Genomic DNA, 115,343 nt, shown 5'->3' with positions numbered 1-115,343 from the left:
CTGTCCGCGCCTCCGCTGCTGGGCGCGCTTCTGATGCTGGCGTCGGGCGCGGCTTGGGGCGTCTACTCGATCCGCGCCAAGGGCGTACGCGATCCGGTGCGCGCCAATGCGGGCAACTTCCTGCGCGCCGCGCTCTGCTGCGTGCCGCTCTATCTGGCCGCGCTGCCGTGGGCCAGCCACGATGCCGAAGGCATGCTGTACGCGGTGCTGTCCGGCGCCATCGCCTCGGCGCTGGGCTATGCCATCTGGTACGTCGCGCTGCGGGGTCTGACGGTGACCACGGCTGGACTGGTGCAACTGAGCGTGCCGGTGATCGCCGCGGCGGGTGGCGTGGTCCTGTTGGGGGAGGCGGTGACGTGGCGGCTGGTGGTGGCGTCGGTGGCGGTGTTGGGTGGGGTGGCGGTGGGGATGGGGTATCGGCGGAGCAATAGGTGACGCGCTGCTGTCGCTGCCTCAAGTGTGTTGTGGTGTCAATGGCTGCACGTTGTTTATCGGAGCAACGATGTCCTCTGACCTCGCTGGCGCGTTCTTCGCCAAACTTATCCCTGCAATCCTTCCTGACCTGGCTCGAATCGCGAAACAGTCGCGGGGCGAAATGACCGTGGACGATCTACAAGGTGAAGCGTGGATTCTTGCAGACAAACTGAGCCGCGACCGCGACCCGCAGCCGGACCTGGCCGACAGAGACTTCCAACAGCAGATCCTTGCTCGGCTGTTCAATCGATTCGTAAGGTACGCGGATAAGCGTCTGCGTTTCGCAGTGAGACTGGATGAACAGAGTGAGGATGATGACGGCGGAACGCACGAAAACTGGTTTGCGGCGACGCTCAGCGCGCCTGAGGCCAACGAGCCGCACCGGATGCTCGAAACATACGAAGAGGAAAGCCAACAAGACAAGACGGTGTTGGGTCGTTTTGCCGAGGCGGTGGCCTATCTCCGCGTCTTTGCCAATATGGCCAACGATCTGACCGCCATTGCAAACCACCTGGCCATTTCGAACGCTACATTGCGCAAGCGGTTGGAGCGCGCCGAGCAAACGATGGAATTTCAGCCTTCACTATTCGACGGCGTTACTCAAATACATGAGGGTTTCCTGCCTCCCGCGTCAAGAAGAAAACCCCGCATAGTTCAAGCCGCCGGGAGCCTTTCCACTTTGGCCAGCCAGTGTCGGCTTTTCCCCCGCGCTTACGTACCGCTTCGAGCAATCTAATTGCTGCAGTATGGGTAGTGCAAGCTGCATCTCAGTGGGCGAGTCTCGTTTTTCTACTGCATCAATCTCGGCAAATCTGCCGCCAGCGCATCGACCGCAAGCCGTACCTTGCGCGGGAGATGCGGCGTGCGCAGCCAGAGTGCGTAGGCGTCGTACAGGAACGTCGGTTCATTTGGCAGCAGCTGAAGCAGTGCTCCGGCGTGAATCCGATCGCGGACAAGCCAATATGGCAGCCACGCGACGCCCATGCCTTCCGTCGCCGCGTCGGCGATCGCATCGAGGTCGTCAAGCATTAGCCGGCCGGTGGGCTGCAATTCCACCGGCCGCCCATCCTCACTAGGGAACAGCCACGGCGCGACGGGTCCGGAGCGGCGATAGACGATCGCATGGTGCTGGCGCAGGTCGTCGATCGATTGCGGTTCGCCATGCCGGCCGAGGTAGGCGGGGGACGCGCAGACGATCATTCGCTGCCTACCCACCCGGCGCGCAATGGTGTCGGCCCGGTCCTGCAGGCTTCCGGTGCGGATCGCGAGGTCGTAGCCGTCTTCGGCCAGATCGATCAGCCGGTCGCCGAACGACAGCTCGAGTTCCAGCGCCGGATATTGCCGCGCAAGGTCCAGCAGGATCGGCATCGCGCAATGCCGGCCGAAATGCACCGGCATCGTGACCCGCAGCTTGCCCCGCGGCTCGGCCAGTTGATCGGCCGCCAGGGCGTCGGCGGCCTCGGCCTCGGCCAGGATCAGGCGGCAGCGTTCGTAATAGGCGCGTCCGAAGTCGGTCAGGCTTTGGCGGCGCGTGGTCCGGTTCAGCAGCCGCGTGCCGAGGCGCTCTTCGAGGAAGCGGACGTGCTTGCCAACCATCGGGCCCGTGATGCCGAGCGCGTCCGCGGCGGCCGCGAACGAGCCCAGGTCGACGGCTTTGACGAACACGGACATGCTGGTCACGCGGTCCATATTGAAAACCAGTAGTTTCTACCGTTGTGCCGGAGCGGCTATTTATCCGGGTTAGGCGCCAAATCATACTGGATTCGTCCTGATCGATTTGGAGTCAAGCCAATCATGCAAACCGCTCGTGTCGTTCGTTTCCACCAATATGGCGGGCCCGAAGTCCTGCGCATCGAATCGGCCGAGGTGCCGGAACCCGCGGCCGGCGAGGTGCGGATCCGCGTCAAGGCGCTCGGATTGAATCGCGCCGAGGCGCTGCTGCGTACCGGGCGCTATATCGAGATGCCGGCCTTGCCGTCGGGGCTGGGCCTCGAGGCGGCGGGCGTGATCGAATCGGTCGGCCCGGACGTGGAAGGCCTTGCGCCCGGCGACGCCGTCAGCATCGTGCCGCCGCGGTCGATGGTGCGCTGGCCCGCGTATGGCGAACTGGTCCGCTTTCCCGCCGAGCTGGTGGTCAAGCATCCGCCTTCGTTGAGCTGGGAAGCCGCCGCCGCGCTATGGATGCCGTATCTGACCGCTTATGGCGCGCTGGTCGATATCGCCGGGCTCGGCAAGGGCGACGTCGTGGCCATCACGGCGGCATCGAGCAGCGTCGGCCTCGCCGCGATCCAGATCGCCAATCGCGTCGGCGCCGTGCCGATCGCCATCACGCGATCGTCGGCGAAGCGGGCCGCCTTGCTCGACGCCGGTGCCCGGCATGTGGTGGCCTCGGACGAGGAAGACCTCGAATCGCGCCTAAAGGAAATCGCGGGAGAGCAGGGCGTACGCGTCGTGCTCGACGCGGTCGGCGGCCCGATCTTCGAGCCGCTGACGGCAGCGATGTCGCGCGGCGGCATGCTGATCGAATACGGCGGCCTCAGCCCGGCGCCGACGCCGTTTCCGCTGTTCACCGTCCTGAGCAAGTCGCTGACGCTGCGGGGGTATCTGGTTCACGAGATCGCTGGCGACCCGATAAGGCTCGCCGCGGCGAAGGCGTTCATCCTGCGCGGGCTGGAGGAGGGCGAACTGCGGCCGGTCATCGCCAGGACGTTCGATTTCGACCAGATCGTCGAGGCACATCGGTATCTGGAATCGAATGAGCAGTTCGGGAAGGTGGTGGTGAGGGTTTGAGCCGGCATCACAGCGCGGGGGCAAGAACACGGTTGTGCTCTGCCTTGACCTCTCTTTTCAGACATCGGAGCTTCGTATCGCAAGCCTTGAGTATTTAGGATCGGATGTGTTGTTCAACGCCTCGAACAGCGTACGCGGTGTAACGTGTGGGGTTACAGTAACGATGATCCGATCCTTTCGACACAAGGGCCTTGAGCGGCTTTTCTGACCGGCAGTCTGGGAGGGGTTCGGGCAAGTCATGCCAAGCGGCTTCGACTGATTCAGGCTCTGCTTGATGAAGCGATGTCTGTCGACGACATGAACGCTCCCGGTTTGCGACTGCATCCGCTCAAGGGCGATATGGTCGGCTCTTGGGCCGTTACGGTCCAGGCAAACTGGCGTGTCGTCTTCCGCTTCGAGGACGGCGATGCGCACGTCGTTGATTACCTCGACTATCACTAAGTGAGAGTTACCATGCGCATGCATAACCCCCCGCATCCTGGCGAGATCCTGCATGAGCTCTGGCTGGAGCCGCTGAAGCTGACCATCACCGAGGCGGCCGCTGCCTTGGACGTATCGCGGAAAACGCTGTCCGAGATCGTCAACGGCCGTGCTTCGATCACGCCAGAAATGGCGGTGCGACTCGAAATGGCCTTCGGCAAGAGCGCGGAATCGTGGTTGGCGCACCAGGCCGCGTATGACCTGTGGCAGGTCGATCAGCGGCGGGATGGACTGCACGTGCGGCGGTTGAAGTCAGCTGCATGACCGCCGCCAACTCGTCAATTTCGTCTGCCCTCTATAATCCGACCTTCGTTAATCCCTACTGAGGTATTCGTCCCATGCGCCATTGATGCCGCCGTCGACTTGACGGCCAGTCTCCACCAGGCCCTGCAGCAGGGGGAGTGCTTGGCATCCCTGGAATTGAAGCATGACGAATCCCTATCTCGCGCTCGAAAGCGTGTCCTACGCCCTGCCGGATGGCAGGACGCTTTTCTCCCGGCTCAGCGAAACCTTCGACCAGCGCCCCACCGGCCTGGTCGGACGCAATGGCGTCGGCAAGACCATCCTGGCGCGCCTGCTTGCCGGACAGCTCGAGCCCGCCAGCGGACGTTGCCTGCGCTCCGGCAGCGTGCATTACCTTGCCCAACAGGTATCCCCGCCAGCCGATGCCACGGTGGCCAGCCTGGCCGGCGTCCAGCACGCGCTGGAGGCGCTGTTGCGCATCGAGGCGGGCAGCAGTGCGCCGGCCGACTTCGACGCCGTTGGCGAGCGTTGGGATATGCGCCAGCGCCTGCGGCATGAACTGGAACGCCATGGCCTGAGCCATCTCGATGCCACCACGCCGGCGAGCAGCCTCAGCGGCGGCGAGGCGATGCGCGTCTCCCTGCTCGGCGCCATGCTGTCGGACGCGGACTTTCTGATCCTGGACGAGCCCAGCAATCATCTGGATCGGCCCAACCGGCAAGCCCTGATCGAACAGTTCCGGCGTTGGCCGCGCGGGCTGTTGATCGTCAGCCATGATCGGCAATTGCTCGAAGCCATGGAGCGGATCGTGGAGCTGTCCTCGCTGGGACTGCGCAGCTACGGCGGCAAGTATTCGTTCTATGCCGAGGCGAAGGCGCAGGAGCGGCTGAACGCCCTGCAGCAGCTGGAGCGAAGCAAGCTGGACCGCCAGCGCGAAGAGCATGCCATGCGCGAGCAGCGCGAGCGGCAGCAGCGAAGGCAGGCACGCGGCGACCGGCGCGGCAAGGAAGCGAACCAGGCAAAGATCCTGCTCGGCCGGCAGAAGGAGCGCAGCGAGAGTTCCGCTGGCAAGTTGCGCCAACAGCAGGCCGCGGCCTTGCAGCAGGTCGCCGAACGCATTCGGGAAGCCGCGCAGGAGGTCGAAAACGAGGCGCCAATCAGCCTGCATTTGCTGCCGGTCATGCAGGCAGCGCAGCGGCGCGTGGCGGAACTCGATGCGGTGGAGCTGCCGTTCGTGTCGGAAGCCGCGCGCCGGATCAGCCTGATCCTGCTGGGGCAGCAGCGCGTGGGGGTGGTGGGCCCGAACGGTCGCGGCAAATCGACCCTGCTCAAGGTGATGGCGGGCCATCTCGCCCCGTTGGCGGGGACCTGCAAGGTCGCTCCGGAAAGCGTCTATCTCGATCAGGGGTTGGCCAACCTGCTTCCCCAGCAGTCGGTGCTGGAGCAACTGATGGCGGTCAATCGCGGCACCAGTGAAGGCGATCTGCGCATGCGGCTGGCGCAACTGGGGCTTGACGCGCAGAAGATCGCCGCGCCGACGGATTCTCTCAGCGGCGGGGAACGGCTGAAGGCGGCGCTGGCCTGCCTGCTCTATGCCGAAGCGCCCCCGCAACTGCTATTGCTTGATGAACCGAGCAATCACCTCGATCTGCCATCGGTTCGGGCGCTGGAGGCCATGTTGCGCAGCTATCGGGGCGCGCTGGTGGTCGTGTCGCATGACGATGCGTTCTTGGACAACCTCGCGCTAACGGACCGGCTGGTGGGAAGGGAGAAGGGCTGGCTGATGGAACCATGGTGATTCCATCGAGGCGCAGCCCTTGAAGACGACTCGGCGTCGAGGTCGGGCGGTCAGACGTTGATCACACGTTTAAACGTTGATCGGTCGGCAAAGGGCCGTGAACGCTAGGTTTCGCGGGGAAATCGCGTCACGGGCTTTGCGGGAATTGCTGGAAGTACCCCCAGTTGTACCCCCAAGGGGGTATCGGGATGATAGATCAGTCTGGATGCAGGTGCCAGCGCTGCGCCTGCCGGATCAAACGGGTATGGCGCAGACCGCATTGTTGGCTGACGCCTGGAACGGTACGCGATGAGATGCAGGGGAACGGGCCGCTGTGGCCCAGACCTTGGAGAACTCTCATGGCAGACCATCACACCCGCCACAACACGCTGGGGCAAGACGCCCTGTTCAGCACGCCGGCCTCGCTCATGCTCGATGCCCGCCTCACGCCGTTGGAGCGCAATGGCTGGCAGGTTCTACGCATGCTGCGCTCTGCAGAAGGCATCAGCCCACTGGCGAATCTGGGGCAGTTGCGCCGCTATCTCACCTCTATCCCGCTGGGGCAGCGGGCCGGGTACGAGACGGCCCGGCGCGTTCTCGTCGTGCTTCGGCTGACGGGTGGATCAGTCTGGTCGGCCAGCAACGCGACCCTCTGACGGGGCATGTGCTCAGCGAGCTGTATCAGGTTCACGAAAGCGCCCTGCACTTCCAGCAGGCCTGCACGCTCGATGCCAGTCTGCCCGCGCTTCTGCAAGCCTCCATCGGCCACGAAAACAACCAGGTGGATCGGGTGGCCGTCCATATTCAGACAACGCTGGCGCAGGCACCTGAAGCCGCTTCCATTGCGGCCCACGATCAGCTCGGCGATGACGATGATTTGCCCCCAACGCCGCCGTCGCAGGCGAGCGAAGCAGTCGACCCACCGCCATTGTCTGGCGATTCCGCTGGCAGCACGCTTGTTCCGCAACAGACCGAACACGCTCGCCACATGACGGCTGAGCAGAGCAGTACGTATAAGACGTATATGTATAAAAAAGAACGTACGTACCGCGCGCGTGAAGAAAACAGCGATCCCTCATCGCGGCCGGTGAGCTTGCCGCCTTGCCTGAGCAATGCCCAGGCAGATCAGCAAAAGGACGTGCAGGCCGCCTTGCGGCGGCTGCCGCCGCAGCATCGCCAGGAAGTACTCGACGAGTTGCAGGCACGCAGCCAGAGCGGCACCGTGCGCAATGTCGTGGCCTACTTCTTCGCCTTGGTGAAGCGCGTTTTTGCGGGCGAGTTCCGTCTGTGGGCAGGACGCAAGGAGGCGTCTGTCGCGAACCGGCCTACAACTCCGCCGCGTACCGAAGCCCGCCCGGAACCGACTGCGCCACCGGCATCGCGTGAAACTGCCCTGGCGCACATCGCCAACATCCGCAAGATGCTGAACGCCTCGACGAACGCTGGGGACATCGCAGCGCAGGCAATGCAGGCCAGGGGATGGCAGCCGCATCTTGCGTAGCAAATGCTGCCGTGAAACGGGTCGTCACTGCACTCCGCAGTGACGACCCGCGCCACACCGCCAACAATGCGGGTAAAAGCCAGTTCCTAATGCGTGCGGGCTACATGATGATGCCGGCACTACACTGACCGGGCAGTCGCCAAGACCGATGGGCTTCGTACATCGGCACCCCCAACAGCGCAGGTTCCGGCAAGCGCTGGCCCGAAAGGGTGGAGCCACCCCAGGTATGCCTAGGCTCCGACCGCATACCGGCCCTACCCACGGGCGGAGCCCTCTTCGTCTGTTTCAACCCATCCCTACCGCGCCGCCTGGCGCGCTGTCCTTTGCGGCAATTGCCTGTGTGCAACGCACAGGGCTCCTGCTGCATTTCTCATCCCACTCGATTCATAGGAGGACTCGTCCACGTTCGCGTCACCTTCGTCTTGCAGTACCTCCGTCCGGGCTTCCAGCAGGGAGCAAGACGGACGCCTCATTCGAGGCTCTGGTGTCTCCTGAACACCATGCCCTTGCCCTCACGGGATCTCGCCTTGGCGAGCTGGCACCAACACTAACCACTGAATTTCAGGACAACGCAGTACGACGCTTTGCTTGGAGGCCGGAAGATGGACGACTTGACCTACGCCCTGCGGCAGCTTTGCCAGCGCAACCGTGACGGCAGCCACACCACGCAGGCTGACCGGATACGTTCGCTGTCGCTGGCGGCGCGGCAACTACGCGAGGCCGGTTTCCGGCAGATGACGGCCTCGTCATTCAAGGGGAAGCACGTTCAGGCCCTGTTAGATCGTTGGCAAGGCGAAGGTTTGTCTTCAGGCACCATCAAGAACCGGCTCTCTCACCTGCGCTGGTGGGCCGAGAAGATCGGCAAGCTGGCATCCTGCCAGCGGACAACACGCAGCTTGGCGTGGCCGAGCGCCGTTATGTGACCAACATCAGCAAGGCCCGCGAGCTGGGAAGGAAACTCGATCAGATCACGGATGCCCATGTGCGCATGAGTCTCCAATTACAAGCCGCCTTTGGCTTGCGCAGGAAGGAGTCGCTGCTGTTTCAGCCGCGCTATGCCGACCGGGGTGATCATCTCGCCCTCAAGGGGTCATGGACGAAAGGCGGGAAGGGAGCGAACCGTGCCGATTACTACGCCTGAGCAGCGCGAGGTGCTCCAAGCCGCACACCGTCTGGCGGGAGCCGGGTCATTGATCCCAGCACACAAAAACTACATTCAGCAACGGCACACCTATGACGGACAGTGCAAGGCAGCAGGGTTGAGCAACATGCATGGGTTGCGACATCAGTATGCGCAGATGATGGGCAGCACCTGCGACAGGCGGGCCGCCACGCCATACCTTCTCAGAGAAACAGCGCGAGATCGACATCTACGCGAGACAAAGTATTAGTCTGGAACTGGGACATGGGCGGCCACAGATTATCGACGTGTATTGCGGAAGATAGGGCGCGGCACTGAATGATGAGTTGAGTACAGCCGGGCGGGATCACCTTCGATGCTGGCGTTGACCACGCCCGCCGACAATAAGCGCTCCACTGATGTCAGGCCGATGTGGCTATAACGCCGGTTTACATATCCAGCGGTCGGGATTTCATACCAATGCGTTTCTTGAACAGGAAACCATCCTCCTCCCTGCTATGCAGCCGCACTCTTACAAAACCCTCGAAGGCCGGGGGCACCTCTGTGGATGTGGTAACCACATACTGGCAGGCTGCACTGGCACGATCCTTGGCAATCTTCAACAACGACCAGAGTAACACTTCACTCATTTCGGCTTCCCGTGGCGAATCATGCAACAAAAACCCAGGATGGCTGCTTTCAGAATGGCTGCTGTCCAGTAGGCAAACTAGGTCTCCGGCGAGCGTTTCCAGAACGCCATAGGTGGTCGAATGCATTGGCCCCATATGAAAAGGCGGCGTTTTGTCACAGTCGAAATTTCCCCAGGCAAATCCAGGAATGCTCCTTGCAATCGAATCTGCCGCGTTTCTCAAAGCTTGCGTGCGTTCGGCATATTGAGATTGCTGATGATGAATGGCCAGAGTGATCTGCCCGATCTCCTTACCCAGTGTCACCTCGTCGTTTTTCAGGGCCGCCAATTCCTGCCAATCAGACGGGTTGGCAATGATGCCTTCATAGTCGTCGTATTCAGCAATCGCCGTCTCCAGATGATTCTTTCTGCCGATAATGATTATTTCCTGACTTTTATTCTCATCCAATGAGCTTGTCAGGGATACGACCCTGGTATCAAAAGGAGACAGTTTCTGTTCTAACTCACCCAGAAATTTTTTCTGTTGCCTCAGTTCTGATTGGTATTCTTCGTTCTTCCTCTGGCGTTCCCTGGCGTCGCGGATAGAACTGAGCTGTACGACATCTATCCGCTCGCGGACATAATCGCAGTCGCGCATCAGCCGGTTGCCTGGCACACAGAGCAGCGGCAGTTTTTCCTGTAGCGCTTCTGGCTCTTTCTTCAGGCGTTCAACTTCCGTGTTGTTGCCGTTGATGGCCGCTTGTAGCTGGGCGATGCGGTTTTGCAGCGCTTTTTGCTGCTGTCTGAGTGGCGCCTGTTGCTCAAGAACGGCCAGTCTCTCCTGTTCCAGATGGTCGCGTTGTTGGCGATTTTTCTGGAGCTCCTCGTCACATTGCTCGATCCGTTGCTGGGCCAGCCCATACAGTGAAGTTTCATCGAACAAGGAAGCCGCGCGAAACGGCGAAGATTCCTCTACACCCAATACCGCTGCCAACTGGTGTTTTACGTGGACCAGCAGGTCCGCTGGCCGGCGCTCCAAACTGGCTATCTTTGTGCGTAATTGGCCGAGACTGGTTTCCTTACTTTTCAACTCGTTATGGAGAGAGGCGTCCTTCAATAGGCCGAGCACAATTTTCACCAGCAGCGCCGGGGATCGTGCGGGTAGGGAGAAGCCGGTGCCCTCGATGCGCCAGTGGTAGTAGCTCTGGTAGCGGCTGCCCTGGTCGCGGGAGCACCAAGCCAGCAGGTGTTGCCATTGGATGACCTGATTCGAGCCGGGCAGATTCCGAACGGGCAGGATATTGGCTAGCTTTTCATCCAGTGCACGGACATAGGCATCGTGCTCGTTGTTGACCTCATTGGTAGCAAGTTGCTGCCAGGTCGCGCCTCTGGCCGCGCGGTACCGCTTCTGGTGTTGCCAGGGTTTCAATACCGTCCAGGCTTCGCCGTCCAAATGCACAAGCGCGGCCACCGCGCCATTCGGCACGGCGTGGCACAGTTCGTCGCGCAATGGGGTTCCTGCCGCCCACTGAGGATCTTCGAGTACGAAGCGCAGCAACTGGCAACAGGCCGTCTTGCCGACGCCGTGGCCGGGGCTGCCTTCCATGGGTTCCGACAGGATCAAGTTTAGGCCGCGTTGCAAGGAGATTTCCCGCAACGGTGTTGCCGATTCCAGCGATTCGAGGAGCCACAGGGTTTCCACCCACACCCTGGGTTGAGTACGTCCGGCTTCTTTGGCTGCTATCGTCACCATGACTTCCACCTTATGCGCGTTTATGCGCTCCCAGGTCCGGGGCGTCGATGTTTGTTTCCCTTTCTACGGCCAGTGCGTCAAGGGTCTGCTGCTGGTAGCTGCTGGCTTGCAGCAGACGGCCTGCCAGCAGCCGGGTACATTCATCGCCAAGGATGTTGCTGAGATCAGCGCCGCTTGGTATTTCCAGTGCTTGGCCGGTAGGGATGGCTAACAGACTTCTAACCCAACTCATGACCAATGGCAGCCGTTCCAGCCGCTCTTGCGTGCGCCATTGTTCTAGTGCCTCGCTGTACTCATTGGCCTCCACTTGTGTCAGCAGGATCATGCGCAAATCCTGCTCGGACAGAGACCCGCTTTGAATCACCTGATCGCAGACCAGACCCGCCAGCCAATCCTCAGCTTCGCAGCAAGGGACGGCATCCAGCAGATAGTGAATGTAGGGTTTTGTCCTACGAGGAACTTCCACCAATCGGGTAGGCATCATATGCTGAGACGACTGTTCCTCGTCCATCACGATATCCATCAGCTTGCCAAAGCTATCCACCACGTCGTATTTGACGTTCTCCGGGGCGTAGCGGAGATTCATCTTGTCAAAAAACTTGCGGGCGCACTTGATCTTGGTTTTTTCGATTTCGCGCAGTTCCATCGTGGACATGGAACCCTTGGTTTCGGCAACGAAGTAGATGTGCTTGACCGTGCCTTCCTTGAAGCTGATCGCCCAGTCCGGGTTGTAGTCACCCACGGGCGTGGGAATCAGGAAGCCGCGCGGCAGCTTGGCATAGACCACCACTTCATTGGCCGTATCCAGTTCTTTCACGAACTCGCGCTCGATGTTCGAGTCGGTCAGCACGTAGTCGTAGATGTGCCGTTGCAGCTTGTTCCCGGCCTTGCTGAAGTCCTGCTTGGTCTGCCCGGCGGTGAAGATGTCCAGATCGAACTTGTCCTCGACCGGGTCGTAGGCTAGATGCTCGATGATGACCGTCGCCTTCTGTTCGTTGATGAGCCGTGTGGCCTCGGCGATGAAGTTCTCTGGGTTCCTCTTGAACTGCGCAAAGACCGCGACGTTGATGCCCTTGAGGATTTCCGCCACCGTCCGGCGGGTCAATTGAGTACCTTCGGCCAGCTTGCCGATCAGGTCGTACTTGACCGCTGAATGGATCGACTGCTTGTTGTATTCGGTCTTTGTTTCGGAAACCTTGAAACCATCGCCACGCTTGAGCGCCTCGCCAGTCACCTGGTCGATCTGTTCGCCGGCCTGGATGGTGTATTGCAGTGGGGTCACGCGCAGGGCCGCGTCCAGCTCCTTGACTGCCTTTTGCACCAGCTCGTCCGAGTCGAAATCGACACTGTAGGCCGCCTTGCGGTTGATGCGGTTCCACAGCGCCTTGAACTCCTGCTTGTCGAAGTTGGCGTTGAGCGGATTCTTTTTCGGGCGGCGGTCGTCGCCGATGTCGGGCAACTGGCTTTCGCTGAAGACGCTATCCACAAGCGCGAACACTTGGTCGCCCAAGGAAGCGAGTTCATCCGGCAGCGCAGCCAGGGTGCCGTCCTTCTTGGCCTGATGATATTTTTCGGTGATGTTGCGCTTCTTGTCGACGTAGCCGTTCTGAATCAGATAGAACTCGATGTCGGTCGCTTGATCTTCTGTGACAGCCGCTGAGCCGGTGGCCGTGGTCACCATCTTGCCAGTAAAGAATGCCTTGTCCGCCACGCGCGGACGTTCCGACAACGACTCGCTGATGTCCTGTTGCAGCGCGGTCACGAAGTCCTTGTAGCTCTCGCTAGCCACTACCGTCAGAACGTTCACGTCGTGAACGGTGGCCGGGTGATCCATCCGGTCACCATTCTGGTTGACCGACAGCCGCAAGCCGCGCCCTACTTCCTGACGGCGGGAGATGGTGTTGTCGCTGTGCTTGAGCGCGCAGATGACGAACACGTTCGGGTTGTCCCAGCCTTCGCGCAACGCCGAGTGCGAGAAGATGAAACGCACCGGCTCAGCGAGCGACAGCAGCCGCTCTTTGTCCTTCAGGATCAGGTCGTAAGCGTCCACGTCATCGGACAACCCCGCGTTCTCGCCGCGCGCGGCAACCGCCGAATCCACCTGCCGCTTGCTCTTCTTGTCGATGGAGAAGTAGCCGCGGTGGGTCTTGTCCGCCGCGATGCCTTTCAGGTACTTGACGTAGGCCGTCTCGTCCAGGTCGAGCATCTCGTTCAGGTACTGCGTGTACTCCTCTTCAAAGATGCGGGCGTATTCGCCTTTTTCGTCCGCCTGCGCGTAGTCGCGGTACTTGGCCACCTCGTCGATGAAGAACAGGGTCAGCACCTTGACGCCCTGTTGGAACAGTGCCTGCTCCTTATCGAAGTGCGCCTTGATGGCCTCACGAATCTGGATGCGGCGCAGCGCCACCTCGGTCACGTCGCCGGTGGCGTCGCCGACCGTCAGCTCCACGCCATTGGTAAAGCTCAGGGTGTCGGTGTTGGCGTTGATGTCCGCCACCACGTAGTCGCGGTATTGATCCAGTCCACCCGACAGCTCGAACAGGTTGTCGCCCTTGCCGAGTTTTCTCACAACGCGCTTGATGCTGCCGCCCGCCAGCTTCTGCTCGAACTCGACGCGCGCCTCGGGCGGCTTCTTGCTCGAAATCTCGATGGATTGCAGGTACAGATAGCCCGCCGTGCCCGCCAGCCCCTTCACCGCGATGCCGCGCACGGCGATCTTCTTCACCAGCTTCTGGTTGTAGGCATCCAGCGCATCCAGCCGGTGAATCTTGTTGTGGGTGGTCTTGTGGGTGGCCGAGTAGCGCAGCACCATCAGTGCCTTGAATGCTTCCAGCGAATCCAGCGTTTTCTTGCCTTCCATCTTCTGCGGCTCATCCAGTATCAGGATCGGACGGTTGGCGCTGATCACGTCGATGGGTCGGCGGGACTGGAAGTCGTCCAGTTCCTCGTAGATGCGGCGGTTGTCTTTGCCGGTGGCATTGAAGGCCTGCACGTTGATCACCATCACGTTGATGCCCGCGTCCGACGAAAAGCTCTCCAGGTGGTGCAGTTGCTTGGAGTTGTAGATGAAGAAGCGCGCCTTCTTGTGGTACGTCTCCAGGAAGTGCTCGGCGGTGATGTCCAGCGACTTGGCCACGCCCTCGCGGATGGCGATGCTGGGCACCACGATGATGAACTTGCTCCAGCCGTACAGCTTGTTCAGCTCGAAGATGGTCTTGATGTAGCAGTAGGTCTTGCCCGTGCCGGTTTCCATCTCGATGTCGAGATTGACCTTGGCCACCTTGGTCTTGACCAGCGCATCCGACAGCGGCAGATTCTGCGCCCGCTGCACGGCGTGGATGTTGTCCAGCAGAGCCAGCTCCGACAGGGTGAGGTCGGCGTTGCGGAAAGCCGCCTCCTGCTCTGCCGCCGCATCCGGCGCGGCCTCCAGCGCCAGCGCGCCCTGTGGGCTGGCCGGCGCCGCCTTGCGGGTACCGGGGTCAAGGCGGTAGCGAATGCCGCCGTGATGCGGCACCTGCCCCTTGAAGCAGTCCACCACCGCCTGCACGGCGGCGGTCTGGTAGGCCTGGGTCTTGAATTTCAGCTTCATGCCTGCGCCTCCCCGGGCGCATCATCCGCATCCCGCAGCTCACTTTCGATGTCCTCGATGCGAGGCAAGTCTGTTTGCAGTTCCTTGGGCAAGGCCTGCACCAGTTGATACTCCGCGACACCGATGGGCTTGTTCATGTCGCGCAAGGCGTACTCGGCCACCACCTTGTCGCGGTTTTTGCACAGCAACAGGCCCAGACTGGGGTTGTCGCTGGGATGCCTGAGCTGGCTGTCCACCGCGCTGAGGTAGAAATTGAGCTTGCCTGCGTATTCGGGTTGGAACTCCCCGGCCTTCAGTTCCACCACCACATAGCAGCGCAACTTCAGGTGATAGAACAACAGGTCGATGTAGAAATCCTTGTCGCCAACTTCCACATGCACCTGCCGTCCGACGAAGGCAAAGCCCGCACCCAGCTCCATCAGGAACTGGGTAACGTGCTTGACCAGCGCATCCTCGATGGCACGTTCCTGCGCCTCCTTGCCCAGACCGAGAAAGTCTAGGCGGTACGGGTCTTTCAGTGACTCCCGGGCCAGATCCGACTGCGGCCGGGGCAGGCGCTGGCTGAAGTTGGTGATGGCCGCGCCTGTACGCTGGCGCAAGCCGGATTCGATCTGCATCACCAGCACGTTGCGCGACCAGCCGTTTTCCAGCGCCTGCGCGGCGTACCATTGCCGCTCCTCGGCGGTCTGAAGCTTGTCCAGCAGGGCCAACTGGTGATACCAGGGCAATTGTGCAAGCGCCGCTTGCACAAATTCGCCATCCGGCCAAGCCTCGGCAAAGGCTCGCATGTACTTGAGGTTGCGCGGGGAAAAGCCCTTCATGTCCGGAAAGGCGTTGCGCAGATCGTGGGCCAGCCTGTCCACCACCTTGCTGCCCCACCCCTGGCTGGCCTGGCGCGCCAGAATGTCCTGACCGATCTGCCAATACAGCAGCACCAGCTCGCGATTGACCGCAAGTGTGGCGCGTTGCTGCGCGGCATGGATTCGCTGTTTGAGCTCAGCCAACCAGTCGGCATAGCCCGTGGGGCTGGCAGTCAATTCTTCTTTGCTCATGTGCACCCCCTCAAATGCTCTTCACTTCGGTGGATGGCGACAAGAGCGTGAAGATCTGCTCCACGTTGATCTTGACGGCGCTGTCCTTGAACCCGGCATCGCGGAACACCACGCGCAGCGGCTTGTGCGTGGCCAGTTCCTTGACGAAGGCTTCATCCACGCCGCCATGCGCGTCGAAGCAGGCGGCCAGCACATTGCCGTCCACGAAGAACACGTCTTTGCCCTGGATAGGCTTCTTCTCGATGGGCAGGGCGAGGTCAACGCCCCAGTCCAGCATCACCTGGAACAGCAGGTCTTCCGCTGTGCGGTCGGGCTTGATGTTGTCCACGAACAGGTCGAGGTTGGCCTTGTCCAGCGCATCGGGGGCGTAATAGACGTCGGCCATATTCGACGTGTCGATCTTGAGGACGCGGAAGCCGATGTCCATACCCTTTGAATCTGCTCCCTGAGCGATCTTCTTTCCAGCCTCCCGCAGACGCTTCTTCGTGATGTCGGCAATCGTGGCATATTCAGTCCGTCCCGTTTCTTCAGGAATTTGAGCTAGGATGAAACGCCGCTTAGACCCGTGTGCCTGATTCACCTTCATGACCGCATGCCCCGTGCTGCCTGAGCCTGCAAAGAAATCAAGAATGATGTCGTCGGGTTTGGTAACCAGCTCAATCAACTCGGTCAGGACATCGGTGTTCTTCGGAAACGGGAACCAGCCTTTCCCGACGAGTTCTTCAACCTCCAGCGTCGCAGAACGTCCGTCCCGGTAGAACACAGAAGAGTACGGCTCGCTGTCGATTTCAAAAAGGTAGCTTTTCCGCGTCGGAATCGTCGTCTCGTCAGGTCCAAAGTGAATGCGTGGGGGAGTCTGGGCAAGCGCCCATTTCGTTTTTTCCTCATCCCACCGCCAACCTGTTGACGGCTTCTTGCACGACTTTCCGGTGACTGGGTGAAGGATGTCGTGGCGTGGCCTGGACTCACGACCGTCATCCGGTCCTGCAAAGTCAGCCGCGAAGTACAGCCCGCGATCATCCGACCAGTTGTAGTGCTTGTGTGCCTTGCGAGGATCGTCGTTCGGAAGCTGCTTGTACCAAGCCTGTATCTCTGCCCGGATGGCCTCGTGGTTGCTCCCAAGCTGGCTTTCAGTTCAGCATATTTTGACAGCACCTGCTCAGCCCCTTCTTTGGGGCGTCGCCAGATTCCACCTGCAAGGACGGACTCCTTATCTCGGACATAGCACAGGATGTATTCGTGGACTTTTGCGATAAGCTTCGAGTCCCCCTTCTTGGAGCGCTGCCAAACAATCTGGCCTATGAAGTTTTCTTCTCCGAAGACTTCATCGCACACCTTGCGAAGATTGTCGGATTCGTTGTCGTCGATTGAAATCAGCATCGCGCCGTCATCGCGCAGCAGGTTGCGCGCGAGCTTCAGTCGCGGATAGATCATGGTCAGCCAATCGGAGTGAAAACGACCGTTCGCTTCGGTGTTGGCAACCAGTCGGCCACCCTCCGAGTCGGCTTGATTGGACTGTTGCAGGTAATCGCCGACATCTGTGCTGAAGTCATCTTTGTAGATGAAATCCTTACCCGTGTTGTACGGCGGGTCGATGTAGATCATCTTCACCTTCCCCAGATACGTCTCCTGCAACAGCTTCAATGCGTCGAGGTTATCTCCCTCGATGAACAGGTTCTTCGTTGTATCGAAGTCCACGCTCTCGCCACGCACCGGCCGCAACGTCTTGGCAATCGGCGCATTGGCCGTCAGCAGCGCCTCGCGCTTGCCCGGCCAGTTGAGGTGATACCGCTCCTGCGGCCCTTCCACCAGCGAAGCAGAAAGCTCCTGCCGCAACTGGTCGAAATCCACCGCCAGCCGCACACTGCCATCCTCGCCCCGCGCCTCGGTCACGCAACTAGGGAACAGATCGCGGATGCGCGCGATGTTGTCTTCGGTCAGGTTGGGCGAGTGCATCTTCAGCTTTTCCATATCAATCTTCTCGTCGCTTGCGAGTTGTTAGGTGTCCGAGCCGTCTTCTGGCTCACCATTCAGGGGGATTTGCTGCCAGTCGGCGGCAATGGCTTGCCAGTCAACGGTTCGCTCAATGGCGTTCCCCTCGGAATCCTTGTCGAGTCCGTCTCCAGACCATACGGCCCAGAAGTCGGGATCATCCGACTTGGGCCGGTGATCCTTGGGCAGGTTGTTCATCTGTACCAAGACCGGGAGTTCCGACGCCCAGCCCAGCAGGATGGCATGGCGCGCGGGCAACGATGGCAGGTCGCGCAGCAGGCCACGCAGGTTGTCCGGAACCAGCTTGTGAACCAGCTCCTGATCGCGGTCGTTACTGATGCGGTGGAGCAAGTAGCTGTTGCACTGAGACAGCACCGTTTGCGACAACTCGCTGGGCCGTTGGGAAGAAAGCACCAGCCCCAAGCCAAACTTGCGACCTTCGCGGGCGATCTTCTCGAAGACCTGGCAGCAAATGGCTGCCGAATTCTGGTTCTCTGCGTCGTCCGGATAACGGCGGATGAAGGTATGGGCTTCCTCCATCACCAACACGGTCGGGAGTGTCTTGCCAGCGTTGAGCTTACGGTAGCGTTGCAAGGCTTCCAGCGTCATTCGAGCAATCACGGCCGTGATGATGTGAACCACTTCGGCCGGTACCAATGAGAGATCAATAACAGTAACGGAGCCGTTCGAGGCTTGGCTGTCGCCGAGATAGCGGGTCAGCCAGTCGTGCAGCTCCATGCCTGCCGTGCCGCCAGCTATCGTCTTCATGCGGCTGTCCGACAAAATCGTCCTGATCCGCATGAGCATCGTCTCGACGTACTCGGAAACCCCCATCAATTCGGCGTTGGCTTCTACGCTGCGGAGCAGTTGGTCGCCAGTGAATGACCGTGGTACGTCTGCATCAATGGGCAGTGCGTCGGTATCACCGCCACCGAAAGCCGAGTGGGTTTCACTCAGTAGATGCAGCAAAGCATCGACTTCCTGCCGGGTAAATACCGGCGGCCAATCCCCTTGATGGGCTCCCAGTAGCTGCGTGAAATGATGGGAAAGCTGGGCGATTGAATCGCTTTCCTGTTGGGTGAAGGATGCACCAGCAACAAGTCCTTCGTTCCAAGCACGAAGGCGGTCTCGAAAGCCTCGTGCCTGACCTGGCCCCTTCCAAGGTCCACCCGCATTGCGCTCGATATGAACAGCACTAACCAGAGTCCGCAAATAGCGGCGCATGTCGCTGCTCGCGGTGGGTGCAGCATCAACTGAGCCATCTCGCACTGATCGCAGTGCCTGAATCAAGGTTGGGCGCTGGGTTCTGGCGCTGGCCTGGGTGAAAGCGCTCCACTCAGCGCTGTTCCAGAACCACAAAGGAACCTGGAGTTGTTTTACGCCTTCAGATGGATTAACGGCAAAGACTCGTGCCTTGCCCATGCCCTTGAACGTGTTCGCATATTCGCCATTGGGGTCGAGCACGATGAAGCGTGCATTCGGGTCAGCGCCATTGCGCGCTTTTCTGGCAGCATCCATCGACCAGCGAACCAATCCGGCAACCGAACACGACTTGCCACTGCCCGTATTGCCAAGCACGGCCAAGTGACGGCCAAAGAGGCGGTCTGGGTCGATTCGGACTTCCGCGTTGGCTGCCAATGGACTCACGCCGATCTTGACGCGGCGGTTCTCTCCTGATTCAACGATGGCGCGAAGTTGAACCTGCGTAGGCAATAACACCGGATCGCCCACCGATGGATAAGCTTGTACGCCGCGCCTGAACTCGTAGCGATCCTTGCCATCGCTTTCGCCCGCGTAGAACAGAAGGCCCAAGGGGTTCAGGCTCATCTTGCGCAGCGGGTAGGGCAGGTCCACCAAGCCGAAGTCCTGCATTCCCTTGCGCTTGGGATACTGCGAACGCTCCACGGTAATCCATTCCACTTGGGCCACCAAGTAGCCTTGGTCGCTTGGCGAAAGCACGTAGCCGTTGATGCGCGGAAACGGGCGAGGCGTGCCCGTGTTCAGAGAGACTCCGTCAGGCGCCTCAATGTCCAGCAGTACCTTGATCTCGTCGGGAGAGACGAAGTCAATCGTACCGATGCGCAAGGAGTCTGCGTGCGCCAATGGAGAGATACTCATACCGGACCACTCCAGTCTTCAGCGTCCTGCCCTTTGGATTTTGGCGCGCTTTGCTTGGTAGCAAATCGCTGCTTGAGCAGCTCGCTCATCCGGAACGTAGTCTTGTCAATGGCAGCCTTGGGCAGGTAGTTCTCCGTAAGTATCGTCAGGTCGGCCAGCGCCGGGCCGATCAACAGGCTGACTTGCGAAGGCCGGCCGATCTGCTCGTAAGTCTGCATGATGCGATCAAGCGGGTCGTCGCGCGAAATTACGACCAAGTGCGTGGATGGGATGGTGAGCATGTCCCGAATTACGCGATTGATGTGCTCATCGCCAAAGCTGTAGCCGTATGTCACGAGCGTGCTGTTGGGTCGGCACACGGCCGCAGCCAGATCCCGGAACAACTCCACATAGGGGTAGTCGGCGGTTTCCCTGTCCTTGGCGGCGTTGGGGTAGATCATCAGCTTGTGAGCTGTTGCGCCGCTCAAGCCAGGAGCCTGTAAATACGGTTCAACGGCATCAGCTCCGAACGGCAGGCCGATGCGCCGGATATCCTTGCCTGTCTGTACCCAATCCACAGAGCCGTGCAGCTTGACGAAGCGAGCCACGCCCTCCAAGTACCGAGGCTCGCCACGAATGCCCGGCGGGTTGTAGTGCATGTCCAGGTCAAGCCGCGAGGAACGGAAGATAGGCATCAAAGTGCCAAGGAAGCGATCCAGTAGATGCAGGCCAGCCAGTTCCGCACCGGCTTCGATCAGCCGGTCGTAGTTGGTGGTGAAGATGCTCAAGCGGTCGCGCGTTCCCGTGCGGCTTGCAAAGCTCATCAGGAAGGTCACCAACGCGGTAAAGGCGCGCTCACGTTGAGTGTCAGGGGCAGTCGCGATCCCGGCTTCACTTTTCAGGATGGATTCGGCGAAAGCCTTCATTCCTTCTTCGAGTTCATCCCGCAAGGTCGTTGCTTTGGAGCTTTGAACGATCTCCAAGCCGCGCAACAGCTCATTTGCTACGCGCAGTTGATCTTCAACATTTCCTTTCTTGCGCCCAGCCTGCTCTGCGGAAGTCTCCGCAGCCGCAGTGATCTTGTCTTGATGGATGGACAGAGGGATTGTCCCCATCCCCGCTGCGCTTGTGCCTGCAGCCAGAAAATGCACCGCATGCGTCAAGCCAGAACCTGCCAGTAGAGAAAGGTGTTCCGACTGAAAAAGCGATGTCAGCCATGGTTCGATGTGTTCCCGAAGCTCCTTCTCTCCGAACGCATCCGAGCCGACCCAGGATGCGTCACTGCCCTCCTGCAGTTTGAACTTCTGATTGTCGTCAGGCCCAAAGCGCAACGGCTTGTGATCGTCTCTAACCTTGACGATGTTGGGGAACTGATCGTTGGAGTGTGTTGGATTGCTTTTCTTCGACATGACATCAAGTTCCTGAACGCTTCAGCGGATCAATGCTTTGTAGTCATTCTTCAACTGCCGCAATTGGGCATTGATCTCCACCTTGCGGTTGAACTGCTTTTCCTTGGCCAGCCGCGCCGAGGTCTTATCCAGCTCGCGCTGCTTGGCCTGCACCTGTTCGATGCGCGCCACCAGCTCAGCCAGTGTTTCCTGTGGCCGGACTGACAGTGGGATCAGGCGGTGCAGCAATTGTTCGTACAAGCCGCTCAGGTGCAACGCTACGGGCATGGCTGTCCGCGGGCTGCCGGCCGGCAGCCAGTCGGTCGCAAAGTAGTCCGATATCACCCACCGGTTCGCATCGGACTCGTTCAGGCGTTTGTAGGCGGCGATAACCTGAGTCCTGTCCTCGAAGGCCAGCTCGAACACGATGGGGAACGGAATGGCCCCGTCAATGCAGCGCAACACGTCACGATGGAGTTCCGGCGTCTTGAGCTGAAGGCTGAATACCTGAATTTCTGGCACGCCGGGCCGCGCAGGCAGGTGAATCGTTTCCGGCGCGAGCTTGAACGCCCAGACGATCTGCTCGACTTGCTTGACGAACAAGTCTTTGACGCGGGTGGTCGCGCCGCTGTGTTCGTAGATCTTGTTCTTGGGCAGCACACGCCCGAAGGCTGCCTGCTTGGGGTAGGCGATCAGCGCACTCATCCAGCCTCCTGAATCACGAGGAAGCTGATGAGTTCGAAGTCGTCCAGGCCCGAGATGGTGTTAGTCAGCGCCGTGGTCTTGCCACCAGTGAACAGGCTGTCGAGATCCTTCTCTTCCTTGACCTCGATCATTGAATGGATGGCCTTGTTCAACAGCTCGGAATATGGCTGCATCTTTCGGCCGTCGGCGGTAGCCTTGTTGAAGCGTTGGCAGACCTCCGCAACCGGTGCCGCTTGCCCCTTGCAGCACGAGCGCACCAGGTCGAGCAGACGCTTGACCTCGGTGTGGTCGTGAACGACTTCGCCCTCGCGGTTGATGTACACGAGGTAGTAAGGATGCAGCCGGTTGTGCTGTGGGAGGTGGGCGGGCGGGTTCACGCCTGCGTTGCGGTTGCGCAGCGTGAAGATGACGCCGGGGGCGAGGCCGAGATCGGGGTTGGCGGGAACAACGGCGTGTAATCCGTTGGGCGATTTGTCCAGGTCGCCGTGGGCCTTCACGTAGTTCAGCAAGTCCATGCGGAAATCGTTGAGGCCAAGATCGGTGATGGAGACACCGGTTTTCAGGTCTTCCAGCTCAATGACTTCTTCTTGCAGGCGGCGCAGTTGTTCCTTGCGGTAGGACACGTCGTTGGCCTGCGCGGAGATGACGTTGTCGTCGCCGGTGGCGGTGACATCCACGATCATCATCCGGTTTTCGACGCGCTCCTTGAGGTTGATGTATTCGTCCAGCGAGATGTCCGGCCAGTAGTTCACCAACTGGATGCTGGTGTTGGGTGAGCCGATGCGATCCACGCGCCCGAAGCGCTGGATGATGCGCACGGGGTTCCAGTGGATGTCGTAGTTGATGAGGTAGTCGCAGTCCTGAAGGTTCTGGCCTTCGGAGATGCAGTCCGTGCCGATGAGCACGTCGATTTCCGCTGGCTCATTCGGCAGAACGACGGCCTTTTCTTTCGAGCGAGGGGAAAACAGCGTCAGCAGTTCCTGGAAGTCGTACGCTTTGGGCAAGGTGGACTTGGGGCGATCGCTGCCTGTCACCTTGCCGGTATGCAGTTGCAGAGCCTGCAATGCGGGAGCCAGATTGGCGTACAGATAGTCGGCGGTATCGGCGAAGGCGGTGAAGATCAGGATCTTCTTATTGCCCGGGTTGATGGGGCTGGTGATCTTGCTCAGCACATGCCCCTTGAGATGCTGGAGCTTGGCATCGTCCTCGGGAGTGATCCTCGCCATTGAGGTCAGCAGCGCTTCGATGTGGGCGAGATCGGCTTTCAGGTCGTGTTCCCACGAGGGCAAGTCCATGTCGGACAGACTGATCTTGAGCTTGCCACCGGTGTCGCTGCCTTGTTCGAGCTCATCGAGCAGGTCGTCTTCTTCGGCATCAAGGTCTTCCAGCACGCCGGTCGTGTCATCAACGCTGGCCGCGCTGCCGGTCTGCTTGAAGGCCGCAATCTGTGCCAACGTGTTCTGGTGGTTGGCTTGCAGGGATTGCAGCGTGAGCCTGAAGGACTGGACGGAGCTTTCCAGCCGCTTGAGCAGGTTGACCGTCATCAAGCGTTGCAGGCCGCTTTCTCGGCCTTCCAAGCTTAGGTTACCCTTCTCGTCACCAGACTGTTCATTGAAACGCTCGATGTATTGCTGGCGTTTACTGGCGAGGATGTATTTGGCCGGTGCGTACACCGCCAGCAGCAGCTTGGTCAGGCGCTCGAAAATCTCGTTGAAACCCATCACGTCATTGCGCGTTGTCAGTGCGCAATGGAACGACAAGGGCTTGCGACGCTCAGGGAAATGGCCAATGTCCTTGGTGTCGTAAAAGGTCTGGATATGCCTGCGCGAGCGCGCGATGGTGACGCTATCCAGCAGCTCGAAGAAGTCGAAGTCCAGCGCATCCAAAATGGCGCGTGGCGTGCGTTGCTCTGGCGGCAGCTTCGACCAGGCATTGAATGCTTTCTGCGCGTTGCGGAAGACTTCTTCCACTGATTTGCTGGTGCGCAGCTTCTTGTTGAGATTTTCCGAGTCCCCTTCGTAGGCGAGCGCGAGCTGATTTCTCAGGTCCGTGAAGCGGTTGTTGACCGGCGTGGCAGAGAGCATCAATACCTTGGTCTTCACGCCTTCGCGGATGACCTTGTTCATCAGCTTCTGGTAGCGGGTTTCCTTGTCCTTGTAGGCGTCGTTGTTGCGGAAATTGTGCGATTCGTCGATGACGACAAGATCGTAGTTGCCCCAGTTGATGCGGTTGAGTGGCGTGCCGAACGATTCGCCGCTGGTACGGCTCAAGTCGGTGTGGGCCAGAACGTCGTAGCCGAAGCGATCCTTGGCGAAAGGATTGGTCTTGAGGTTGCGGTTATAGTTGAGCCAGTTGTCGGCCAGCTTCTTGGGGCACAACACCAGGACGGACTTGTTGCGCAGCTCGTAATACTTGACCACGGCGAGCGCGGTGAAGGTCTTGCCAAGGCCGACGCTGTCGGCAAGGATGCAGCCGCTGTAGGTCTCCAGCTTGTTGATGATGCCGGTGGCAGCGTCCTTCTGGTAGTTGAAGAGCTTGTTCCAGATCAGCGTGTCCTGATAGCCGGTGCGGTCGTTGGGCAGAACGTCTTCGTCGATATCGTCGAGGAACTCGTTGAAGATGTTGTAGAGCACCAGGAAATAGATGCTCTCGGGCGCGTTTTCCTGATAGACCGAGGCGATGTGGTCGCAGATTTGCGCAGTGACGTCTTCCAGCTTTTCCGGATCGTTCCAGATTTGATCGAACAGGCTCAGGTAGGTGGCCGTAAAGCTGGGTTCGTCCATCTTGTTGACCAAGTTGGACACGGCATTGCCCTGTTGGTAGCCCAGATCGACGGCGGTAAATCCGTGTAGCGGCGTGTAGGCCGTGTCGGCGCTGCCCGACTGCACGCAGGCGAACTGCTGCATGGGAGCTTTGCTGCGATTGCTTCTGAATTTGGCCTTGCGTCGTAGCCAGTCGGCGCATTCCCGGGCAACCGCCCTCTGGGTGAGTTGGTTGCGAAGCTGAATTTCAAACTCGCTGCCGTAGAGGCTGCGCTCCCGCTCCAGCTTGGGGATGTGGAACTCGCGTCGCTCCTTGCGGATTTTGTCTGTGACTTCGTCGGCCACAAAGGTGGGAGAGGTGAAGATGAAGTCCAGTTCATCGATCTTTTCCAGTTCAGACTTCAAGGCCTCGTAGGCATACATTGAAAAGCACGAGGCCGCGATCTTCAGCCGCGCCCCTGGCCGAATGGCTTGCTTGAGGTCATCTCCCAGCAAGCGGCTGATGTTGTCGATCAGTTCCATCGTGCTCCCCTTACACCCGCTTGGCCCATTTCGCACCTCGCCCCTTGCCAGTCGATTCGATCAGCCCCTCTGATTTCATCGCCCGCAACACCAGCCGCACCATGTCACGGCTCACGCCCGGGCAAGCTTCCTCGATCTCCGAAATCGGGAACGGCAGGGTGCGTCCCAACACTTCCGCTCGCACCCGATCGCCCTTACTGCCACGCCCATGTTCGATGGTGCCGACGCGTTCCTCGAACTCACGATAGGCCCGCAGCAACGCCCCCCAGAAGTAGTCGAGCCAGGGTTTGACGTCGTGCTGCCCCTGGTGCCAGCCTTGCGAGCTGGCTTCCAGCGTCTCGTAGTAGCCTTCCTTGGTGTCCTCGAAGATGCGCTCCAGGCTGATGTAGCGGCCCACGGCATAGCCGAAGTGGTAGAGCAGCAGCAAGGTCAGCAGGCGGGACATGCGGCCATTGCCATCGGGGCAAGGGTGGATGCACAAGAAGTCGAGCATCGCCAGCGGCACCAGCACCAGCGGATCGGCTAGGTGCTGATCCAGTGCGGTGGCGTAGCGCCCTGTCAGATCAGCCATCGCCATCGGCGTGAGATGCGCAGCCACCGGCTGGAAGCGGAGACGCGAAGTGCCATCCGGGTGACGCTCGATGATGTCGTTGTTAGTAGCCTTCCAGCGCCCGCCCGCCTGCGGCATATAGCGGTACAGCAGGGTGTGGAGTTGCAGCACTACGCCCTCGCTGAAGGGCATGTGCGCGGCAGACTCGTGGATCAGCGCCAGGGCATCACGGTAGCCGGCGATCTCCTGTTCGGAACGGCTCTTTGGCGTTGCGTTGCGGATGACCAGAGACTTCAGCCGCGAGGGTGCGACGACAACGCCTTCTAGGCGGTTGGATGACTCGGTGGATTCGACTACCGCGATCTGGCGTAGCCCTTTGAGGGCTTCGGGCGACTGCGCGGCGTAGAGTTGCTGCTTGCCCTGGTACTCGCCCAGTGTGCGCAACGTGGCGGCCTGGGTGCCATCGAAGCGAAGCGCGGCGAGGTACTCGGGTGTGAGCGAGTGCATGGAAATGTAAGCCCAGGCTGTCTAAATGGGGTAATCATAGCCTTCAAATGGGGTAGTGTCTCTAAAAATGCCCCATTATCGGTGTTTGACTACCCCATTTCCAGCGCCCAGCCTTGGGCAAAGGCAAATGGCAAGGGAACGGCCCTCAAGGGACAACGGCCCCATCCAGAAAAGGAAAAAGGCCACCCTGTCCATTCGTTCTGCAACACCCAGCCATCTATTCCCTATGCCGTGCCGCTGCCTTCCGCCGCACTCAGATAGTCCGCCCAGTCCTGCAACAGCGTCCTTCTCTGATCCAGCAGCAGCGCCTTGTTGTACGTCGCCCGCACCTTGTTGCTTTCCACGTGGGCAAGCTGCCGCTCAATCGCATCAGGCCGGTATCCGTTCTCATTGGCCCAGGTTGAAAAGGTCGTCCGCCAGCAATGCGGCGTCGTACCCCGGCCCAGGTTCATGTCGCGCATCGCGTAGGTGAGCCGATTGGGCGTAGTGAAGCCCTTTCCGCTTCGATGCGGGAACAGATAGCGTCCACCACCCGTGATGCACTGCAAATCCTTCAGCACGGCAATGGCCTGCGCCGACAACGGACTGACATGGTCACGCCGCGTTTTCATCTTCGCCGCAGGTCGACGCCACAGTGCATCCTCAAAGTCGAACTCATCCCACTCGGCATCCGCCGCTTCCCCTGGACGGCAGGCGGTCAGCGCGATCAGCCGCAGGCACAGCGAGGTTTCCGGATAGCCCCGGTAGCCGTGCAACTCCTGATAGAACTTCTGAATCTGCTCTCGCGTCATCGCCGCCTTGCTCTCGCTGAACGGCACGCGTAGCAGCCCGCGCAGGCTGGGAATTGGATTTGCCTCGACCGGTCCCCGCACCACCGCAAACTCAAAGATCGCCGAAAGGTCACCTTTGACGTGAATGGCCGCCCACGCACCATGTGCCTTGCATTCCTCCAGTAGCGGGCGGATCTGCTTCACGCCAATGTCGCTCATAGGCATTCCATCGAACTTGGGCGACAGGTACTTCCTGATACGGGATTCTTTCGTGTGGTAGGAACTGAGCGCAAAGACAGGCTTGATCTCGGCCAGGTACGCCTGCGCCACCTTGGCGAACGAGCTTTCCTTTGCGCGCTTGCGTTCCTCCAGCGCCTCCAGGTTGCGCTCTTTGACCTGCCGTCGCTCATGGGCAGGATGGATACTTGCTTGACCAAGGCACGCGCTTTCTCGCGGGTCGCGCGCGCCTCAGCAAGGCTTACTTGAGGAAAGCCGCCAATGGCAAAGAGGTTTTCCTTGCCTTGCAGGCGGTACTTCCACCGCCAGAGTTTGCCGCCGGTGGGCTTGACCAGCAGGAACAAGCCGCCGCCGTCTGAAAGTTTCCAATCTCGATCAGTCGGTTTGGCTGACCTGACCTTGGCGTCAGTGAGTAGATTCTCGGGCATCGTTGGACTCCACTGCGGGGAAAAGTACCCCCACGGTTGAACACGAGTACCCCCAACGCTACCCCCGAATTTTTTAGACCTCGATGAACAATAGGAACGCTCAGGGGACCGTATTGTTTACGCAACCCATTGATTTCAAATGGGCCAACCTGTCCACCAAGCGCTACTGAGCGCCACCGAGATCCAGTAAAAATCGTCAGACGTTGAACAAAAAGTTCATCACATCCCCATCCTTCACCACATACTCTTTCCCCTCCGCCCGCATCTTGCCGGCTTCCTTGGCACCCTGTTCGCCCTTGAAGGCGATGAAGTCCTCGAAAGCGATGGTCTGCGCGCGGATGAAGCCGCGTTCGAAGTCGGTGTGGATCACGCCGGCCGCCTTGGGGGCGGTGTCGCCGACGTGGATGGTCCAGGCGCGCACTTCCTTGACGCCCGCGGTGAAGTAGGTCTGCAGCCCAAGCAGGCTGAAGCCGGCGCGGATCACGCGGTCCAGGCCCGGCTCTTCCATGCCGAGGTCGGCCAGGAACACGGCCTTGTCCTCGTCCTCGAGGTCGGCGATCTCGGCCTCGATCGCGGCGCAGACGGCGACGACCGGCGACCTGGTGGTCTCGGCGTACTTGCGCACGGCGTCCAGGTGCGGATTGTTCTCGAAGCCGTCCTCGCGCACGTTGGCGACATACATGGTCGGCTTGGCGGTGATCAGGCAGAACGGGCGCAGCGCGTCCCATTCCTCGGGCGCCAGGTCCAGCGTGCGCACGGCCTTGGCCTGGTCGAGCACGGTCTGGGCCTTCTCCAGCACGGCGACCAGGCGCTGCGCTTCCTTGTCGCCGGCGCGGGCCGGCTTGACGTAGCGGGCCAGCGCCTTGTCGACGGTGGCCAGGTCGGCCAGCGCCAGTTCGGTATTGATGACCTCGATGTCCGACAGCGGATCGACCTTGCCGGCCACGTGGATCACGTTGGGATCCTCGAAGCAGCGCACCACGTGCGTGATGGCGTCGGTCTCGCGGATATTGGCCAGGAACTGGTTGCCCAGGCCTTCGCCCTTGGAAGCACCGGCCACCAGGCCGGCGATGTCGACGAACTCGACCGTCGCCGGGACGACGCGCTCGGGTTTGACGATCTCGGCGAGGGCCTTAAGCCTCGGATCCGGCACTTCAACGACGCCGACATTGGGCTCGATGGTGCAGAACGGATAGTTTTCGGCGGCGATGCCGGCCTTGGTCAGGGCGTTGAACAGCGTGGACTTGCCGACGTTGGGCAGGCCGACGATGCCGCATTTGAGGCTCATGGTGTTCCGGGCGGTAAGCGATGGCAAAGCCGGTATTCTAGCGGATGGCCGTCCGGACGCCCGCCCGTCCGAGCCGCCCATGCCAGGGGGCTTGTCCGCCCGTCCGAGCCGCCCATGCCAGGGGGCTTGCCCGCCCGTCCGAACCGCCCGTGCCAGGGGGCTTGCCCGACCGTCCGAGCCCTCCATGCCAGGAGGCTTGCTCGCCCGTCCGAGCCGCCCGTACCAAGGGGCTCGCCCGTCCGCCGGGTGAGCACCGGGTGACCCCTCAAAGCCGCTGGCTATAATCGCCCCATGACCAGAGCCAGCGCGTCCACGCGGACCTCGTTTTCCCATTTCCAGATTGCCGTGGTTGGCGGCGGCATCGTCGGCAAGACTTGCGCGTTGCTGCTGGCGCAGCAGGGCATGCAGGTGGCGCTGATCGCGCCGCGGCCCGGAAACGGCTCGACCCCGGCGCCGGCGCCGCTGGGCGAGGGCGAGTGGGACAGCCGCGTCTACGCGTTCTCGGCCAGCTCGCAGGCGCTGCTGAGCCGGCTGCGGATCTGGGAGGCGCTGGACCCGGCGCGGATGCAGCCGGTGCGCGACATGCGCGTGTTTGGCGACGACACCGCCGCGCGCGACGATGCCGGGCTGACCGGCGATCTGCATTTCTCGGCCTACGCGGCCGCGGTGCCGGAGCTGGCCTGGATCATCGAATCGAGCCATGTCGAGCGCGTGCTCGACACCGCGCTGCGCTTCCAGCATCAGGTCCATTGGTACCAGCAGGCCGCCACCGGCTTCGAGCGCGACGAGCTGGGCGTCACGCTGACGCTGGCCGACGGCGCGCGGGTACGTACCAATTGCGTCGTGGGCGCCGACGGCGCGCGCTCCTGGGTGCGGACCCAGTGCCATATCGGCGTCAGTACGCGGCGCTACCGGCAGTCGGGCGTGGTCGCCAATTTCGCCTGCGAGCTGCCGCATCACGCGACCGCGTGGCAGTGGTTCCTCGGCGCGCCGCCCAAGCTGCTGGCCGACGAGGAGTCGTGCAACTGCGAAATCCTGGCGATGCTGCCGCTGCCGGGCAATTACCTTTCGATGGTGTGGTCGGCCGACGAGGCCCATGCGCGCGAATTGACGGCGCTGGCGCCGGAGCAACTGGCACAGGCGGCGATGGACGCGGCCAGCGGTGCGGTCGGCCGCCAGTTCGGCGCGCTGCGTTGCGTGACGCCCGCGCAGGCCTTCCCGCTGGTGCTGCAGCATGCCGACTGCGTGGTGCAGCCGCATGTGGTGCTGGTCGGCGACGCGGCCCACGTGGTGCATCCGCTGGCCGGGCAGGGCATGAACCTCGGTTTGCGCGATGTCGCGGAACTTGGCCGCGTGATGGCCGCCAAAGAGTCGTTCCGCGACGAAGGCGACCTGCGCCTGCTGCGCCGCTACGAGCGCGCGCGCGCCACCGACCTGCTGTCGCTGACGGCCGCCACCGATGGCCTGCATCGGCTGTTCTCGCTGCAGGGCGGGGTGGCGCGGATGGTCCGCAATACCGGCATGCGTGCCGTGGGCGCGCAGGCGCTGCTGAAGCGGTTCCTGATCGGACGGGCGCTGGGCTGAGCGCCGGCGCCTTGAACCGGCCGCCTCCGCGTAACCCACGCATCCGACCGATCCCACTGATCCGACACTGATCCCGCTGATCCGAAACAAGCCGCGGCCAAGCCGTCAGCTCCACCCACATCCGAGCCAACCAGAACCCGGAGTCAACATGTCGTATTCCCTCGGGCGCTCCGCCCGCCCGAACCCGCTGCGTTCCATCACGCGGTCCAACGTGCTGACCCAGCGCGCCGCGCGCGCGATGGCCGTGCTGACGCTCGCCGTGGCCACTGCCGCCTTCGCGCATCCGGCGCTGGCGGCGGCCGATCCGACCGCGGAGCGCATCAAGACCAATGTGCAGAAGATGCTGGGCGGCCGCGCCGAGATCAAGAGCGTCGAGAAGACGCCGATCGCCGGACTCTACGAAGTCAATATCGGCGGCCAGCTGGTCTACGCCGATGCCAGCGGCCGCTACATCCTCAATGGCGAGCTGCTCGACACGCGCAGCGGCACCAACCTGACCGAGCAGCGCCTGGCCGAGATCAATCGCATCAAGTGGTCCGACCTGCCGCTGTCGCGCGCGATCAAATGGAGCAAGGGCGACGGCAGCCGCCAGGTCGCGGTGTTCTCCGATCCGAACTGCGGATACTGCAAGCAGATCGAGCAGACCTTCCAGCAGATGGACAACATCACGGTCTACACCTTCCTCTATCCGGTGCTGTCGCCGGATTCGACCGCCAAGGCCAAACAGGTCTGGTGCGCGGCCGATCGCACCAAGGCGTGGCGCGACTGGATGCTGTCGAAGGTCGCGCCGAGCGGCGCCGGCAATTGCAAGACGCCGCTGGAAGAGAACCTGGCCCTGGGCCACAGCCTCAATGTCACCGGCACGCCCGCAGTGTTCTTCACCGACGGCACCCGCATTCCAGGCGCGGCCGACGTCGCCACGCTGGAGCGCAAGCTGTCGAGCCTGAAGAAGTAAGAAACCCCGGAGGTCCGGCGCGGCGGGCCGGCATGGACGGCACGGCGTTCCGGCCCGCACGGTCGCATTGCGGATCGCAAAACGGATCGCAGACCGGATCGCAGACCGGATTGCAGAACGCACAACGGATCGCACAACGGATCGCATCCACAGGAGACACCACCATGACCTTCCGCGCCCTGCTGCTGACCCAGACCGACGGCGACAAGCCGTCGACCCGCGCCGAGATCTCGACGCTGCAGGATGACCAGCTGCCTGCCGACGGCGACGTGCTGGTCGAGATCGACTATTCGACGATCAACTTCAAGGACGGCCTGGCGATCACGGGCCGCAGCCCGGTCGTGCGCAAATGGCCGATGGTGGCCGGCATCGACGGTGCCGGCACCGTGCTGGAGTCGTCGAATCCGCGCTGGCAAGCGGGCGACAAGGTGGTGCTGAACGGCTACGGCGTCGGCGAGACGCACTGGGGCTGCCTGGCGCAGCGTGCGCGCCTGAAGGGCGATTGGCTGGTGCGCCTGCCCGAGTCGCTGACGACGCGGCAGGCGATGGCGATCGGCACCGCGGGCTATACCGCGATGCTGTCGGTGCTGGCGCTGGAAGCGTCCGGCGTGCGGCCCGAGCAGGGCGAGGTGCTGGTGACCGGCGCCTCCGGTGGCGTCGGTACGATCGCGATCGCGCTGCTGGGCAAGCTCGGCTATCGCGTCGTGGCCTCGACCGGCAAGACCGGCGAGGCAGATTTCCTGAAGGCGCTCGGCGCGGCCGACGTCATCGACCGCGCAGAACTGTCGGCGCCGGGCAAGCCGCTGCAGAAGGAGCGTTGGGCCGCGGTGGTCGACGCGGTCGGTTCGCATACGCTGGTCAATGCCATCGCGCAGGTGCGCTACGGCGGCGTGGTGACGGCCTGCGGGCTGGCGCAGGGCATGGACTTCCCGGGCTCGGTGGCGCCGTTCATCCTGCGCGGCGTGACGCTGCACGGCGTCGACAGCGTGATGGCGCCGATGGCGCGGCGCGAGCAGGCGTGGGCGCGGCTGGCTCAGGACCTCGAGCCGGACCGCCTGGCGGCGATCACGCAGGAGATCGGCCTGGCCGAGGCGATCGAGGCGGGCCAGCGCATCATCGCGGGCGGCATGCGCGGGCGGGTGGTGGTGGACGTCAATCGTTGATGGCGGAGGCGGTGCCGCGCGCGGCGGGCGTACGGCGGCGGCACCAACACGGCGCCACCGCGCCACCAACGCGGCACCACCGCGCCACCAACGCGCCACCAACCGCCACCAACGCGCCACCAACCGCCACCAACGCGCCACCAACGCGCCACCAACGCGGCACGGACGCAGGGCCAACGCAGGGCCAACGCAGGGCCAACGCAGGGCCAACTCAGCGCCAACGCAGCGCCAACGCATTAGCGTATCGCTGCGTCAGCGCATCCACGCACCACGGCATCAGTTCATCACCGCATCGGCGCCGCAGCCCCGCAGCCGCGCAGCGCCGGGCCCGCGTGCCCGTGACGCTACAATCGTGGCCATGAAGCCGATCCACTACGCCATTGCCCCGCTTCAGCCCGAAGCGCATCTGTTCGCGGTCACCGTCACGGTGGACGATCCCGATCCCGCCGGCCAACGTTTCTCGCTGCCGGCGTGGATTCCCGGCAGCTACATGATTCGCGAGTTCGCGCGGAACATCGTGCGCATCCGCGCCGATGTCGGTGCCGATGCGGGCGGCGATGCCGGCGATGACGCCAAGCGCCAGCCGGTGGCGCTGACCAAGCTCGACAAGCACACCTGGCAGGCCGAGCCGATCGACCCGGCGCGCGGCCCGCTGACGCTGTCGTACGAGGTCTACGCGTGGGACCTGTCGGTGCGCGCCGCGCATCTGGACCAGACCCACGGCTTCTTCAACGGGACCTCGGTGTTCCTCTGCGTCGAAGGCAAGGCCGACCGCCCCTGTACCGTCGATATCCATCCGCCGCAGGGCGAGGCCTATCGCAACTGGCGCGTCGCCACCGCGCTGCCCGAAGCCCCCGGCCGCGGCGGTGCGAAGCGCTACGGCTTTGGCCGCTACCGCGCCGCGGACTACGACGAGCTGATCGACCATCCGGTCGAGATGGGCGAGTTCACGATGGGCACGTTCAAGGCCTGCGGCGCGCAGCACGACGTCGTGTTCACCGGCCGCGTGCCCCAGCTCGACATCGAGCGCGTCTGCCGCGACCTGAAGCGGATCTGCGAGGCACAGATCCGGCTGTTCGAGCCGCGCAGCGAACGTGCGCCGTTCCTCGACAGCAATCGCCGCTACGTCTTCATGACGATGGTCACCGGCGACGGCTATGGCGGCCTCGAACATCGCGCCAGCACAGCGCTGATGTGCGCGCGCGGCGATCTGCCGGTGCGCGGCAATCCGGAAAGCAGCGAGGGCTATCGCGGCTTCCTCGGCCTGTGCAGCCACGAGTATTTCCATACCTGGAACGTCAAGCGGATCAAGCCGGCGGCCTTCGTGCCGTACCGGCTGCAGGCCGAAACCCATACGCCGCTGCTATGGCTGTTCGAGGGCTTCACCAGCTATTACGACGACCTGATGCTGGTGCGCAGCGGCTGCATCACCGAGCAGCAATACGTCGAGCTGCTGGCCAAGACCTGGAACGGCGTGCTGCGCGGCAGCGGCCGCACCAAGCAGAGCGTGGCCGACAGCTCCTTCGACGCCTGGACCAAGTACTACCGCCAGGACGAGAACGCGCCCAATGCGATCGTCAGCTACTACACCAAGGGCTCGCTGATCGGGCTGGCGCTGGACCTGACCATCCGCAGCCGCACCAACGGACGCCGCTCGCTCGACGACGTGATGCGGATGCTGTGGCGCCGTTATGGACGCGATTTCTATGCGCCCGGCGCGGTGCAGCGCGGCGTCACCGAGGACGAGGTCCATGCGCTGATCGACGAGGTGGCCGGCGTGCGCGTGTCCACGCAGCTGCGGGCCTGGACCGACGGCACCGGCGAGCTGCCGCTGCCCGCGCTGTTCAAGCCGTTCGGCATCCGCGCCGAACCGCGCAAGCCTACGCGCGCCGCGGCGCTGGGAATCAAGACCAGGAGCGAGGACGGCTGGGTGCGCGTGACGCAGGTGCTCGACGGCGGCGCGGCGCAGGCGGCCGGCTGGTCGGCCGGCGATCTGCTGGGCGCGGTCGACGGGCTGCGCGTCACGCCCAACGGCGCGGGGCAGCTGGACAAGCTGCTGGCGCGCTATCGCGCCGGCGACACCGTGCCTTGCCACCTGTTCCGCCGCGACGAGCTGCACGTGCTGCCGGTCACCTTCGCGCCGGAGCCGGCGACGGAATATCGCCTGCAGCTCGAGGAAGGCGACGATCGGCGCCAGCGCGGCCGCCATCCATTGCGCGCGCGCTGGCTGGGCCAGTAAGCTACTGGCCCGGCCTTCCGCCGTAGTTTGTCCGCCGCAGTTCGTCCGCCGTAGCCGCCCGCCGCGCCCGCATGCAATACGCCCACGATCCCCGCACCTTCGTTTTTTCGCACTACGTCTATCGCGGGCTGCGATCGGCGACGGGCGTCATCGGCGCGACGCTGATCGCGCTGCAACTGGCCGACCTGCCGACCGCGATGGTGGTGTCGATGGGCGCGCTGTGTACCAGCCTGATGGACCTGCCCAGCCCGGTGAACCACAAGTTCAACGAGATGCTGGCCAGCGTGCTGCTGTGTACGGCGGTGACGCTGATCGTCGCGCTGGTGACGCCGTTCCCGCGCGTGCTGCCGGTCGTGCTGGTGCTGGTCACCTTCCTGGCCGGCATGATGACGGTCTACGGCAACAAGACCATGCCGTTGCAGTTCTCGACGCTGTTCGTGATGACGCTGACGTTGAGCGAGGACTTCGTCGTGCGGCGGGCGATCGAGCACGCGCTGCTGTTCGGCGCCGGCGCGGCGGCGTACATGGCGTACGCGATGGCGGTCAGCTGGCTGATGGAGCGGCGCACCAAGCAGCAGATCCTGGCCGAGTCGCTGTACGAGCTGGCCGGCTACCTCGAGATCAAGGCCGGCTTCTACGATGCCGGCAACGACTACGACGAGCAGTTCAATGCGCTGGTGCGCCAGCAGATCGTGGTCGCGGAGCGGCAGCAGGCGGCGCGCGACCTGGTGCTGCGCGGCAACCGCACCCCGCACGACGGGCTGCTGGTGCAGGTCCATCTGCGGATGCTGGACCTGTACGAATACATCCTGTCGACCAATACCGACTACCCGCTGCTGCGCCAGACCTTCGCCGGCACGCCGGTGCTGGACGCGCTGCGGCGGCTGATCCGGCTGATGTGCGAGGACGTCGAGGCGATCGCCTACGACGTGACGCGCGGCCGGCCGTCGTATGCCGAGGTCGACTATCGCGAGGCGCTGCGCGCGGTCGCCGACGAGATCGCGATGCTGCGGCACCACCATATCGACCCGGCCGCGATGACGGCGCTGGGCGAGACGCTCGACATGATCAAGGGCGCGATCGCGCTGGTCGAGCAGCTGCACGTGGCCTCGCGCACGCCGGTCGAGCCGCGCCAGGTGCTGCCCGGCCCCGACATGACGCCGTTCCTGACGCGCCAGCGCTACGAATGGCGCGTGCTGCGCGACAACCTGCACTGGCGCGCGCCGGTGTTCCGCTTCGCGCTGCGCGTCACGATGGCGGTCGCCGCTGGCCTGGTGGTCGCAAGCCATCTTCCCTACGCCTCGCACGGCTACTGGATCCTGCTGACCATCATCGTCATCCTGAAGCCGAACTTCAGCATGACCAAGCAGCGCTACAACGACCGCCTGATCGGCACGCTGATCGGCTGCATCATCGCGCTGGCGATCCTGCGCGTGGTGCACGAACCGCTGGTGCTGCTGGCCGTGCTGTTCGTCTCGCTGGTGGCCAGCGCGACCTTCGTCACGATCAAGTACCGCTACACCGCGATCGCGGCCTGCGTGCAGGTGCTGGTGCAGATCAATCTGCTGATGCCGGGCTCGACGGTGGTCGGGGAGCGGCTGGTCGATACCGTGATCGGCGGGGTGATCGCGTCGATCTTCAGCTTCGTGCTGCCGAGCTGGGAATATCGCGCGATTCCGGCGCTGGTCGAGAACGTGCTGAATGCGAACCGGCGCTATATCGCCGCCACGCGCGATCTGCTGCTCGGGCTGACGCGCGACGACTTTGCCTATCGGGTCGAGCGCAAGCAGTTCATGGACAGCCTGTCGGCGCTGATCGGCTCGTTCCAGCGCATGCTGGACGAGCCCAGGAGCCGGCACCGCGCGGTCGACAACCTGAACCGCTTCATCGTGCAGAACTACCTGGTCGCGGCCCATGTCGCCGCGGCGCGCATCCAGGTGCGCCAGCACGCCGACGAACTCGACCTGCCGGCCGCGCGCGCCGCGATCGAGGAAGCGACCGAGGCGGCGAGCCGCAGCCTGCGGCTGGCCAGCGAGCGGTTGCTCGAAGGCGATCGGGGCGAGGGCAGGGGCGCGGGGTTCATCCGCCGGCGGGCGGCGCCGCCCGAGGAGCCGGCCGCGGCCGCTGAGGGCGCAGCTGCGAAGGTCGCGGCGGCGGGCGAGCATGCCGAACCAGCGGCGGCGACAGCGGCGACGGTGGACGCAGGGGCGGCAGCGCACTCGCCTGCAGAGGCGGCGAAGGTAAAGCCAGCGACGGAGGTGACGGAGGCAAGGGAGGCGGCCGCGATGGCCGTAGTAAAGGAAGCGACGGAATCTGCGGAAGCCGCGGTGGCCGCCGAAGCCGCCGTGGCCGCTGATACCCAGGCCGCCGACACCGAGGCGGCCGAGGCTGCCGATGCCGCGCTCGCCGAAGCCACCGAACGCCGTGCCCGGCTGGCGGATTCGGCCGACCGCTGGCATACCGAAACGCTGGTGCAGACCGCCGGCGCGCCGGAACCGGGCGGCACCGCCAGCTCGACCGGCCGCGCCGCCAACGCGGTGCTGGAGCGCCGGCTGCGCGCGCTGCGCGCCGACGCCGCCAAGATCGCGCTGCGTACCGGCGCGATCGGCCGTGCGATCCGCCAGCGCGCCTGAGAGCTCGAGGGCGCAGGACGCAGGACGCAGGGCGCAAGGGCGCAACGGCGCAACGGCCCAAGGGCGCAGGACGCAAGGCGCCGGGGTCCGCGGGCGCAGGCTGAAGACCGCCCGCCTCGCGCGGGGGTGGTCATGCCCGCGTCATCGCACTAGTCTAGGGTTGTACGGATGCACGGGTGTACGGACTCGCAAGGAGGAACGGCGATGGAAACCTGGCACATGGTGGCGCACGGCAAGGTGCAGGGGGTCGGCTATCGCGCGGCCTGCGAGGACCTGGCGATCGAGCTCGGCCTGGGCGGCTGGGTACGCAACCGCAACGACGGCACGGTCGAGGTGATGGCGTACGGGCCGCCGGAGCGGCTGGCGAAGCTGCGCGAATGGATGGAGCAGGGCCCGCCCGCCGCGAAGGTCGAGCGGTTGGAGGTCGAGCCGGGCGAGGGCGAGTTCGAACTGTTCGAGTGGCGCTCCAGCGAGTGACCGGCGCCCGCCAGTGGTCGACACCCGAGAATGACCCGCGCCCGCGAGTGATCGACGCCCGAGAGTGACTGGCACCCGCAAGTGATCGAGGCCCGCGCCTGCGAGCGTCGGATCGGCGGGCGCGCCTAGGACCGACCGATCGCCGCCCGCGCCTGGTGCGCGCTCCAGTCGATCGGCTCGCGCTGGTGCTCCACCAGCCAGTCGTTGGTCAGCCGGAAATGCCCGCAACCGAGGAAGCCGCGATGCGCCGACAGCGGCGACGGGTGCGGCGCCTCCAGGATGCAATGCTCGCCGGCCAGCAGGTCCTTCTTGGCCTGTGCGTGGCTGCCCCACAGCAGAAAGACCAGATGCGGGCGGCTGGCCGCCAGCGCCGCGATCAGGCAGTCGGTGACCGCTTCCCAGCCGCGTTTGGCGTGGCTGGCGGCCCGTCCCTGCTCGACCGTCAGCACGGTGTTCAGCAGCAGCACGCCCTGGCGTGCCCAGCCTTCCAGATTGCCGGAGGCCGTGGGCCGCGCCACCGCCGGATCGCCGTACTCGGCGGCGATCTCCTTGAAGATATTGCGCAGGCTCGGCGGCACCCGCACGCCGTCCGGCACCGAGAAGGCCAGCCCATGCGCCTGCGGCACCTCGACGCCATCGACCACGCCGACGCCGTGATACGGGTCTTGGCCCAGGATCACGACCTTGACCGCCTCGGGCGGCGTCAGGTGCAGCGCGTGGAAGACGTCGCGCGGGAATACCGGCTTGCCGGCGGCGCGCTCGCCGTCGACGAAATCGGCGAGCCGCTGCCATGCGGGCGTGGCCAGGCACGGCGCCAGCAGCGCGCGCCAGGCCGGCGGCAGGGCGTCGGCCTGGGCCGCAAGCGGAGTCCACTGGTGCGGCGGCGCGCCGGCGGCGGCATTGGCCGATGCATCGGCCCGCATATCGGCCCGCGCGTCGGCCTGTGCATCGGCCTGTGCATCGGCCCGTGCAGCGGCTCGCGCATCGGCGCGTGCGTCGGTCCGTGCATCGGCGCGTGCGTCGGTCCATGCATCGGGGCGCGCGTCGACCCCGGCATCGCTCGCCGCGCCGGCAAACAACTCGCCCTGACCGGTTTCGGCAGCGGCGGATCGGCTCGGACGGCGGCCCATCATGCGGCTCCCGCCGGCGAGCCGGCCTGATCCGCCTGACCGGCCTGCCTCGCCAGCGCATAACCGCGCGCGGCCTTGCTGCGGTCCGACGGCGTCAGCGCGGCCACCGCGCCGAGCCGCTCGCCCAGCGCGCGCAGTGTCGCTGCAGCCTGCGACGGGTCGCCCGACAGCCATTCCAGTTCGAGTTCGTGGATGGTCTCGCGCGCCGCTGCCGATGCCGATGCTGATGCCGATGCCGATGCCGATGCCGACGCCGGCGTGGTGCCATCCTGCGCCACCGCGGCGATCTCGCCGGCGTCCAGCGCCGCTTCGATCTCGGCTTCGATCCCGGTTCCGGCTTGCGTTCCGTCGGCGCCCGTCAGCGGACAGCGCAGCCGCCAGGTCCGCCGCACGAAATCGGTGCGGAACACCGGCTGCAAGCGGCCCAGCAACGGCTCGAGCAGCGTGCGGGCCTCGGTCTCCAGCCGCTCTGGCTCCAGCGCCTCGCCGGCGACCTCGGTTTCCCATTCGTTGCGCGTCGCCAGCCCGGCCTCGCTGCGTCCCGCGGTCTTCAGCGTCTGCAGCCAGCGGGTGCCGTCGCGGCGCAGCCGCAGCGCGGCGCGCGCTTGCGCCAGCTCATGGGCCGGCGTGTCGAAATAGACGTTGAGCAGATGCGATTCGCCGACGGCGCGCGCATTGGCGTCGAGCCAGGCGACCAGCGCGGCCGCGGCGGCGGCATCGGGCACCGCCAGTTTCAGTTCGATTTCCTGGGCCATCGGTTCGGTCGGTGCGCCGGGGTCAGCAGAGGCGGGGTTCAGGCGAACAGCCGGGCCAGCTCGGCGCCGGGGTCCTTGGCGCGCATGAACGCTTCGCCAACCAGGAAGGCGTGCACATTGGCCTCGCGCATCCGCGCCACGTCGTCCGGTCCGAGAATGCCGGACTCGGTGACCACCAGCCGGTCCGCCGGCATCGCCGGCAGCAGGTCCAGCGTGTTCTGCAGCGAGACCTCGAAGGTGCGCAGGTTGCGGTTGTTGACGCCGACCAGCGGGGTCTTGAGCCGCAGCGCCGCTTCCAGCTCGGCGCCGTCGTGGACCTCGACCAGCACGTCCATGCCCAGTTCGTGCGCGCAGGCCTCGAGCTCGGCCATCAGGCCGGGATCGAGCGCGGCGACGATCAGCAGGATCGCATCGGCGCCCCAGGTGCGCGCCTGGTAGACCTGGTACAGGTCCACCATGAAGTCCTTGCGCAGCGCCGGCAGCGGACAGGCGCCGCGCGCGCGCCGCAGGTAGTCGGCATGGCCCTGGAAGAAATGCTCGTCGGTCAGCACCGACAGGCAGGCCGCGCCGTGGCCGGCATAGCTCTCGGCGATCGCCTCGGGCACAAAATGCTCGCGCAGCACCCCCTTGGACGGCGACGCCTTCTTGATCTCGGCGATCACGCCGGCGTGGCCGGCCTCGATCTTCGCGCGCAGCGCCGCGCCGAATCCGCGCGGTGCCATGCCCGCCTCGTCGCGCAGGCTTTCCGCTTCGGCGCGCAGGCTCGGCAGGTCGCGGCGCTTGCGCGCGGCGCTGACTTCGTCGGCCTTGACGGCCAGGATCTTCTGCAGGATGTCGGACATGCTTGCTTGCCTCTGATTACTGGAACTGCCGCGTGGCCTGCACGAACTCGTCGAGCTTGGCGCGCGCCGCGCCGCTGGCGATCGCCTCGCGGGCGCGGCCGATGCCGTCCTCGATCGACGAGGCGACATTGGCGGCGTACAGCGCGGTGCCGGCGTTCAGCGACACGATCTCGCGCGGGGTGCCCGGCACGTTGGACAGCGCCTCGAGCAGCATCTCCTTCGATTCGGCCGCGTCGGCCACCTTCAGGCCGCGATTGGAAATCATCGACAGGCCGAAGTCCTCCGGATGGATCTCGTACTCGCGCACCTCGCCGTCCTTGAGCTCGCCCACCAGCGTGGCGGCGCCCAGCGACACTTCGTCCATGCCGTCCTTGCCGTAGACCACCAGCGCATGGCGCGCCCCCAGGCGCTGCATCACGCGCACCTGGATGCCGACCAGGTCCGGGTGGAACACGCCCATCAGGATATTGGGCGCGTCGGCCGGATTGGTCAGCGGGCCGAGGATGTTGAAGATCGTGCGAACGCCCATCTCCTTGCGGATCGGCGCGACGTTCTTCATCGCGGGATGGTGGGTCGGCGCGAACATGAAGCCGATGCCGGTCTGCGCGATGCACTGGCCGACCTGCTCTGGCGTCAGCATGATGTTGACGCCGAGCGCCTCGAGCACGTCGGCGCTGCCGGACTTGGAGCTGACGCCGCGGTTGCCGTGCTTGGCGATGCGCGCGCCGGCCGCGGCGGCGACGAACATCGACGCGGTCGAGATGTTGAAGGTATGCGAGCCGTCGCCGCCGGTGCCGACGATGTCGACGAAATGCTCGCGCTCGGACACGGTGACCTTGTTGGCGAACTCGCGCATCACCTGCGCGGCGGCGGTGATCTCGCCGATGGTCTCCTTCTTGACGCGCAGGCCGGTCAGGATCGCGGCCGCCATCACCGGCGAGATCTGCGCCTGCATGATCTGCCGCATCAGATGCAGCATCTCGTCGTGGAAGATCTCGCGGTGTTCGATGCAGCGCGTCAGCGCTTCCTGGGGCGTGATGGGCATGGCGGTCTCGCAGGCGTGGGGTTCGTTCGATCGGTCGCGTGAAGGCGCGGGAGCAAGGGCGGCAAGGGCAGAGGCAGCAAGGGCAGGCGCGAGCGGGGCATCGAGCCGTTTCATCGCGCCACCTTCAGGAAGTTGTCCAGCAGCGTGTGTCCGTGTTCGGACAGGATCGATTCGGGATGGAACTGCACGCCCTCGATCGCAAACTGCTTGTGCCGCACGCCCATGATCTCGCCGTCGGGCGTCCACGCGGTGACTTCAAGACAGTCGGGCAGCGTCTCGCGCTCGATCGCCAGCGAATGATAGCGCGTCACGTCGAACGCCTTCGGCAGGCCGGCGAACACGCCCTGCTGCGTGGTTTCGATGCGGCTGACCTTGCCGTGCATCACCTGCTTGGCGCGGATCACCTTGCCGCCGAACGCCTCGCCGATCGCCTGATGGCCCAGGCACACGCCGAGGATCGGCAGCTTGCCGGCAAAGTGCTTGAGCACGGCCACCGAGATGCCGGCCTCGGCCGGGCTGCACGGACCGGGCGAGATGCAGATGCGCTCGGGCGCCAGCGCCTCGATTTCCTCGATCGTGATCTCGTCGTTGCGGTGGGTCCGCACGTCGGCGCCGAGCTCGCCGAAGTACTGCACCAGGTTGTAGGTGAACGAGTCGTAGTTGTCGATCATCAGCAGCATGATTCACCCGGCTTGATGTTGGTGGAAACGGAAGGCGCGTACGGCGTGCGTGGACGGACCGCGCATGGACGCATGAATGCACGAAGCGGCAAGCGTCCCCGGCGCAGGCATGCGCGCGGCGGAATTCGAAACGATTGAAGCGGGGGAGGGATTCGACGGCATCGGCAGATCTCCTGGGTATCTAGGAGCCGCCGCACCGGTGAGCTGTCGGACCGCACGTTTGCCAACCGGAACGGCGGCAAGGTGCGAACAAGAACGCAACGACGTGCCGCTTCCTAGTGGAAGCGCCACCAACGGGACGAATGCGACGAAACGGTCGGAGCCCGGAAGGTCATCGTGGTTCTGCGTCAGGCGATTGGGTGATCGGGGATCGGGTGATTCGGGATGCGTGTAGGAGGTTACACGGAAAGCGACGCTCTGTGGGACACCGCGCATCCGGAACGAAGTCGCTACTTTAACTTGCCTCGCATGCCGGTGTCGAGCGCGAGCGCCGCCCGGCGGCGGGCCCGCCCCGCAATCCCCGACCAAGGTAGGGGGCTGCGGCGGCGGAATTTGGCGTGTTTTCCATCGTTCACAATCGATTTTCAGCTTCTTCACTACACTTTGCGAAGTTTTGCGGCTCCGCACCTTGCGCTTCATTTGCGCTTGCGGTTGCACGACGCCATCCCTGCTGCGGATGGCCATCCGGCGCGGTTCTTCGGTGCCCGCCGGATCCCGTAGGTCCTCCCCCGTCGATCTCCGCAGGCGGGACAGACCCGATCGGGTTCCGTGCCCTCGTGCCGCCTCTTCCTAGCCGATAACGGACTCGCGTGCGCGCTTCGATGGCACGCCGCGGGCGCTTGACCATCACAGCGAGACAGGCTGCGGAGTCCCCATGGAGTCATTGATGACGCGTCATTCGCGCTCTCCTGCCCGCGTTCCGGCCGATACCCGCCGTTTGCAGACGTTGCGGCGGCGTACCCCGGTGCAGCTGGCCGTCGGGCTGGCGGCGGCGATGTCCTGCCTGGCGGTGCCGGCGCATGCCGCACCGGCGCAGGCCGACCAGCAATACGATGCCCTGATCCAGCGCGCCCGCGCCGGCGACCACGAGCCGGCCCTGACCGCGCTGCGCGAGCGGCTGGCGCAGGCGCCGACCGATCGCCGCGCCGCCTGGGACCGCATGATCATCGCCGGCTGGGCGGGTCGCCCGGCCGAGGTTCTCGAGACGTACCGCCAGCTGGGCGACGCCGCGCAACTGCCCCCCGAGGCGCTGGCCGCGCTGGCCCGCGCCCATCGCGACGAGCGCCAGTGGGACGCGTCGCTGGCGCGCTACCGGGAAGGCCAGCAGCGCTTCCCGGCGCGCCAGGACTTCGTGCTGGGCGAGATCCTGACGCTGGCCGACAGCGGCCGCACCGCCGACGCCATCTCCGCCGGCCGGGCGCTGGTGCGCCGCCAGCCGTCGAACGCCGATGCGCGCATCGCGCTGGCGTACGCCCATATCCGCGCCCGCGAACCCTACGAGGCGCTGTACGAGGCCGACAAGGCCAATACGCTGGCGCCGCAGCGCAACGACATCGTGCGCGAGTACGTCCGCACGCTGCAGCATGCCGGCCTGCCGGAGGCCGCGCTGCGCATCGCCGGCGAGCGTCCCGGCCTGCTGGACCGGATGGACTGGCTGTCGCTGCAGCTGGACGCGGTCGCCGAGCAGGTGCGTCTTGCCGACAAGCCGACCCGCACCGAGGCCGAGCGCTTCGCCATCGCCGACCGCGCGCTGGCGCGCTATGACGAACTGATGCCGCAACTGCGCGCGCTCGGGCCGCAGGGCGAGAGCGAACTGCGCCGCGCGCGCGTCGACCGGCTGGCCGCGCTGCATGCCCGCGTGCGCATGCGCGAGGTGGTCGACGAATACGAGTCGCTGCGCGCCGAGGGCGTGCAGGTGCCGGCCTACGCGCTGACCGATGTCGCCGCCGCCTATCTGCATCTGCGCCAGCCCGAACAATCCGAGCAGCTGTATCAGCAGGCGCTGAGCGAGGCCTATCCGCCGGAGGGCGACACCGAGGCGCGGCTGGCGGCGCAGACCGGGCTGTACTACTCGCACGCCGAGGCCGAGAAATTCCCGCCGGCCGGCGACGTGGTGCAGCAGGCGAGCGCCGAGCAGCCGCGCTGGCGCTGGGTGCAGGGCCAGCCGGCCGCGCAGCCGAACGACCTGTGGCTGGACGCCGCCCAGGTCCGTGCGCAATCGCGCCGGCAGGCGGACGACACCATCGACGCGCAGCAGCAGCTGGAGGAACTGGTGCAGAAGGCGCCGGCCAACTCGGGCCTGCGCGTCGCGCTGGCCGACGTCTACCGGGCGCGCGCCTGGCCGCGCCGCGCCGAGAGCGAGCTGAAGCTCGCCGAAACGCTGGACCCGCGCAGCGTGCCGCTCGAGGTCCAGCAGGGCCACGCCGCGCTCGATCTGCAGGAGTGGCGCCAGGCGGAGATGCTGCGCAACGACACGCTGGCCCGCTATCCCGAGGACCTGGCCGTCAAGCGCCTCGATCGCGAATGGAACGTGCACAACAAGGCCGAACTGCGCATCGAGGGCTATCGCGGCCTGGCCAATGACAGCGCGGTGGTCGGCAACGGCAACTTCGGCATCGAGGCCGTGCTGTACAGCCCGCCCATCAACTATGACTGGCGCGCCTTCGGCGGTATCGGCTATGCGACCGGACGCTTCGACGAGGGCAACGTCGACTACCGCTGGGCGCGTACCGGCGTGCAGTACCGCGTGCGCGACCTGACCCTCGAGGGCGAGGTTTCCACGCATTCGTATGGCGGCGGTGGCCGTGCCGGCGGCCGGCTGTCGGCGCAGTACGACATCGACGACCGCTGGCAGGTGGGCGCATCGGGCGCGCTGCGCTCGACCGGCACGCCGCTGCGCGCGCTCAAGCAAGGCATCTATGCCGACACGCTGTCGGTGTTCACGCGCTACCGCGCCAGCGAGCGCAGCGAATGGCTGTTCACGGTGGCGCCGTCGCGCTTCAGCGACGGCAACGACCGGCTCGAGGCCGGCGTGACCGGCGTGCAGCGCTTCTACACCGCGCCGCATCTGAAGGCCGATCTGCTGGTGGATCTATGGGCCTCGCGCAATACGCGCGAGGACACGCCGTACTACAACCCGCGCTCGGACCTGACGATGCTGCCGTCGGTGCGGCTGACCCACACGCTGTACCGGCGCTACGAGACCGCCTGGGAGCAGCAGTTCCTGGCCGGCGCGGGCGCCTACGCGCAACGCGGCTTCGGCACCGGCGCCATGATGCTGATCGGCTACGGCCAGCGCTTCCGCACCAACGACGTGTTCGACGTCGGCGCCACGATCACCGGCACCAGCCGCCCCTACGACGGCCGGCGCGAGCGCGAACTGCGCATCGTGTTCGACCTGACCTATCGATTCTGAACGGGATGCATGCCATGGACGCAACCTTGATGCGCCCCTATCGCGCTTTTCTGCTGCTCTTGCTGGCCGTCGCCACCATGCTGCTGGCCGCCTGCGCCAAGGACATTCCGGTGTTCACGCCCCCGGCCGAACGCCCCGTCGCCAACGCCGAGCAGCCCTGGCCGCGCAACCATGTCGCGGTGCTGGCGTACCACGACGTCGAGGACAAGGACGCCGATCAGGCCTACCTGAGCGTGCGCACCGACCATCTGATCGAGCAACTGGCGTGGCTGCGCGAGAACGGCTACCGGCCGGTCACCGTTGACCAGATCCTCGCCGCGCGCAACGGCGGGCCGGCGCTGCCCGACCGCGCCGTGCTGCTGACCTTCGACGACGGCTATCGCAGCTTCTATACGCGCGTGCTGCCGATCCTGAAGGCCTATCGCTGGCCCGCCGTGCTGGCACCGGTCGGCGTGTGGCTCGACACGCCGGACACCGAGCCGGTCGATTTCGGCGGCAAGCCCACCGAGCGCGATCGCATGCTGACCTGGCAGCAGGTGCGCGAAATCGCCGCCTCGGGGCTGGTCGAGATCGGCGCGCACACCGACGCGCATCACTACGGCGTGCTGGCCAACCCGCAAGGGAACACGCAGCCGGTCGCGGCGGTGCGTGCCTTCGACAAGCAGACCGGCAAGTACGAGACCGATGCCGCCTACGAGGCCCGCGTGCGCAACGACGTCAAGCGGATCACCGAGAAGGTTCACCGCATCACCGGCAAGCCGGTGCGCGTCTGGATCTGGCCGTATGGCGCCGAGGGCGGCACGGCGCTGCGCATCATCGGCGAAAACGGCTACCAGATGGCGCTGACGCTGGAGGACGGACTGGCCAGGGTCGATCGCATGATGTCCGGCGCGCGCATGCTGCTGGCCAACGATCCGGGCCTGCGCAGCTTCGCGCAGTCGGTGGTGGACATGGACGAGCAGCAGACCATGCGCGTCGCCCACGTGGACCTGGACTACGTCTACGACGCCGATCCGGCGCAGATGGACCGCAACCTGGACAAGCTGGTGCAGCGCATCTTCGATATGAAGATCGACACGGTGTTCCTGCAGGCCTTCGCCGATCCGGATGCCAGCGGCCTGGTGAAGTCGGTCTACTTTCCCAACCGCGTGCTGCCGGTGCGCGCCGACCTGTTCAACCGCGTGGCCTGGCAGCTGCGCAACCGCGCCGACGTCAAGCTCTATGCGTGGATGCCGGTGCTGAGCCTGGACCTGGACCCGTCGATCGCCCGCGTGACGCGCTGGGATCCAGAGAGCGGCCGCACCGACGTCGACCCGAAGCAGTACCGCCGCCTGTCGCCGTTCGATCCGCTGGCCCGCCAGCGCATCGGCGAGCTGTACGAGGACCTGGCGCGCCATGCGATGTTCGACGGCATCCTGTTCCACGACGACGCGCTGCTGAGCGACTTCGAGGATGCCAGCGCGCCGGCCCTCGCGGCATATCGCAAGGCCGGGCTGCCCGACTCGATCGAGGCCCTGCGCGCGAATCCGGAAACGATGCAGCGCTGGACGCGATTCAAGAGCCGTGCCCTGGTCGACTTCACGCACGAGCTGACCGCCAAGGTGCGCGCCATTCGCGGCCCGGCGATCAAGACCGCGCGCAATATCTTCGCCGCGCCGATCCTGCAGCCGGAGAGCGAGGCCTGGTTCGCGCAGAACCTCGACGACTTCCTCGCCGCCTACGACTGGACCGCGCCGATGGCCATGCCCTACATGGAGCAGGTCCCGGCCGGCAAGGAGAACGCCTGGCTGGACTCGCTGGTCGACACCGTGGCCCGGCGTCCCGGCGCGCTGCGCCGCACGGTGTTCGAGCTGCAGGGCCGCGACTGGCGCAAGGCCGATGCGCCGCCGGTGGACAGCGCCGTGCTGGCGGGCTGGATGCAGCGCCTGCAGCGCCGCGGCGCCCGCAGCTTCGGCTACTACCCGGACGACTTCCATAACAACCAGCCTCGGCTCGACGTGATCCGGCCGGCGCTGTCCAACGCCTGGTATCCCGCGCCATGATCGAACGTCTATTTGCCCTGATCGTCCTGTGCATCGCGCTCGGCCTGCCGATCGGCCTGGCCGTGGTGGCGACCGGCGACCTGCTGCTTGCCTTCGTCTTCTTCTACCCGCTGTTCATGTCGGGGCTGTGGATGGCCGGCGGCGTCTATTACTGGTGGCACTGGGAACGCAAGTGGTCCTGGGATGAGGATCGCCAGCCGCCCAAGGTGGCAGGCGAGCCCTTCATCTCGATCCTGGTGCCGTGCTTCAACGAGGAGAAGAACGGCGAGGAAACGCTGCGCGCCGCGCTGGCGCAGCGCTATCCGAACTTCGAGGTGATCGCCATCAACGACGGCTCGCGCGACGGCACCGGCGCGCTGCTCGACGCGATGGCGGCGAAGCACGAGCGGCTGCGCGTGGTCCACCTGGCCCAGAACCAGGGCAAGGCGATGGCGCTGCGCATGGGCGCGCTGGCCGCGCGCGGCGAGTATCTGGTCTGCATCGACGGCGACGCGGTGCTCGATCCGGATGCCGCCGCCTATCTGGTCGCGCCGATGGTCGACAACCCGCGCGTCGGCGCGGTGACCGGCAACCCGCGCATCCGCACCCGTTCGACGCTGATCGGCCGCATCCAGGTGGGCGAGTTCTCCTCGATCATCGGGCTGATCAAGCGCACCCAGCGCGTCTATGGCCAGGTCTTCACGGTGTCCGGCGTGGTGGCGGCCTTCCGGCGCCGCGCGCTCGATCGCGCCGGCTACTGGAGCCTGGACATGATCACCGAGGACATCGACATCAGCTGGAAGCTGCAGCGCGACCACTGGTCGATCTTCTACGAGCCGCGCGCGCTGTGCTGGATCCTGATGCCGGAGACGCTGCGCGGGCTGTGGAAGCAGCGGCTGCGCTGGGCCCAGGGCGGCGCCGAGGTGTTCCTGAAGAACGTGCGCTCGATCTGGATCTGGCGCCATCGCCGGCTGTGGCCGCTGATGGCCGAGTACTGCCTGTCGGCGGGCTGGGCGTTCATCTTCGCGATGTCGATCATCCTGTGGGCGCTCGGCCATTTCGTCGACCTGCCCGACAACCTGCACATCGAGCGGCTGGTGCCCCCGGGCTTCACCGGCATGGTGCTGGCGGTGGTGTGCGTGCTGCAGTTCGCCATCAGCGTGGCGATCGACCGCCGCTACGAGCCCAAGCTCGGCCGTTCGATGTACTGGACCATCTGGTATCCGCTTGCCTTCTGGATGATCGGCATGCTGACCACGCTGATGGCCTTTCCCAAAGTCATGCTCAAGACCCGGCGCCGTGCCCGTTGGACCAGCCCGGATCGCGGCATCAAGTCGATGAGGTCGTGATGAATCCCGATGACATGATCGTTCGCACCCGGCGCACGCGGCTGGGCTGGCTGATCGATGCGCTGCTGACCGCGCTGGCGTGGATCGGCTTCGGCTACCTGTGCGTGACCGGGCTGCTGGCGGTGCTGCGGCACGCCAATGCCGGACCCGACGTGCCGTTCTGGTCGGCGCTGCTGCCGACCGCCGGCACGCTGTCGATCTACGTGGTGGTGGGACTGTTCAACGGCGTGGTGCTGCTGACCTGGGCGCTGTACAACCAGTACCGCTTCTCCGGGCTCGATCGGCGCAAGCCGATTCCGGCCCTGCGCGACGACGAGCTGGCGCGCAGCTTCAACGTGTCGGGCCAGCAGCTGCGCGCGCTGCAGCGGGCCAAGGTGGCCGTGGTCGACCATGAGGGCGACGGCACCATCGCCGACGTGCATCTGCCGCAGACCTTGGCCCGGGAGCCGGCGGCGGTGAAGTAAGGGCCGTCGTTTCCGCGCTGGCCGGAACCGGATGGCTTCGATGCGGCGGCGACGGGGCCGCTGGCCCTCGCGTTCGCGGGGGCGACGGCTTCTACCTGTCGCTTACGCGAAGTCCGAGTCCAGCCCGTCCTGGACCTGCTCGGCGGCGCGGATCACCGCGCGCGCCTTGGCCTCGGTCTCGCGCCATTCGGCGTCGGGATCGGAGTCCGCCACGATGCCGGCGGCCGCCTGCACATAGAGATTGCCGTCCTTGACGATGCCGGTGCGGATCGCGATCGCCAGGTCCATCTCGCCGCCGAACGACAGATAGCCGACCGCGCCGCCGTAGATGCCGCGCTTGCGCGGTTCCAGCTCGTCGATGATCTCCATCGCCCGCACCTTCGGCGCGCCGCTCAGCGTGCCGGCGGGGAAGGTGGCGCGCAGCACGTCCAGATTGCTGATGCCGTCCTTCAGCGTGCCCTCGACCGAGCTGACGATGTGCTGCACGTGCGAGTATTTCTCGATCACCATCTGGTCGGTGACCTTGACCGAGCCGGTTTCCGCGATGCGGCCGATGTCGTTGCGGGCCAGGTCGATCAGCATCACGTGCTCGGCGATCTCCTTCGGGTCGTTGAGCAGCTCCGTGGCCAGCTGCGCGTCGCGCTCGGGCGTATTGCCGCGCGGCCGCGTGCCGGCCAGCGGGCGGATCGTCACCACGCGGCGCGAGCGCGTCTCGCCCTGTTCGCTGGTGCGGCGCGTTTCCTGACGCACCAGGATCTCCGGCGAGGCGCCGACGATCTGGAAGTCGCCGAAGTTGTAGAAGTACATGTACGGCGACGGGTTCAGCGAACGCAGCGCGCGGTACAGCGACAGCGGCGCGTCGCGATAGGGCTTGGTCAACCGCTGGCCGATCTGCACCTGCATCATGTCGCCGGCGACGATGTATTCCTTGGCCTTGGCCACCGCGGCCAGGTAGTCGGCCTTGTCGAATTCACGGTAGACCTCGGTCTGCACCGACGGGCTGGTGACCGGCACGTCGACCGGCTGGCGCAGCTTCATGCGCAGGTCGCGCAGGCGCTGGCGCGCGCGCGAATAGGCTTCCGGCATGCCGGGGTCGGCGTAGACGATCAGATAGAGCTTGCCCGACAGGTTGTCGATCACGGCCAGCTCCTCGCACAGCAGCAGCTGGATATCGGGCAGGCCCAGGTCGTCCGGCTTCTGCGTGTCGGCCAGCTTCTTCTCGATATAGCGCACCGTGTCGTAGCCGAAGTAGCCCGCCAGGCCGCCGCAGAAGCGCGGCAGGCCCGGGCGCAGCGCGACCTTGAAGCGCCGCTCGAAGGCGGCGATGAAGTCCAGCGGATTGCCCTCGTGGGTCTCGACCACCTTGCCGTCGGTCACCACCTCGGTGCGCTGGCCGTAGGCGCGCAGCAGCGTGCGCGCATGCAGGCCGATGAAGGAATAGCGGCCGAAGCGTTCGCCGCCGACCACCGATTCGAGCAGGAAGGTGTTGACGCCGCGGGTTTGCGACTGCGCCAGCTTCAGGTACAGCGACAGCGGCGTTTCGAGGTCGGCGAAGGCCTCGGCGATCAGCGGAATGCGGTTGTAGCCCTGGTCGGCCAGCGATTTGAATTCGAGTTCGGTCATGACGGTCCTCTGGGACGGCGCACGGGGTGCGGCGACGCGATCCCCGGCGGGCGATTCTGGGAGGGGCAGGATGGCCGAAGCACCGGCCCCGTCGGGCGGCTCGACGGTGGCAGGCGGACGGTCCGATGGGTCGGCCGTTCCGCTGTCGCTCCGTGTCGAGCCAGGGGGCGTAATGCGCGTTCGGGTAACGCTAGCAGGGATTGCCGGGAAGGAAAACCGGGCCGGCAGGGCCGCCGGTCTGATCGAAACGCCTGGCTGATCGAATCGGCCGGGCGCGATCAGCGCCGTCGCGAACGCACTTTACGCCTGTTGGGAGGCGCGCCAGCGACGCCAGGGCCAGGCCTGCCGATCACTGTCAGTAAAGATGCGTTTGCGGTTCAGGAACATGAATTCGTGTTCGGGGGTGTCTGCGCGGGATGCGGAGAGGGCGGTCTCGCGGATTGCCGGGGCCTGTGGCTGGAATCGGAAACTGCCCGGAGACTACCGGTGTGCCGTCAAGACCTCAGCAGCCTTGACAAGCGAGCCGACTATACCATCGGCGTCGACGCCTTGTACAGGGTTGCCATGGTTGTAGCCGTAGGGCACCAGCAGCACGCCGATACCGGCCGCGCGGGCCGCCATCGCGTCGTTTTCGGAGTCGCCGATCGCCACCATCTGCGCCGGTTCGAGGCGGAACGCCTCGCATACCTTCAGCAGCGGCAGCGGGTCGGGCTTGCGGAACGGAAAGGCGTCGCCACCGTAGACCAGCTCGAAATAGGGCGCGAGGCCGGACTTGTCCAGCAGCGGCGCGGTGAAGTCGTGCGGCTTGTTGGTGACGCAGGCCAGCCGCAGGCCGGCGGCCTTCAGCGCGGCCAGCCCCGCCTCGACGCCGGGATAGACCGCCGAGAACTGGCCGTTGATGCGCAGGTATTCGCGGTTGTACAGCGCCAGCGCGTCGGCGAACAGGCCGTTGGCCGCGGCGGGCGGAAGGCGCGTGTCGAGCACGCGCCGGATCAGGTTCTCCGAGCCCTTGCCGACGAAGCTGACGATCTCGGGCAGGGGCAGCGGGGCGATGTCCCCAAGCGCCGGATGCAGATGCGACAGCGCCTGCAGCATTGCGTTGACCGCCGCGTGGAAGTCGCCCGCGGTATCGACCATGGTGCCGTCCAGGTCGACGATGGCCCCGCGGATGCCGCGCCAGTCGGTGCGCTTGAGCGTCGCCCCTTCCATCACTGGCCCGCCTTGGCCAGTTCGGCGCGCAAGGCCGACAGCACGCCGCGATAGCCGCCGTCGGCGTCGGGCTTGCCGAACACCGCCGAGCCGGCGACGAAGGTGTCGGCCCCGGCCGCGGCGATCTGCGCGATGTTCTCGACCTTCACGCCGCCATCGACCTCCAGCAGGATCGCGCGCCCGGTGCGGGCGGCGTAGGCGTCGATGCGCTCGCGCACCGCGCGCAGCTTGTTCAGCGTCTCGGGGATGAAGGCCTGGCCGCCGAAGCCCGGGTTGACCGACATCAGCAGGATCACGTCGAGCCGGTCCATCACGTGGTCAAGATGGTGCAGCGGCGTGGCCGGGTTGAACACCAGGCCGGCCTGGCAGCCGTGGTCGCGGATCAGCGCCAGCGAGCGGTCGACATGATCGCTCGCCTCGGGATGGAAGGTGATGATGTTGGCGCCGGCCTTGGCGAAGTCCGGGATGATGCGGTCGACCGGGCGGACCATCAGGTGCACGTCGATCGGTGCGGTCACGTGCGGGCGGATCGCCTCGCAGACCAGCGGGCCGACCGTCAGGTTCGGCACGTAGTGGTTGTCCATCACGTCGAAGTGGATCCAGTCGGCGCCGGCCTCGGTGACGCGGCGCACTTCCTCGCCCAGGCGGGCGAAGTCGGCGGACAGGATGGACGGGGCGATGCGGTAGGTGGGCGTGCTCATGATGGCGTGGGTGACGGCTTGGTTTGCGGCTCGGGTTGCGGCTCGGGTTGCGGCGACGTGGCGACGTGGGTGGCGACGTGGCAAGGATGCAAGGGCGCGTCCCGCCAGTGCGGCCGGCGCACAAGGGCGCCATTTTACGCCGCCTTTGCAGCGGGCGAGGGCGGCGGGGCGGACGCCGGTCCGGGCCGGCCGCGGCGCCGGGCCGACTTGCCGCACCCCTGCCCTTGCCGCACAATGCCGCTACCCTTGTCCTGCCACAGGCCTTCCCCACAATGAGCGAGTACGCTTTTTCCGTTTCCGTGCGCACGCAGTATCTGCCCGATCAGTCCGACCCGGAACACGGACGCCATGCCTTTGCCTACACCATCACGATCCAGAACACCGGCGAGGTCGCGGCCCAGCTGATCTCGCGGCACTGGCAGATCACCGACAGCGACAACGCCACGCAGGAGGTGGCGGGGCTCGGCGTGGTCGGGCACCAGCCGCTGCTCAAGCCGGGCGAGCATTTCGAGTACACCAGCTGGGCGACGATCTCCGCGCCGGTCGGCTCGATGAAGGGCAAGTATTTCTGCGTGGCCGAGGACGGCCATCGCTTCGAGGTGCCGATTCCCGAGTTCGCGCTGGTGCTGCCGCGCATGCTGCATTGAGGCGCGGCGGGGAACCGGTTCGGGCCGCGGTGGGAATCGCCGCCGGAACCTAGGCGCCCGGCGCGTTGTCCTTGCTGTGCGCCTGCCCCGCGGCGTGGTTTGCCTGGCCCGCCTGCGCGGATTGGCCCGGCGCCGCCGAAGAGGCGCGCGACGGGTGATCGGCCGGGGCGCGGCTGGGGCGCGGATGCTTCTTCGCCGTGCCCATCGTCCAGACGACGATGAAGATCAGCAGGAACAGCGCCACGCCGGCCTCGAGGGCGAACAGCAGCATGGGATGGTCTTGAAAGAATTCACTCATGGATGATTCCCGCGTTCGAGGCAAAGCCGGTCCGGCATGGCGGAATCCGCCCGCGGATTCGCCTGCGGAAATTGCCCGCAGAATTCTGTCCGAACCAGCCCGAGCATTGTATGGCATCGGCCTCCGGCCGGTCCGCGTCCGCGCCGCTGTGCGCCACCAACCTTGCCACTGTCCTTGCCGCCGCGGCCTCGCCGGGCGACAACCACAACGCAAACGATGACTGACCACGACTCCGCTTTCGCCATCCGCCGTCTTCCCCTGTTTTCCACCCGCTCTCCCCGCACTGCCGGCGTCGCCAGCCACCTGCCCGGCGCCCGCGCGCTGTGGGCCATCGTCGGTGCGGCCGCCGTGCTGGCCGGTTGCGTCAGCGGTCCGCCGCCGCGCATCGAAACCGGACAGCCGACGCCCCCGGTGACCGGGGCGGGCGGCAAGGGCCGCCTGCAGCCGGCAAGCTGGAGCGAGATCGGCGGCTGGACGCGCGACGACGTGCGGGCCGCGTGGCCGGCGCTGCAGGCCAGCTGCCAGGCGCTGAAGAAGCGCCCGGAATGGCGCGCCCCCTGCACGGCCGGGCTGATGGTCGATGCCAGCGATCCGCAGGCGCTGCGCGGCTACTTCGAGCAGCATTTCCAGCCGTACCGGGTCATCAACGGCGACGGCACCGACAGTGGACTGGTGACGGGCTACTACGAGCCGATCCTGCATGGGTCGCGCACGCGCCAGGGCGCCTACCAGATCCCGCTGCACCGCAAGCCGCCGCAATGGGGCAACCGGCCGCTGCCGCCGCGCGCGCAGCTGCTGCGCGATCCGGCGCTGCGCGGCAACGAGGTGGTCTGGGTCGACGACGCGGTCGAGGCCGCCTTCCTGCAGATCCAGGGCTCCGGCCGTATTCGCCTGGCCGACGGCACCATGATGCGGGTCGGCTTCGGCGGCACCAATGACCAGCCGTTCCGCTCCTTCGGGAAATGGCTGCTGGACCGGGGCGAGATCACGCCGGCGCAGGCCACCATGCAGGGCATCAAGGCCTGGGCGCGCGCCAATCCGGCGCGGGTCGAGGAGATGCTGAACGTCAATCCGCGCTATGTGTTCTTCCGCGAGCTGCCGCCGAACAACGACGGCCCGATCGGCGCGCTGGGCGTGCCGCTGACGCCGGAGCGCTCGATCGCCGTCGATCCGGCCACCATCCCGCTCGGCGTGCCGGTGTTCCTGTCGACCACGCGGCCGCTGTCGAGCGAGCCGATCGAGCGGCTGGTGTTCGCGCAGGACACCGGCAGCGCGATCAAGGGCGGCGTGCGGGCCGACTTCTTCTGGGGCGCGGGCGATGCCGCGGGCGAGACGGCCGGCCGCATGAAGCAGGCCGGCCGGATGTGGGTGCTGATGCCGCGCAGCTGAGCGGGCGGTATCGGCGGGGCGCAGCGCGGTTCGGCGCGGGTCGGCGGCCGCAGCGCCGATCAGCGTCCGGCAGCGCGCTTCAGCGTTGGTTGGCGCGGATTAGCGCGGTTAGCGCGGATTAGCGCGGATCAGGGACCGCAGCGCCCTTGAGCGTGGGTCAGGGCGCTTCAGCGAGATTCGGCGCGATTCAGCGCGGCCGCTGGTCGACGATCCGCCGCGCCTTGCCGACCGAGCGCTCGACCCCGCCCGATGGCAGGATCTCCAGCGCCACGGTCACGCCGATATAGGCCTTGATCTCGTGCATCAACGTATCGCGCGCCTGACGCACGGTGTCGGGCTCGACGCCATGCGCGCATTCGACGCGCACGGTCAGCGTATCGAGATGGCCTTCCTTGCCGAGCACGCACTGGTAGTGCGGCGCCAGCTCGGCGTGCTTCAGGATCAGTTCCTCGATCTGCGACGGAAACACGTTGACCCCGCGGATGATCATCATGTCGTCGGAGCGGCCGGTGATCTTCTCCATCCGGCGGAACGCGGGCCGCGCGGTACCGGGCAGCAGCCGGGTCAGGTCGCGCGTGCGATAGCGGACGATCGGCAGCGCCTCCTTGCTCAGCGAGGTGAACACCAGCTCGCCGAAGCTGCCGTCGGGCAGTACCTCGCCGGTGTTCGGGTCGATGATCTCGGGATAGAAGTGGTCCTCCCAGATGGTCGGGCCGTCCTTGGTCTCGGCGCACTCGTTGGCCACGCCCGGGCCCATCACCTCGGATAACCCATAGATGTCGACCGCGGAAATGCCCATGCGCCGCTCGATCGCCACGCGCATCTCGGGCGTCCACGGCTCCGCGCCGAAGATGCCGACCTGCAGCGAGCTGGCGGCCGGGTCGAGCCCCTGGCGCTCGAATTCGTCGGCGATCGCCAGCATGTAGCTGGGCGTCACCATGATGATCTCGGGGCGGAAGTCCTGGATCAGCTGCACCTGCCGCTCGGTCTGGCCGCCGCCGAAGGGGATCGCCGTCAGGCCCGCCTTCTCGACGCCGTAGTGCGCGCCCAGGCCGCCGGTGAACAGCCCGTAGCCGTAGCTGATATGGACCTTGTCGCCGCGCCGTGCGCCCGAGGCGCGGATCGAGCGCGCCATCACCGTGGCCCAGGTGTCGATGTCGCGCAGCGTATAGCCCACCACGGTGGGTTTGCCGGTGGTGCCCGAGGAGGCGTGGATGCGCGCGACCTGGTCCTGCGGCACCGCAAACATGCCGAACGGGTAGTTGTCGCGCAGGTCCTGCTTGGTGGTGAACGGAAAGCGCGCCAGGTCGGCCAGCGATTTCAGATCCTCCGGGTGCACCCCCGCCTCGTCGAACTTGCGCCGATAGACCGGCGAATGCTGATACGCATGGTCGAGCGACCACTTCAGGCGCTGCAGCTGCAAGGCCTGCAATTCGTCGCGGCTGGCGGTCTCGATCGGCTCCAGCGGCAGATCGGTCAGGCGCGTGCTCATCGTTCTCTCCTGCTATGGGTGGCGCTTGGGGGTGTGGCTACGGATGTGGCTACTGGTGTGGCCCCGGGTGTTGCCTGGGTTGTTGCCATGGGTATCGCTGCGGGCCGGCTGCAACGGTTGGGCGATGGAAGGTGGGCCGTTGTCAGCCCGCTTCGGGCGGCGGCACGACATGGCCCTTGATCTGCGCCGACTTGCCGCGGAACATCGCCACCACCTCGCCGTCGCGGTTCGTCACGCGGATGTCGTAGATGCCGTGCCGGCCCGACAGGACCTGCTCGCTTGCCTCGGCGGTCAGCACGTCGCCGCCGCGGACCGGCTTCAGGAACTCGATGCTGCAGCCGGCGGCGACCGTGTTGATGTTGTGGCTGTTGCAGGCGAAGGCGAAGCACGAATCGGCCAGCGTGAACATCAGGCCGCCGTGGCAGATGCCGTGGCCGTTCAGGAATTCATTGCGCACCGGCATCGACAACCGGGCATAGCCGGGGGCGATCGCGTCGATGGTGATGCCGAGCCAGCGGCTGCAGCTGTCGGCCTCGTACATGCTGGCCGCGGCCGCTTCGGCCAGCGCTTGCGGATCGGGAGTCAAGCGGATCTCCTGAAGAGAGGAAGGGGGAGGGGCGGCGCCTTACTGCCCGGTGAAACGCGGGGCGCGCTTCTCGAGGAAGGCGTTGACGCCCTCCGCGTAGTCGTGCGATCCGCCGAGCGCGCGCTGCAGGTCGCGCTCCATGTCGAGCTGCGCGTCGAGCGTCTGCGTCGCGCTGGCGTATATCGCGCGCTTGATCGCCGCCAGCGCGCGGGTCGGCTGCGCGGCCAGGTGCGTGGCCAGCGCCAGCGCCTGTTCCATCAGCAGCGGGTCGTCCATCGCTTCCCAGATCAGGCCCCACTTCTCGGCCTCGTCGGCCGACAGCTTGTCGCCGGTCATGGCCAGTCCCAGCGCGCGCGCCATGCCCAGCCGCTTGGGCAGGAACCAGGAGCCGCCCGAATCCGGCACCAGTCCGATCTTGACGAAGGCCTGGATGAAGCTGGCCGAGCGGGCCGCCAGCACGATGTCGCAGGCCAGCGCCAGATTGGCGCCGGCACCCGCGGCCGTACCGTTGACCGCGGCGATGACCGGCAGCGGCATCGACTGCAGCCGGCGCACCAGGGGGTTGAAGGCGCTGTCGATCAGGTCGCCCAGATCGGTCATGCGGCCCGGCGTGAAATCCAGGTCCGCCAGATCCTGTCCGGCGCAGAAGCCGCGCCCGGCTCCGGTCAGCAGCAGGGCGCGCGCGTGGCCCGCTTCCGCATGGTCCAGCGCCTGCACCAGCGCGGCATGCATCTCGCGGGTGAAGCTGTTGAGCTTGTCGGGGCGGTTCAGCGTGACGACGGCGACGTCGCCGTGCCAGGCGAGCAGTACCGGGCCGGCCTCGACGGCGGTGCGGTGCGACGGCGTGGGCGTGGCGTGCATGGGCTTGTCTCCTGCCATGTCCCGGTTGCGGAGGCGCTGCGGCGGCCGCTCCGGAAGGTTGTTCTGGAACGAAGCCGGGTGGCGGCTCCGTCTGGCATTGTAGGGAAGCGCGACGGTCGTTTTAATTAACCGACCAGTCGGTCGGCAAATGTTAGCATTAATCTTTTGTGGTTTGCTATGGCCGGCCGCCGGTTTGCGAGCGTGTCGTGTCCGCGTCGTGCCCGCGTAGTGTCCGCAATAGCCGCGTGGCGGCGAAGCCGGGTATCGTTGCGGGTCGCAGCGATGCTTCCGGGCTCGCGATCAAGGCCCGCATCCAAGGCCCGCATCCCTTTTTTTCATTGGAGACAGAGGAAACCCATGGCGTACGAGAACATCCTGGTGGAAAACCGTGGCCGCGTCGGGCTGGTCACGCTGAATCGTCCAAAAGCGCTGAATGCGCTCAACGACGCGCTGATGGACGAACTGGGCGCCGCGCTGACGGCCTTCGACCAGGACGAGGGCATCGGCTGCATCGTGATCACCGGCAGCGAACGCGCCTTCGCCGCGGGCGCGGACATCGGCATGATGGCGAAGTACAGCTATATGGATGTCTACAAGGGCGAGTACATCACCCGCAACTGGGAGACGATCCGCCGCATCCGCAAGCCGGTGATCGCCGCGGTGGCCGGTTACGCGCTCGGCGGCGGCTGTGAGCTGGCGATGATGTGCGACATCGTGATCGCCGCCGACACCGCCAAGTTTGGCCAGCCCGAGATCAAGCTCGGCACGATGCCCGGCGCCGGCGGCACGCAGCGGCTGCCGCGCGCGGTGTCCAAGGCCAAGGCGATGGATCTGTGCCTGACCGCGCGCATGATGGACGCCACCGAGGCCGAACGCGCCGGCCTGGTGTCCCGCGTGGTGGCGGCCGACAAGCTGATCGACGAGGCGGTCACCGCTGCCGAGACCATTGCCGGCTTCTCGCTGCCGGTCGTGATGATGATCAAGGAGTCGGTCAACGCGGCCTACGAGACCTCACTGAGCGAAGGCGTGCACCTGGAGCGCCGGTTGTTCCACTCGACCTTCGCCACCGAGGATCAGAAGGAGGGCATGGCCGCCTTCGTCGAGAAGCGCGCGCCCAACTTCCAGCACCGCTGAAGCGGCCGCCGCGCCGCCTGGCATAAAAAGATGACAAAGGTATTGCCAGGCGGCGCGCCCTCCCTTAATATTCGCCCCCTCGCAGCCGAACGGCGGCGGGGTTGGCGGGGAAGGCGAAGGTGCTGCGGTGCTGGAGCCGCAGCAAAAAAGTGCTGACAACCTGTTGACGAGAAGCGAAATGTTCTGCATAATCTCGTTTCTCTGCTGCTGACAACGCAGCGACGCGAACGGCAAAGCCGGCGCGTGAGCTCTTTAACAAACGAACAACCGATAAGTGTGGGCGCTCGATAGCGGCAGTCACAGTCGATTCTTCGGGATCGGCGACAGCTCAAAAGTTATCAAGTGCTCGCACAGCAAAACGTGGCTTCATCGGCGTCAAGACGATGGAGCCAGTCAGTTTTCTGAGAGTGAGCGACCGCTCGAAAGAGCGAGATCCTTCGGGATCACAAGGATTTGAACTGAAGAGTTTGATCCTGGCTCAGATTGAACGCTGGCGGCATGCCTTACACATGCAAGTCGAACGGCAGCGCGGGCTTCGGCCTGGCGGCGAGTGGCGAACGGGTGAGTAATACATCGGAACGTGCCCTGTTGTGGGGGATAACTAGTCGAAAGATTAGCTAATACCGCATACGACCTGAGGGTGAAAGCGGGGGACCGTAAGGCCTCGCGCAATAGGAGCGGCCGATGTCTGATTAGCTAGTTGGTGGGGTAAAGGCCTACCAAGGCGACGATCAGTAGCTGGTCTGAGAGGACGATCAGCCACACTGGGACTGAGACACGGCCCAGACTCCTACGGGAGGCAGCAGTGGGGAATTTTGGACAATGGGGGCAACCCTGATCCAGCAATGCCGCGTGTGTGAAGAAGGCCTTCGGGTTGTAAAGCACTTTTGTCCGGAAAGAAATCGCGCTGGCTAATACCTGGCGTGGATGACGGTACCGGAAGAATAAGCACCGGCTAACTACGTGCCAGCAGCCGCGGTAATACGTAGGGTGCGAGCGTTAATCGGAATTACTGGGCGTAAAGCGTGCGCAGGCGGTTTTGTAAGACAGGCGTGAAATCCCCGGGCTCAACCTGGGAATGGCGCTTGTGACTGCAAGGCTAGAGTGCGTCAGAGGGGGGTAGAATTCCACGTGTAGCAGTGAAATGCGTAGAGATGTGGAGGAATACCGATGGCGAAGGCAGCCCCCTGGGACGAGACTGACGCTCATGCACGAAAGCGTGGGGAGCAAACAGGATTAGATACCCTGGTAGTCCACGCCCTAAACGATGTCAACTAGTTGTTGGGGATTCATTTCCTCAGTAACGTAGCTAACGCGTGAAGTTGACCGCCTGGGGAGTACGGTCGCAAGATTAAAACTCAAAGGAATTGACGGGGACCCGCACAAGCGGTGGATGATGTGGATTAATTCGATGCAACGCGAAAAACCTTACCTACCCTTGACATGCCACTAACGAAGCAGAGATGCATCAGGTGCCCGAAAGGGAAAGTGGACACAGGTGCTGCATGGCTGTCGTCAGCTCGTGTCGTGAGATGTTGGGTTAAGTCCCGCAACGAGCGCAACCCTTGTCTCTAGTTGCTACGCAAGGGCACTCTAGAGAGACTGCCGGTGACAAACCGGAGGAAGGTGGGGATGACGTCAAGTCCTCATGGCCCTTATGGGTAGGGCTTCACACGTCATACAATGGTGCGTACAGAGGGTTGCCAACCCGCGAGGGGGAGCTAATCCCAGAAAACGCATCGTAGTCCAGATCGTAGTCTGCAACTCGACTACGTGAAGCTGGAATCGCTAGTAATCGCGGATCAGCATGCCGCGGTGAATACGTTCCCGGGTCTTGTACACACCGCCCGTCACACCATGGGAGTGGGTTTTGCCAGAAGTAGTTAGCCTAACCGCAAGGAGGGCGATTACCACGGCAGGGTTCATGACTGGGGTGAAGTCGTAACAAGGTAGCCGTATCGGAAGGTGCGGCTGGATCACCTCCTTTCCGAGCACGACTTGCTCAAGTCGAGCGTTCACACTTATCGGTTGGTTCGAGTGTTACAGCCAAGGGTCTGTAGCTCAGGTGGTTAGAGCACCGTCTTGATAAGGCGGGGGTCGTAGGTTCAAGTCCTACCAGACCCACCAGTCTTAGATGAGGGGGATTAGCTCAGCTGGGAGAGCACCTGCTTTGCAAGCAGGGGGTCGTCGGTTCGATCCCGTCATCCTCCACCACCCGCCTGACAGCAAGCATTGCTGTTGGTGCGAGCCAGACCTGGCAGTCGTCAAAGGCAAGCGCTTGACTTGAGCGTTTGCCTTTGGCGTTGGCCAAGACGATGTGCGCATGCACGTTGGCTGTTCTTTAACAAAATGGGATGTAGTAAAGGTGTCGCGACGCGTTGATGAGGCGCGTAGACGATCGATTCTGATCGCGCGATACCGGGTTGTGATTGTATCAACCAAAGTATTTAAGTGATCGAAAGATGACTTGGAATACGGCACAAATGCGAGAACTCAACCTGTAGCGTAGGCGTTGTAGACGCACTCGTTATAGGGTCAAGCGAACAAGTGCATGTGGTGGATGCCTTGGCGATCACAGGCGATGAAGGACGCGGTAGCCTGCGAAAAGCTTCGGGGAGCTGGCAAACGAGCTTTGATCCGGAGATGTCCGAATGGGGAAACCCGGCCCGTATGGGTCATCCCACACTGAATCCATAGGTGTGGGAAGCGAACGCGGCGAACTGAAACATCTAAGTAGCTGCAGGAACAGAAATCAACCGAGATTCCCAAAGTAGTGGCGAACGAAATGGGATGAGCCTTGTACTTTTTAGCAGTGTGGTTAGCAAAACGGGATGGAAAGCCCGGCCATAGCAGGTGATAGCCCTGTATGCGAAAACCGCGTTGTGGAACTAGGGGTACGACAAGTAGGGCGGGACACGTGAAATCCTGTCTGAAGATGGGGGGACCATCCTCCAAGGCTAAATACTCGTGATCGACCGATAGTGAACCAGTACCGTGAGGGAAAGGCGAAAAGAACCCCGGGAGGGGAGTGAAATAGATCCTGAAACCGCATGCATACAAACAGTCGGAGCCTGGAAACGGGTGACGGCGTACCTTTTGTATAATGGGTCAGCGACTTACATTCAGTGGCAAGCTTAACCGGTTAGGGAAGGCGTAGCGAAAGCGAGTCCGAATAGGGCGATTGAGTCGCTGGGTGTAGACCCGAAACCAGACGATCTATCCATGGCCAGGTTGAAGGTGCGGTAACACGTACTGGAGGACCGAACCCACTAACGTTGAAAAGTTAGGGGATGAGCTGTGGATAGGGGTGAAAGGCTAAACAAGTCTGGAAATAGCTGGTTCTCTCCGAAAACTATTTAGGTAGTGCCTCGTGTCTCACCTTCGGGGGTAGAGCACTGTCATGGTTGGGGGGTCTATTGCTGATTACCCCGCCATAGCAAACTCCGAATACCGAAGAGTGCAATCACGGGAGACAGACATCGGGTGCTAACGTCCGGTGTCAAGAGGGAAACAACCCAGACCGCCAGCTAAGGTCCCCAAGATTGGCTAAGTGGGAAACGAAGTGGGAAGGCTAAAACAGTCAGGAGGTTGGCTTAGAAGCAGCCACCCTTTAAAGAAAGCGTAATAGCTCACTGATCGAGTCGTCCTGCGCGGAAGATGTAACGGGGCTAAGCCAGTCACCGAAGCTGCGGACGCGCCTTGTGCGCGTGGTAGGAGAGCGTTCCGTAAGCCTGTGAAGGTGTCTTGTAAAGGATGCTGGAGGTATCGGAAGTGCGAATGCTGACATGAGTAGCGATAAAGGGGGTGAAAGGCCCCCTCGCCGTAAGCCCAAGGTTTCCTACGCAACGTTCATCGGCGTAGGGTGAGTCGGCCCCTAAGGCGAGGCAGAGATGCGTAGCTGATGGGAAGCAGGTTAATATTCCTGCACCGTCGTATGATGCGATGGGGGGACGGATCGCGGAAGGTTGTCCGGGTGTTGGAAGTCCCGGTCCCTGCATTGGAGAAGGCGCTTTGGCAAATCCGGGCGCGGAATTCAAGGATGTGGGGCGAGCGGCCTAGTGCTGCGAAGCAATCGGAAGGGGTCCCAAGAAAAGCCTCTAAGCTTCAGTCATACGAGACCGTACCGCAAACCGACACAGGTGGGCGAGATGAGTATTCTAAGGCGCTTGAGAGAACTCGGGAGAAGGAACTCGGCAAATTGGTACCGTAACTTCGGGATAAGGTACGCCCTGGTAGCTTGACTGGCCTGCGCCAGAAGGGTGACGGGGTTGCAATAAAATGGTGGCTGCGACTGTTTAATAAAAACACAGCACTCTGCAAACACGAAAGTGGACGTATAGGGTGTGACGCCTGCCCGGTGCCGGAAGATTAAATGATGGGGTGCAAGCTCTTGATTGAAGTCCCGGTAAACGGCGGCCGTAACTATAACGGTCCTAAGGTAGCGAAATTCCTTGTCGGGTAAGTTCCGACCTGCACGAATGGCGTAACGATGGCCACACTGTCTCCTCCCGAGACTCAGCGAAGTTGAAGTGTTTGTGATGATGCAATCTCCCCGCGGCTAGACGGAAAGACCCATGAACCTTTACTGCAGCTTTGCATTGGACTTTGAACCGATCTGTGTAGGATAGGTGGGAGGCTTTGAAGCGAGGACGCCAGTTCTCGTGGAGCCGTCCTTGAAATACCACCCTGGTTTGTTTGAGGTTCTAACCTAGGCCCGTGAATCCGGGTCGGGGACAGTGCATGGTAGGCAGTTTGACTGGGGCGGTCTCCTCCCAAAGTGTAACGGAGGAGTTCGAAGGTACGCTTGGTACGGTCGGACATCGTACCTAAAGTGCAATGGCAAAAGCGTGCTTAACTGCGAGACCGACAAGTCGAGCAGGTGCGAAAGCAGGACATAGTGATCCGGTGGTTCTGAATGGAAGGGCCATCGCTCAACGGATAAAAGGTACTCTGGGGATAACAGGCTGATACCGCCCAAGAGTTCATATCGACGGCGGTGTTTGGCACCTCGATGTCGGCTCATCTCATCCTGGGGCTGTAGCCGGTCCCAAGGGTATGGCTGTTCGCCATTTAAAGAGGTACGTGAGCTGGGTTTAAAACGTCGTGAGACAGTTTGGTCCCTATCTGCCGTGGGCGTTGGAATCTTGACGGGGGCTGCTCCTAGTACGAGAGGACCGGAGTGGACGTACCGCTGGTGTACCTGTTGTCTCGCCAGAGGCATCGCAGGGTAGCTATGTACGGAAGAGATAACCGCTGAAAGCATCTAAGCGGGAAACTCGCCTGAAGATGAGGATTCCCTGGAGCCTCGAGCTCCTTGAAGGGTCGTTCAAGACCAGGACGTTGATAGGCTGGGTGTGGAAGCGCAGTAATGCGTTAAGCTAACCAGTACTAATTGCCCGTAAGGCTTGATCCTATAACCAGTGCGTTTCAATCCGCTGGTGTTGCCGCATACGTGCCATACAGCACAACCCAATCGCTACATCCCAATACGCCAGATTGGCCCCAAGCCAGTCCGGCAACCCTTTATGCCTGGTGACCATAGCAAGTCGGAACCACCCCTTCCCATCCCGAACAGGACCGTGAAACGACTTCGCGCCGATGATAGTGCGGACTACCCGTGTGAAAGTAGGTCATCGCCAGGCTCTCCATCCCCAAGACACCCCAGATCTCCCAAGGTCTGGGGTGTTTTGCTTTGCGGCGGCGGAAAGCCCCCAAAAATGAAAACGGCACCGGAAACCGCGCCGCGCAGACGGAATACAACAGATCGCCCTCGTGCGTGAAGTCACCGGTTCTCGCTCCGCATCAGCTCTGTTATGGTGTCGCTCGGCGCCGGCGCTTGCCCCACTTGTGAGCATCGCGGTGCCATCGTCACGCAATCAAGCCACGGCCCAACCAGGGGCGGGCAATCGGGAAGTCTGGGGGAAGGTATGGCCGCAAACATGGCCGGATTCATCGGCATGGGCCTGCGCAGGCCCCTGTTTGCAGGCGTTTTCCTGACGGCTGCGGCGACATTGGCCGGATGCGCGACATCTCCATCGTCGTCTCCCGACGCCGAGGGATCCGTGTCGAAGGCCCCCAAGGTGGCCAGGATCTCGCCGATGGATTGCCGCAAGTTCCACCAGCGGCTGGCTGCTTCGACTGCCAAATCGCTGCGGAACGAGACATCGCAGCGCTCCGACTACCTGGCCCAGCTCCAGAAAGTTGGCGACCAAAGCGGACAAGAAGCCGACGAGCCGATGCCGTTGCAGCAACTTCCGCTATTTTCGACATTCGGCCCAGAGCAGGCACTGCCGGCGGGCTGGCACAGCTGGACCGTCAACCGCAGCAAGACCCCCACGCAATACGCACTGACCGAAGTCGACCAGCGCGTCGTGCTGCATGCCCGCGCGGATGGTTCCGCTTCGGGCCTCTATGTTCCTCTGAAGCCGCGGGAGCCAGGCAAGCTGCGCTGGGCCTGGAAGACGCGCGACGTCATCGCCGACGGCGACAACGCCAGCGGACCCCGCGAGGATGCACCGCTACGGGTGTTCGTTGCCTTCGACGGGGACAAGAGCACGCTGTCGCTGAAAGATCATCTGATGGACGAAATGGCGCGGCTGATGACCGGCCGCGAGATGCCCTACGCAACCCTGATGTACATCTGGGGCGCCAAACGTCCGGAAGGGACGGTCATACCGAACCCGCACACCGAGCGGGTCCGCATGATCGTGGTGGATTCAGGCACTCGGCACGCCAGGCAATGGCGTTGCCACGAGCGCGATCTGCGGGCGGACTATCGCGCCGCCTTCGGCAAGGAGCCGGGCCGGCTGCTGGCCGTCGGCATCATGACCGACACCGACAACACCAGGAGCCAGGCGGAAGCCTGGTATGGCGACATCGCGCTGGACTAGCGTGCGCGGGTCCCGCGCGGCGGAGGCCCGCAGCGGCGGGAGCCCTGCAGGGCGAGCGTCCGTGGCGAAATCAGGGGACCACGGGATCGGTCAATGCCAGCGCCGCGAACGACGCCAGCCAGTGCGTCCCGACATAGTCGCCGCTGACCGCCTGCGCCAGCGACGCGTCCAGATGATCGACCCACGCACCCGCCGCCTTCGCCCGCAACGGTTCCGGCAGCGACGGTCCGAGCAGGCGCCAGCACCAGGCGCGCGACAGGTTCAGCCCGTCCAGATGCACCAGCTTCGGATCGGTGCGATCGCCAACCACCACCGGGGTCAGCCACGTCGCCAGGTCGGTCGGTGCAGGTGCAAACATCTCCCACCATTCCGCGAACGCGCAGTCGTCCAGCACGCTGCGCATCAGCACCGCCTCCATCAGGCCGCCTGACAGGAACTCGTCGCCGCCGGGCTCGTAGCGAGCCGGGTAGCGCTGATCGTGGCCAAACCAGCGATGCGCCCGTCGCGCGATCGCGCGGCGCAGCGCCGGATGGTTGTCCGCGCGGGCATAGCCGTCGGCCAGCACCAGCGCGAAGGCGCTGTTGGCATGCGTGCCGGTGCGGATCGGAAAATCGGCAATATCGAGATAGTCGCTCAGCCGTCCGGCGAGATACGTCGCCAGCGGTTCGCAGGCGCGCGCCCAGCGCTGTACCTGTTCGTCGTCGTCCGGAAACTGGCGCAGTTCCGCCTGCAGGCGCAGGATCCAGGCCCAGCCATAGGGACGCTCGAACGTGCCCGAGCCTGGCCGCTGGAAATACGCCAGCTCGGCTTGGACCGCTTCGGGCCGCCACTGGATGTCGAGCGTCGCCCGGATCGCGCCCGCTTCGGGCAGGTCGGGCCGGTGCGCCAGCAGCCGGACCAGCAGCCAGTGCATATGCACGCTCGAGTGCCAGTCGTAGCTGCCGAAATAGACGGGATGCAACGCGCGCGGCTCGGCCAGGTCGCCGGCGCCCATCATCATGTGGTCGATCCGGTAGGGGAAGGGCCGCAGGATGTTCTCGAGCGCGACCTGCGCGAAGGCGCTGGCAGTGGCGATATCCAGCGCCGGCAGCGCCGGCCGGGCCGTGGCGGCCATACCGCCAGCATCCGTCCCGCCCGCGCCGCTCATGCGATCCGCCCCATCCGCCCCATCAGCGCTATCCGAACGATTCACGCCGCTCGAACCATTCACACCATTCACGCCGGCGCCAGCCATTTCTCGACCAGCTTGACGAAGAAGGTCGAGCCCACCGGCAGGATCTCGTCGTTGAAGTCGTAGCTGGGGTTGTGCAGCATGCAGGGCCCGATGCCGTGGCCGGCCTCGCGGTGCCCGCCTTCGCCGTTGCCGATGAACAGATAGCAGCCCGGCCGCTCGAGCAGCATGAAGGAAAAGTCCTCGGCGCCCATGGTCGGTTCGATATTCGGATCGACGTTGTCGACGCCGACCAGCTCGCGCGCGACCTCGACCGCGAAGGCCGCTTCGGCGGCGCTGTTGACGGTCGGCGGATAGTTGCGGTCGAAGCTGAATTCGATGGTGCAGTCGAAGGCCGTGGCGACCGCGCGCGCCACCTCTTCCATGCGGCGTTCGATCAGGTCGAGCACCGGCAGCGTGAAGGTGCGCACGGTGCCGCCGATCCACGCTTCGTTGGGCACGATATTGGTCGCGTCGCCGGCGTGGAACTGCGTGACCGAGATCACCGCCGCATCGATCGGCCGCTTGTTGCGGGTGATGATGCCCTGCAGCGCGCCGACGATCTGCGCCGCGGTGAAGACCGGATCGTTGCCGTTATGCGGCATCGCCGCATGCGCGCCCTTGCCGCGTACGACGATGCGGAACTCGTTGCTCGACGCCATCAGCGGTCCGGGGCAGGTGCCGAACGAACCGGCCGGCATGCCGGGCCAGTTGTGCATGCCGAAGACGGCGTCGCACGGGAAACGCTCGAACAGCCCGTCGCGGATCATCTCGCGCGCGCCGCCGCCGCCTTCCTCGGCCGGCTGGAAGATCAGGTGAACGGTGCCGTCGAAGTTGCGATGCTGTGCCAGGTAACGGGCCGCGCCGAGCAGCATCGCCGTATGGCCGTCGTGGCCGCACGCGTGCATCTTGCCGTCGTGCTGCGAGCGGTGGCCGAAGGTATTGGCCTCCTGCAGCGGCAGCGCGTCCATGTCGGCGCGCAGGCCGATGCTGCGCGTGCTGCTGCCGTTGCGGATCACGCCGACGAGGCCCGTCTTGCCCAGGCCGCGGTGCACCTCGATGCCCCAGTCGGCGAGCGTGCGCGCGACCACGTCGGCAGTGCGCTGCTCCTCGAATCGCAGTTCCGGATGAGCGTGGATGTCGCGGCGGATCGAACGGATCTCGTCTTGCGCCTGGAGGATTTCGGGGATCAGTGTCATGGCCGTGGCAAGAGCGGTAAGCGGTGATAAACCAGAGGGTTGAAAACCAGGGCGGAAAAACCCCGGCTGGCAAAACCGGATTGGGGAAAACAGCAGGGGTGAAATATCCGGATCATACGACGCCGGGCCCGAATGCGCCAAAACCATCACGGCGCGAGGTTTCCCCGATAACCCGCCCAATGGCACCCGACATGCCGCCCAACGCGCCGCCCGGCATACGGCCCCGACATGCGGCCCCAGCATGCCGCCCGACATGCCGCCCAATATACCGTCGAATATGCCGCCGTCATTCGGCGCGGTATCCCCCGGAGGTGGGTTTCCCCGCATTGCAGCCGGTGCTTCTCTACTGGAACAGTTAATGCTTGCCGTACCGCGTCCGCGAGCCGGGCCCCGCTTGTATCACGACGCCTGCACCAATTTGCGGCGTCGCAGCTTGCGACGGTCACAGGCCGCTCGTTATAGTTGCCCCCACTTTTCGGGAGAATCGCTCGATGCCGCTTCGCCACCACCAGAAGGCATTTGCAACCGCCCTGCTCGCCGCAGCCATCAGCTTCGGCGCCGGCGGTCAGGCACTGGCAGCCGATTTCAAGCTGGCCATGAGCTCGCCGCCGACCTCGATGGACCCGCACTTCTACAACCTGTTCTCGAACATCAACGTGTCGGAGCATATCTTCGACAGCCTGATCAAGATGGACGCGGACAGCCGCATCATTCCGGGCCTGGCCGAGTCGTGGAAGCTGGTCAACGAGACCACGTGGGAGTTCAAGATCCGCAAGGGAGTCAAGTTCCATGACGGCTCGCCGCTGACCGCCGAGGACATCCTGTGGTCGCTGGACCGGCCGGCGACAATCCAGAACAGCCCCGGCAAGTTCGACGTCTACACCAAGGCCATCGTCGCCAAGAAGATCGTCGATCCGAACACGATCCAGCTGATCACCGCGCAGCCCTATCCGCTGGTGCTGAACGATCTGACTTCGATCTTCATCGTGCAGAAGAAGGCCACGCAGGGCCTGAACTCCGACGATTTCGCCCAGGGCAAGGGCATGGTCGGCACCGGTCCGTTCAAGTTCGTCAGCTACGCGCGCGACGACCGGGTCGAACTGACGCGCAACCCCGACTACTGGGGGCCGAAGCCCGCCTGGGACAAGGTGACGCTGCGCTTCATCCCGAACCCCGCCACGCGCCTGGCCGCGCTGCTGTCGGGCGACGTGCAGGCGATCGAGAACGTGCCGACGCCGGACCTGCCGCAAGTGCGCAAGAATCCGAAGCTGTCGTTCTTCTCGAAGATCTCGCACCGGGTCATCTATCTGTATTTCGATGCCAAGCGCGACAAGTCGCCGTACGTCACCACCAAGGACGGCCAGCCGATGGACAAGAACCCGCTGAAGGACGCGCGCGTGCGCAATGCCATCAGCATGGCCATCAACCGCCAGGGCATCAAGGACCGGCTGATGGAAGGCCTGTCCGAGCCGACCAACAACCTGGTGCCGCCGACGCTGTTCGGCCACAACCCGAACCTGAAGACGGTCAAGTACGACCCCGAGGGCGCCAAGAAGCTGCTGGCCGAGGCCGGCTATCCGAACGGCTTCGGCGTGACGCTGCATACGCCGAACAACCGCTACGTCAACGACGAGAAGGTCGCGCAGACCGTCGCGCAGAACCTGACGCGGATCGGTATCGCCACGCGGGTCGAAGGCATGCCGATGGCGACGTACTCGTCCAAGGGCATCAAGCACGAATGGTCGTTCGGCCTGCTCGGCTGGGGCGCGCAGACGGGCGAGGTCAGCTCGCCGCTGCGCGCGCTACTGGCGTGCGAGGATGCCAAGAAGGGCTTCGGCACCACCAACTGGGGCGAGTACTGCAATCCGAAGATGGATGCGGTACTGGAGAAGGCGCTGTCGACGGTAGACGACGCCCAGCGCTCGAAGCTGCTGCAGGAGGCGACCGCGATCGCGATCAACGACGGCGGCATCATTCCGATCCATCAGCAGGTGACCACCTGGGCCACGCAGAAGGGCATCACCTACGTGCCGCGGACCGACGAACGGACCTACGCGCACAACTTCAAGCCGCAGCAGTAACCGCTGGCGGCAGGCTGTTCACTTGACAGCCCCGGCGCGCGCGGTGCCCAATGGCGCCGCGCGCCCAACCGGCCCGCGCCGCGCAGCCGGCCCCGCCGCCCGCGGGTCCGGCGATGCGCCGATCGCCACGAAAACGGCCGCCCGGCGATGATCGGGCGGCGATAGCCGTCAGCCGATGCCGCGTCCCGCCGCATGCCTTCGCGCGACCCCTCGCGCGGGCCATGGCGGTACGCAGCGCCGGCGGCGAAGGAAAAGCGTCCCGACTATGCTGGTCTTTATCATCCGGCGCCTGATGCAGAGCGTGGTCGTGCTCTTCGTCATGTCGCTGCTGGTCTTTCTCGGTGTGTTCGCCATCGGCAATCCGGTGGACATCCTGATCAATCCGCAGGCCGATCAGGAAGACATCAAGCGCACCATCGCCGCGCTCGGCCTCGACAAGCCCCTGTGGGAGCAGTACTGGATCTTCCTGACCAATGCGCTGCAGGGCAATCTGGGCATCTCGTTCGCGCACGGCACGCCGGCGCTGAAGCTGATCTTCGAGCGGATGCCGGCGACCATGGAGCTGGCGATCTGCGCGATCCTGCTGGCGATCGTGCTCGGCATCCCGCTGGGCCTGTGGGCGGGCCTGCGGCCCAACGGCATCGCCGGCAAGTCGATCATGACGGTGTCGATCCTGGGCTTCTCGCTGCCGACCTTCTGGGTCGGCCTGATGCTGATCATGGTGTTCGCGGTGCAGCTCGGCTGGCTGCCGTCGAACGGGCGCGGACAGACCGTCTCGGTGCTCGGCATCCCGGTCAGCTTCCTGACCGTCGACGGCATCCGCCATCTGGTGCTGCCGGCCGTCACGCTGTCACTGCTCAATATCGCGATGGTGATCCGGCTGACGCGCGCCGGCACCCAGGAGGCGATGCTGCAGGACTACGTCAAGTTCGCGCGCGCCAAGGGCCTGTCGAACACGCGCATCGTCGGCGTGCATGTGCTCAAGAACATCCTGATCCCGATCGTCACCGTGATCGCGCTGCAGTTCGGCTCGATCATCGCCTTCGCCATCGTCACCGAGACGATCTTCGCCTGGCCCGGCATGGGCAAGCTGATCATCGATTCGATTCAGCTGCTGGACCGGCCGGTGATCGTCGCCTACCTGATGGTGATCGTGACGCTGTTCATCCTGATCAACCTGGCGGTCGACATCATCTACAGCGTGCTCGACCCGCGCGTGCGCATCGCCGACAACAAGGGCTGATCCCATGACCATCGCTACGCAACCGGGCACGCCGGACGGACTGCCGGCTCCCACCACCGATATTCCCGCCGGCCCGCCGGGCACCCCGACCGGCACGCCGACGCCGTCCGCCGCGGCGGCCGTCGACACGCCATGGCGCCGCTTCGCCCGGCAGTTCTTCTCGAGCAAGATCGCGGTGGCGGGCCTGGCCGTGCTGATCGCGATCGTGCTGATCGCGATCTTCGCGCCGTGGCTGGCGCCGCAGGATCCCTACGACCTCGCCACGCTGGACGTGCTCGATGCGCGCCTGGCCCCGGGCGAGGTGGCGGGCAACGGCATGACCTTCCTGCTGGGCTCGGACGAGCAGGGCCGCGACATCCTGTCGGCGGTGATGTACGGCCTGCGCATCAGCATCGGCGTCGGCGTGGTCAGCACGGTGATCGCGCTGGTGCTGGGCGCCACGCTGGGGCTGATCGCCGGCTTCGTCGGCGGACGCGTCGAGGCGCTGATCATGCGCGTCGCCGATCTGCAGCTGTCGTTCCCGCCGATCCTGCTGGCGCTGATCCTGCTGGCCTTCCTGCGGCCGGGCATCGGCAACATCGTGATCGCGCTGGTGGCGGTGCAGTGGGCCTACTACGCGCGCACCACGCGCAGCGCGGCGCTGGTCGAGCGGCGCAAGGAATATATAGAGGCGGCCACGTGCCTGGGCCTGCCGGCGCGGCGCATCATGTTCCGCCACCTGCTGCCCAACTGCCTGCCGCCGCTGATCGTGATCGCCGCGCTGCAGGTGGCCTCGGCGATCACGCTGGAGGCCACGCTGTCCTTCCTCGGCCTGGGCGTGCCGATCACCGAGCCGTCGCTCGGTTCGCTGATCTCGAACGGCCAGCAGTACATGCTGTCCGGCAAGTACTGGATCAGCTTCTTCCCCGGCATTGCGCTGGTGATCACCATCGTCGCGATGAACCTGGTCGCCGACCAGCTGCGCGACGTCCTGAACCCGCGCCTGCAGACGCTTTAAGAGACGACGCCACAAGGGGAATACCGGATGAGCGGCAAACCAACACTGCTGGTCGAGGACCTGGAGACGCATTTCTTCACGCGCGGCGGCGTCGCGCGCGCGGTCGATCGCGTGTCCTTCTCGATCGGCCGCGGCGAGATCATGGGCTTGGTCGGCGAGTCCGGCTCGGGCAAGTCGATGACCGGCTATTCGATCATGGGACTGATCGACCCGCCGGGGCAGGTGGTCGGCGGGCGCATCGAGCTGACCAGCCGCGACGGCGTCACGCGCGACCTGCGCAGGCTGACGCCGGCGCAGATGCGCAACGTGCGCGGCAACCGCATCGCGATGATCTTCCAGGATCCGATGATGACGCTGAACCCGGTGCTGCGCATCGATACGCAGATGATCGAGGCGGTGCTGGCGCACGAGAAGGTGGACAAGGCCGTGGCGCGCGAGCGCGCGCGCAATGCGCTGGCGCGGGTCGGCATTCCGTCGCCGGACGAGCGGCTGCAGGCCTATCCGCACCAGTTCTCCGGCGGCATGCGCCAGCGCGTGGCGATCGCCATCGCGCTGCTGAACAAGCCGGACCTGATCATCGCCGACGAGCCTACCACCGCGCTCGACGTGACGATCCAGGGCCAGATCCTCTACGAGATGCAGAAGCTGTGCCGCGAGTCGGGCACCGCGCTGATCTGGATCACGCACGACCTGTCGGTGATCGCGGGCCTGGCCGACAGCGTCTGCGTGATGTACGCCGGCAGGATCGTCGAGGCCGGCGATGTGCGGCAGGTGCTCGAGCGTCCCGAACATCCCTACACGCACGGGCTGATCGGCTCGGCGCCGTCGCGCAATCCGCGCGGCACGCCGCTGCGGCAGATCCCCGGCATGACGCCGTCGCTGCTGAACCTGCCCGGCGGCTGCGCCTTCCGCGAGCGCTGCCCGCGCGCCACCGAGATCTGCCGCACCGAGCCGCCGCTGAGCAGCACGCCCGACGGACGGCGCCTGCGCTGCTTCCATCCGGTGCTCGAAACCCAGGAGGCCGCATGAACGGCATGACCGATATGTCCGTGATCGACGCGCCCGCCGCCGGGGCATCGACGACCCCGGCCGCGGCAAGCGAGACGCCGCTGCTGGAGCTGCGCGGCGTCTCCAAGCGCTTCGTCAAGTCGCTCGACGCCGCCGCCCGCATCGCCAATCTGTTCGGCGCGCATGCGAAGGAAGAAGTGGTGCACGCGGTCGACCATGTCGACCTGGCCATCCGCGCCGGCGAGGTGGTCGGCCTGGTCGGCGAATCGGGCTGCGGCAAGTCGACGCTGGGCCGGATGGCGGTCGGCCTGCATACGCTGACCGAAGGCACGCGGCTGTGGAAGGGCGTGGACCTGGAGCAGCTGCCGGCCGAGAAGAAGCGCGAGAAGCAGCTGGCGATCCAGATGATCTTCCAGGACCCGTATGCCTCGCTGAACCCGCGGCTGCGCGTGCTGGATATCGTCGGCGAGGCGCCGGTGGTGCACGGCATCGTGCCGGCCTCGGGCCAGAAGGCCTATGTCGAGGAGATGCTGACCCGGGTGGGCATGGACCCGACCGTGCTGCGGCGCTTTCCGCACCAGTTCTCCGGCGGCCAGCGCGCGCGCATCGGCATCGCGCGGGCGCTGGCGGTCAGGCCGGAATTCCTGGTCTGCGACGAGTCGGTAGCGGCGCTCGACGTGTCGATCCAGGCCCAGGTGCTGAACCTGTTCATGCGGCTGCGCGAGGAACTGAACCTCACCTACCTGTTCATCAGCCACGATCTCGGCGTGGTCAAGCACATCAGCGACCGCGTGGTGATCATGTACCTGGGCCGCGTGGTCGAATCGGCGCCGACCGAGCAGGTGTTCGCCGCCCCGAACCATCCGTACACGCAGGCGCTGCTGGCCGAGGCGCCCAAGCTGGAGGTCGGCAAGAAGACCTATGTGGCGATCCAGGGCGAGATTCCGTCGCCGCTGCATCCGCCGTCGGGCTGCCACTTCCATCCGCGCTGCCCGTACGCGATGCCGCGTTGCCGCGAGGAGGCGCCCGCGCTGAAGGAGATCGCACCGCTGCGGATGTCGGCCTGCCATCTGAACGACCAGCGCTGAGCGGCTCGCCGTACGGCCATCGGGGCACCGTCAGGCGGCCGTCCGTGGGCCATCGGTGAGGCGCCGGCGGGGCCTCGGTGGGCCGGTCGGCGGCGCCTCGGTGGGCCGGTCGGCGGCGCGGTGGATGGGTCGTCGGGCTGGCCGTCGGCGGGCGCCGGGCCCCGCCCGCCCTGGCGCGATCGAATACAATCGGGCACAAAGGAAAACGCCCCCGGAGAACCCATGTCCACCCGCATCGTCCGCGCCGCCTGCCCGCACGATTGTCCCGACAGCTGCGCGCTGCTCGTCACCGTCGAGGACGGCCGCGCCGTCAAGGTGGCGGGCGATCCGGACCACCCGGGCACGCAGGGCGTGCTGTGCACCAAGGTGTCGCGTTATACCGAGCGCACCTACCATCCCGATCGCCTGCTGGGCCCGATGAAGCGGGTCGGCCCCAAGGGCAGCGGGCAGTTCGCGCCGATCGGCTGGGACGAGGCGCTCGACATCGTCGCCGAACGGCTCGGCGCGATCGCCGCGCGCGATCCGCAGGCCATCGTGCCCTACAGCTATGCCGGCACGATGGGGCTGGTGCAGGGCGAAAGCATGGCCGCGCGCTTCTTCCACAAGCTCGGCGCCTCGCTGCTCGACCGCACCATCTGCGCGAGCGCCGGCGCCACCGCGCTGCGCTACACCTATGGCGCCAGCGTCGGCATGGATATCGAACATGTCGAGGACGCCAAGCTGATCGTGATCTGGGGCGGCAATCCGATCGCCTCGAACCTGCACTTCTGGACGCGCGTGCAGCAGGCCAAGCGCCGCGGCGCGACGCTGGTGGCGATCGATCCGTACCGCTCGCTGACGGCGGAGAAGTGCCATCGGCATATCGCGCCGATGCCGGGTACCGACGGCGCGCTGGCGCTGGCGATCATGCATGTGCTGATCCGCGACGACCTGCTCGACCACGACTACATCGCGCGGCATACGGTCGGCTTCGACGCGCTGCGCGACCGCGCGGCGCAGTTCTCGCCGGCGCGCGCCGCGCAGATCTGCGGCATCGATGCCGAGGAGATCGAATGGCTGGCCGGCCTGTACGGCAAGCTGGCCGTGCGCGAACGGCAACCGGTGGCGATCCGCCTGAACTACGGCATGCAGCGGGCGCACGGCGGCGGCCAGGCGGTGCGCGCGGTGGCCTGCCTGCCGTCGCTGGTGGGCGCGTGGCGCCACGCCGCCGGCGGGCTGCAGCTGTCGACCTCGGGCTTCTTCCCGATCGACAACGCCGCGCTGCAGCGCCCGGACCTGCTGCCGAGCTGGCCCAGGCTGCCGCGCACGATCAATATGTCGACGATCGGCGATGCGCTGCTCGGCGAAGGGCTGCCGGCCGGCACGCCGCCGATCGAGGCGATCGTCGTCTACAACAGCAACCCGGTCGCGGTCGCGCCGCACTCGGGCAAGGTGGCGGCGGGCTTCGCGCGCGAGGACCTGTTCACCGTGGTGCTCGAGCACTTCCGCACCGATACCGCGGATTACGCCGACATCATCCTGCCGGCCACCACGCAGCTCGAGCACGTCGACGTCCACAAGGCCTACGGCCACACTTATTTCCTCGCCAACAACCAGGCCATCGCGCCGCTTGGCGAGGCGCTGCCCAATACCGAGATCTTCCGGCGGCTGGCGCGGCGCATGGGCTTTACCGAGCCGTGCTTTGCCGACAGCGACGAGGACATCGCCGCGCAGGCCATCGTGCGCGGCGATCCGCGCGCGGCGGGCATCGACTGGCAGACGCTGAAGGAAAGCGGCTGGCAGAAGCTGAAGCTGCCGGCGGCACCGTTTGCCGAGGGCGGTTTCCCGAGCCCCACCGGCAAGTGCCAGTTCTACGCGGCCGAGATGGTCAAGGACGGCCTCGATCCCTTGCCCGGCTACGTGCCGCCGTACGAGGCGCCGGCCAGCGCGCCGGAGCTGGCGGCGCGCTATCCGCTGGCGATGATCTCGCCGCCGGCGCGCAATTTCCTCAACAGCACCTTCGTCAACGTCGACAGCCTGCGCGCCACCGAGGGCGAGCCGCATCTGGACATCCATCCGGACGACGCCGCCGCGCGCGGCATCGTCGACGGCATGATGGTGCGCGCCTTCAACGACCGCGGCAGCATGCAGGCGCGCGCCCGTGTCACCGACCGCGCGCGCCAGGGGCTGGTGGTCGGGCTGTCGATCTGGTGGAAGAAGCTGGCCCCGGACGGCAAGAACGCCAACGAGCTGACCAGCCAGCGCCTGACCGACATGGGCCGCGCGCCGGTCTTCTACGACTGCCTGGTGCAGGTGGAGGCCGCCGCGCAGGCGGTGACGTGATGGCACGGCGGCCGGCTCGCGTCCGCGTGGCGGCCGCGCTGGCCGCCATCGCGTTTGGCGCGCTGCTGGCCGGCTGCGAGGCCGTCGGCTACTACGCGCAGTCGATCAGCGGCCATCTGGGCGTGATGGCCCAGGCCACGCCGCTGTCCGACGCGATCGCCTACGCCAACGGCAGCAACGACAAGCGGCTGGCCGAGCGGCTCGCGCTGGCCGGGCGCATGCGCGATTTCGCCTCGCGCGAACTGGCGCTGCCGGACAACGGCAGCTACCGCCATTACGCCAATCTGCATCGACCCTACGTGGTGTGGAGCGTGTTCGCCACGCCCAAGCTGTCGATGGAGCTGCACAAGTGGTGCTTCCTGGTGGTCGGCTGCATCAACTACCGCGGCTACTACGCGATCGAGGACGCGCACCGCTATGCCGCCGCGCTGCGCAGCCAGGGGCTGGAGACCTATGTGGCCGGCGTGCCCGCCTATTCGACGCTGGGCTATTTCGACGATCCGCTGCTGAACACCTTCGTCTATCTGCCCGAGGGCGAGCTGGCGCGGATGATCTTCCACGAGCTGGCGCACCAGGTGGTCTACGTGCGCAACGACACCACCTTCAACGAGTCGTTCGCCTCCGCGGTGGAGATCGCCGGCGTCGAGCGCTGGCTGGCGCGCGAGGCATCGGCTGACGCGCGCGCCAGCTACCGGCAGTACGACGCGCGCCGGCAGCAGTTCCGCGCGATGCTGCTGCAGGCGCGCGCGGAGCTCGACGCGCTGTACCGCCGGCCGATCGACGACAACGCCAAGCGCGCCGGCAAGGCGGCGATCTTCGCCGCGCTGCGCCAGCGCTATGCGGCGCTGAAGGAGTCGTGGGGCGGCTACAGCGGCTACGACCGCTGGTTCTCGCAGCCGCTGACCAATGCCCATCTGGCCGCGGTGGCCACCTATCAGCAATGGGTGCCGGCGTTCCTGGCGCTGCTCGATCAATGCGGCGGCGACTGGAAGGCCTTCTATGCCGAGGCCGAGCGCATCGGCAAGCTCAAGCCCGAGCAGCGCAAGGCGCGGCTGCGGGCGCTGGCGCCGAACGAGCCGGGGACCGGCGCGGCGGCCATGAACGCGGCCGCCGGCGGTACTGCGGTGGGCAACGCTCCGGTCGGCAACGCTGCGGCGGCTCATGCTGCGGCGGACCATGCTGCGGTGGACAACGCCGCGGCACCCCACAGTGCGGCCGGCAAGGGCGCAACCATCGCCGCGCCCGGCGGGTCCTAGGGTATTCCCGCGCCTGCGTGCGCACCGACTCCGCCATCGAGCGCCTTTACACTGGCAGCGGTTCAGAGGACTTCATCTAACGTATGGTCCTGGTGTTGTCTTAAGGGGGCCCGCCGTTTAGCATCGCCGTTTAGCGTCGCAAAAATCGAACGATCATTCAGAAACCAGGAGACGGCATATGGAAAAGCAGTGGCTGAAACACTATCCGGCAGGCGTACCCGCCGAGATCGACGCCAGCCAGTACCGGTCGCTTGCCCAGCTGCTGGAGGAATCCTTTCGCGACTACGCGGACCGGCGCGCCTTCGTCTGCATGGACAAGGCAATCACCTATGCCGAGCTGGACAAGCTGTCCGGCCACTTCGCCGCCTGGCTGCAGGCGCGCGGTCTCAAGCCGGGGGCGCGGGTCGCGATCATGATGCCGAACGTGCTGCAATACCCGGTCGTGCTAGCCGGCGTGCTGCGCGCGGGCATGGTGGTCGTCAACGTCAATCCGCTGTACACGCCGCGCGAGCTCGAGCACCAGCTCAAGGACAGCGGCGCCGAGGCGATCGTGATCCTGGAGAACTTCGCCGCCACGCTGCAGCAGGTGTTGTCCGCCACGCCGGTCCGGCATGTGGTGGTCGCCAGCATGGGAGACATGCTGGGCGGGCTCAAGGGTGCCGTCGTCAACTTCGTCGTGCGCAACGTCAAGAAGATGGTGCCGGCGTGGGAGCTGCCCAACTGCGTGCGCTTCCCCACGGCGCTGGCCGAGGGCAGCCGGCTGCAGCGCAAGCCGGTCGACACCGGTCCGGACGATATCGCCTTCCTGCAGTACACCGGCGGCACCACCGGCGTGTCCAAGGGTGCGGTGCTGCTGCACCGGAACGTGGTCGCCAACGTGCTGCAGTCGCAGGCGTGGATGCAGCCCGCGCTGGCCAAGGGCGCGCCGATCGACCAGGTGGTGACCATCACCGCGCTGCCGCTGTATCACATCTTCGCGCTGACGGTCTGCGCGCTGCTGGGCATGCGCAGCGGCGGCCTGAGCGTGCTGATTCCGAATCCGCGCGACATCCCGGGCTTCATCAAGGAGCTGCAGAAGTACCGCTTCCACATGTTCCCGGCGGTCAACACGCTGTACAACGCGCTGATCAACCACCCGGACATCGACAAGGTCGATTTCTCGGGGCTGCGCGTGGCCAACGGCGGCGGCATGGCGGTGCAGGAAGCGGTCGCGAAGAAATGGCTCGCCAAGACGGGCTGCCCGATCATCGAGGGCTACGGCCTGTCCGAGACCTCGCCGTCGGCGACCTGCAATCCGACCGACAGCGACGCCTTCTCCGGCACCATCGGCCTGCCGCTGCCGTCGACCGAGATTGCGATCCGCGACGACGACGGCCGCGACGTGCCGCTGGGCCAGCCGGGCGAGATCTGCCTGCGCGGGCCGCAGGTGATGGCCGGCTACTGGAACCGCCCGGACGAGACCGCCAAGGTCATGACGCCGGACGGCTTCTTCAAGACCGGCGACATCGGCATCATGGACGAGCGCGGCTATACCCGCATCGTCGACCGCAAGAAGGACATGATCCTGGTCTCGGGCTTCAACGTGTACCCGAACGAGATCGAGGGCGTGGTCGCGGAGTGCCCGGGCGTGCTGGAAGTCGCGGCGGTCGGCGTGCCGGACGAGCATTCGGGCGAGGTGGTCAAGCTGTTCGTGGTCAAGAAGGACCCGGCGCTGACCGAGCAGGATGTGATCGCGTTCTGCAAGGACCGGCTGACCGGCTACAAGCGGCCCAGGTACGTCGAGTTCCGTACCGAGCTGCCGAAGACCAACGTCGGCAAGATCCTGCGGCGGGAGCTGCGCGACTCGCGCAAGGCGGCCTGATCGCCTTCGCGGCGCCGGGCAGCCCGGCGCCGGCTCAGCACTCGTTGGACGGCGCCAGCCCCGGCTCGCGCCGTCCGTCCGCGTAGACCACGCGCACGCAGCTGCCGACATCGAGGCCCGGTGCGGCCGGGCCGTTGATGGTCGCATTGGTGCCGTCGTTCAGCTTGACCTCGTAGGCGAAGATATCGACCTGCTGCACCGGCTGGCGATTGAGCAGCCGGCCGAGGTCGAAGGCCAGGCCGACGCCCACGCCTCCGCCGTGCCAGCCGCCGCCGCTGGCGGCGCCCACTCCCACCCCATAGCCGGAATAGCCGCGCGCCTGTTCGACATCGACGCGCGTGACGAAGCGCTTCTCGGCGATCCGCCCCAGCTTGACGGTGGCATTGACCGGCGTGATCTGCGGCGCCGGCGGCGCGCTCGGCGAACTGGCGCAGCCGCCTGCCAGTGCCGCCACGGTGGCCGCCGCGACGGCCATCGCGGCGGCCCGCACGGGCAGGCCGGATACACGCCACGCTTGCGCTTGCGGCCGCGCTGGCGACCTTGGTTGCGACCTTGGTTGCGACCTCGGTTGCGGCCTCGGTTGCGTCATCAGGGATTTCATGCGGACACCAGTGTCGATTTGAGGCGGCCCAGCAGCTTGAACAGCGCGCGCCGCTCGGTTTCGGCCAGCCCGCCGAACAATTGCTCGACCCATTGCTCGTGCGCGCGCGCCATGCGCGTGAAGGCGGCGCGGCCGGCGGGCGTGAGCCGGATCAGATAGGCGCGCCGGTCGTTGGCAAGCGGCTCGCGCGAAACCAGCCCTTCCTGCTGCAGCTGATCAGTGATGCCGGTCACGTTGCCGCCGGTCACCATCATGCGGCGCGACAGCTCGCCCATCTTCAGGCCCTCGGGATGGCGCTCGAGCTGGGCCATCAGGTCGAAGCGCGGCAGCGTGCAGCCGAACGACTCGCGCAGCCGGCCGCGGATATCGGCCTCGACCAGGTTGGTGCAGGTCAGCAGCCGCAGCCACAGGCGCAGGGCCTCGTGGCTGGCATCATCGGCGCGGGTTTCGAGATCGACTGGCACCGCGTTGGACGCGGCGTCGGCGGCGGAAGTCGGCATCGCAGGCGGCAAGGGAAAATGTTGACGCCTGAAGTATATGCGCTAAGCCAGCCGCGAGGCGCGCTCCCGCGGCGGCCGCGCCAGGGGCCGGATCAGTCGACCTTCGCGCCCGAATCCTTGACCACCTTGGCCCACTTGGCGGTTTCGGCGCGGATATGCTGGGCGAACTGCTGCGGCGTGCTGCCCACCGGCTCGGCGCCCTGCGCCTGCAGCTTTTCGCGCATCGCCGGCGTCCCCAGCGCCTTGGCCACTTCCTGCTGGATCCGCGACACGATCGCGGGCGGCGTGCCGGCCGGCGCCAGCAGCCCGAACCACGAGCTGGCTTCGTAGTTGGGCAGCTTGGCCGCCTGCGCAATGGTCGGCAGGTCGGGCAGGGCGGGCGACGGTTTGGCGCTGGTCACCGCCAGCGCCTTCAGCTTGCCGGCCTTGATCAGCGACATCGACGACGGCAGGTTGTCGAACATCACCTGCATGGTGCCGCCGGCCAGGTCGGTCAGCGCCGGGCCGCTGCCCTTGTACGGGAAGTGGACCATGAAGGTGCGGGTCTGCGTCTTGAACAGTTCGCCGGCCAGATGGATCGAGGTGCCGTTGCCGCTCGAGGCCATGTTCAGCTTGCCGGGATTGGCGCGCGCATAGGCGATCAGGTCGTTGACGCTGTTGATCTTGTTCTGCTGCGCGAAGGCCGGGTTCAGCACCAGCACGTTCGGCACCGCGGCGACCTCGGTGATCGGCGCGAAGTCCTTGATCGGGTCGTACGGCAGCTTGCTGTACAGCGACTGGTTGATACCGTGGGTGCCGACCGTTCCCATCAGCAGCGTGTAGCCGTCGGGCTCGGCCTTGGAGACGATCTCGGCGCCGATGTTGCCGCCCGCGCCGGGCCGGTTGTCGACCACCACGTTCCAGCCCGGCAGCTTCGACAGTTCCGCGGCGACCGCGCGCGCCAGGATGTCGGTAGTGCCGCCCGGGGCGAACGGCACCACCATGCGGATCGGCTTGGCCGGATAGCCGGCCGGGTCGGCGGCATGCGCGGACGATAGCCACGCGAGGCCGGCCAGCCCGCTCAGGGTGGCGGCCAGGGTCAGGCGCAGCGCGCGGCGGCGGGGGGCTTGCATCGGTCGTCTCCTTGCGCGCCGTTGGAAGAGCAGGCGCGTCGTGTTGTCGGTGTGTTGTTGCTGCGTTGTCGTTGCGCAATCGCTGCGGTGTTGCCGCGATGTCGCCGCGTTGCTGCTCGCACGGCCGGCGGGTCGCCGGGACTGCTGCATTCTAGTGGCGCCGACGAGGCAATGCCGATGAGGTGAAGCCCTATGGCGGCGCCGCGCGCCGTCATGGGGTGGGCCGAGCTTGGCCCTAGCTTGGCGCGGGCAGGAGCCCGGGCAGGGGCTCGGGCGGCGCCGATAAAAAAGGCACCCGAAGGTGCCTTTCGAAGACGCGCTTCAGGCCGGCGCACGGCCGGCCGTCGGTGCTCGCGTTCAGAACTTGTGGCGGATACCGATGCCCACGCCGACCATATTGTCTTCGCCGGCGCCCAGCGGGTAGCCGTTGGCGAAGCTGATGACGGCGCTGTCGAAGTTCAGGCCGGCGTTCTTGGTGTAGGCGGCGGTCAGGTAGATGTCGGTCCGCTTGGTGATGTTGTAGTCCGCCACGAAGCTGACCTGCCACGGGTTCGGTGCGTTGACGCCGTTCAGGTTCTTGACGTCGGCGTAGTAGTACGCCAGCGTCAGGCCCAGCGCGGCGGTGGCCTGGTAGTTGGCGCCGGCCCAGTAGTAGTCGTCGCGGTAGATGGTGGCGTCGTTCGGGGCCTTGTTCTGGCCCCAGCGGTAGCCTGCCATCAGCTTGGCCGGGCCGAAGGCGTAGCTGGCCGCGGCACCCGCCTTGCGGAACGTCGCGGTGTCGCCGCCGGTGTTGGCCACCGTCGGGTTCGACTGGTCGTAGGCGATGGTCACGCCCAGCGGACCGGCCGCGTACGCCACCGCACCACCGTAGCCGGTGTCACGGCGGAACTGGCCCGGCACTTCGCCGCCGCCGGCCACGCCGTTGCCGAACGACCAGTGCGCGATGGCGGTGACCGGACCGAACTTGCCGGTGTACTTGGCGGTGTTGTCCGAGCGGAAGTTGGTACCCAGCTGATAGGCGATCGGTTCGTACTGCGTCGCGTAGCCGGTCGGCGAGAAGTTGGCGAATGCATCGAACATCGAGGTGTACTGGCGACCGAAGGTGATGCGGCCGACCTGGTTGCTCTCGATACCGACATACGCCTGACGGCCGAACAGGCGGCCGCCCTGCTGCATGCGGCCGTCATCCACGCCGAAGCCGCTTTCCAGCACGAACAGCGCCTTCATGCCGCCGCCGAGATCTTCCACGCCGCGCAGACCCCAGCGCGAACCGGACAGGCCGCCGGAAGTCACCCCGAACTTGTTTTCTCCACGGCCCGGGAATCCGGCCGTGCCCGCCGCGGTCGAGGACATGTTGCTGACGTACTCGATGTTGGCGTCGACCACCCCGTAAAGCGTGACGGTCGATTGGGCCTGAGCGGTCCCGGCGAAAGCGCCGAGCGCGGCCAATGCAAGAAGCGACTTCTTCATGCTGGTTTATCTCCTGTAGTAAGAATTATTGGTGTGATGCGCGAGACAGCCTCCTGAACTCTCCATGCTCTGCGCACCCAACTTCGCGAGAAGTTGTCGGGTACTGTAACAAACGGCATTGTTTGCACAATCGCACAGTCGTTCTATTGTCGGCTTTTCACAACTCAGGGTTTTGGAGTAGCCCGCCAGCCCAGGCCAGTACTGGCAAGGCGCCCCGCGAGGGCGGTCCGAAACGGGGGCGGTACAATGCGGGAATTCCCCGAACCGACCCAAGGCGGCTCATCGTCACTTTCACCGTCACGCCGGCCGCCACCGCCGTACCGACATGGACAAGCTGATCCACGAATTCGACGTCGCCCTGCGCGCCATCACCGGCGCGACCCGTGCGGGGCGCCCCAGCCCGGCCGAGACGCTGGGCGAGCACGACGACACGCAACTGGACGCCGGCGAGCGCCGGCATGTCGCCGGGCTGATGCGGGTCAACCATGTCGGGGAGGTCTGCGCCCAGGCGCTGTACCAGGCCCAGAAGCTGACCGCGCGCGATGGCGCGGTGCGCGCGCAGATGGATGCCGCCGCGCGCGAGGAGGAGGATCACCTCGGCTGGTGCGCGGAGCGCCTGCGCGAGCTCGGCTCGCGGCCGAGCCTGCTGAACCCGCTGTGGTACGCCGGCGCCTTCGCCATCGGCTGGCTGGCCGGCCGCGCCGGCGATCGCGCGAGCCTGGGCTTCGTTTCCGAGACCGAGCGCCAGGTCGAGCAGCACCTGACCGGCCATCTGGAGCAGCTGCCTCCCGCCGATGCGCGCTCGCGCGCGATCCTCGAGCAGATGCGTGACGACGAGGCCCGCCATGGCGCCAGCGCGCGCGAAGCGGGCGGGATCACGCTGCCCGCCCCGGTGCGGGCGGCGATGCGCGCGGCCTCGCGCGTGATGACCACCACGGCTTACCGGATCTGAAGCGGACTGAAGCGGATCTGAAGCGGATCTGACGCGGATCTGAAGCGGGCCTGACGCGGAGCCGACGGTCCCGTCACGACCCGCACGGCGCGCCGGACCGCGTCGTCCGGCGCCCGCCGCGGGCTCTTCCCAGCGGCTCTCGGCATCGAATCGTTGTATCCTTTGGCCGGGCTCGGGACCGCGGTATTTCCTTGCGCCAGCGACTTCTCCCCGCGTAGTTCTCAGGTGGTTTCTCGGCTTTCTCCCCTAAGACCTTCATTTCATTAGGAATTCACCTTCCTGGTGCGCGCTCGCCCTGCGCTAAGTCTTTGTTCTGATTCCGAAAAACGCCTTTTCGGCACCGTTGACGAGCCTTGACCGGCCAATAGGCTTCCTCTAAAGTGGGGAATAGTGTGAGGAAGTGTATTTTTGTGTGAGGAAAGGGCTTCGGTGTGGGATGATGTGCACTAGCCGAAGCGGACCAGTCAACGCCACGCCAAGCCGCCGCAGGCAGGCGCGGGACGGGGGTGAACTTGTTTCAGGGAGCATCGGCGCTCTCCCTCGATGCCAAGGGTCGGATGTCGATTCCGACGCGGCACCGGGAAGCGCTGCAACAACAGGCCGAGGGCCGGGTGACGCTGACCAAGCACCCGGATGGATGCCTGCTGCTCTTTCCCCGGCCGGAATGGGAAACCTTTCGCACACGGATTGCGGCGTTGCCGATGGACGCGCACTGGTGGAAGCGCATTTTTCTGGGCAATGCCGCCGACGTCGAAATGGACAGCGCCGGGCGCGTGCTGATCGCGCCGGAGCTGCGCAGCGCCGCCATGCTGGACAAGGAAGTGATGCTGCTCGGCATGGGCAGCCATTTCGAGGTCTGGGATGCCGCGACCTACGCCGCCAAGGAACAGCAGGCGATGGCCCAGGGCATGCCTGAAGCATTGAAGAACTTCTCTTTCTGAAGTGGTTATGGAACCGACCCGTACGCCGGGGCCCACCCCCCTGCGCCATCGCACCGTGCTGCTGGACGAAGCCGTCGATGCGCTCGTGTGGCGGCCCGACGGCGTCTACGTGGACGGCACCTTCGGCAGGGGAGGGCACAGCCGAGCCGTGCTGGCGCGGCTGGGACCCGAAGGGGCACTGGTCGCCTTCGACAAGGATCCGGCAGCAATCGCAGAAGCGGGCACCATCAAGGATGCCCGCTTCTCTATTGAGCACGCGAGCTTCGCCGCCATGGGCGAGCGCCTGGCCGGCGCGAAGGTCGCGGGCGTGCTGCTCGACCTGGGGATCAGCTCGCCCCAGATCGACGACGCAGCGAGGGGGTTTTCGTTTCGGTTCGAGGGCCCGCTCGACATGCGCATGGACACCACGCGCGGCATCACCGCCGCCGAGTGGCTGGCGCAGGCCGACGAGCAGGACATCGCGAGGGTGATACGAGACTATGGGGAAGAACGGTTTGCTGTACAGATTGCAAAGGCGATTGTTGCTCGCCGGAGCGAACCCGGCGATGGCGGACGCCTCGCCACTACTGCCGACCTTGCCGCGCTCGTGGCGAAAGCCGTCAAGACACGCGAGAAGGGTCAGGACCCTGCGACCCGCACCTTTCAGGCTCTACGGATTTTCATCAATCAAGAGCTTGCGGACCTCGAAAGCGGTCTGAGCGCGGCCTACGATCTGCTCGAGGTAGGGGGACGGCTGGTGGTGATCAGCTTTCATTCGCTGGAGGACCGCATCGTCAAGCGGTTCATGCAGGCGCACGCACGCCCGCAGCAGGACGCCGATCCGGCGCTGCGGCGCGCGCCGCTGCGCGCGGCCGACCTGCCCCAGCCCACGATGAAGCTGCTCGGCCGCGTCAAGCCCGGTGCCCGGGAAACCGCCGACAACCCCCGCGCGCGCTCGGCCGTGATGCGCGTCGCTGAAAAACTGGCGCCCGCCGCGCCGCAGGGTGGGGCGCGCGCATGAACCGCCTGACCTTCTTCCTGCTCGGCGCGCTGATCCTGTGCGCGCTGTCGCTGGTCAGCGCCCAGCACGAGGCGCGCACGCTGTTCGTCGCGCTCGAGCGCGCGCAGTCCGAGGAGCGCCAGCTCGAGACCGACTGGTCGCGGCTGCAATACCAGCAGAGCGCGCTGTCCAAGAGCGCGCGCATCGCCGACGCGGCCCGCGCGCAATTGAAGATGTCGCCGGTCAGCCCCGGCCGTACCCAATACCTGCAGGGCATCGTGCTGCCGCGCACCGAAGGCGAGGGCGCCAACGGTGCCGCCGGTGCCAATGGCGCCAATGGTGCCAACGGTGCCAACGGTGCCGAAACGCAGCAGCGCAACGCCGCGGAGGCCCGTCCATGACGATGGCCCGCCCGAGCCTGCACCGCCCGCGCAATGCGCGGCCCGCCGCCACGCGTCCGCGCTCCGGCCAGTTCTCGGCCAGCCCGGTGCTCGGCCTGCGCCTGCCGATGTGGCGCTCCAAGCTGGTGGTGTTCCTGATGTTCACGGCCTTCGTCGCGCTGGCCGTGCGCGCGCTGTGGATCCAGGGCCCGGGCAACCAGTTCTACGAGGCCGAGGGCAAGAAGCGCTTCCAGCGCACGCTCGAGCTGCCGGCCACGCGCGGCAAGATCCTCGACCGCAACGGCCTGGTGCTGGCCACCAGCCTGCCGGTCAAGGCGATCTGGGCGGTGCCCGAGGACGTGCCGTCGAACCTGGATGCCGGCAAGCTGCGCCAGCTCGCCAGGCTGCTCGACATGTCCGAGAAGGACCTGCGCAAGAAGCTGACCGAGGACAAGAGCTTCGTCTACCTGAAGCGGCAGGTGCTGCCCGACGTGGCCGAGAAGATCGCCGCGCTGAAAATCGACGGCGTGCACCAGAGCGGCGAGTACAAGCGCTTCTACCCGGAAGGGGAGGCGATGGCGCATATCGTCGGCTTCACCAACGTCGAGGACCGCGGCCAGGAAGGCATGGAGCTGGCGCGCGAAGGCGTGCTGGCCGGCAAGGCGGGCGCGCGCCAGGTCATCAAGGACCGGCTCGGCCGCGTGGTCGAGGACATCGGCGTGCTGCGCAGCCCGCGCGACGGCCAGGACCTGCAGTTGTCGATCGACGCCAAGATCCAGTACCTGGCCTTCAACGAGGTCAAGGCGGTGGCCGAGCGCAGCAAGGCCAAGGCCGCCAGCGCGGTGGTGCTCGACGCGCAGACCGGCGAGGTGCTGGCGCTGGCCAACTGGCCCAGCTACAACCCGAACGACCGCGCGCGCCTGTCCGGCGAGCAGCTGCGCAACCGCGTGCTGACCGACACCTTCGAGCCCGGCTCGATGATGAAGCCGATCACCGCCGCGCTGGCGCTGCAGCTCAAGCGCGTGACGCCGTCGACGGTGTTCCAGACCGAAGGCCGCTACACCTTCGAGCGCGCGACGATCTCGGATACCCACAACTACGGTCCGCTGACCGTCGCCGGCGTGATCCAGAAGTCCAGCAACATCGGCACCATCAAGATGGCGATGCTGATGAAGCCGCAGGAAATGTGGGACATGTTCACCAGCCTGGGCCTGGGCCAGGCACCCAAGCTCGGCTTCCCCGGCGCCGCCGCGGGCCGAGTGCGCCCGTACAAGAGCTGGCGGCCGATCGAGCAGGCCACCATGTCGTACGGCTACGGCCTGTCGGTGTCGCTGATGCAGATGGCGCACGCCTATACGATCTTCGCCCACGACGGCGAGCTGATTCCGATCACGATGTTCCGCACCGACGGCCCGGCCAGCGGCGAGCGCGTGATCTCGCCCCAGGTCGCGCGCGACGTGCGCGGCATGCTGGAGATGGTGACGGCGCCCGGCGGCACCGCGACCCAGGCCCAGGTCATGGGCTACCGCGTCGGCGGCAAGACCGGCACCGCCTACAAGCACGTCGGCCGCGGCTACGACCGCAGCAAGTACCGCGCCTCGTTCATCGGCCTGGCGCCGATGTCGAACCCGCGCATCATCGTCGCCGTCAGCGTCGACGAGCCGACCTCGGGCAGCCACTATGGCGGCGCCGTCGCCGGCCCGGTGTTCGCCGCGATCACAGGCGGCACGCTGCGCGCGCTGAATGTCCAGCCCGATTCGCCGATCCGGCAGCTGGTGGTCACCGAGAGCGTGCCCGAGACCCTGCCCGATGCGCCGCCCGAAGCCCTGTCCGCCCGCGGAACCGGGAGCACCACCCGATGACCGCTCGCAGCAAGCACGCCGCCCTCGAACAGGCCGCTGCCAAGGCAGCGGCCTGGTTGCGCCAGCACGCCGGCCAGCAATCGGGCCATACCGCCCGCCTGACCGGCGACACGCGCCGGCTGCGCCAGGGCGATGTCTTCTTCGCCTATGTGCTGGGCAACCAGCGCCTGTCGACCGACGGCCGCCCCTATATCGGCGAGGCGCTCGCGCGCGGCGCCGCGGCGGTGGTCTACGAGAGCCGCGGCTACGAGTGGCCGCATGGCGATGCCGTGCCGCACCTGCCGATCGAAGGGCTGGAGCGGCTGGCCGGGCCGATCGCCGCCGCCTGGTACGGCAACGCGGCGCGCGGGCTGGCGATCACCGGCATCACCGGCACCAACGGCAAGACGTCGTGCAGCCAGTGGCTCGCACGCGTGCTGCAGGCCTCCGGTACCCGCTGCGCGACCATCGGCACGCTCGGCAGCGGCTTTCCGGACGCGCTGCAGCACACCGGCTTCACCACGCCCGACGCGGTGCAGCTGCAGGACAGCCTGGCCGAGCTGCATGCCGCCGGCGCGGCCGCGGTGGCGATGGAAGTGTCCTCGCACGGCCTCGAGCAGGGCCGCGTCGCCGGCACGCCGTTCCAGGTCGCGGTGCTGACCAACCTGACCCAGGACCACCTCGACTACCACGGCAGCATGGCCGAGTACGAGGCGGCCAAGACGCTGCTGTTCCACTGGCCGAAGCTGCAGGCCGCGGTGATCAACCGCGACGACGCGATGGGGCGGCGCCTGCTGGCGGGCGGCATGGCGGCGCGGCAGGTGATCGAATACGGCATCGGCGGCCCCGCCGGCCCGACCGGCTTCAGCGGCGGCGCGGCGTGGCTGCGCGCCACCGGCGTGAAGGCCACGCCGACCGGCACCGTGTTCAAGGTCGACAGCAGCTTCGGCAGCGCCGAGGTCGCCACGCCGCTGATCGGCGAATTCAACGTCAGCAATCTGCTGGCCGTGCTGGGCGCGGCGCTGGCCAATGGCGTCGCCTGGGACGCGGCGCTGGCCGCGCTGCGCGCGCTGCGCCCGGTCGACGGGCGCATGGAGTTGTTCGGCGGACACGAAGGGCCGCTGGCCGTGGTCGACTACGCGCATACCCCCGACGCGCTCGAGAAGACGCTGGACGCGCTGCGTCCGGTGGCCGCGGCGCGCCAGGGCCGGCTGTGGTGCGTGTTCGGCTGCGGCGGCGATCGCGATCCAGGCAAGCGTCCGCAGATGGGCGCGGTGGCCGAACGGCTGGCCGACGAGGTGGTGCTGACCAGCGACAACCCGCGCAGCGAGGACCCGCAGGCGATCCTCGATGCAATCGCCGACGGCATGCAGGACTTCCGCCGCGGCCGCCAGATCGAGGACCGCGCCGCGGCCATCCTCTACGCGGTCAAGCATGCCGGCGCGAACGACGTGGTGCTGGTGGCCGGCAAGGGCCACGAGGCCACGCAGGAAATCCAGGGCCGCAAGCGGCCGTTCTCCGATCGCGAGCATGTGCGTCTGGCGCTGGCGGCGCGCGGAGTATCGGCATGAGTACGAGCATGAGCACCGGCATGACGGCAACGGCCAAACCAGAACAGACGATGACCGACCTGCAGCAGGCCGCGGGCTGGATCGCCGGCGCACGCATCGAAGGCGATGGCGCGCGGCGGTTCACCCGCGTGCATACCGACAGCCGCACCGTCGAGCCCGGCGATCTGTTCGTCGCGCTGCGCGGCGAACGTTTCGACGCGCACGACTTCATTGCCGACGTGGCCGCCAAGGGCGCCGCCGCGGTGCTGGTCGAGCGCGACATCGGCGCCGCCGCGCCAGGTTTGCCGGCGATCGTGGCGCCCGATACGCGCGTCGCGCTGGGCCAGCTCGGCGCCGGCTGGCGCGCGCAGTTCACGTTGCCGACGGTCGCGGTGACCGGCAGCAACGGCAAGACCACGGTCAAGGAAATGATCGCGGCGATCTTCGCCGCGGCGGTCGGCGAAGCGCAGCGCCTGGCCACCGGCGGCAACCTGAACAACGACATCGGGCTGCCGCTGACGGTGCTGCGCCTGCGTCCGAGCCACCGGCTGGCGGTGCTCGAGCTCGGCATGAACCATCCGGGCGAGACCGCGACGCTGGCGGCGATCGCGCAGCCCACGGTGGCGGTGATCACCAACGCCCAGCGCGAGCACCAGGAATTCATGGTCAGCGTCGAGGCCGTCGCGCACGAGCACGCCAGCATCCTGGCCGCGCTGCCGGCCGGCGGCACCGCGGTGTTTCCGCTCGACGCGGCCAGCGGCGGCGCGCATGCCGGCATCTGGCGCGCCGCGGCCGGCGGCCGGCCGGTGCTGACCTTTGGCCTGGCCGAGGGCGGCGACGTGAAGCAGGCGGACCTGAGCCCCGACGTGACCGCCGACGTCAGCCTCGACGATGGCGTGCAGCGGCTGCAGGTACGCGCGCCCGGCCGCGCCTTCGAGGTCCGGCTGGCGCTGCTCGGCATGCACAACGTGCGCAATGCGCTGGCGGCGATCGCCTGCGCGCTGGCCGCCGGCGTCGAGGTCGAGGCGATCCAGCGCGGCCTGGCCAGCTTCGCGCCGGTCAAGGGCCGGCTGCAGGTCAAGCGCGCCGCGGCCGGCACCGTGGTGATCGACGACACCTACAACGCCAACCCCGACTCGATGCGCGCCGCCATCGACGTGCTGGCCGGCTTTGCGCCGCCGCGCGTGCTGGTGATCGGCGACATGGGCGAGGTCGGCGATCAGGGACCGGCGTTCCACGCCGAGATCGGCGCCTATGCGCGCGCGCGCGGCATCGAGACGCTGTGGGCCACCGGCGAGGCCTCGCCGCACGCGGTGCAGGCCTTCGGCGAGGGCGCCCGGCACTTTGCCGGCGCCGACGCGCTGGCGGCGACGCTGGCCGCCGATGCGGACGGCACCGTCGCGCGGGCAAGCGCCGTGCTGGTCAAGGGCTCGCGCTTCATGCGGATGGAGCGCATGGTCGACGCGCTGGTGACGCCGTCGGCCGGGTCGGCTGAGTCGGCGGGGCCGGCGAACAAGGGTTGAGACTGAACGGCAGTGAAGCTTAACGATTGATTGGAATTGGCCGCCAGGCCCCTGAACGAGGGGCGGCGGCAGCAGACAGGAAAACGAAGAACGATGTTATTGGCCCTGGCCCAATGGCTGCAAGATGACTACAGCTTCCTGCGGGTCGTCAACTATCTGACCTTCCGCGCCGTGATGGCCAACCTCACGGCGCTGGTGATCGGCCTCGCGCTCGGTCCGTGGGTGATTCGCAAGCTGACCGAGATGAAGATCGGCCAGGCGGTGCGCACCATCGGCCCGCAGACCCATCTGGTCAAGTCCGGCACGCCGACCATGGGCGGCGTGCTGGTGCTGCTGTCGATCGGCATCTCGACGGTGCTGTGGTGCGACTGGGGCAACCGCTTCGTCTGGGTGGTGATGCTGGTGACCTTCGGCTACGGCGCGATCGGCTGGGTCGACGACTACCGCAAGGTCGTCTATCGCGACCCGCGTGGCATGTCGAGCGGCGAGAAGTATTTCTGGCAGACGCTGATCGGGCTGGTGGCCGCGGTCTATCTGGCCTTCTCGATTTCCGAGGCCAGCAACGTCAAGGTGTGGGAGCTGTTCCTGAGCTGGGTCGAGGGCGGGCTGTCGCTGGACATGCCCTACAAGTCGAACCTGTTGGTGCCCTTCTTCAAGGAGGTCAGCTACCCGCTGGGCGTGGCCGGCTTCATCGTGCTGACCTATTTCGTGATCGTCGGCTCGAGCAACGCCGTCAACCTGACCGACGGCCTCGACGGCCTGGTGATCATGCCGGTGGTGCTGGTCGGCAGCGCGCTCGGCGTGTTCGCCTACGTGATGGGCAACGCGGTCTACAGCAAGTACCTGCTGTTCCCGCATATCCCCGGGGCGGGCGAGCTGCTGATCTTCTGCTCGGCGATGGCCGGCGCGGGCCTGGCCTTCCTGTGGTTCAACGCGCATCCGGCGCAGGTGTTCATGGGCGATGTCGGCGCGCTGGCGCTGGGCGGGGCGCTCGGCACCATTGCCGTGATCGTGCGCCAGGAGATCGTGCTGTTCGTGATGGGCGGCGTGTTCGTCGCCGAGACGGTGTCGGTGATGCTGCAGGTCACCTGGTTCAAGTTCACCAAGCGCCGTTATGGCGAAGGGCGGCGGCTGTTCCGCATGGCGCCGCTGCACCACCATTTCGAGCTGAGCGGCTGGAAGGAAACGCAGGTGACGGTCCGCTTCTGGGTGATCACGCTGCTGCTGGTGCTGATCGGGCTGTCGACGCTGAAGCTGCGCTGAGGCGCACAGGCGGAACGCAGACCGGCAAGTTGAATCGACGACAGGAAATCAAGGGCAGGAAACGAAGTGTTTGGCGAGTTGCAGACCCCTCATGTGCTGGTACTGGGCCTCGGTGAATCGGGCCTGGCGATGGCGCGCTGGTGCGGCCGGTATGGCTGCGCGCTGCGCGTCGCCGACACGCGTCCGGCGCCCGCCAATCTCGCCTTCCTGCAGGCCGAGCTGCCCTCGGCCGAATTCGTCGGCGGCGCCGCCTTTGCGTCCGCCCTGCCGGCGCTGCTCGACGGCATCGGGCTGATCGCGATCAGCCCGGGCCTGTCGCCCACCGAGCCCGATACCGGCGCGCTGCTGGACGCGGCGCGCGAGCGCGGCATCCCGGTGTGGGGCGAGATCGAACTGTTCGCGCGCGCGCTGGCGCATCTGCAGGCGGAGGCCGGCTACGCGCCGAAGCTGCTGGCGATCACCGGCACCAACGGCAAGACCACCACCACCGCGCTGACCGGCCGGCTGGTCGAGCGCGCCGGCAAGACCGTCGCGGTCGCCGGCAATATCAGCCCGTCGGCGCTGGACAAGCTGTCGGCCTGCATCGCCTCGGCGACGCTGCCCGAGGTCTGGGTGCTCGAGCTGTCCAGCTTCCAGCTGGAGACCACGTATACGCTGGCGCCGCATGCGGCCGCGGTGCTCAACGTCACGCAGGACCATCTGGACTGGCACGGCACCATGCAGGCCTACGCGGCCGCCAAGCAGCGCATCTTCGGGCCGCAAGCCGTGGGCGCCGACGGTGCCGACGGTGCCCGCTGTGTGCAGGTGCTCAACCGCAACGACCGCCTGACGATGGAGATGGCGCGCCCGGGCACGGCGCCGGTGACCTTCGGCACCGACCTGCCCGAAGTGCCGGGCAGCTTCGGCATCCTGCGCGAGGGCGGCATGCCCTGGCTGGTGCTGGCGGAGCCCGATGGCGAGGCCGACGAGGCGAAGCCGCGCCGCCGCAAGAGCGCCGCGGGCGACGAGGCCGCGCCGGTACCCGTGCGGCACAAGCGCCTGATGCCGGCCGATGCGCTGCATATCCGCGGCATGCACAACGCCACCAACGCGATGGCGGCGCTGGCGCTGTGCCGCGCCATCGACCTGCCGCTGAACGCGCTGCTGCACGGCCTGCGCGAGTACCGCGGCGAGCCGCACCGGGTCGAGTGGATCGCCACCATCGACGACGTCGAGTACTTCGACGACAGCAAGGGCACCAATGTCGGCGCGACCGTCGCCGCGCTGTCCGGGCTCGACAAGCGCGTGGTGCTGATCGCCGGTGGCGAGGGCAAGGGCCAGGATTTCTCGCCGCTGGCGGCGCCGGTGGCGCAGTACGCGCGCGCGGTGGTGCTGATCGGCAAGGCCGCCGGCGAACTGCGCGCGGCGCTGGAAGGCACCGGCGTTGCGCTGCTCGACGCGGGCTCGAACGAGGGCGCGCTGGAAGCGGCGGTGCGGCTGGCCGCCGAACAGGCCCAGGCGGGTGACGTGGTGCTGCTGTCGCCGGCCTGCGCGAGCCTGGACATGTTCCGCAATTACGTGCACCGCGCGCAAGTGTTCCGCGCCGCGGTGGAAGAACTGGCGCTGTCCCGGGGGACCATGCCATGAGCGAGATGCAGGCAGAGCGCCAGGCCAAGCGCAGCGGCTTCGTCGGCGCCACCATCGTCGGCGCGACCATCGGCAATGCCTGGGAAGGGCTGCGCGATGCGGTGTCCGGCGTCAAGCCGACCCGCTCGCGGATGATGGAGTACGACCAGCCGCTGCTGTGGGTGGCGATCGTGCTGCTGGCGCTCGGCCTGGTGATGGTCTATTCGGCGACCATCGCGCTGCCCGATTCGCCGCGCTTCGCCAATTACCGCGAGAGCCATTTCCTGATCCGCCATGCGTTCTCGCTGCTGATCGGGCTCGGCGTCGGGCTGCTGGCCTTCCAGGTGCCGGTCAAGTACTGGGACCGCTATGCGCCCAAGCTGTTCGTGCTGGCGCTGATCCTGCTGATCCTGGTGCTGGTGCCCTTCATCGGCAAGGGCGTCAACGGCGCGCGCCGCTGGATTCCGCTGGGCCTGATGAACTTCCAGCCGTCCGAGCTGATGAAGCTGGCGGTGGTGCTGTACGCGGCCAACTACACGGTGCGCAAGCAGGAATGGATGCAGAGCCTGGGCAAGGGCTTCCTGCCGATGGGCGTCGCGGTGGCGGTGGTCGGCATGCTGCTGCTGCTCGAGCCCGACATGGGCGCCTTCCTGGTGATCGCCGCGGTGGCGATGGGCATCCTGTTCCTTGGCGGCGTCAACGGCAAGCTGTTCGGCGCGCTGGTGGCGATCGCGGTGGGCACCTTCGCGCTGCTGATCGCGGTGTCGCCGTGGCGGCGCGAGCGGATCTTCGCCTATCTCGATCCCTGGCGCGAGGAATACGCGCTGGGCAAGGCCTATCAGCTGACGCATTCGCTGATCGCCTTCGGCCGCGGCGAATGGGCCGGGGTGGGGCTGGGCGGCAGCATCGAGAAGCTGCACTACCTGCCCGAGGCGCATACCGACTTCATCCTGGCCGTGATCGGCGAGGAGCTGGGCTTCATCGGCGTGCTGACCGCGATCGTGCTGTTCTACTGGCTGGTGCGCCGCGCCTTCTCGATCGGCCGCACCGCGCTGCAGCTGGACCGCACCTTCGCCGGGCTGGTCGCCAAGGGCATCGGCATCTGGATCGGCTGGCAGGCCTTCATCAACATGGGCGTGAACCTCGGCCTGCTGCCGACCAAGGGCCTGACGCTGCCGATGGTCAGCTACGGCGGTTCGGGGATCCTGATGAACTGCGTCGCGTTGGCCTTGCTGCTCCGTATCGATTACGAAAATCGGGTGTTGATGCGTGGAGGGAAGGTATGACCGGAACGCAGCAACGCCCGATTTCGGCGCAGGCTAACTTCCTGCGCCAGCAGGAAGTTAAGCGAAGCGGCCGAAGCCAAAACAGCGTGTTGATGCGTGGAGGGAAGGTATGACCGGAACGCAGCAACGCCCGATTTCGGCGCAGGCTAACTTCCTGCGCGAGCAGGAAGTTAAGCGAAGCGGCCGAAGCCAAAACAGCGTGTTGATGCGTGGAGGGAAGGTATGAGTTCCACGCAGCCACGCACCCTGCTCGTGATGGCGGGCGGCACCGGGGGCCATGTGTTCCCGGGGCTCGCCGTCGCGCATGCGCTGCGCGCGCAGGGCTGGCGCGTGGTCTGGCTCGGCAACCGCACCGGCATGGAAGCCACCCTGGTGCCGAAGCACGACATCCCGATGGAGTTCATCCAGTTCGGCGGGTTGCGCGGCAAGGGGCTGCTGACCAAGCTGCTGCTGCCCCTGAACCTGCTGCGCGCGTTCTGGCAGAGCATCGGCGCGCTGCGCCGGGTGCGCCCGAGCGTGGTGCTCGGCATGGGCGGCTATATCACCTTCCCGGCCGGCATGATGGCCTCGCTGCTGGGCCGGCCGCTGGTGCTGCACGAGCAGAACTCGATCGCCGGGCTCGCCAACAAGGTGCTGGCCAAGGTCGCCGATCGCGTGCTGTGCGCGTTTCCGCAGACGCTGCCCGGCGCCGAGTGGACCGGCAATCCGGTGCGCGAGGAAGTGGCGGCGCTGATCGAGCCGGCGGCGCGCTACGACGCCCGCCAGGGTCCACTGCGGCTGCTGGTGGTCGGCGGCAGCCTCGGCGCGGCGGCGCTCAATGCGGTGGTCCCGCAGGCGCTGGCGCTGCTGCCGGAAGGCGAGCGGCCGCTGGTGCGGCACCAGGCCGGCGTCAAGCAGATCGACACGCTGCGGGCGAACTACGCCGCGGCAGGGGTCGCGGCCGAAGCGGTGCCCTTCATCGACGACATGGCGCAGGCGTATGCCGACGCCGATCTGGTGATCTGCCGCGCCGGCGCGATGACGGTATCGGAAGTGGCGGCCGCCGGCGTGGCCGCGCTGTTCGTGCCGTTCCCGCATGCGGTGGACGACCACCAGACCACCAACGCGCGCTTCCTGTCGGAACAGGGCGCCGCGCTGCTGGTGCAACAGAACGCATTGACCGCGGAAGGGCTGGCGCAGACGCTGGCCCGGCTGTCGCGGCCGCAACTGAAAGAGATGGCGCAGCGTGCGCGCGGACTCGCCAAGCCGGATGCGACCCGGCGCGTGGCGCAGGTCTGCAGCGAGCTGGCCAGGGATTAGCCAGGGATTTGGCAGGAATGAGCACGGGGAACCGAGGGATCGAGGTCCACCGACAAGCAACGGATTCATGAAGCATATCGTCAAGAACATCCACTTCGTAGGCATCGGCGGCGCCGGCATGAGCGGCATCGCCGAGGTGCTGCTCAATCTCGGCTACCGGGTGTCCGGTTCCGACATGGGCAGCAACGCCGCGACGCGACGCCTGACCGCGCTGGGCGCGACGGTGATGCACGGCCATGACGCCGCGCATATCGCCGGCGCCAACGCGGTGGTGGTGTCGACCGCCGTCAGCGGCGACAACCCCGAGGTGCTGGCCGCGCGCGCCAAGCGCATTCCGGTGGTGCCGCGCGCGGTGATGCTGGCCGAGCTGATGCGCCTGAAGCAGGGCGTCGCGATCGCCGGCACGCACGGCAAGACCACCACCACCAGCCTGGTGGCGTCGGTGCTGGCCGAGGGCGGACTCGATCCGACCTTCGTGATCGGCGGCCGGCTGAACTCGGCCGGCGCCAACGCGCGGCTGGGCACCGGCGACTTCATCGTCGCCGAGGCGGACGAATCGGACGCGTCGTTCCTGAACCTGTTCCCGGTGATCGAGGTCATCACCAATATCGACGCCGACCACATGGACACCTACGGGCATGACTTTGCCCGTCTGAAGCAGGCCTTCATCGAATTCACGCAGCGGCTGCCGTTCTACGGCATCGCGGTGCTGTGCGTCGACGACCCGAACGTGCGCGAGATCCTGCCGTTCGTGTCCAAGCCGGTGGTGCGCTACGGCTTCGCCGAGGACGCCCAGGTGCGCGCGGTCAACGCCCGCGCGGTCGACGGCCAGATGCATTTCACGGTGCTGCGCCAGCTGAACAACCATGCCGAGCCGCCGCTCGACGTGGTGCTGAACCTGCCGGGCCTGCACAACGTGCAGAACGCGCTGGCGGCGATCGCGATCGCCACCGAGCTGGAGGTGCCCGACGCCGCCATCGTCAAGGCGCTGCGCGAATTCCACGGCGTCGGCCGGCGCTTCCAGCGCTATGGCGAGGTGGCCTGCGCGGACGGCAGCGGCACCTTCACGCTGGTCGACGACTACGGCCATCACCCGGTCGAGATGGCGGCGACGCTGGCCGCCGCCCGCGGCGCGTTCCCGGGCCGCCGCCTGGTGCTGGCGTTCCAGCCGCATCGCTTCACGCGCACGCGCGACTGCTTCGAGGACTTCGTCAAGGTGCTCGGCACCGTCGACGCGCTGCTGCTGGCCGAGGTCTACGCGGCCGGCGAGGCGCCGATCGTGGCCGCCGACGGCCGCGCGCTGACGCGCGCGCTGCGCGTCGCCGGCAAGGTCGAGCCGGTCTTCGTCGAGCAGATCGACGACATGCCGCAAGCGGTCCTGGACGCGGCGCGTCCGGGCGACGTGGTGGTGACGATGGGCGCCGGCACGATCGGCGCGGTGCCGGGCCTGCTGGTGTCGGGCCAGGCCGCGGCGTCGGCGGCATCGTCCTCCGCGGCATCGGCGGCATCTTCCCCTTCGCAACCCGCTGCCTCGTCAGCGTCGCAACAACCACAGCAAGCGGCCGTGCCGCAAGCCGGAGGCCAGGCATGAGCTTCGTCCCCAATCCCCAAATCGATCCGAAGACGCTCGGCAAGGTCGGCGTGCTGATGGGCGGCCGTTCGGCCGAACGCGAAATCTCGCTGCTGTCCGGCCAAGGCGTGCTGGCCGCGCTGCAGTCGCGCGGCGTCGACGCGCATGCCTTCGATCCGGCGCTGCGCAGCGTCGCCGAACTGGCCGCGGCCGGCTTTGACCGCGTCTTCATCGCGCTGCACGGCCGCTACGGCGAGGACGGCACCATGCAGGGCCTGCTCGAGCAGCTGGGCATTCCGTACACCGGCAGCGGCGTGCTGGCCTCCGCGCTGGCGATGGACAAGCCCGCCACCAAGCGGCTGTGGAGCACGCATGGGCTGCCGACCCCGCGCTTCGCGATGCTGACGGCCGACTGCACCGAGCGCGAGTTCGACGCGGTGGCGGCGGATCTCGGCCTGCCGCTGATCGTCAAGCCGGCGCGGGAAGGCTCGTCGATCGGGCTGACCAAGGTGACAGAGGCCAGCCAGATGCGCGCCGCCTACGAGAAGGCCGCGGCGCTGGACAACGACGTGATCGCCGAAGCGTTCATCGACGGTGCCGAGCTGACCTGCCCGATCGTCGGCGAGGGCCGCGACGCGGTCGCGCTGCCGGTGATCCGCATCGTCGCGCCCGACGCCAACTACGACTATCAAAACAAGTACTTCACGGACGTTACCCAATACCTGTGCCCGGCGAACCTGGGCGATGCGCTGGAGCAGCGCGTGCGCAGCCTCGCGGTCGAGGCCTTCCGCGTGCTGGGCTGCCGCGGCTGGGCGCGTGCCGACGTGATGCTGACCGCCGACGGCCAGCCCTATCTGCTGGAGATGAACACCTCGCCCGGCATGACAGGCCATTCGCTGGTGCCGATGTCGGCGCGGGCGGCCGGCATCAGCTACGAGGACTTCGTGCTGCAGGTGGTCGCCGCGGCGACGCTGGACCTGCATCCGAACGAGCACTGGAAACCCGAATAACCCGCGGCTGACCCCGTACAACGAAGCCATCGCGCACCCCGAACCGACATGTGGCACAACGCACGCCTGCTGAACCTGATCGCCACCACGCTCTACGCCGTGGTGGTGGTGATGGCGCTCGCGGCCGGCCTGATGTGGCTGGCGCAGCGGCCGGTGTTCGCGATCACCCATGTCGAGCTGGCGCCGATGTACGGCGGCACGCTGCGCCACGTCAATGCGCCCGCGGTGCGGGCCAACGCGCTGGGCAAGCTGTCGGGCAACTTCTTCACGCTGGACCTGGACGCCGCGCGCCAGGCCTTCGAGTCGGTGCCCTGGGTGCGCAAGGCCAGCGTGCGGCGCGAATGGCCGAGCGGCCTGACGGTCAGGATCGAGGAACACGAGGCGCTGGGCACCTGGGGCGCGCCCGATACCGGGCGGTTGATCAATACCTATGGCGAGCTGTTCGTGGCCAATCCCGCCGAGGCGGAAGAGGACGCCCGGCTGCTCGCGCTCGATGGTCCGCCCGGCAGCGAGGCGGATGTCGTCGACAAACTCGAGATCATGCGCGAGTGGTTCCGGCCGTTGAAGGCCGAGCCGCTCGCGGTGACGTTGTCCGGGCGTTACGCCTGGCGGGCCAGGCTGTCCAACGGCATGGTGGTCGAATTCGGACGGGAACAGACCGACCTTGACCGGATGGCGATGGAGGAACGCGTCAAGCGTTTCGTCATCGCCTGGCCGCAGGTGACGGAGCAGTGGGGCAAGCAGATCGAGTACGCGGATTTGCGCTATCCGAACGGGTTTGCCATCCGGGCAGCCAATGTCCGCTTCCTGACCGAGGCCCAGGCGGCAGCCGCCGCCAAGGCCCGCGAGCAGGGGACGAGCAATGCGAACGGCGCCAACCGTGCCAATGCCAATGCAACTGGCGCGAAGCGTGGTCCGGCTTCCAACAACAATCCGACGCGACTGAGAAAAGAGAACGCGGAGAAAACCCGATGAGCAAGGAATACAAGGACCTGTTGGTTGGTCTGGACATCGGCACCTCGAAGGTGGCGGCGGTGGTTGCGGAATTGCGCCCCGACGGCAGCTACGAAGTGATCGGGATGGGCCAATCCGAGTCCAAGGGGTTGAAGAAAGGGGTCGTGGTCAATATCGAGGCCACCGTGCAGTCGATCCAGAAGGCGCTCGAGGAAGCCGAGCTGATGGCCGACTGCAAGATTTCCGAGGTCTTCACCGGCATTGCCGGCAGCCACATCCGCTCGTTCAACTCGAGCGGCATGGTGGCGATCAAGGACAAGGAGGTGACCCAGACCGATGTGGCGCGGGTCATCGAAACGGCGAAGGCGGTCAACATTCCGACCGACCAGCAGATCCTGCACATCCTGACCCAGGAATTCATCATCGACGGCCAGGAGGACGTGCGCGAGCCGATCGGCATGAGCGGCATCCGCCTGGAGGTCAAGGTCCATATCGTGACGGGCGCGGTCAGCGCGGCGCAGAACATCGTCAAGTGCGTGCGCCGCTGCGGGCTGGAGGTACACGACCTGATCCTGCAGCCGCTGGCGTCGAGCCTGGCGGTGCTGACCGAGGACGAGAAGGAGCTCGGCGTGGTGCTGGTCGACATCGGCGGCGGCACCACCGACATCGCGATCTTCAGCGAAGGCGCGATCCGCCATACCGCGGTGATTCCGATCGCCGGCGACCAGATCACCAACGACATCGCGATGGCGCTGCGCACGCCGACGCCCGATGCCGAGGACATCAAGATCCAGTACGGCATCGCCAAGCAGGCGATCGCCGATCCGGAGGAAATGATCGAGGTGCCGGGCGTGGGCGATCGCGGCACGCGCACGCTGTCGCGCCAGGCGCTGGCGGCGGTGATCGAGCCGCGCATCGAGGAGCTGTACTCGCTGGTGCATCAGGTCGTGCGCGAGTCCGGCTACGAGGAATTGCTGTCGTCCGGCATCGTGATCACCGGCGGCACCGCAATGATGCCCGGCATGGTGGAACTGGGAGAGGACATCTTCCTCAAACCGGTTCGGGTTGGCGTTCCGGAGTACCGCGGCAATCTGCACGAGGTGGTCAAGAGCCCGCGCTACTCGACGGTGATGGGCCTGCTGCTGGAAGGCCGCGTGCAACGGATGCGCGGACGCAAGGTCGCGGTGCAGAGCGGTTCGGTCAAGCAGATCTGGACGCGCATGAAGGAATGGTTCGTCGGCAATTTCTGATCGGCCGGCATGAATTGGCGACGCGCCGTCGCCGACTGTCCACCGTGGCGGGCGCGGCGCGTTGATGGAGCAGTTTCTTTCTTTCTTTTGGTTCTTTGTTCAGGAACCAAGGGTTGCGGCGGGGAGGCCGCAGCGTTTGGCGACTGATTTTTCTCGGAGGCAGTGATGGACTTTGACATGATCGAATCGGAAATGCAGGACGGCACCATCATCAAGGTGGTCGGCGTGGGCGGCGCGGGCGGCAACGCCGTGCAGCACATGATCAACCGCGGGGTGCAGGGCGTCGAATTCATCTGCATGAACACCGATGCGCAGGCGCTCAAGCGCTCGACCGCGGCGCGCGTGCTGCAACTGGGCAATACTGGCCTGGGCGCCGGCGCCAAGCCGGAGGTCGGCCGCACCTGCGCCGAATCGGCGCGCGAACAGATCGCCGACGCGCTGCGCGGCGCGCATATGGTCTTCATCACTGCCGGCATGGGCGGCGGCACCGGTACCGGTGCGGCGCCGATCGTGGCGCAGGTCGCCAAGGAGATGGGCATCCTGACCGTCGGCGTGGTCAGCAAGCCGTTCGACTTCGAAGGCGCGCGCCGCGCCAAGGTCGCCGAGCACGGCTCGGCCGAGCTGGAGAACAACGTCGACTCGCTGATCGTCGTGCTCAACGAGAAGCTGTTCGAGGTGATGGGCGACGACGCCGAGATGGACAAGTGCTTCCAGTGCGCGGACGACGTGCTGCACAACGCGGTGGCCGGCATTGCCGAGATCATCAACGTGGACGGCCTGGTCAACGTCGACTTCGAAGACGTCAAGACCGTGATGGGTGAGCAGGGCAAGGCGATGATGGGGACGGCCACGGTGTCGGGCGTCGACCGCGCGCGCCTGGCCGCCGAGCAGGCGGTCGCCAGCCCGCTGCTGGAAGGCGTGGACCTGTCCGGCGCGCGCGGCGTGCTGGTCAACATCACGGCCAGCCGCTCGCTGAAGCTGTCGGAGACCAAGGAAGTCATGAACACCATCCGCAGCTATGCCGCGGAAGATGCGACCGTGATCTTCGGTACCGTCTACGACGACTCGATGGGCGATGCGCTGCGCGTGACCGTGGTCGCCACCGGCCTGGGCCGCGCCAGCAAGAAGCAGCAGCCGATGACGCTGCTCAAGACCGGTACCGACAACATGCCGGTGCAGATGATGGCTGGCCTGCAGCATGGCTCGGCGCTGCACAGCGCGCCGGACTACAGCGGCCTCGATACGCCGGCGGTGTTCCGCAGTTCGCGCGAAACCGCGTCGGCGCACGTGGCCGCGCTGCAGGAGAAGGGTGTCGACACGTACGACATCCCCGCCTTCCTGCGCAAGCAGGCGGACTGAGCACGGCGCGACGTCGACCCACGGCGAGCCGGCTCCCCCGGCCAGCCGATCGCATCGCCGGCAGGTTGCCGGCCGCGCATCCGCGACAGCGGGGCACGATGGGCGCTCCCCATCCGCCCGTGCCGCGCTGCGGATGACGGCCGCCGGCCTTTCGCGCGAGCGAGGAGATTGACGCCGCCCGCTGTCCTCCGTCCGCATCCCGTGCCGGGACAGGCGCGCCGCCGGCCGCCTCCCCGGACTGGTCTCCCGCCGTATCCCGGCCGGGATGTGCCTCCCGTCCGCGCGGCGAGCGCAAGCTCGCCGCGCCTGTTTTTGTCAGTTCTGCTTGCCCGCCTGTCGGCATCCGCCGACAGCGGCCCGCGCCGCCGTCCCACTTGGGATGCCGGAGGGCGGCAACTATGATGCAGACTGGGTTTGGCCAAGGCGTTCGCTGCGCCAACGCCGGGGCTGCCTGAGGAAATCGCCATGATCGAAATCGGTGCACGCGTGCCCGACGCGACGCTGTACGAGTACTTCGAAACCGAGGCCGGCGGCTGCGCGCTCGGTCCCAACGCCTTCTCGGTGGCCGAGCTGGCCAAGGGCCGCCGCATCGTCGTGTTCGGCCTGCCGGGCGCGTTCACGCCGACCTGTTCTGCCCGCCACGTGCCCGGCTTCGTCGAGCAGGCCGACGCGCTGCGCGCCGCCGGCGTCGACGAGATCTGGTGCGTGTCGGTCAACGACGCCTTTGTCATGGGCGCATGGGCGCGCGAGCAGGGCACCGCCGGCAAGGTGCGCATGCTCGGCGACGGCAGCGCCGACTGGACGCGCGCGCTGGGCCTGGAGCAGGACCTGGGCAAGCGCGGCATGGGCGTGCGCTCGCTGCGCTATGCGATGGTGATGGACGATGGCGTGGTCACGCATCTGGCCGTCGAAGCGCCGGGCGAATTCAAGGTCAGCAGCGCCGAAGCGGTGCTCGCGATGTTGCGCGGGTAAGACGGCGTTCTGTGACCTTGGTGGCTGTAGATGTCGAGATGGCGGCATTGGAAGTGATTCAAATGCCGCTTATCCGGTCTTCTGCGGCGATTTTTTCGCCATCCCCCGCATCTTTTCCGGGCCTTTAACCGTCGAATGCCACACCGTTAACACGACGAAACAAAACTGGTGCAGCGCAATATGCTTGCCGGTGGTAAGATACGGTTTATCAGATCTCAAGCCCGATAGATTTTAATAATTAGCAGAGGCCGTCATGCTCAAACAGCGCACTATCAAGTCCCTGGTCAAGACCGTTGGCATTGGCTTGCACTCGGGCCGTAAAGTGACGCTGACATTGCGGCCCGCCCCGACCGATACCGGCATCGTCTTCACCCGCGTCGACCTGCCCGAGCCGGTCGAGATCCCGGTGAAGGCCTCGGCCATCGGCGACACGCGCCTGGCGTCCGTGCTGCAGAAGAACGGCGCGCGCGTTTCCACCATCGAACACCTGATGTCCGCCTGCGCGGGCCTGGGTATCGACAACCTGTTCGTCGACGTCGACGCCGAGGAAATCCCGATCATGGACGGCAGCGCCGCGTCCTTCGTGTTCCTGCTGCAGTCGGCGGGCATCGAGGAGCAGCCGGCGGCCAAGCGCTTCATCCGCGTCAAGAAGGCGGTGGAAGTGCGCGAGGGCGACAAGCTGGCGCGGCTCGAACCCTACTTCGGCTTCAAGCTGTCGTTCACCATCGACTTCCGCCATCCGGCGGTCGACAAGACCGGCCAGACCTTCGAGATCGATTTCGGTGACACCAGCTATGTCCGCGAGATCGCGCGGGCCCGCACCTTCGGCTTCGCGCACGAGGTCGAGGCGCTGCGCGAGATGGGTCTCGCCCGCGGCGGCAGCCTGGACAATGCGATCGTGCTCGACGAGCACCGCATGCTGAACAACGAGGAACTGCGCTATGGCGACGAGTTCGTGCGCCACAAGATCCTTGATGCGATCGGCGATCTCTATGTGGTTGGCCATCCGCTGATCGGCGCCTACGTCGCCAACAAGTCCGGCCACGGGCTGAACAACCAGCTGCTGCGCGCGCTGCTGGCCGACGAGCAGGCCTACGAGATCGTCAGCTTCGAGCGCCAGGAAGAGGCCCCGGCCGCCTTCCTGCCGCAGCTGCAGCCGGCTTTCGCCTGACGCAGGGCGCGCCGCCCGGCGCGCTCGCTTTTCCCCTGGTTCTTCCGCTGGCTTTCCCGCCGGCGGTTCCGCTAGCCGCGTCCCTGGCGGTGCCGCGACAGCAGCGTCTGCACCGCATCCCGCAGCGGCGAGTCCGGCAGCGTCTGCGCCAGTTCGCCGAGGCTGTTCAATCCGGCCGCAGGCACGCCGGTCTTCTTCGGCCGCTCGGCCGGCTCCACGTCCCAGTCGCCGCGCGCGACGTCGGGCTGCACCCGCACCTTGACCGCATCGATCCGCGCCCCGCGCTGCTGCAGCCGCGCCAGCAGGCTGGGTACAATCTGCCGCACTCGCGCCGCGGCGGCGCCGTGGGCCGCCAGCAGCAGCAGCGTGTTCGGCTGCCCCGGGCTGCGGGTGTCCTGGCGCACGCCACCGATTGCGATGCCGGCGCGCATGCCGGGCGGCAGCAGGGCCATCACCTCGGCTTCCAGCGCGGCGAGCTCGCGCGCCGCCTGCATCAGCGAGGACATCGGTCCGGCCTTGGCCAGCCAGTCGTTCAGCGGCTTGGCGGAGGGCGTTTGCAGGGCGTGGTGGGTGAACAGGCGCATGCCGCATTCTAGCTCCAAGGCGGTCTCATGCCGGTCCCAGGCCGGTCCCAGGCCGGCCCCAGGCGGGTCCCAAGCGGGCCACAAGCGGACCCGGGCGCGACCGCTGCGGTGCCGTGCCCGAGACACCATGGCGGCACGGTCCCGACCCGCGCGCGGCGCATCGGGAACCGCGCGGCAAGTGCGCGGGAACGGCACGGGATCGCCCGCGGAACCGCCCCCCGCGCGTGATAAACTCGGCGTTTTGCGCTAATCCTCTCTTCGCCACGCGCGCTTCCCGTCCGGCCCTTCGGCTCGGACGGCAGGACCGCAATCGTGCGCAGGTGACACCAATCGATGATCACGGGCCTTCTCAAGAAAGTCTTCGGCAGCCGTAACGAGCGGCTGATCAAACAATATCGACGGACAGTCGAGCGGATCAACGCGCTGGAGCCGAAGTTCGAAGCACTGTCGGACGACGAACTGCGCGGCATGACCGAACAGTTCCGCCAGCGCCATGCCGGCGGCGAATCGCTCGAATCGCTGTTGCCCGAAGCCTTCGCGGTCTGCCGCGAGGCCAGCAAGCGCGTGATGAAGATGCGCCATTTCGACGTGCAGCTGATCGGCGGCATGGTGCTGAACGACAACAAGATCGCCGAGATGCGTACCGGCGAGGGCAAGACCCTGACCGCGACGCTGGCGGTCTACCTGAACGCGCTGACCGGCAAGGGCGTGCACGTGGTCACGGTCAACGACTACCTGGCCCAGCGCGATGCCGAGTGGATGGGCCGGCTGTACAACTTCCTCGGGCTGTCGGTGGGCGTCAACCTGTCGCAGATGCCGCACGACCAGAAGCAGGCGGCCTACAACAGCGACATCACCTACGGCACCAACAACGAATTCGGCTTCGACTACCTGCGCGACAACATGGTCTACGACCCGGGTCAGCGTGTGCAGCGGCCGTTGCACTATGCGATCGTCGACGAGGTCGATTCGATCCTGATCGACGAGGCGCGCACCCCGCTGATCATCTCGGGCCAGGCGGAGAACCATACCGACCTGTACCAGCGCATGAACGGCATTCCGAAGCTGCTCGAGCGCCAGATCGGCGAGGAGAAGGCCGACGGCACCGGCGTCGAGAAGCCGGGCGATTACTACGTCGACGAGAAGGCGCACCAGGTCTACCTGACCGAGGCCGGCCACGAGAAGGCCGAGCAGATCATGGCCCAGCTGGGCCTGATCGGCGAGGGCGAGTCGCTGTACGCGCCGCAGAACATCACGCTGATGCACCACCTGTACGCGGCCCTGCGCGCGCACAGCCTGTTCCATCGCGACCAGCACTATGTGGTGCAGAACGACGAGGTGGTCATCGTCGACGAGTTCACCGGCCGCCTGATGACCGGCCGCCGCTGGTCCGACGGCCTGCACCAGGCGGTCGAGGCCAAGGAAGGCGTCACCATCCAGCAGGAAAACCAGACGCTGGCGACGATCACCTTCCAGAACTACTTCCGGATGTACGAGAAGCTGGCCGGCATGACCGGCACGGCCGACACCGAGGCCTATGAATTCCAGGAGATCTACGGCCTGGAAGTGGTCGTGATCCCGACCAACAAGCCGACCCAGCGCAAGGACTTCCAGGACCAGATCTTCAAGACCACCAAGGAGCGCTACGACGCCGTGGTGCGCGATATCCGCGAGTGCTTCGAGCGCGGGCAGCCGGTGCTGGTCGGCACCACCTCGATCGAGACCTCGGAATACCTGTCGGACCTGCTGAACAAGGAAAAGCTGCCGCACCAGGTGCTCAACGCCAAGCAGCACGCGCGCGAGGCCGAGATCGTGGCGCAGGCGGGCCGGCCCAAGATGATCACCATCGCCACCAACATGGCGGGCCGCGGTACCGACATCGTGCTGGGCGGCAATGTCGAGAAGCAGGCTGGCTTCATCGAGGCCGATGCGAGCCTGTCGGCCGAGGAAAAGGCCGCGCGCATCGCGCAGCTGAAGTCGGAATGGCAGTCGCTGCACGAGCAGGTCAAGGCCGCGGGCGGCCTGCACATCGTCGGCACCGAGCGCCATGAATCGCGCCGGATCGACAACCAGCTGCGCGGCCGTGCCGGCCGCCAGGGCGACCCGGGCTCGTCGCGCTTCTACCTGTCGCTGGACGACCAGCTGCTGCGCATCTTCGCCGGCGACCGCGTGCGCGCGATCATGGACCGCCTGAAGATGCCCGAGGGCGAACCGATCGAGGCCGGCATCGTGACGCGCTCGATCGAATCGGCGCAGCGCAAGGTCGAGGGCCGCAACTTCGACATCCGCAAGCAGCTGCTGCAGTACGACGACGTCGCCAACGACCAGCGCAAGGAAATCTACAAGCTGCGCAACGAGGTGCTGGAAGCCCAGGACGTCGGCGAGATGATCAAGAGCCTGCGCGAGGGCGTGCTGGTCGATCTGTTCCGCGAGTACGTGCCGGCCGAATCGATGGAAGAGCAGTGGGACATCGCCGGCCTGGAGAAGCGCCTGCGCGACGACTTCGGCCTGGAGCTGCCGCTGGCGCAGACCATCGAGAACGCGCAGAGCATCGAGGACGAGGAACTGCTGCAGATGATCGTATCGGCCGCGGCCGAGCGCTACGAGGCCAAGGTCGCGCAGGTCGGCCGCGAGGCCTTCGCCGGCTTCGAGCGGTCGGTGATGCTGCAGAGCATCGACACGCACTGGCGCGAGCACCTCGCCGCGCTGGACCATCTGCGCCAGGGCATCCATCTGCGCGGCTATGCGCAGAAGGATCCCAAGCAGGAGTACAAGCGCGAGTCGTTCGAGCTGTTCGCGCGCCTGCTGGACGTGATCAAGAGCGAGGTCACGCGCATCGTCTTCAACGTCCAGATCCAGTCGCCGGAAGAGCTCGAGCAGGCCTCGGAGCAGATCGAGGACGACCTGTCGCACGTGGGCAATGTGCGATACCAGCATGACGAGTTCGGCGGCGCCGGCCCCGACACCGGCGAGCGCGCGATCGCGGCGGCGGCACGCGGCGCCCGCGACGACAGCGAAGTGGCCACCATGCCCCGCGTCGGCCGCAACGACCCCTGCCCGTGCGGCTCGGGCAAGAAGTTCAAGCAGTGCCACGGCCGGCTGAGCTGAGCCCGCCGGCGGACACTGGGTATCGCATCGAAGCAAGGAATCGAACATGGCCGTCAACTTGCCGCTGCCGCAGGCAGAGAATCTGAAACCGGTCGCCGGCGTCGAGCTTGGCTGGGCTGAAGCGGGCATCCGCAAGGCCAATCGCAAGGACGTGCTGGTGGTGCGCCTGGCCGAAGGCAGCACCGTCGCGGGCGTCTTCACGCGCAACCGCTTCTGCGCCGCGCCGGTGCAGGTCTGCCGCGAGCATCTGGCGGCCGGCCGCGGCATCCGCGCGCTGGTGATCAACACCGGCAACGCCAATGCCGGCACCGGCGAACCGGGCCTGGCCAACGCACGCGCGACCTGCGACGCGGTCGCCGGCGCGCTGGGCATCGGCGCCGACCAGGTGCTGCCGTTCTCGACCGGCGTGATTCTCGAACCGTTGCCGATGGACCGGCTGCTGGCCGGCGTGCCCAAGGCGATCGCCAACGCGCGCGAGGACAACTGGCTGGCGGCGGCCGAATCGATCATGACCACCGACACGCAGCCGAAGGCCGCGTCGCGCACGGTCCAGATCGGCGGCAAGACCGTCACGCTGACCGGCATCAGCAAGGGCGCCGGCATGATCCGTCCGAATATGGCGACGATGCTGGGCTTCATCGCCACCGATGCGACGGTGGCCCAGCCGGTGCTGCAGGCGCTGGTGTCGCACGCGGCCGATCATTCGTTCAACAGCATCACGATCGACGGCGATACCTCGACCAACGATTCCTTCGTGCTGATCGCCACCGGCCGCGCCGGCGCGCCCGCGATCGAACGCGCCGACGGTGCGGAGTTCACGGCGCTGCGCGATGCGGTGACGTCGCTGGCGCAGGAACTCGCGCAGATGATCGTGCGCGACGGCGAAGGCGCCACCAAGCTGATGACGATCCAGGTCGAGGGCGGACGCGATGTCGCCGAGTGCCGGCAGATCGCCTATGCGGTCGCCCACTCGCCGCTGGTCAAGACCGCGTTCTACGCCTCGGATCCCAATCTGGGCCGGATCCTGGCCGCGGTCGGCTACGCCGGCGTCGACGACCTCGATGTCGGCGGCGTCAACCTGTGGCTCGACGATGTCTGGGTCGCCAGGGACGGCGGCCGCCACCCCGACTACCGCGAGGAAGACGGCCAGCGCGTGATGAAGCAGGCCGAGATCACGGTGCGCATCGCGCTCGGCCGCGGCAATGCCACGGCCACGGTCTGGACCTGCGACCTGTCGCACGACTACGTATCGATCAACGCGGACTATCGTTCCTGATCGTTGTAGGGCGATGCCTTGCCGCCTGGCGAGGCATCGTTCGAACGACGGCGGCGGAGTCCTTTGGCGAGATCGCCATCGCTATCGCTATCACACATCGCCCCGCCATCCCGGCCGTTCCGCTTCTCCCATCCCCCGCCTCTCCGGATTGCCGCCATGTCCGATCTCGCCTCCCGTCTCGACCAATTTCTCGCCCGGCTCGAACAGTGGCTGCCACCGCAGCTGACCGAGGCGGACTGGCAGCAGGCCGTCGCCTTCCGCTGGCGCAAGCGGCAGAGCCTGTTCGGCAATATCGGCTATCTGCAGGCGATCCGGCAGCTGCCGCCGATCCATCTGGACGACCTGAAGAACATCGAGCGCCAGAAGGACGCCATCGTCGCCAATACGCGCCAGTTCGTGCACAAGCTGCCGGCCAACAACGTGCTGCTGACCGGCGCGCGCGGCACCGGCAAGTCGTCGCTGATCAAGGCCTGCCTGAACGCCTTCGTGGATGAGGGGCTGCGCCTGGTGGAAGTCGACAAGGCCGATCTCGGCGACCTGGGCGATATCGTCGAGCAGCTGACGCAGCGGCCGGAACGCTTCGTGATCTTCTGCGACGACCTGTCGTTCGAGGACGGCGAATCGGGCTACAAGTCGCTGAAGTCGGCGCTCGACGGCTCGGTGGCCGCGCAGTCGGACAACGTGCTGGTCTACGCGACCTCGAACCGCCGCCATCTGCTGCCCGAATACATGAAGGACAACGAGGGCTACCGGCACACCGACGATGGCGAGATCCATCCGGGCGAGGTGGTCGAGGAAAAGATCTCGCTGTCCGAGCGCTTTGGGCTGTGGCTGTCGTTCTATCCGCCGAAGCAGGACGAATACCTGAACATCGTCGCGCACTGGCTGCGACAGTTCGGCTGCAGCGACGACGATATCGCCGCGGCGCGCGGCGATGCGCTGGTCTGGGCCCTGGAGCGCGGCTCGCGCTCGGGCCGCGTCGCGTGGCAGTTCGCGCGCGACTGGGGCGGCAAGCACGGCAGGCCTTACGGTACCCATCAGGGCGAGCCGGCATGAGCGGCGCGCGCAAGGTCACCGAGGTCGCGGTCGGCGTGCTGGTACGCCCGGATGGCCGCTTCCTGCTGGCGCAAAGGCCGGCCGGCAAGCCTTACGAGGGCTACTGGGAATTTCCGGGCGGCAAGCTCGAAGCGGGCGAGTCGGTCGAAGCGGCGCTGGCGCGCGAGCTGCACGAGGAATTGGGGCTGGACATCACGGCCTCGACGCGCTGGCACGTGCTCGAGCACGATTACCCGCACGCCTATGTGCGGCTGCACTTCTGCAAGGTCACCGGCTGGGCCGGCGAGCCGGTCGGGCGCGAAGGCCAGGCGTTCTCGTGGGAGCAGGTGCCCGTCACCGTCGGCCCCTTGCTGCCGGCGACGATTCCGGTGGTCGAGTGGTTGGGGGAGGAGGCGGCCTGAGGGCTGCGAGGTGCCTTGGGGGCCGAATGGCGGTCTGAGGACCGAGCGCCGGGCTGAGCGTGGGCGCTCAGCTTTTTTTCGCCGTCACCCATCCATCGCTCAGTCGTCATTCAGTCGATATTCAGCCGTCGCTCAGTCGTCGCTCAGTCGTCGCTCAGTCGTCGTCCCGGTCCTGCTGGTCCTCGGCCGGATTGGCCGGCTTGCCCTCGATCACGTATTTCTCGGCGGCCCAGGCACCCAGGTCGATCTGCTTGCAACGTTCGGAGCAGAAGGGGCGGAACTTGTTTTCCGGCGCCCAGACCACGTCCTTGCCACAGGTCGGGCATTTGACTACGGATGGCATGGCAAATCAGAAATTGCAGAGTTTGAGCAGGAAGGGGATGTCGGCGTCGACCGAGCGCGGTCGCATGTCGCCGTCCTGCTGGGTGAAGCGCACCCACAGCATGTACTTGTTGGCGCTCATCTCGGGGATGAAGGCCAGCAGCGAATCGTCGAGCAGCACCTGCATCAGCTGGTAGCTGCGGCCGGACAGCATCTGCTGGTAGCTGCCGCCGGTGGCGATGACCTTGCCGCTCTGTCCCGACTCGCGCAGCAGCCGCAGCACGGCGTCGGTGCCCACGCGCAGCGGAATCAGCGGCCGTACCCACTTCAGGATGTCGGCGCGCCGTTCCTCGGCCGGCCGGTGCTGCCAGGCATAGTACGAGGGCAGATCGAACTCGCAGGTGCCGCCGGGAATGATCGCGCGGCTGCGGATGCTGGTCAGCCACTCGTTGTCGGTCAGCAGCTGGCCCGCCTTGCCGACGGTCTGGTTCAGCTGCGCGATGGCCTGCTCGAGTTCGCCGATCACCGCGTCCAGCGTCTGCTGGTCGATCTGCGGACTCGAGCGCAGCGCGCTCAGCGCCTGCCGCTGGCGATCGAGTTCCTTGATCAGATCGGTTTTCAGGTCGGCGCGGCCAGCGACGTCGATGATCTCGAACAGCGTGGTCAGCGCGACATGATGCTGCAGCGCATGTTCCTGTCCGAGAAAGTAATCCAGCCGATCGAACAGGTCCTCCAGACGCAGGAGTGTCCTGATGCGTTCGTTGAAAGGATATTCGTACAGAATCAAGGGGAAGTCCGTGCAGCGCGGCGTCGGCCAGCTTGCCGGCCCGGTGCTGGATTCGACAGACGAATCGGCTCAGGCGGGCGCGCGAGGCGATCGGTACAGAATGCATGCGAAGCTCGCATGCGGCCGTATGCATGCACTTGGCAGCATATTCCAACGCATTCTATGCGAGACAGCGCGCAAGGACAATGAAACGCCGCCGATGGTGCCCTCGGCGGCGCCTGATGCGAAGCGTTTGGCGAAGCGAGCGTGTCAGGGATGCTCAGCGCGTGGCGGGCGTGCGCGACGCGGGCTGCATCGCGCGATAGCGGCGATCGAGCGTCTCGACCTGCGGCGGCAGCGCCTCGACCGGTCCATCGTTGTCGATCACATCGTCGGCGACCGCCAGCCGCTGCGCGCGCGTGGCCTGCCTGGCCATGATGGCCTCGACCTGCTCGCGCGAGAAGCCGTTGCGCGCCATCACGCGGGCGATCTGCGTCGCTTCGCTGCAGTCGACCACCAGCACGCGATCGACGCGCTCGCGCCAGCGGCCCGATTCGACCAGCAGCGGTACCACGTGGATCAGATAGGGATGGGCGCCGCCGGCGCGGATCCGGGCCGCGCGCTGCTCGGTGACCTCGCGGATCAGCGGATGCGTGATCGCTTCGAGCCGGGCCTTCGCGGTTGGATCGGAGAACACGAGCGCGCGCATCGCGTCGCGGTCCATCGCGCCGTCGGCGCGCAGACACGTGGGGCCGAAAGCCTCGACCAGCGCGGGAATCGCCGCGCCGCCGGGCGCGGTGATCTCGTGCGCGATCAGATCGGTATCGATCAGCGCGGCGCCGCGCTCGGCAAACAGATCGGCGACGCGGCTCTTGCCGGAGCCGATGCCCCCGGTCAATCCGATTTCCAGCATATGTCTCCAGGGTGAATGGGGCGTTGTTGGGGCATTGTCGGGGCGCTATCGGTGCGCTGGTGGTGCGCTGGTGGTGCGTTGTTGCGGCGTTCGACAGGGGCGTTGTCGGCACGGGTCAGTGATTCACCATCGCGCCCGCTTCGATGGCGGCGCCCGGCGCCAATGCCGGCAGCACCCAGTCGGCGCCGGCGAACAGCACCAGCAGTCCGGCGCCGGCAATGAACGGGCCGAACGGAAACGGCGTATCGCGATCGTGGCGGCGCAGCGCGATCTTGGCAAGACCGTACACCAGCCCGACCACCGACGATACCAGCACCAGCGCGGGCAGCGCCTGCCAGCCGAACCAGGCGCCCAGCGCTGCCATCAGCTTGAAGTCGCCATAGCCCATGCCTTCCTTGCCGCGCAGCAGCTTGAACAGCCAGTAGGTAGTCCACAGCAGCAGGTAGCCGGCGGCCGCGCCGATCACCGCATCGGCGATCGGCGCGAACACGCCCATCAGGTTCAGCAGCAGGCCAAGCCACAACAGCGGCTGCGTGATCTGGTCAGGCAGCAGTTGCGTGTCGGCATCGATCAGCGCCAGCGACAGCAGCGACCAGATCAGCACCATCGCGGCCAGGGCCTGCCAGGTCGGCCCGAAATGCCAGGCGGCCAGCGCGCACAGCGCCGCGCTGGCCAGCTCGACGGCGGGATAGCGCAGGCCGATCGGCTTCCGGCAGGCCGAGCAGCGGCCGCGCAGCACCAGATAGCCGAGCACCGGGATGTTCTCCCACGGGGCGATCGCATGGCCGCAGTGCGGGCACGACGAGCGCGGCACCACGAGGTCGTAGCGT

88 protein-coding genes, 2 tRNA genes, 3 rRNA genes and 2 pseudogenes (2 of these 95 only partly in view) are annotated in these 115,343 nt (G+C 65.9%); 58 read left to right on the top strand and 37 right to left on the bottom strand.

The features are described 5' to 3' along the window. Window positions 1-435: the 3' portion of a DMT family transporter gene (locus tag KZ686_RS01765; RefSeq protein ID WP_265633386.1), read on the top strand. The gene continues 396 nt to the left of window position 1, outside the view; only the last 435 of its 831 coding nucleotides appear in the window; its start codon lies beyond the left edge, outside the window; its stop codon occupies window positions 433-435. 67 nt (window positions 436-502) lie between these two features. Beyond that, window positions 503-1,210 carry a hypothetical protein gene (locus KZ686_RS01760; RefSeq protein WP_150082575.1) on the top strand — a complete coding sequence of 236 codons (708 nt, stop codon included), beginning with the start codon at window positions 503-505 and terminating at the stop codon, window positions 1,208-1,210. Between the two features lie 53 nt (window positions 1,211-1,263). Here KZ686_RS01760 and KZ686_RS01755 read toward each other — a convergent pair whose 3' ends face one another. Beyond that, complete coding sequence (locus tag KZ686_RS01755) at window positions 1,264-2,163, bottom strand: LysR family transcriptional regulator (protein WP_265632904.1); 900 nt, start codon at window positions 2,161-2,163, stop codon at window positions 1,264-1,266. A 105-nt stretch (window positions 2,164-2,268) separates the two neighbouring features. Here KZ686_RS01755 and KZ686_RS01750 point away from each other — a divergent pair, with 105 nt between their 5' ends. The 7 genes and pseudogenes from KZ686_RS01750 to KZ686_RS25450 all read left to right on the top strand — a co-directional run bounded on the left by KZ686_RS01750 (window position 2,269) and on the right by KZ686_RS25450 (window position 8,711). Next, on the top strand, window positions 2,269-3,264 hold the full coding sequence (locus KZ686_RS01750; protein WP_265633385.1) for a zinc-dependent alcohol dehydrogenase family protein: 996 nt from the start codon (window positions 2,269-2,271) through the stop codon (window positions 3,262-3,264). Between the two features lie 282 nt (window positions 3,265-3,546). After that, the gene (locus KZ686_RS25455; protein WP_322784890.1) at window positions 3,547-3,705 is read left to right on the top strand and encodes a type II toxin-antitoxin system RelE/ParE family toxin; all 159 of its coding nucleotides are present in this window, start codon (window positions 3,547-3,549) and stop codon (window positions 3,703-3,705) included. Window positions 3,706-3,717: 12 nt separating this feature from the next. After that, window positions 3,718-4,008, top strand: coding sequence for a HigA family addiction module antitoxin (locus KZ686_RS01740; protein ID WP_006577988.1), 291 nt, complete (start codon window positions 3,718-3,720; stop codon window positions 4,006-4,008). A gap of 163 nt (window positions 4,009-4,171) precedes the next feature. Continuing rightward, window positions 4,172-5,785: an ABC-F family ATP-binding cassette domain-containing protein gene (locus tag KZ686_RS01735; RefSeq protein ID WP_265632903.1), complete on the top strand. Its 1,614-nt coding sequence runs from the start codon at window positions 4,172-4,174 to the stop codon at window positions 5,783-5,785. A 338-nt stretch (window positions 5,786-6,123) separates the two neighbouring features. Beyond that, the gene (locus tag KZ686_RS01730; protein ID WP_265632902.1) at window positions 6,124-6,420 is read left to right on the top strand and encodes a hypothetical protein; all 297 of its coding nucleotides are present in this window, start codon (window positions 6,124-6,126) and stop codon (window positions 6,418-6,420) included. A gap of 8 nt (window positions 6,421-6,428) precedes the next feature. Further along, window positions 6,429-7,265 (top strand): hypothetical protein, encoded by an 837-nt coding sequence (locus tag KZ686_RS01725; protein WP_265632901.1) that lies wholly within the window; start codon window positions 6,429-6,431, stop codon window positions 7,263-7,265. 602 nt (window positions 7,266-7,867) lie between these two features. Next, window positions 7,868-8,711: pseudogene (locus KZ686_RS25450) on the top strand (integrase domain-containing protein). A gap of 123 nt (window positions 8,712-8,834) precedes the next feature. Here the strand turns inward: KZ686_RS25450 and KZ686_RS01705 are convergent. The 13 genes and pseudogenes from KZ686_RS01705 to ychF form a co-directional block, all read right to left on the bottom strand. Next, window positions 8,835-10,766 carry a chromosome partitioning protein ParA gene (locus tag KZ686_RS01705; protein ID WP_265632897.1) on the bottom strand — a complete coding sequence of 644 codons (1,932 nt, stop codon included), beginning with the start codon at window positions 10,764-10,766 and terminating at the stop codon, window positions 8,835-8,837. 511 nt (window positions 10,767-11,277) lie between these two features. Next, window positions 11,278-14,355, bottom strand: a pseudogene (locus KZ686_RS01700) (type III restriction-modification system endonuclease); the annotation flags it as partial. After that, on the bottom strand, window positions 14,352-15,407 hold the full coding sequence (locus tag KZ686_RS01695) for a PDDEXK nuclease domain-containing protein (RefSeq protein WP_265632895.1): 1,056 nt from the start codon (window positions 15,405-15,407) through the stop codon (window positions 14,352-14,354). The pseudogene KZ686_RS01700 and the gene KZ686_RS01695, both read right to left, overlap by 4 nt. Before the next feature lie 10 nt (window positions 15,408-15,417). Next, complete coding sequence (locus tag KZ686_RS01690) at window positions 15,418-16,170, bottom strand: DNA methyltransferase (RefSeq protein ID WP_265632894.1); 753 nt, start codon at window positions 16,168-16,170, stop codon at window positions 15,418-15,420. Next, window positions 16,077-17,378, bottom strand: coding sequence for a site-specific DNA-methyltransferase (locus KZ686_RS01685; protein ID WP_265632893.1), 1,302 nt, complete (start codon window positions 17,376-17,378; stop codon window positions 16,077-16,079). The genes KZ686_RS01690 and KZ686_RS01685 overlap by 94 nt, the downstream gene beginning before the upstream one ends. Before the next feature lie 27 nt (window positions 17,379-17,405). Next, window positions 17,406-19,517, bottom strand: coding sequence for an ATP-binding protein (locus KZ686_RS01680; protein ID WP_265632892.1), 2,112 nt, complete (start codon window positions 19,515-19,517; stop codon window positions 17,406-17,408). Continuing rightward, window positions 19,514-20,905 carry an SIR2 family protein gene (locus KZ686_RS01675; protein WP_265632891.1) on the bottom strand — a complete coding sequence of 464 codons (1,392 nt, stop codon included), beginning with the start codon at window positions 20,903-20,905 and terminating at the stop codon, window positions 19,514-19,516. The genes KZ686_RS01680 and KZ686_RS01675 overlap by 4 nt, the downstream gene beginning before the upstream one ends. A 21-nt stretch (window positions 20,906-20,926) precedes the next feature. Further along, window positions 20,927-21,589, bottom strand: coding sequence for a DUF4391 domain-containing protein (locus KZ686_RS01670; protein WP_265632890.1), 663 nt, complete (start codon window positions 21,587-21,589; stop codon window positions 20,927-20,929). Next, complete coding sequence (locus tag KZ686_RS01665; RefSeq protein ID WP_265632889.1) at window positions 21,586-24,873, bottom strand: helicase-related protein; 3,288 nt, start codon at window positions 24,871-24,873, stop codon at window positions 21,586-21,588. The genes KZ686_RS01670 and KZ686_RS01665 overlap by 4 nt, the downstream gene beginning before the upstream one ends. Window positions 24,874-24,883: 10 nt before the next feature. After that, entirely contained in the window at window positions 24,884-25,930 is a 1,047-nt protein-coding gene (locus KZ686_RS01660; RefSeq protein ID WP_265632888.1) for a Fic family protein, read from the bottom strand. Between the two features lie 224 nt (window positions 25,931-26,154). Then, the gene (locus tag KZ686_RS01655) at window positions 26,155-27,030 is read right to left on the bottom strand and encodes a tyrosine-type recombinase/integrase (RefSeq protein ID WP_265632887.1); all 876 of its coding nucleotides are present in this window, start codon (window positions 27,028-27,030) and stop codon (window positions 26,155-26,157) included. Beyond that, entirely contained in the window at window positions 26,916-27,365 is a 450-nt protein-coding gene (locus KZ686_RS01650) for an Arm DNA-binding domain-containing protein (protein WP_265632886.1), read from the bottom strand. Before KZ686_RS01650 ends, KZ686_RS01655 begins: the two co-directional genes overlap by 115 nt. 196 nt (window positions 27,366-27,561) lie before the next feature. Next, window positions 27,562-28,653 (bottom strand): redox-regulated ATPase YchF, encoded by a 1,092-nt coding sequence (gene ychF / locus KZ686_RS01645; protein WP_265632885.1) that lies wholly within the window; start codon window positions 28,651-28,653, stop codon window positions 27,562-27,564. A gap of 291 nt (window positions 28,654-28,944) precedes the next feature. Between ychF and KZ686_RS01640 the strand changes: the two genes are divergently transcribed. From KZ686_RS01640 to KZ686_RS01615, 6 genes are all read left to right on the top strand, one after another. Next, entirely contained in the window at window positions 28,945-30,237 is a 1,293-nt protein-coding gene (locus tag KZ686_RS01640) for a UbiH/UbiF family hydroxylase (protein WP_265632884.1), read from the top strand. Between the two features lie 238 nt (window positions 30,238-30,475). Further along, entirely contained in the window at window positions 30,476-31,192 is a 717-nt protein-coding gene (locus tag KZ686_RS01635) for a DsbC family protein (protein ID WP_150082632.1), read from the top strand. A gap of 164 nt (window positions 31,193-31,356) precedes the next feature. After that, window positions 31,357-32,355, top strand: a complete 999-nt coding sequence (gene acuI / locus KZ686_RS01630; protein ID WP_265632883.1) for an acrylyl-CoA reductase (NADPH) — start codon at window positions 31,357-31,359, stop codon at window positions 32,353-32,355. 358 nt (window positions 32,356-32,713) lie between these two features. Further along, window positions 32,714-34,594, top strand: coding sequence for a M61 family metallopeptidase (locus KZ686_RS01625; protein WP_265632882.1), 1,881 nt, complete (start codon window positions 32,714-32,716; stop codon window positions 34,592-34,594). 71 nt (window positions 34,595-34,665) lie between these two features. Then, window positions 34,666-37,227 carry an FUSC family protein gene (locus KZ686_RS01620; protein WP_265632881.1) on the top strand — a complete coding sequence of 854 codons (2,562 nt, stop codon included), beginning with the start codon at window positions 34,666-34,668 and terminating at the stop codon, window positions 37,225-37,227. Window positions 37,228-37,431: 204 nt separating this feature from the next. Further along, a complete protein-coding gene (locus tag KZ686_RS01615) occupies window positions 37,432-37,704 on the top strand; it encodes an acylphosphatase (protein ID WP_149319650.1) in 273 nt (90 codons plus the stop codon). Between the two features lie 125 nt (window positions 37,705-37,829). Here KZ686_RS01615 and KZ686_RS01610 read toward each other — a convergent pair whose 3' ends face one another. The 5 genes from KZ686_RS01610 to KZ686_RS01590 all read right to left on the bottom strand — a co-directional run bounded on the left by KZ686_RS01610 (window position 37,830) and on the right by KZ686_RS01590 (window position 42,156). Further along, window positions 37,830-38,627, bottom strand: a complete 798-nt coding sequence (locus KZ686_RS01610; protein ID WP_265633384.1) for a uracil-DNA glycosylase — start codon at window positions 38,625-38,627, stop codon at window positions 37,830-37,832. A gap of 206 nt (window positions 38,628-38,833) precedes the next feature. Next, entirely contained in the window at window positions 38,834-39,589 is a 756-nt protein-coding gene (locus KZ686_RS01605; RefSeq protein WP_265632880.1) for a CYTH domain-containing protein, read from the bottom strand. A 38-nt stretch (window positions 39,590-39,627) separates the two neighbouring features. After that, a complete protein-coding gene (trpC, locus tag KZ686_RS01600) occupies window positions 39,628-40,431 on the bottom strand; it encodes an indole-3-glycerol phosphate synthase TrpC (protein WP_265632879.1) in 804 nt (267 codons plus the stop codon). A gap of 16 nt (window positions 40,432-40,447) precedes the next feature. After that, entirely contained in the window at window positions 40,448-41,476 is a 1,029-nt protein-coding gene (trpD, locus tag KZ686_RS01595) for an anthranilate phosphoribosyltransferase (protein ID WP_149319647.1), read from the bottom strand. A 110-nt stretch (window positions 41,477-41,586) separates the two neighbouring features. Next, window positions 41,587-42,156, bottom strand: a complete 570-nt coding sequence (locus KZ686_RS01590; protein ID WP_149319646.1) for an aminodeoxychorismate/anthranilate synthase component II — start codon at window positions 42,154-42,156, stop codon at window positions 41,587-41,589. 886 nt (window positions 42,157-43,042) lie between these two features. Between KZ686_RS01590 and pgaA the strand changes: the two genes are divergently transcribed. Genes pgaA through pgaD form a run of 4 tightly spaced genes read left to right on the top strand, consistent with a single transcriptional unit; the run spans window position 43,043 to window position 49,405 of the window. Further along, window positions 43,043-45,571: a poly-beta-1,6 N-acetyl-D-glucosamine export porin PgaA gene (gene pgaA / locus KZ686_RS01585; protein WP_265632878.1), complete on the top strand. Its 2,529-nt coding sequence runs from the start codon at window positions 43,043-43,045 to the stop codon at window positions 45,569-45,571. A gap of 14 nt (window positions 45,572-45,585) precedes the next feature. Continuing rightward, a complete protein-coding gene (gene pgaB, locus KZ686_RS01580) occupies window positions 45,586-47,613 on the top strand; it encodes a poly-beta-1,6-N-acetyl-D-glucosamine N-deacetylase PgaB (RefSeq protein WP_265632877.1) in 2,028 nt (675 codons plus the stop codon). Further along, window positions 47,610-48,941 (top strand): poly-beta-1,6-N-acetyl-D-glucosamine synthase, encoded by a 1,332-nt coding sequence (gene pgaC, locus KZ686_RS01575; RefSeq protein ID WP_149319644.1) that lies wholly within the window; start codon window positions 47,610-47,612, stop codon window positions 48,939-48,941. Before pgaB ends, pgaC begins: the two co-directional genes overlap by 4 nt. Next, on the top strand, window positions 48,941-49,405 hold the full coding sequence (pgaD, locus tag KZ686_RS01570; protein WP_149319643.1) for a poly-beta-1,6-N-acetyl-D-glucosamine biosynthesis protein PgaD: 465 nt from the start codon (window positions 48,941-48,943) through the stop codon (window positions 49,403-49,405). Before pgaC ends, pgaD begins: the two co-directional genes overlap by 1 nt. A gap of 102 nt (window positions 49,406-49,507) precedes the next feature. Here the strand turns inward: pgaD and trpE are convergent, their stop codons facing one another. The 3 genes from trpE to rpe form a co-directional block, all read right to left on the bottom strand. Beyond that, window positions 49,508-51,028 (bottom strand): anthranilate synthase component I, encoded by a 1,521-nt coding sequence (trpE, locus tag KZ686_RS01565; RefSeq protein WP_150082564.1) that lies wholly within the window; start codon window positions 51,026-51,028, stop codon window positions 49,508-49,510. 480 nt (window positions 51,029-51,508) lie between these two features. Continuing rightward, window positions 51,509-52,237, bottom strand: a complete 729-nt coding sequence (gene gph / locus KZ686_RS01560; protein WP_226109431.1) for a phosphoglycolate phosphatase — start codon at window positions 52,235-52,237, stop codon at window positions 51,509-51,511. Continuing rightward, entirely contained in the window at window positions 52,237-52,938 is a 702-nt protein-coding gene (gene rpe, locus KZ686_RS01555) for a ribulose-phosphate 3-epimerase (protein WP_226109430.1), read from the bottom strand. Before rpe ends, gph begins: the two co-directional genes overlap by 1 nt. Before the next feature lie 272 nt (window positions 52,939-53,210). On the opposite strand from rpe, the gene apaG reads away from it, so the two are divergent. Then, window positions 53,211-53,585 carry a Co2+/Mg2+ efflux protein ApaG gene (apaG, locus tag KZ686_RS01550; RefSeq protein WP_265632876.1) on the top strand — a complete coding sequence of 125 codons (375 nt, stop codon included), beginning with the start codon at window positions 53,211-53,213 and terminating at the stop codon, window positions 53,583-53,585. Between the two features lie 49 nt (window positions 53,586-53,634). Here the strand turns inward: apaG and KZ686_RS01545 are convergent, their stop codons facing one another. Then, on the bottom strand, window positions 53,635-53,883 hold the full coding sequence (locus tag KZ686_RS01545; protein ID WP_265632875.1) for a hypothetical protein: 249 nt from the start codon (window positions 53,881-53,883) through the stop codon (window positions 53,635-53,637). A gap of 216 nt (window positions 53,884-54,099) precedes the next feature. Here KZ686_RS01545 and mltA point away from each other — a divergent pair, with 216 nt between their 5' ends. Then, complete coding sequence (mltA, locus tag KZ686_RS01540; protein WP_150082561.1) at window positions 54,100-55,272, top strand: murein transglycosylase A; 1,173 nt, start codon at window positions 54,100-54,102, stop codon at window positions 55,270-55,272. A gap of 187 nt (window positions 55,273-55,459) precedes the next feature. On the opposite strand, the gene paaK is transcribed toward mltA, so the two are convergent. The 3 genes from paaK to paaG form a co-directional block, all read right to left on the bottom strand. Then, on the bottom strand, window positions 55,460-56,764 hold the full coding sequence (gene paaK / locus KZ686_RS01535) for a phenylacetate--CoA ligase PaaK (protein ID WP_150082560.1): 1,305 nt from the start codon (window positions 56,762-56,764) through the stop codon (window positions 55,460-55,462). Between the two features lie 142 nt (window positions 56,765-56,906). Next, on the bottom strand, window positions 56,907-57,350 hold the full coding sequence (gene paaI, locus KZ686_RS01530; RefSeq protein WP_150082559.1) for a hydroxyphenylacetyl-CoA thioesterase PaaI: 444 nt from the start codon (window positions 57,348-57,350) through the stop codon (window positions 56,907-56,909). A gap of 39 nt (window positions 57,351-57,389) precedes the next feature. Next, window positions 57,390-58,211: a 2-(1,2-epoxy-1,2-dihydrophenyl)acetyl-CoA isomerase PaaG gene (gene paaG, locus KZ686_RS01525; protein WP_265632874.1), complete on the bottom strand. Its 822-nt coding sequence runs from the start codon at window positions 58,209-58,211 to the stop codon at window positions 57,390-57,392. Between the two features lie 357 nt (window positions 58,212-58,568). On the opposite strand from paaG, the gene KZ686_RS01520 reads away from it, so the two are divergent. The 7 genes from KZ686_RS01520 to KZ686_RS01490 all read left to right on the top strand — a co-directional run bounded on the left by KZ686_RS01520 (window position 58,569) and on the right by KZ686_RS01490 (window position 66,235). Continuing rightward, window positions 58,569-59,345 carry an enoyl-CoA hydratase gene (locus KZ686_RS01520; protein ID WP_150082557.1) on the top strand — a complete coding sequence of 259 codons (777 nt, stop codon included), beginning with the start codon at window positions 58,569-58,571 and terminating at the stop codon, window positions 59,343-59,345. Between the two features lie 455 nt (window positions 59,346-59,800). Further along, window positions 59,801-61,332, top strand: a 16S ribosomal RNA gene (locus tag KZ686_RS01515). Between the two features lie 63 nt (window positions 61,333-61,395). Then, window positions 61,396-61,472: transfer RNA gene (locus KZ686_RS01510), tRNA-Ile, on the top strand. Between the two features lie 11 nt (window positions 61,473-61,483). Next, window positions 61,484-61,559: transfer RNA gene (locus KZ686_RS01505), tRNA-Ala, on the top strand. Window positions 61,560-61,878: 319 nt separating this feature from the next. Beyond that, window positions 61,879-64,758, top strand: a 23S ribosomal RNA gene (locus KZ686_RS01500). A gap of 115 nt (window positions 64,759-64,873) precedes the next feature. Then, window positions 64,874-64,987: ribosomal RNA gene (gene rrf, locus KZ686_RS01495) — 5S ribosomal RNA — on the top strand. The 16S, 23S and 5S rRNA genes sit together here with 2 tRNA genes alongside, the layout of an rRNA operon. A 297-nt stretch (window positions 64,988-65,284) precedes the next feature. Further along, on the top strand, window positions 65,285-66,235 hold the full coding sequence (locus KZ686_RS01490) for a DUF3047 domain-containing protein (RefSeq protein ID WP_265632873.1): 951 nt from the start codon (window positions 65,285-65,287) through the stop codon (window positions 66,233-66,235). 70 nt (window positions 66,236-66,305) lie between these two features. Here the strand turns inward: KZ686_RS01490 and KZ686_RS01485 are convergent, their stop codons facing one another. Further along, window positions 66,306-67,349, bottom strand: a complete 1,044-nt coding sequence (locus KZ686_RS01485) for a DUF2891 domain-containing protein (protein WP_265632872.1) — start codon at window positions 67,347-67,349, stop codon at window positions 66,306-66,308. A gap of 101 nt (window positions 67,350-67,450) precedes the next feature. Then, on the bottom strand, window positions 67,451-68,644 hold the full coding sequence (locus KZ686_RS01480; protein WP_265632871.1) for a M20 aminoacylase family protein: 1,194 nt from the start codon (window positions 68,642-68,644) through the stop codon (window positions 67,451-67,453). 491 nt (window positions 68,645-69,135) lie between these two features. Between KZ686_RS01480 and KZ686_RS01475 the strand changes: the two genes are divergently transcribed. From KZ686_RS01475 to KZ686_RS01440, 8 genes are all read left to right on the top strand, one after another. After that, window positions 69,136-70,725: an ABC transporter substrate-binding protein gene (locus KZ686_RS01475; protein ID WP_265632870.1), complete on the top strand. Its 1,590-nt coding sequence runs from the start codon at window positions 69,136-69,138 to the stop codon at window positions 70,723-70,725. Between the two features lie 265 nt (window positions 70,726-70,990). Continuing rightward, window positions 70,991-71,968 (top strand): ABC transporter permease, encoded by a 978-nt coding sequence (locus KZ686_RS01470; protein WP_149316552.1) that lies wholly within the window; start codon window positions 70,991-70,993, stop codon window positions 71,966-71,968. A 4-nt stretch (window positions 71,969-71,972) separates the two neighbouring features. Continuing rightward, entirely contained in the window at window positions 71,973-72,965 is a 993-nt protein-coding gene (locus KZ686_RS01465) for an ABC transporter permease (RefSeq protein ID WP_223819430.1), read from the top strand. Window positions 72,966-72,992: 27 nt separating this feature from the next. Beyond that, complete coding sequence (locus tag KZ686_RS01460; protein WP_150082090.1) at window positions 72,993-73,994, top strand: ABC transporter ATP-binding protein; 1,002 nt, start codon at window positions 72,993-72,995, stop codon at window positions 73,992-73,994. Between the two features lie 5 nt (window positions 73,995-73,999). Continuing rightward, complete coding sequence (locus KZ686_RS01455; protein ID WP_149317069.1) at window positions 74,000-75,061, top strand: ABC transporter ATP-binding protein; 1,062 nt, start codon at window positions 74,000-74,002, stop codon at window positions 75,059-75,061. Window positions 75,062-75,283: 222 nt separating this feature from the next. Continuing rightward, window positions 75,284-77,383 carry a molybdopterin-containing oxidoreductase family protein gene (locus tag KZ686_RS01450; protein WP_265632869.1) on the top strand — a complete coding sequence of 700 codons (2,100 nt, stop codon included), beginning with the start codon at window positions 75,284-75,286 and terminating at the stop codon, window positions 77,381-77,383. Continuing rightward, window positions 77,383-78,639, top strand: a complete 1,257-nt coding sequence (locus tag KZ686_RS01445; RefSeq protein ID WP_265632868.1) for an aminopeptidase — start codon at window positions 77,383-77,385, stop codon at window positions 78,637-78,639. The genes KZ686_RS01450 and KZ686_RS01445 overlap by 1 nt, the downstream gene beginning before the upstream one ends. Window positions 78,640-78,817: 178 nt before the next feature. Beyond that, complete coding sequence (locus KZ686_RS01440; protein WP_149316556.1) at window positions 78,818-80,500, top strand: long-chain fatty acid--CoA ligase; 1,683 nt, start codon at window positions 78,818-78,820, stop codon at window positions 80,498-80,500. Window positions 80,501-80,534: 34 nt separating this feature from the next. Here the strand turns inward: KZ686_RS01440 and KZ686_RS01435 are convergent, their stop codons facing one another. The 4 genes from KZ686_RS01435 to KZ686_RS01420 all read right to left on the bottom strand — a co-directional run bounded on the left by KZ686_RS01435 (window position 80,535) and on the right by KZ686_RS01420 (window position 84,183). After that, complete coding sequence (locus tag KZ686_RS01435) at window positions 80,535-80,975, bottom strand: hypothetical protein (protein ID WP_149316557.1); 441 nt, start codon at window positions 80,973-80,975, stop codon at window positions 80,535-80,537. Between the two features lie 122 nt (window positions 80,976-81,097). Beyond that, a complete protein-coding gene (locus KZ686_RS01430; protein WP_149316558.1) occupies window positions 81,098-81,601 on the bottom strand; it encodes a MarR family winged helix-turn-helix transcriptional regulator in 504 nt (167 codons plus the stop codon). A 92-nt stretch (window positions 81,602-81,693) separates the two neighbouring features. Next, entirely contained in the window at window positions 81,694-82,713 is a 1,020-nt protein-coding gene (locus KZ686_RS01425) for a Bug family tripartite tricarboxylate transporter substrate binding protein (protein WP_149316559.1), read from the bottom strand. Between the two features lie 357 nt (window positions 82,714-83,070). Then, on the bottom strand, window positions 83,071-84,183 hold the full coding sequence (locus tag KZ686_RS01420; protein ID WP_265632867.1) for a porin: 1,113 nt from the start codon (window positions 84,181-84,183) through the stop codon (window positions 83,071-83,073). A 325-nt stretch (window positions 84,184-84,508) separates the two neighbouring features. Between KZ686_RS01420 and coq7 the strand changes: the two genes are divergently transcribed. The 18 genes from coq7 (at window position 84,509) to lpxC (ending at window position 106,088) form a co-directional block, all read left to right on the top strand. Then, window positions 84,509-85,135 (top strand): 2-polyprenyl-3-methyl-6-methoxy-1,4-benzoquinone monooxygenase, encoded by a 627-nt coding sequence (gene coq7 / locus KZ686_RS01415; protein WP_149316561.1) that lies wholly within the window; start codon window positions 84,509-84,511, stop codon window positions 85,133-85,135. A gap of 512 nt (window positions 85,136-85,647) precedes the next feature. Next, complete coding sequence (gene mraZ, locus KZ686_RS01410) at window positions 85,648-86,076, top strand: division/cell wall cluster transcriptional repressor MraZ (protein WP_006577764.1); 429 nt, start codon at window positions 85,648-85,650, stop codon at window positions 86,074-86,076. A 7-nt stretch (window positions 86,077-86,083) separates the two neighbouring features. Further along, the gene (gene rsmH, locus KZ686_RS01405; protein WP_149316562.1) at window positions 86,084-87,076 is read left to right on the top strand and encodes a 16S rRNA (cytosine(1402)-N(4))-methyltransferase RsmH; all 993 of its coding nucleotides are present in this window, start codon (window positions 86,084-86,086) and stop codon (window positions 87,074-87,076) included. Then, a complete protein-coding gene (gene ftsL, locus KZ686_RS01400; RefSeq protein WP_149316563.1) occupies window positions 87,073-87,456 on the top strand; it encodes a cell division protein FtsL in 384 nt (127 codons plus the stop codon). Before rsmH ends, ftsL begins: the two co-directional genes overlap by 4 nt. Then, window positions 87,453-89,297 (top strand): peptidoglycan D,D-transpeptidase FtsI family protein, encoded by a 1,845-nt coding sequence (locus KZ686_RS01395; protein WP_149316564.1) that lies wholly within the window; start codon window positions 87,453-87,455, stop codon window positions 89,295-89,297. Before ftsL ends, KZ686_RS01395 begins: the two co-directional genes overlap by 4 nt. After that, window positions 89,294-90,847, top strand: coding sequence for a UDP-N-acetylmuramoyl-L-alanyl-D-glutamate--2,6-diaminopimelate ligase (locus KZ686_RS01390; RefSeq protein ID WP_265632866.1), 1,554 nt, complete (start codon window positions 89,294-89,296; stop codon window positions 90,845-90,847). The genes KZ686_RS01395 and KZ686_RS01390 overlap by 4 nt, the downstream gene beginning before the upstream one ends. Before the next feature lie 50 nt (window positions 90,848-90,897). Further along, window positions 90,898-92,349, top strand: a complete 1,452-nt coding sequence (locus KZ686_RS01385; protein WP_265633503.1) for a UDP-N-acetylmuramoyl-tripeptide--D-alanyl-D-alanine ligase — start codon at window positions 90,898-90,900, stop codon at window positions 92,347-92,349. Window positions 92,350-92,442: 93 nt separating this feature from the next. Next, the gene (mraY, locus tag KZ686_RS01380) at window positions 92,443-93,612 is read left to right on the top strand and encodes a phospho-N-acetylmuramoyl-pentapeptide-transferase (RefSeq protein ID WP_023264842.1); all 1,170 of its coding nucleotides are present in this window, start codon (window positions 92,443-92,445) and stop codon (window positions 93,610-93,612) included. Window positions 93,613-93,678: 66 nt separating this feature from the next. After that, window positions 93,679-95,238, top strand: coding sequence for a UDP-N-acetylmuramoyl-L-alanine--D-glutamate ligase (gene murD / locus KZ686_RS01375; RefSeq protein WP_265632865.1), 1,560 nt, complete (start codon window positions 93,679-93,681; stop codon window positions 95,236-95,238). Continuing rightward, window positions 95,235-96,503 (top strand): putative lipid II flippase FtsW, encoded by a 1,269-nt coding sequence (gene ftsW, locus KZ686_RS01370; RefSeq protein WP_149316567.1) that lies wholly within the window; start codon window positions 95,235-95,237, stop codon window positions 96,501-96,503. Before murD ends, ftsW begins: the two co-directional genes overlap by 4 nt. Before the next feature lie 222 nt (window positions 96,504-96,725). After that, window positions 96,726-97,802 (top strand): undecaprenyldiphospho-muramoylpentapeptide beta-N-acetylglucosaminyltransferase, encoded by a 1,077-nt coding sequence (gene murG, locus KZ686_RS01365; protein WP_150082107.1) that lies wholly within the window; start codon window positions 96,726-96,728, stop codon window positions 97,800-97,802. A gap of 67 nt (window positions 97,803-97,869) precedes the next feature. Then, window positions 97,870-99,393 carry a UDP-N-acetylmuramate--L-alanine ligase gene (gene murC / locus KZ686_RS01360; RefSeq protein ID WP_223819431.1) on the top strand — a complete coding sequence of 508 codons (1,524 nt, stop codon included), beginning with the start codon at window positions 97,870-97,872 and terminating at the stop codon, window positions 99,391-99,393. After that, window positions 99,390-100,382, top strand: a complete 993-nt coding sequence (locus KZ686_RS01355) for a D-alanine--D-alanine ligase (RefSeq protein ID WP_149316569.1) — start codon at window positions 99,390-99,392, stop codon at window positions 100,380-100,382. Before murC ends, KZ686_RS01355 begins: the two co-directional genes overlap by 4 nt. Window positions 100,383-100,430: 48 nt before the next feature. Continuing rightward, the gene (locus KZ686_RS01350) at window positions 100,431-101,357 is read left to right on the top strand and encodes a cell division protein FtsQ/DivIB (RefSeq protein WP_149316570.1); all 927 of its coding nucleotides are present in this window, start codon (window positions 100,431-100,433) and stop codon (window positions 101,355-101,357) included. Next, a complete protein-coding gene (gene ftsA / locus KZ686_RS01345) occupies window positions 101,354-102,586 on the top strand; it encodes a cell division protein FtsA (protein ID WP_149316571.1) in 1,233 nt (410 codons plus the stop codon). Before KZ686_RS01350 ends, ftsA begins: the two co-directional genes overlap by 4 nt. A 165-nt stretch (window positions 102,587-102,751) precedes the next feature. Then, window positions 102,752-103,945, top strand: coding sequence for a cell division protein FtsZ (gene ftsZ / locus KZ686_RS01340; protein ID WP_149316572.1), 1,194 nt, complete (start codon window positions 102,752-102,754; stop codon window positions 103,943-103,945). Window positions 103,946-104,410: 465 nt separating this feature from the next. After that, window positions 104,411-104,917: a peroxiredoxin gene (locus KZ686_RS01335; RefSeq protein WP_150082111.1), complete on the top strand. Its 507-nt coding sequence runs from the start codon at window positions 104,411-104,413 to the stop codon at window positions 104,915-104,917. Window positions 104,918-105,170: 253 nt separating this feature from the next. Further along, window positions 105,171-106,088, top strand: a complete 918-nt coding sequence (gene lpxC / locus KZ686_RS01330) for a UDP-3-O-acyl-N-acetylglucosamine deacetylase (protein ID WP_150082112.1) — start codon at window positions 105,171-105,173, stop codon at window positions 106,086-106,088. Window positions 106,089-106,159: 71 nt separating this feature from the next. Here lpxC and KZ686_RS01325 read toward each other — a convergent pair whose 3' ends face one another. After that, entirely contained in the window at window positions 106,160-106,672 is a 513-nt protein-coding gene (locus KZ686_RS01325; RefSeq protein WP_149316575.1) for a DciA family protein, read from the bottom strand. A 333-nt stretch (window positions 106,673-107,005) separates the two neighbouring features. On the opposite strand from KZ686_RS01325, the gene secA reads away from it, so the two are divergent. The 4 genes from secA (at window position 107,006) to KZ686_RS01300 (ending at window position 112,513) form a co-directional block, all read left to right on the top strand. Next, entirely contained in the window at window positions 107,006-109,780 is a 2,775-nt protein-coding gene (gene secA, locus KZ686_RS01320) for a preprotein translocase subunit SecA (protein ID WP_149316576.1), read from the top strand. 46 nt (window positions 109,781-109,826) lie between these two features. Continuing rightward, on the top strand, window positions 109,827-111,056 hold the full coding sequence (argJ, locus tag KZ686_RS01310) for a bifunctional glutamate N-acetyltransferase/amino-acid acetyltransferase ArgJ (protein WP_149316577.1): 1,230 nt from the start codon (window positions 109,827-109,829) through the stop codon (window positions 111,054-111,056). Window positions 111,057-111,212: 156 nt separating this feature from the next. Beyond that, entirely contained in the window at window positions 111,213-112,112 is a 900-nt protein-coding gene (locus tag KZ686_RS01305) for an ATP-binding protein (protein ID WP_149316578.1), read from the top strand. Then, complete coding sequence (locus tag KZ686_RS01300) at window positions 112,109-112,513, top strand: NUDIX domain-containing protein (RefSeq protein WP_149316579.1); 405 nt, start codon at window positions 112,109-112,111, stop codon at window positions 112,511-112,513. Before KZ686_RS01305 ends, KZ686_RS01300 begins: the two co-directional genes overlap by 4 nt. Before the next feature lie 154 nt (window positions 112,514-112,667). Here KZ686_RS01300 and KZ686_RS01295 read toward each other — a convergent pair whose 3' ends face one another. The 4 genes from KZ686_RS01295 to KZ686_RS01280 form a co-directional block, all read right to left on the bottom strand. Next, complete coding sequence (locus KZ686_RS01295; RefSeq protein WP_149316580.1) at window positions 112,668-112,856, bottom strand: DNA gyrase inhibitor YacG; 189 nt, start codon at window positions 112,854-112,856, stop codon at window positions 112,668-112,670. A gap of 6 nt (window positions 112,857-112,862) precedes the next feature. Beyond that, window positions 112,863-113,621, bottom strand: a complete 759-nt coding sequence (gene zapD / locus KZ686_RS01290) for a cell division protein ZapD (RefSeq protein ID WP_149316581.1) — start codon at window positions 113,619-113,621, stop codon at window positions 112,863-112,865. 259 nt (window positions 113,622-113,880) lie between these two features. Next, entirely contained in the window at window positions 113,881-114,513 is a 633-nt protein-coding gene (gene coaE / locus KZ686_RS01285) for a dephospho-CoA kinase (protein WP_226107091.1), read from the bottom strand. Between the two features lie 115 nt (window positions 114,514-114,628). Beyond that, on the bottom strand, window positions 114,629-115,343 hold the 3' portion of the coding sequence (locus KZ686_RS01280) for a prepilin peptidase (RefSeq protein WP_283949972.1). The gene runs 227 nt beyond the window's last position; only the last 715 of its 942 coding nucleotides appear in the window; its start codon lies off the right edge, out of view; its stop codon occupies window positions 114,629-114,631.

This window comes from Cupriavidus cauae (assembly GCF_026210475.1).
Taxonomy (GTDB): domain Bacteria; phylum Pseudomonadota; class Gammaproteobacteria; order Burkholderiales; family Burkholderiaceae; genus Cupriavidus; species Cupriavidus cauae.
Note: the sequence above shows the minus strand (reverse complement) of the source record. Positions and strands in the feature narration are given on the sequence as shown.

Coding starts and splice junctions, on each gene's coding strand:
- mltA (WP_150082561.1), top strand. CDS start 54,100: ATGACTGACCACGACTCCGCTTTCGCCATCCGCCGTCTTCCCCTGTTT.
- paaG (WP_265632874.1), bottom strand. CDS start 58,211: ATGCACGCCACGCCCACGCCGTCGCACCGCACCGCCGTCGAGGCCGGC.
- KZ686_RS01470 (WP_149316552.1), top strand. CDS start 70,991: ATGCTGGTCTTTATCATCCGGCGCCTGATGCAGAGCGTGGTCGTGCTC.
- secA (WP_149316576.1), top strand. CDS start 107,006: ATGATCACGGGCCTTCTCAAGAAAGTCTTCGGCAGCCGTAACGAGCGG.
- KZ686_RS01545 (WP_265632875.1), bottom strand. CDS start 53,883: ATGAGTGAATTCTTTCAAGACCATCCCATGCTGCTGTTCGCCCTCGAG.
- ftsA (WP_149316571.1), top strand. CDS start 101,354: ATGAGCAAGGAATACAAGGACCTGTTGGTTGGTCTGGACATCGGCACC.
- KZ686_RS01660 (WP_265632888.1), bottom strand. CDS start 25,930: ATGCACTCGCTCACACCCGAGTACCTCGCCGCGCTTCGCTTCGATGGC.
- KZ686_RS01650 (WP_265632886.1), bottom strand. CDS start 27,365: ATGCCCGAGAATCTACTCACTGACGCCAAGGTCAGGTCAGCCAAACCG.
- KZ686_RS01455 (WP_149317069.1), top strand. CDS start 74,000: ATGACCGATATGTCCGTGATCGACGCGCCCGCCGCCGGGGCATCGACG.
- KZ686_RS01695 (WP_265632895.1), bottom strand. CDS start 15,407: ATGAGCAAAGAAGAATTGACTGCCAGCCCCACGGGCTATGCCGACTGG.
- trpE (WP_150082564.1), bottom strand. CDS start 51,028: ATGACCGAACTCGAATTCAAATCGCTGGCCGACCAGGGCTACAACCGC.
- KZ686_RS01485 (WP_265632872.1), bottom strand. CDS start 67,349: ATGGCCGCCACGGCCCGGCCGGCGCTGCCGGCGCTGGATATCGCCACT.
- ftsL (WP_149316563.1), top strand. CDS start 87,073: ATGAACCGCCTGACCTTCTTCCTGCTCGGCGCGCTGATCCTGTGCGCG.
- KZ686_RS01450 (WP_265632869.1), top strand. CDS start 75,284: ATGTCCACCCGCATCGTCCGCGCCGCCTGCCCGCACGATTGTCCCGAC.
- coq7 (WP_149316561.1), top strand. CDS start 84,509: ATGGACAAGCTGATCCACGAATTCGACGTCGCCCTGCGCGCCATCACC.
- KZ686_RS01460 (WP_150082090.1), top strand. CDS start 72,993: ATGAGCGGCAAACCAACACTGCTGGTCGAGGACCTGGAGACGCATTTC.
- KZ686_RS01670 (WP_265632890.1), bottom strand. CDS start 21,589: ATGAGTGCGCTGATCGCCTACCCCAAGCAGGCAGCCTTCGGGCGTGTG.
- KZ686_RS01395 (WP_149316564.1), top strand. CDS start 87,453: ATGACGATGGCCCGCCCGAGCCTGCACCGCCCGCGCAATGCGCGGCCC.
- KZ686_RS01705 (WP_265632897.1), bottom strand. CDS start 10,766: ATGGTGACGATAGCAGCCAAAGAAGCCGGACGTACTCAACCCAGGGTG.
- mraY (WP_023264842.1), top strand. CDS start 92,443: ATGTTATTGGCCCTGGCCCAATGGCTGCAAGATGACTACAGCTTCCTG.
- KZ686_RS01465 (WP_223819430.1), top strand. CDS start 71,973: ATGACCATCGCTACGCAACCGGGCACGCCGGACGGACTGCCGGCTCCC.
- KZ686_RS01490 (WP_265632873.1), top strand. CDS start 65,285: ATGGCCGGATTCATCGGCATGGGCCTGCGCAGGCCCCTGTTTGCAGGC.
- KZ686_RS01620 (WP_265632881.1), top strand. CDS start 34,666: ATGCAATACGCCCACGATCCCCGCACCTTCGTTTTTTCGCACTACGTC.
- rsmH (WP_149316562.1), top strand. CDS start 86,084: ATGGAACCGACCCGTACGCCGGGGCCCACCCCCCTGCGCCATCGCACC.
- KZ686_RS01295 (WP_149316580.1), bottom strand. CDS start 112,856: ATGCCATCCGTAGTCAAATGCCCGACCTGTGGCAAGGACGTGGTCTGG.
- ftsZ (WP_149316572.1), top strand. CDS start 102,752: ATGGACTTTGACATGATCGAATCGGAAATGCAGGACGGCACCATCATC.
- KZ686_RS01350 (WP_149316570.1), top strand. CDS start 100,431: ATGTGGCACAACGCACGCCTGCTGAACCTGATCGCCACCACGCTCTAC.
- KZ686_RS01640 (WP_265632884.1), top strand. CDS start 28,945: ATGACCAGAGCCAGCGCGTCCACGCGGACCTCGTTTTCCCATTTCCAG.
- KZ686_RS01610 (WP_265633384.1), bottom strand. CDS start 38,627: ATGCGGGCCGATGCATCGGCCAATGCCGCCGCCGGCGCGCCGCCGCAC.
- KZ686_RS01325 (WP_149316575.1), bottom strand. CDS start 106,672: ATGCGCCTGTTCACCCACCACGCCCTGCAAACGCCCTCCGCCAAGCCG.
- argJ (WP_149316577.1), top strand. CDS start 109,827: ATGGCCGTCAACTTGCCGCTGCCGCAGGCAGAGAATCTGAAACCGGTC.
- pgaA (WP_265632878.1), top strand. CDS start 43,043: ATGACGCGTCATTCGCGCTCTCCTGCCCGCGTTCCGGCCGATACCCGC.
- KZ686_RS01755 (WP_265632904.1), bottom strand. CDS start 2,163: ATGGACCGCGTGACCAGCATGTCCGTGTTCGTCAAAGCCGTCGACCTG.
- gph (WP_226109431.1), bottom strand. CDS start 52,237: ATGGAAGGGGCGACGCTCAAGCGCACCGACTGGCGCGGCATCCGCGGG.
- KZ686_RS01300 (WP_149316579.1), top strand. CDS start 112,109: ATGAGCGGCGCGCGCAAGGTCACCGAGGTCGCGGTCGGCGTGCTGGTA.
- KZ686_RS01445 (WP_265632868.1), top strand. CDS start 77,383: ATGGCACGGCGGCCGGCTCGCGTCCGCGTGGCGGCCGCGCTGGCCGCC.
- KZ686_RS25455 (WP_322784890.1), top strand. CDS start 3,547: ATGTCTGTCGACGACATGAACGCTCCCGGTTTGCGACTGCATCCGCTC.
- paaK (WP_150082560.1), bottom strand. CDS start 56,764: ATGAGCACGCGCCTGACCGATCTGCCGCTGGAGCCGATCGAGACCGCC.
- pgaB (WP_265632877.1), top strand. CDS start 45,586: ATGGACGCAACCTTGATGCGCCCCTATCGCGCTTTTCTGCTGCTCTTG.
- KZ686_RS01760 (WP_150082575.1), top strand. CDS start 503: ATGTCCTCTGACCTCGCTGGCGCGTTCTTCGCCAAACTTATCCCTGCA.
- trpC (WP_265632879.1), bottom strand. CDS start 40,431: ATGTCCGACATCCTGCAGAAGATCCTGGCCGTCAAGGCCGACGAAGTC.
- KZ686_RS01425 (WP_149316559.1), bottom strand. CDS start 82,713: ATGCAAGCCCCCCGCCGCCGCGCGCTGCGCCTGACCCTGGCCGCCACC.
- lpxC (WP_150082112.1), top strand. CDS start 105,171: ATGCTCAAACAGCGCACTATCAAGTCCCTGGTCAAGACCGTTGGCATT.
- murG (WP_150082107.1), top strand. CDS start 96,726: ATGAGTTCCACGCAGCCACGCACCCTGCTCGTGATGGCGGGCGGCACC.
- KZ686_RS01475 (WP_265632870.1), top strand. CDS start 69,136: ATGCCGCTTCGCCACCACCAGAAGGCATTTGCAACCGCCCTGCTCGCC.
- KZ686_RS01615 (WP_149319650.1), top strand. CDS start 37,432: ATGGAAACCTGGCACATGGTGGCGCACGGCAAGGTGCAGGGGGTCGGC.
- KZ686_RS01675 (WP_265632891.1), bottom strand. CDS start 20,905: ATGTCGAAGAAAAGCAATCCAACACACTCCAACGATCAGTTCCCCAAC.
- KZ686_RS01730 (WP_265632902.1), top strand. CDS start 6,124: ATGGCAGACCATCACACCCGCCACAACACGCTGGGGCAAGACGCCCTG.
- murC (WP_223819431.1), top strand. CDS start 97,870: ATGAAGCATATCGTCAAGAACATCCACTTCGTAGGCATCGGCGGCGCC.
- KZ686_RS01520 (WP_150082557.1), top strand. CDS start 58,569: ATGGCGTACGAGAACATCCTGGTGGAAAACCGTGGCCGCGTCGGGCTG.
- KZ686_RS01685 (WP_265632893.1), bottom strand. CDS start 17,378: ATGGAAAAGCTGAAGATGCACTCGCCCAACCTGACCGAAGACAACATC.
- KZ686_RS01435 (WP_149316557.1), bottom strand. CDS start 80,975: ATGGCCGTCGCGGCGGCCACCGTGGCGGCACTGGCAGGCGGCTGCGCC.
- KZ686_RS01665 (WP_265632889.1), bottom strand. CDS start 24,873: ATGGAACTGATCGACAACATCAGCCGCTTGCTGGGAGATGACCTCAAG.
- coaE (WP_226107091.1), bottom strand. CDS start 114,513: ATGCTGGAAATCGGATTGACCGGGGGCATCGGCTCCGGCAAGAGCCGC.
- KZ686_RS01480 (WP_265632871.1), bottom strand. CDS start 68,644: ATGACACTGATCCCCGAAATCCTCCAGGCGCAAGACGAGATCCGTTCG.
- KZ686_RS01635 (WP_150082632.1), top strand. CDS start 30,476: ATGGCCGTGCTGACGCTCGCCGTGGCCACTGCCGCCTTCGCGCATCCG.
- KZ686_RS01625 (WP_265632882.1), top strand. CDS start 32,714: ATGAAGCCGATCCACTACGCCATTGCCCCGCTTCAGCCCGAAGCGCAT.
- KZ686_RS01430 (WP_149316558.1), bottom strand. CDS start 81,601: ATGCCGACTTCCGCCGCCGACGCCGCGTCCAACGCGGTGCCAGTCGAT.
- KZ686_RS01680 (WP_265632892.1), bottom strand. CDS start 19,517: ATGAGTATCTCTCCATTGGCGCACGCAGACTCCTTGCGCATCGGTACG.
- ychF (WP_265632885.1), bottom strand. CDS start 28,653: ATGAGCCTCAAATGCGGCATCGTCGGCCTGCCCAACGTCGGCAAGTCC.
- KZ686_RS01355 (WP_149316569.1), top strand. CDS start 99,390: ATGAGCTTCGTCCCCAATCCCCAAATCGATCCGAAGACGCTCGGCAAG.
- KZ686_RS01305 (WP_149316578.1), top strand. CDS start 111,213: ATGTCCGATCTCGCCTCCCGTCTCGACCAATTTCTCGCCCGGCTCGAA.
- rpe (WP_226109430.1), bottom strand. CDS start 52,938: ATGAGCACGCCCACCTACCGCATCGCCCCGTCCATCCTGTCCGCCGAC.
- KZ686_RS01735 (WP_265632903.1), top strand. CDS start 4,172: ATGACGAATCCCTATCTCGCGCTCGAAAGCGTGTCCTACGCCCTGCCG.
- KZ686_RS01590 (WP_149319646.1), bottom strand. CDS start 42,156: ATGCTGCTGATGATCGACAACTACGACTCGTTCACCTACAACCTGGTG.
- pgaD (WP_149319643.1), top strand. CDS start 48,941: ATGAATCCCGATGACATGATCGTTCGCACCCGGCGCACGCGGCTGGGC.
- KZ686_RS01750 (WP_265633385.1), top strand. CDS start 2,269: ATGCAAACCGCTCGTGTCGTTCGTTTCCACCAATATGGCGGGCCCGAA.
- KZ686_RS01440 (WP_149316556.1), top strand. CDS start 78,818: ATGGAAAAGCAGTGGCTGAAACACTATCCGGCAGGCGTACCCGCCGAG.
- KZ686_RS01390 (WP_265632866.1), top strand. CDS start 89,294: ATGACCGCTCGCAGCAAGCACGCCGCCCTCGAACAGGCCGCTGCCAAG.
- KZ686_RS01605 (WP_265632880.1), bottom strand. CDS start 39,589: ATGGCCCAGGAAATCGAACTGAAACTGGCGGTGCCCGATGCCGCCGCC.
- ftsW (WP_149316567.1), top strand. CDS start 95,235: ATGAGCGAGATGCAGGCAGAGCGCCAGGCCAAGCGCAGCGGCTTCGTC.
- KZ686_RS01385 (WP_265633503.1), top strand. CDS start 90,898: ATGACCGACCTGCAGCAGGCCGCGGGCTGGATCGCCGGCGCACGCATC.
- KZ686_RS01740 (WP_006577988.1), top strand. CDS start 3,718: ATGCGCATGCATAACCCCCCGCATCCTGGCGAGATCCTGCATGAGCTC.
- trpD (WP_149319647.1), bottom strand. CDS start 41,476: ATGCCCATCACGCCCCAGGAAGCGCTGACGCGCTGCATCGAACACCGC.
- pgaC (WP_149319644.1), top strand. CDS start 47,610: ATGATCGAACGTCTATTTGCCCTGATCGTCCTGTGCATCGCGCTCGGC.
- acuI (WP_265632883.1), top strand. CDS start 31,357: ATGACCTTCCGCGCCCTGCTGCTGACCCAGACCGACGGCGACAAGCCG.
- KZ686_RS01420 (WP_265632867.1), bottom strand. CDS start 84,183: ATGAAGAAGTCGCTTCTTGCATTGGCCGCGCTCGGCGCTTTCGCCGGG.
- apaG (WP_265632876.1), top strand. CDS start 53,211: ATGAGCGAGTACGCTTTTTCCGTTTCCGTGCGCACGCAGTATCTGCCC.
- KZ686_RS01335 (WP_150082111.1), top strand. CDS start 104,411: ATGATCGAAATCGGTGCACGCGTGCCCGACGCGACGCTGTACGAGTAC.